The 115,343-nt window shown below is 47.2% G+C and carries 97 protein-coding genes and 1 CRISPR repeat array (1 of these 98 running past the window's edge); of the genes, 23 read left to right on the top strand and 74 right to left on the bottom strand.

The genetic code is table 11. From position 1 onward, the window contains the following. The 6 genes from mtnK to BK127_RS19110 all read left to right on the top strand — a co-directional run. A protein-coding gene (mtnK, locus tag BK127_RS19135; RefSeq protein WP_076233105.1) for an S-methyl-5-thioribose kinase crosses the window boundary here: on the top strand, positions 1-589 show its end. The gene continues 623 nt to the left of window position 1, outside the view; the window shows 589 of its 1,212 coding nt (coding positions 624-1,212); the start codon falls outside the window, past its left edge; the stop codon is at positions 587-589. 15 nt (positions 590-604) lie between these two features. Next, complete coding sequence (mtnA, locus tag BK127_RS19130; protein WP_076233104.1) at positions 605-1,693, top strand: S-methyl-5-thioribose-1-phosphate isomerase; 1,089 nt, start codon at positions 605-607, stop codon at positions 1,691-1,693. A gap of 159 nt (positions 1,694-1,852) precedes the next feature. Continuing rightward, a complete protein-coding gene (locus BK127_RS19125) occupies positions 1,853-3,553 on the top strand; it encodes an efflux RND transporter periplasmic adaptor subunit (protein ID WP_076233103.1) in 1,701 nt (566 codons plus the stop codon). A gap of 27 nt (positions 3,554-3,580) precedes the next feature. Then, positions 3,581-4,336, top strand: a complete 756-nt coding sequence (locus tag BK127_RS19120; protein WP_076233102.1) for an ABC transporter ATP-binding protein — start codon at positions 3,581-3,583, stop codon at positions 4,334-4,336. A 20-nt stretch (positions 4,337-4,356) separates the two neighbouring features. Beyond that, a complete protein-coding gene (locus BK127_RS19115; RefSeq protein WP_256711369.1) occupies positions 4,357-5,511 on the top strand; it encodes an ABC transporter permease in 1,155 nt (384 codons plus the stop codon). A 94-nt stretch (positions 5,512-5,605) separates the two neighbouring features. Next, on the top strand, positions 5,606-7,933 hold the full coding sequence (locus BK127_RS19110) for a hypothetical protein (protein ID WP_076233100.1): 2,328 nt from the start codon (positions 5,606-5,608) through the stop codon (positions 7,931-7,933). Between the two features lie 92 nt (positions 7,934-8,025). Here the strand turns inward: BK127_RS19110 and BK127_RS19105 are convergent, their stop codons facing one another. Next, positions 8,026-8,460 carry a MerR family transcriptional regulator gene (locus BK127_RS19105; RefSeq protein ID WP_076233099.1) on the bottom strand — a complete coding sequence of 145 codons (435 nt, stop codon included), beginning with the start codon at positions 8,458-8,460 and terminating at the stop codon, positions 8,026-8,028. 90 nt (positions 8,461-8,550) lie between these two features. After that, a complete protein-coding gene (locus BK127_RS19100; RefSeq protein WP_076233098.1) occupies positions 8,551-9,708 on the bottom strand; it encodes a serine hydrolase in 1,158 nt (385 codons plus the stop codon). 336 nt (positions 9,709-10,044) lie between these two features. Here BK127_RS19100 and BK127_RS19095 point away from each other — a divergent pair, with 336 nt between their 5' ends. The 3 genes from BK127_RS19095 to BK127_RS19085 all read left to right on the top strand — a co-directional run bounded on the left by BK127_RS19095 (position 10,045) and on the right by BK127_RS19085 (position 13,554). Beyond that, positions 10,045-10,764 (top strand): response regulator transcription factor, encoded by a 720-nt coding sequence (locus tag BK127_RS19095; protein WP_076233097.1) that lies wholly within the window; start codon positions 10,045-10,047, stop codon positions 10,762-10,764. After that, positions 10,754-12,580 carry a sensor histidine kinase gene (locus BK127_RS19090; protein WP_083689410.1) on the top strand — a complete coding sequence of 609 codons (1,827 nt, stop codon included), beginning with the start codon at positions 10,754-10,756 and terminating at the stop codon, positions 12,578-12,580. The genes BK127_RS19095 and BK127_RS19090 overlap by 11 nt, the downstream gene beginning before the upstream one ends. Positions 12,581-12,696: 116 nt before the next feature. After that, on the top strand, positions 12,697-13,554 hold the full coding sequence (locus BK127_RS19085) for an SDR family NAD(P)-dependent oxidoreductase (RefSeq protein ID WP_076233096.1): 858 nt from the start codon (positions 12,697-12,699) through the stop codon (positions 13,552-13,554). Positions 13,555-13,659: 105 nt separating this feature from the next. Here BK127_RS19085 and BK127_RS19080 read toward each other — a convergent pair whose 3' ends face one another. The 3 genes from BK127_RS19080 to BK127_RS19070 all read right to left on the bottom strand — a co-directional run bounded on the left by BK127_RS19080 (position 13,660) and on the right by BK127_RS19070 (position 18,671). Further along, entirely contained in the window at positions 13,660-16,878 is a 3,219-nt protein-coding gene (locus tag BK127_RS19080; RefSeq protein WP_076233095.1) for an alpha-mannosidase, read from the bottom strand. Positions 16,879-16,931: 53 nt separating this feature from the next. Beyond that, positions 16,932-17,963, bottom strand: a complete 1,032-nt coding sequence (locus tag BK127_RS19075; RefSeq protein WP_076233094.1) for a LacI family DNA-binding transcriptional regulator — start codon at positions 17,961-17,963, stop codon at positions 16,932-16,934. 114 nt (positions 17,964-18,077) lie between these two features. Then, the gene (locus BK127_RS19070) at positions 18,078-18,671 is read right to left on the bottom strand and encodes a PilZ domain-containing protein (RefSeq protein ID WP_076233093.1); all 594 of its coding nucleotides are present in this window, start codon (positions 18,669-18,671) and stop codon (positions 18,078-18,080) included. 361 nt (positions 18,672-19,032) lie between these two features. On the opposite strand from BK127_RS19070, the gene BK127_RS19065 reads away from it, so the two are divergent. Then, positions 19,033-19,254, top strand: a complete 222-nt coding sequence (locus BK127_RS19065) for a hypothetical protein (protein WP_076233092.1) — start codon at positions 19,033-19,035, stop codon at positions 19,252-19,254. On the opposite strand, the gene pckA is transcribed toward BK127_RS19065, so the two are convergent. The 3 genes from pckA to BK127_RS19050 form a co-directional block, all read right to left on the bottom strand. Then, complete coding sequence (gene pckA, locus BK127_RS19060) at positions 19,226-20,794, bottom strand: phosphoenolpyruvate carboxykinase (ATP) (protein WP_076233225.1); 1,569 nt, start codon at positions 20,792-20,794, stop codon at positions 19,226-19,228. The genes BK127_RS19065 and pckA overlap by 29 nt on opposite strands. Positions 20,795-20,970: 176 nt before the next feature. Next, a complete protein-coding gene (aspA, locus tag BK127_RS19055) occupies positions 20,971-22,395 on the bottom strand; it encodes an aspartate ammonia-lyase (RefSeq protein ID WP_076233091.1) in 1,425 nt (474 codons plus the stop codon). Between the two features lie 24 nt (positions 22,396-22,419). Continuing rightward, positions 22,420-23,685 carry a cation:dicarboxylate symporter family transporter gene (locus BK127_RS19050; RefSeq protein WP_076233090.1) on the bottom strand — a complete coding sequence of 422 codons (1,266 nt, stop codon included), beginning with the start codon at positions 23,683-23,685 and terminating at the stop codon, positions 22,420-22,422. Between the two features lie 265 nt (positions 23,686-23,950). Between BK127_RS19050 and BK127_RS19045 the strand changes: the two genes are divergently transcribed. Next, positions 23,951-25,222 (top strand): sensor histidine kinase, encoded by a 1,272-nt coding sequence (locus BK127_RS19045; RefSeq protein ID WP_076233089.1) that lies wholly within the window; start codon positions 23,951-23,953, stop codon positions 25,220-25,222. Between the two features lie 4 nt (positions 25,223-25,226). Beyond that, positions 25,227-26,150 (top strand): response regulator, encoded by a 924-nt coding sequence (locus tag BK127_RS19040; protein WP_076233088.1) that lies wholly within the window; start codon positions 25,227-25,229, stop codon positions 26,148-26,150. Between the two features lie 361 nt (positions 26,151-26,511). On the opposite strand, the gene BK127_RS19035 is transcribed toward BK127_RS19040, so the two are convergent. The 7 genes from BK127_RS19035 to BK127_RS19005 all read right to left on the bottom strand — a co-directional run bounded on the left by BK127_RS19035 (position 26,512) and on the right by BK127_RS19005 (position 32,459). Next, positions 26,512-27,306, bottom strand: coding sequence for an SDR family NAD(P)-dependent oxidoreductase (locus tag BK127_RS19035; protein WP_076233087.1), 795 nt, complete (start codon positions 27,304-27,306; stop codon positions 26,512-26,514). A 15-nt stretch (positions 27,307-27,321) separates the two neighbouring features. Further along, complete coding sequence (locus BK127_RS19030; protein ID WP_076233086.1) at positions 27,322-28,482, bottom strand: UxaA family hydrolase; 1,161 nt, start codon at positions 28,480-28,482, stop codon at positions 27,322-27,324. Between the two features lie 50 nt (positions 28,483-28,532). Then, a complete protein-coding gene (locus BK127_RS19025; RefSeq protein ID WP_076233085.1) occupies positions 28,533-28,853 on the bottom strand; it encodes a UxaA family hydrolase in 321 nt (106 codons plus the stop codon). Between the two features lie 114 nt (positions 28,854-28,967). Beyond that, positions 28,968-29,888, bottom strand: coding sequence for a fumarylacetoacetate hydrolase family protein (locus tag BK127_RS19020; protein WP_076233084.1), 921 nt, complete (start codon positions 29,886-29,888; stop codon positions 28,968-28,970). 48 nt (positions 29,889-29,936) lie between these two features. Continuing rightward, complete coding sequence (locus BK127_RS19015) at positions 29,937-30,710, bottom strand: SDR family NAD(P)-dependent oxidoreductase (RefSeq protein ID WP_076233083.1); 774 nt, start codon at positions 30,708-30,710, stop codon at positions 29,937-29,939. A gap of 25 nt (positions 30,711-30,735) precedes the next feature. Then, positions 30,736-31,491: an IclR family transcriptional regulator gene (locus BK127_RS19010; RefSeq protein ID WP_076233082.1), complete on the bottom strand. Its 756-nt coding sequence runs from the start codon at positions 31,489-31,491 to the stop codon at positions 30,736-30,738. 227 nt (positions 31,492-31,718) lie between these two features. Continuing rightward, positions 31,719-32,459 carry an SDR family oxidoreductase gene (locus tag BK127_RS19005; RefSeq protein ID WP_076233081.1) on the bottom strand — a complete coding sequence of 247 codons (741 nt, stop codon included), beginning with the start codon at positions 32,457-32,459 and terminating at the stop codon, positions 31,719-31,721. 181 nt (positions 32,460-32,640) lie between these two features. Between BK127_RS19005 and BK127_RS19000 the strand changes: the two genes are divergently transcribed. Beyond that, on the top strand, positions 32,641-33,216 hold the full coding sequence (locus BK127_RS19000; RefSeq protein ID WP_076233080.1) for a TetR/AcrR family transcriptional regulator: 576 nt from the start codon (positions 32,641-32,643) through the stop codon (positions 33,214-33,216). Positions 33,217-33,285: 69 nt separating this feature from the next. Here the strand turns inward: BK127_RS19000 and BK127_RS18995 are convergent, their stop codons facing one another. The 10 genes from BK127_RS18995 to BK127_RS18950 form a co-directional block, all read right to left on the bottom strand. Continuing rightward, positions 33,286-35,100: a SpoIIE family protein phosphatase gene (locus BK127_RS18995; RefSeq protein ID WP_076233079.1), complete on the bottom strand. Its 1,815-nt coding sequence runs from the start codon at positions 35,098-35,100 to the stop codon at positions 33,286-33,288. Beyond that, positions 35,097-36,104 carry a sensor histidine kinase gene (locus tag BK127_RS18990; RefSeq protein WP_076233078.1) on the bottom strand — a complete coding sequence of 336 codons (1,008 nt, stop codon included), beginning with the start codon at positions 36,102-36,104 and terminating at the stop codon, positions 35,097-35,099. Before BK127_RS18990 ends, BK127_RS18995 begins: the two co-directional genes overlap by 4 nt. Further along, positions 36,104-36,493, bottom strand: coding sequence for a DUF1987 domain-containing protein (locus tag BK127_RS18985; protein ID WP_076233077.1), 390 nt, complete (start codon positions 36,491-36,493; stop codon positions 36,104-36,106). Before BK127_RS18985 ends, BK127_RS18990 begins: the two co-directional genes overlap by 1 nt. Positions 36,494-36,508: 15 nt before the next feature. Next, the gene (locus BK127_RS18980; RefSeq protein ID WP_076233076.1) at positions 36,509-37,057 is read right to left on the bottom strand and encodes a SiaB family protein kinase; all 549 of its coding nucleotides are present in this window, start codon (positions 37,055-37,057) and stop codon (positions 36,509-36,511) included. A gap of 21 nt (positions 37,058-37,078) precedes the next feature. Next, complete coding sequence (locus BK127_RS18975) at positions 37,079-37,801, bottom strand: response regulator transcription factor (RefSeq protein ID WP_076233075.1); 723 nt, start codon at positions 37,799-37,801, stop codon at positions 37,079-37,081. Between the two features lie 274 nt (positions 37,802-38,075). Further along, positions 38,076-39,020, bottom strand: coding sequence for a LutC/YkgG family protein (locus BK127_RS44830; protein ID WP_256711368.1), 945 nt, complete (start codon positions 39,018-39,020; stop codon positions 38,076-38,078). Continuing rightward, positions 39,010-40,524, bottom strand: coding sequence for a LutB/LldF family L-lactate oxidation iron-sulfur protein (locus BK127_RS18965; protein WP_076233074.1), 1,515 nt, complete (start codon positions 40,522-40,524; stop codon positions 39,010-39,012). Before BK127_RS18965 ends, BK127_RS44830 begins: the two co-directional genes overlap by 11 nt. Further along, positions 40,505-41,251, bottom strand: coding sequence for a (Fe-S)-binding protein (locus tag BK127_RS18960; protein ID WP_076233073.1), 747 nt, complete (start codon positions 41,249-41,251; stop codon positions 40,505-40,507). The genes BK127_RS18965 and BK127_RS18960 overlap by 20 nt, the downstream gene beginning before the upstream one ends. A gap of 1,088 nt (positions 41,252-42,339) precedes the next feature. Continuing rightward, the gene (locus BK127_RS18955) at positions 42,340-43,053 is read right to left on the bottom strand and encodes a FadR/GntR family transcriptional regulator (RefSeq protein WP_076233072.1); all 714 of its coding nucleotides are present in this window, start codon (positions 43,051-43,053) and stop codon (positions 42,340-42,342) included. Between the two features lie 169 nt (positions 43,054-43,222). Further along, a complete protein-coding gene (locus tag BK127_RS18950; protein WP_076233071.1) occupies positions 43,223-44,095 on the bottom strand; it encodes a helix-turn-helix transcriptional regulator in 873 nt (290 codons plus the stop codon). Between the two features lie 251 nt (positions 44,096-44,346). On the opposite strand from BK127_RS18950, the gene BK127_RS18945 reads away from it, so the two are divergent. Then, positions 44,347-46,323, top strand: coding sequence for a beta-galactosidase trimerization domain-containing protein (locus tag BK127_RS18945; RefSeq protein WP_076233070.1), 1,977 nt, complete (start codon positions 44,347-44,349; stop codon positions 46,321-46,323). Between the two features lie 145 nt (positions 46,324-46,468). Here the strand turns inward: BK127_RS18945 and BK127_RS18940 are convergent, their stop codons facing one another. Next, positions 46,469-46,771: a YunC family protein gene (locus BK127_RS18940; RefSeq protein WP_076233069.1), complete on the bottom strand. Its 303-nt coding sequence runs from the start codon at positions 46,769-46,771 to the stop codon at positions 46,469-46,471. A gap of 177 nt (positions 46,772-46,948) precedes the next feature. On the opposite strand from BK127_RS18940, the gene BK127_RS18935 reads away from it, so the two are divergent. After that, complete coding sequence (locus BK127_RS18935; RefSeq protein ID WP_076233068.1) at positions 46,949-47,494, top strand: hypothetical protein; 546 nt, start codon at positions 46,949-46,951, stop codon at positions 47,492-47,494. Positions 47,495-47,543: 49 nt separating this feature from the next. Here BK127_RS18935 and BK127_RS18930 read toward each other — a convergent pair whose 3' ends face one another. Genes BK127_RS18930 through BK127_RS18920 form a run of 3 tightly spaced genes read right to left on the bottom strand, consistent with a single transcriptional unit; the run spans position 47,544 to position 50,229 of the window. Continuing rightward, positions 47,544-49,472, bottom strand: coding sequence for an EAL domain-containing protein (locus tag BK127_RS18930; RefSeq protein ID WP_256711367.1), 1,929 nt, complete (start codon positions 49,470-49,472; stop codon positions 47,544-47,546). A 49-nt stretch (positions 49,473-49,521) separates the two neighbouring features. Next, positions 49,522-49,902, bottom strand: coding sequence for a DUF423 domain-containing protein (locus BK127_RS18925; protein ID WP_076233067.1), 381 nt, complete (start codon positions 49,900-49,902; stop codon positions 49,522-49,524). Between the two features lie 27 nt (positions 49,903-49,929). Continuing rightward, positions 49,930-50,229, bottom strand: a complete 300-nt coding sequence (locus tag BK127_RS18920) for a hypothetical protein (RefSeq protein WP_076233066.1) — start codon at positions 50,227-50,229, stop codon at positions 49,930-49,932. A 185-nt stretch (positions 50,230-50,414) separates the two neighbouring features. Here BK127_RS18920 and BK127_RS18915 point away from each other — a divergent pair, with 185 nt between their 5' ends. After that, positions 50,415-51,194 (top strand): ABC transporter ATP-binding protein, encoded by a 780-nt coding sequence (locus tag BK127_RS18915; protein WP_076233065.1) that lies wholly within the window; start codon positions 50,415-50,417, stop codon positions 51,192-51,194. Between the two features lie 113 nt (positions 51,195-51,307). Next, positions 51,308-51,784 carry a MarR family winged helix-turn-helix transcriptional regulator gene (locus BK127_RS18910; protein ID WP_076233064.1) on the top strand — a complete coding sequence of 159 codons (477 nt, stop codon included), beginning with the start codon at positions 51,308-51,310 and terminating at the stop codon, positions 51,782-51,784. Positions 51,785-51,872: 88 nt separating this feature from the next. Here the strand turns inward: BK127_RS18910 and BK127_RS18905 are convergent, their stop codons facing one another. From BK127_RS18905 to BK127_RS18850, 12 genes are all read right to left on the bottom strand, one after another. Further along, positions 51,873-52,355 carry a DinB family protein gene (locus tag BK127_RS18905; RefSeq protein ID WP_076233063.1) on the bottom strand — a complete coding sequence of 161 codons (483 nt, stop codon included), beginning with the start codon at positions 52,353-52,355 and terminating at the stop codon, positions 51,873-51,875. A gap of 2 nt (positions 52,356-52,357) precedes the next feature. Beyond that, positions 52,358-53,527: a CaiB/BaiF CoA transferase family protein gene (locus tag BK127_RS18900; RefSeq protein ID WP_076233062.1), complete on the bottom strand. Its 1,170-nt coding sequence runs from the start codon at positions 53,525-53,527 to the stop codon at positions 52,358-52,360. A gap of 28 nt (positions 53,528-53,555) precedes the next feature. Next, positions 53,556-54,143 carry a cysteine dioxygenase family protein gene (locus BK127_RS18895; protein ID WP_076233061.1) on the bottom strand — a complete coding sequence of 196 codons (588 nt, stop codon included), beginning with the start codon at positions 54,141-54,143 and terminating at the stop codon, positions 53,556-53,558. 24 nt (positions 54,144-54,167) lie between these two features. Next, positions 54,168-54,902, bottom strand: coding sequence for a CoA-transferase (locus BK127_RS18890; RefSeq protein WP_076233060.1), 735 nt, complete (start codon positions 54,900-54,902; stop codon positions 54,168-54,170). Beyond that, the gene (locus BK127_RS18885; RefSeq protein WP_076233059.1) at positions 54,899-55,753 is read right to left on the bottom strand and encodes a CoA transferase subunit A; all 855 of its coding nucleotides are present in this window, start codon (positions 55,751-55,753) and stop codon (positions 54,899-54,901) included. Before BK127_RS18885 ends, BK127_RS18890 begins: the two co-directional genes overlap by 4 nt. Before the next feature lie 57 nt (positions 55,754-55,810). Continuing rightward, positions 55,811-57,847: an ABC transporter ATP-binding protein gene (locus BK127_RS18880; protein WP_076233058.1), complete on the bottom strand. Its 2,037-nt coding sequence runs from the start codon at positions 57,845-57,847 to the stop codon at positions 55,811-55,813. 3 nt (positions 57,848-57,850) lie between these two features. Then, on the bottom strand, positions 57,851-58,747 hold the full coding sequence (locus BK127_RS18875) for an ABC transporter permease (protein ID WP_256711366.1): 897 nt from the start codon (positions 58,745-58,747) through the stop codon (positions 57,851-57,853). A 63-nt stretch (positions 58,748-58,810) separates the two neighbouring features. Continuing rightward, a complete protein-coding gene (locus BK127_RS18870) occupies positions 58,811-59,737 on the bottom strand; it encodes an ABC transporter permease (RefSeq protein ID WP_076233057.1) in 927 nt (308 codons plus the stop codon). A gap of 21 nt (positions 59,738-59,758) precedes the next feature. Next, positions 59,759-61,405, bottom strand: a complete 1,647-nt coding sequence (locus BK127_RS18865; RefSeq protein WP_179097533.1) for an ABC transporter substrate-binding protein — start codon at positions 61,403-61,405, stop codon at positions 59,759-59,761. A gap of 42 nt (positions 61,406-61,447) precedes the next feature. Beyond that, positions 61,448-62,776, bottom strand: coding sequence for an LLM class flavin-dependent oxidoreductase (locus BK127_RS18860; RefSeq protein ID WP_076233055.1), 1,329 nt, complete (start codon positions 62,774-62,776; stop codon positions 61,448-61,450). Positions 62,777-62,820: 44 nt separating this feature from the next. Next, positions 62,821-64,149 carry an LLM class flavin-dependent oxidoreductase gene (locus BK127_RS18855; RefSeq protein ID WP_076233054.1) on the bottom strand — a complete coding sequence of 443 codons (1,329 nt, stop codon included), beginning with the start codon at positions 64,147-64,149 and terminating at the stop codon, positions 62,821-62,823. Between the two features lie 45 nt (positions 64,150-64,194). Continuing rightward, positions 64,195-65,529, bottom strand: a complete 1,335-nt coding sequence (locus BK127_RS18850; RefSeq protein WP_076233053.1) for an LLM class flavin-dependent oxidoreductase — start codon at positions 65,527-65,529, stop codon at positions 64,195-64,197. Positions 65,530-65,823: 294 nt separating this feature from the next. On the opposite strand from BK127_RS18850, the gene BK127_RS18845 reads away from it, so the two are divergent. Next, positions 65,824-66,708: a LysR family transcriptional regulator gene (locus tag BK127_RS18845; protein ID WP_076233052.1), complete on the top strand. Its 885-nt coding sequence runs from the start codon at positions 65,824-65,826 to the stop codon at positions 66,706-66,708. A 106-nt stretch (positions 66,709-66,814) separates the two neighbouring features. Here BK127_RS18845 and BK127_RS18840 read toward each other — a convergent pair whose 3' ends face one another. Then, a complete protein-coding gene (locus tag BK127_RS18840; protein ID WP_076233051.1) occupies positions 66,815-67,828 on the bottom strand; it encodes an SDR family oxidoreductase in 1,014 nt (337 codons plus the stop codon). Positions 67,829-68,185: 357 nt separating this feature from the next. Here BK127_RS18840 and BK127_RS18835 point away from each other — a divergent pair, with 357 nt between their 5' ends. After that, positions 68,186-69,286, top strand: a complete 1,101-nt coding sequence (locus BK127_RS18835) for an iron-containing alcohol dehydrogenase family protein (RefSeq protein ID WP_076233050.1) — start codon at positions 68,186-68,188, stop codon at positions 69,284-69,286. A gap of 91 nt (positions 69,287-69,377) precedes the next feature. On the opposite strand, the gene BK127_RS18830 is transcribed toward BK127_RS18835, so the two are convergent. The 7 genes from BK127_RS18830 to BK127_RS43765 all read right to left on the bottom strand — a co-directional run bounded on the left by BK127_RS18830 (position 69,378) and on the right by BK127_RS43765 (position 75,736). Further along, on the bottom strand, positions 69,378-70,433 hold the full coding sequence (locus BK127_RS18830; RefSeq protein ID WP_076233222.1) for an alcohol dehydrogenase catalytic domain-containing protein: 1,056 nt from the start codon (positions 70,431-70,433) through the stop codon (positions 69,378-69,380). 4 nt (positions 70,434-70,437) lie between these two features. Further along, entirely contained in the window at positions 70,438-71,121 is a 684-nt protein-coding gene (locus BK127_RS18825; protein ID WP_076233049.1) for a GntR family transcriptional regulator, read from the bottom strand. A gap of 35 nt (positions 71,122-71,156) precedes the next feature. Then, entirely contained in the window at positions 71,157-72,284 is a 1,128-nt protein-coding gene (locus BK127_RS18820; protein ID WP_083689407.1) for a mandelate racemase/muconate lactonizing enzyme family protein, read from the bottom strand. A 4-nt stretch (positions 72,285-72,288) separates the two neighbouring features. Further along, the gene (locus BK127_RS18815; protein WP_076233048.1) at positions 72,289-73,050 is read right to left on the bottom strand and encodes an SDR family NAD(P)-dependent oxidoreductase; all 762 of its coding nucleotides are present in this window, start codon (positions 73,048-73,050) and stop codon (positions 72,289-72,291) included. Positions 73,051-73,418: 368 nt separating this feature from the next. Continuing rightward, positions 73,419-74,108, bottom strand: coding sequence for an MgtC/SapB family protein (locus BK127_RS18810; RefSeq protein WP_076233047.1), 690 nt, complete (start codon positions 74,106-74,108; stop codon positions 73,419-73,421). A 188-nt stretch (positions 74,109-74,296) separates the two neighbouring features. Further along, positions 74,297-75,409, bottom strand: a complete 1,113-nt coding sequence (locus tag BK127_RS18805) for a slipin family protein (RefSeq protein ID WP_076233046.1) — start codon at positions 75,407-75,409, stop codon at positions 74,297-74,299. A gap of 135 nt (positions 75,410-75,544) precedes the next feature. Next, on the bottom strand, positions 75,545-75,736 hold the full coding sequence (locus BK127_RS43765) for a hypothetical protein (RefSeq protein ID WP_179097532.1): 192 nt from the start codon (positions 75,734-75,736) through the stop codon (positions 75,545-75,547). A gap of 304 nt (positions 75,737-76,040) precedes the next feature. Between BK127_RS43765 and BK127_RS18795 the strand changes: the two genes are divergently transcribed. After that, positions 76,041-77,360 (top strand): helix-turn-helix transcriptional regulator, encoded by a 1,320-nt coding sequence (locus tag BK127_RS18795; protein ID WP_076233044.1) that lies wholly within the window; start codon positions 76,041-76,043, stop codon positions 77,358-77,360. Then, positions 77,341-78,150: a WYL domain-containing protein gene (locus BK127_RS18790; protein ID WP_305954307.1), complete on the top strand. Its 810-nt coding sequence runs from the start codon at positions 77,341-77,343 to the stop codon at positions 78,148-78,150. Before BK127_RS18795 ends, BK127_RS18790 begins: the two co-directional genes overlap by 20 nt. A 51-nt stretch (positions 78,151-78,201) precedes the next feature. Here BK127_RS18790 and codA read toward each other — a convergent pair whose 3' ends face one another. The 12 genes from codA to BK127_RS18730 form a co-directional block, all read right to left on the bottom strand. Beyond that, positions 78,202-79,461 (bottom strand): cytosine deaminase, encoded by a 1,260-nt coding sequence (codA, locus tag BK127_RS18785; RefSeq protein WP_076233043.1) that lies wholly within the window; start codon positions 79,459-79,461, stop codon positions 78,202-78,204. Between the two features lie 38 nt (positions 79,462-79,499). After that, positions 79,500-80,303 carry an ABC transporter permease gene (locus BK127_RS18780; RefSeq protein ID WP_256711377.1) on the bottom strand — a complete coding sequence of 268 codons (804 nt, stop codon included), beginning with the start codon at positions 80,301-80,303 and terminating at the stop codon, positions 79,500-79,502. A gap of 138 nt (positions 80,304-80,441) precedes the next feature. Next, entirely contained in the window at positions 80,442-81,779 is a 1,338-nt protein-coding gene (locus BK127_RS18775; RefSeq protein WP_076233041.1) for an FAD-binding oxidoreductase, read from the bottom strand. Positions 81,780-81,802: 23 nt separating this feature from the next. Beyond that, positions 81,803-82,591, bottom strand: a complete 789-nt coding sequence (locus BK127_RS18770; protein ID WP_076233219.1) for an ABC transporter ATP-binding protein — start codon at positions 82,589-82,591, stop codon at positions 81,803-81,805. A gap of 41 nt (positions 82,592-82,632) precedes the next feature. Next, positions 82,633-83,445: a creatininase family protein gene (locus BK127_RS18765; protein ID WP_076233040.1), complete on the bottom strand. Its 813-nt coding sequence runs from the start codon at positions 83,443-83,445 to the stop codon at positions 82,633-82,635. 30 nt (positions 83,446-83,475) lie between these two features. Then, a complete protein-coding gene (locus BK127_RS18760) occupies positions 83,476-84,189 on the bottom strand; it encodes an NAD(P)H-dependent oxidoreductase (RefSeq protein ID WP_076233039.1) in 714 nt (237 codons plus the stop codon). Positions 84,190-84,196: 7 nt separating this feature from the next. Next, complete coding sequence (locus tag BK127_RS18755) at positions 84,197-85,564, bottom strand: amidohydrolase family protein (protein ID WP_256711365.1); 1,368 nt, start codon at positions 85,562-85,564, stop codon at positions 84,197-84,199. Positions 85,565-85,622: 58 nt separating this feature from the next. Beyond that, the gene (locus BK127_RS18750; RefSeq protein ID WP_256711364.1) at positions 85,623-86,720 is read right to left on the bottom strand and encodes an ABC transporter substrate-binding protein; all 1,098 of its coding nucleotides are present in this window, start codon (positions 86,718-86,720) and stop codon (positions 85,623-85,625) included. Between the two features lie 186 nt (positions 86,721-86,906). Beyond that, a complete protein-coding gene (locus tag BK127_RS18745; RefSeq protein ID WP_144026499.1) occupies positions 86,907-88,850 on the bottom strand; it encodes a methyl-accepting chemotaxis protein in 1,944 nt (647 codons plus the stop codon). Continuing rightward, on the bottom strand, positions 88,820-89,050 hold the full coding sequence (locus BK127_RS18740; protein WP_076233036.1) for a hypothetical protein: 231 nt from the start codon (positions 89,048-89,050) through the stop codon (positions 88,820-88,822). The genes BK127_RS18745 and BK127_RS18740 overlap by 31 nt, the downstream gene beginning before the upstream one ends. A 295-nt stretch (positions 89,051-89,345) precedes the next feature. Continuing rightward, complete coding sequence (locus BK127_RS18735; RefSeq protein WP_076233035.1) at positions 89,346-90,341, bottom strand: aromatic ring-hydroxylating dioxygenase subunit alpha; 996 nt, start codon at positions 90,339-90,341, stop codon at positions 89,346-89,348. A 46-nt stretch (positions 90,342-90,387) separates the two neighbouring features. Beyond that, a complete protein-coding gene (locus BK127_RS18730) occupies positions 90,388-91,773 on the bottom strand; it encodes an amidohydrolase family protein (RefSeq protein WP_076233217.1) in 1,386 nt (461 codons plus the stop codon). 270 nt (positions 91,774-92,043) lie between these two features. Between BK127_RS18730 and BK127_RS18725 the strand changes: the two genes are divergently transcribed. After that, a complete protein-coding gene (locus BK127_RS18725; protein ID WP_076233034.1) occupies positions 92,044-92,502 on the top strand; it encodes an Lrp/AsnC family transcriptional regulator in 459 nt (152 codons plus the stop codon). A 126-nt stretch (positions 92,503-92,628) separates the two neighbouring features. Here BK127_RS18725 and BK127_RS18720 read toward each other — a convergent pair whose 3' ends face one another. Beyond that, on the bottom strand, positions 92,629-94,047 hold the full coding sequence (locus tag BK127_RS18720; protein WP_076233033.1) for an RtcB family protein: 1,419 nt from the start codon (positions 94,045-94,047) through the stop codon (positions 92,629-92,631). 218 nt (positions 94,048-94,265) lie between these two features. On the opposite strand from BK127_RS18720, the gene BK127_RS18715 reads away from it, so the two are divergent. Continuing rightward, entirely contained in the window at positions 94,266-95,828 is a 1,563-nt protein-coding gene (locus tag BK127_RS18715; protein WP_076233032.1) for a histidine kinase N-terminal 7TM domain-containing diguanylate cyclase, read from the top strand. A 109-nt stretch (positions 95,829-95,937) separates the two neighbouring features. Here BK127_RS18715 and BK127_RS18710 read toward each other — a convergent pair whose 3' ends face one another. From BK127_RS18710 to BK127_RS18655, 12 genes are all read right to left on the bottom strand, one after another. Beyond that, a complete protein-coding gene (locus BK127_RS18710) occupies positions 95,938-101,340 on the bottom strand; it encodes an S-layer homology domain-containing protein (protein ID WP_076233031.1) in 5,403 nt (1,800 codons plus the stop codon). Positions 101,341-101,568: 228 nt separating this feature from the next. Beyond that, positions 101,569-103,869 carry a helix-turn-helix domain-containing protein gene (locus BK127_RS18705; protein WP_076233030.1) on the bottom strand — a complete coding sequence of 767 codons (2,301 nt, stop codon included), beginning with the start codon at positions 103,867-103,869 and terminating at the stop codon, positions 101,569-101,571. Between the two features lie 386 nt (positions 103,870-104,255). After that, positions 104,256-105,146, bottom strand: coding sequence for a hypothetical protein (locus tag BK127_RS18700; RefSeq protein ID WP_076233029.1), 891 nt, complete (start codon positions 105,144-105,146; stop codon positions 104,256-104,258). A gap of 49 nt (positions 105,147-105,195) precedes the next feature. Next, entirely contained in the window at positions 105,196-106,074 is an 879-nt protein-coding gene (locus BK127_RS18695; RefSeq protein WP_076233028.1) for a carbohydrate ABC transporter permease, read from the bottom strand. Between the two features lie 35 nt (positions 106,075-106,109). Beyond that, positions 106,110-107,018, bottom strand: coding sequence for an ABC transporter permease (locus BK127_RS18690; RefSeq protein WP_076233216.1), 909 nt, complete (start codon positions 107,016-107,018; stop codon positions 106,110-106,112). Between the two features lie 88 nt (positions 107,019-107,106). Next, entirely contained in the window at positions 107,107-108,657 is a 1,551-nt protein-coding gene (locus BK127_RS18685) for an extracellular solute-binding protein (protein WP_083689403.1), read from the bottom strand. Positions 108,658-108,681: 24 nt separating this feature from the next. Continuing rightward, a complete protein-coding gene (locus BK127_RS18680) occupies positions 108,682-109,593 on the bottom strand; it encodes a hypothetical protein (protein WP_076233027.1) in 912 nt (303 codons plus the stop codon). Further along, complete coding sequence (locus tag BK127_RS43760; protein ID WP_179097531.1) at positions 109,578-109,826, bottom strand: hypothetical protein; 249 nt, start codon at positions 109,824-109,826, stop codon at positions 109,578-109,580. Before BK127_RS43760 ends, BK127_RS18680 begins: the two co-directional genes overlap by 16 nt. A gap of 177 nt (positions 109,827-110,003) precedes the next feature. Further along, positions 110,004-111,224: a mandelate racemase/muconate lactonizing enzyme family protein gene (locus tag BK127_RS18670; RefSeq protein ID WP_076233025.1), complete on the bottom strand. Its 1,221-nt coding sequence runs from the start codon at positions 111,222-111,224 to the stop codon at positions 110,004-110,006. A 23-nt stretch (positions 111,225-111,247) separates the two neighbouring features. Next, positions 111,248-111,865: an SGNH/GDSL hydrolase family protein gene (locus BK127_RS18665; protein ID WP_076233024.1), complete on the bottom strand. Its 618-nt coding sequence runs from the start codon at positions 111,863-111,865 to the stop codon at positions 111,248-111,250. A gap of 38 nt (positions 111,866-111,903) precedes the next feature. Continuing rightward, positions 111,904-112,959, bottom strand: a complete 1,056-nt coding sequence (locus tag BK127_RS18660; protein WP_076233023.1) for a tartrate dehydrogenase — start codon at positions 112,957-112,959, stop codon at positions 111,904-111,906. Between the two features lie 807 nt (positions 112,960-113,766). Then, positions 113,767-114,854: a CRISPR direct-repeat array (repeat unit 32 nt; unit sequence ATTTCAATCCACACATCCGTATGGGATGTGAC). A gap of 71 nt (positions 114,855-114,925) precedes the next feature. Then, positions 114,926-115,343: IS3 family transposase (locus BK127_RS18655; RefSeq protein WP_144026498.1), on the bottom strand; the 418-nt coding region annotated here is incomplete at its 5' end.

Below are 115,343 nucleotides of genomic sequence, written 5' to 3'. Positions count from 1 at the left end.
GCTTGAGGTTGCTATTCTGCGCAGCGGCTTTCTGACCAAGGCTCAGGCGCTGCTTCATGGAGATTTGCACACTGGCAGTATTTTTATTACTGAGGATTCCACCAAGGTTATCGATCCCGAGTTCGCTTATTATGGTCCTATGGGCTTTGATATCGGTGCGGTATTTGCCAATCTGCTGTTGAATTATGCTGCACAGGAGGGCTGGAGCCAGGATCAATTGGCACGTGATGATTACCGCGGTTATTTGCTTGGAACGATCCGCGATATCTGGCATACGTTCAGTGGTGAGTTTCGCTCGATCTGGTCCCTGTATGGCGTAGACCGCGTATTTGCTGGGGAGAACTATCAGGAATGGTATCTGGAGCAGGTGCTTCGTGACGCGATTGGCTATACCGGATGCAAAATGGTCCGCCGCGTACACGGTCTTGCCCAGGTTGCCGACATTAATAAGCTTGAGGACGAAGCCGCCAAGGATCGCGCACGGCGCATTGCGCTTCGCATCGGCACGGCCCTCATCAAGCATAACCGTCAAGCTCAATCGATTAACGACCTGTTGGAGATTGCAGCCGAAGCGATTGAACAGAAATAGAAAGGAGCATCTGGGATGAGCATACAAGATCAACAGGAAGAAAAGAATAAGGCAGCCGATTGGCTGCAGTCGGTCCGCTGGAACTCGGCGACCCATAGTTTGGATTTGCTTGATCAACGGCAGCTGCCGGATGAAATCGTGTATTTGGAGCTGACAACATCCGAGCAGGTGTGGGATGCGATCAAGCAGTTGGCGGTACGCGGCGCGCCCGCAATCGGGATCGCAGCGGCGTACGGGGTTTATCTCGGCGCGCGGGATACAAGCGGCAGCCTGGAGCTGCTGCTTGCCGACACGGTCAAGCAGTGTGATTATTTGGCGACGTCGCGCCCGACGGCGGTGAACTTGTTCTGGGCGCTGGAGCGGATGAAGCAGCGTGCCACGGAGCTTGCTTCCGCTGGCGGCGAGCCGGAAGCGATGAAGCAGTCGCTGTTGGATGAAGCAAAGCTGATCCAGAGCGAGGACGAGGAAACGTGCCGGCTTATCGGCGTGCACGCGTTGGATTTGTTCGAGGACGGAATGGGCGTGCTCACGCATTGTAATGCCGGCGGTCTGGCGACAGCCCGTTACGGCACGGCACTAGCACCGATGTACCTGGCTCAGGAGCGCGGCATCCATCTCAAGGTGTTTGCCGATGAAACCCGGCCCGTGCTGCAAGGCGCACGTCTGACCGCGTTCGAGCTGCAGCAGGCAGGCGTTGATGTCACACTCATCTGCGACAACATGGCTGGAGTCGTGATGAGTAAAGGCTGGGTGCAAGCAGTCATTGTCGGTACAGACCGTGTCGCGGCCAATGGCGACGTAGCTAACAAGATCGGCACCTACAGCGTGGCTGTTCTAGCCAAAGCTCACGGGATTCCTTTTTATGTGGCATGCCCGATGTCAACCATTGATCTGAATACTGCCAATGGGGCAGACATTCCGATTGAGGAGCGTCATGAGGACGAAATTACACAAGGCTTTGGCAAACGCACCGCACCGAAGGGTGTTAAGGTGTTCAATCCTGCCTTCGATATCACACCGAATGAATATGTGACTGCGATTATTACAGAAAAAGGCGTAATCCGCGCCCCTTATCACGAGAATCTAAAAAAGCTTTTTGAATAGAAACTATCGACTTTAGGCAGCAGCTGCGATCCACGCGGCTGCTGCTTTTTATTTTCAACGTATGGCTTTCACATTTTTTCACACTTCATTCACATCCCGTTGCTACAATATTAGAAAACTGGCACCCCTCTGCCAAGTCGCTTGAAAGGAGAAGCTTGAATGAAATCTCGCTATAAAATAGGGATCATAGCAGCCAGCGTATTGGTACTTTGCGGAGCTGGAGCCTATTGGTATGTTTACTCTCAGCCCAAATCCCAGACGGCCAATCCACAAGAGAAAGTTCTCACGATTAAAAAAGGGACCATCCGATCTGTTGTATCCGGCACTTCTCAGTTCGAGGCCAGAGATATGCAGAATATTATAGCTACTGCCGATGGTACGATCAAAACGATGAATCTGACCCGCAATCAGGCTGTCAGCAAGGGGGATGTTTTGCTTGAAATATCGGTGCCCTCTCAGGAGATCAGCCTGCAGGAGGCCGAATCCACCCTTGTGCAGTTGCAAAAGGATTTGAGCGAATTGCAAAACCAGCAAAATCATTTGCAAATCGTGGCGCCTCTTAACGGTACCTTAAGCTTGAGCAGCAATTTGGACGTAGGCTCGAATGTCGGCAAAACGAGTCGCTTTGCTACATTATCCGATTCCTCCACGCTCATTACGAAGCTGTCTTTTGTACTGGAAAATGCCGTTCAGCTCAAAAAAGGCGATCTCATTGATCTTACCGTCGACGGATTTAATTTGACGAAAACCGCTAAGGTCGAAGCTATCGGGACTCAACCCAAGGCTGATGCCAACGGCGGTAAATTGCTTGAGGTTGACATCAAGGTAACCAATGACGGCACGTTAGCAGCGGGAATGAAGGTCAAGGGCAGCTTACAGCTGAATGGTCGGCTTGTGGAATCGTCCGATAAGGGCCTTCTTGATTACAATTCGATAGAAACGATTCTTACGAGCGCAAGCGGTGTCATTAAAGAATTGAAGGTGACAACAGGCAGCTATGTCAAACAAGGTGATGTGATTGCCTCGTTGTTCAACGATACCCTGCAAAATGACATTGCAAGCAAACAGTCTACGATAGAACGGCAAAAAAATACGATCAACGACCTGCAGGAAAAGGTAAAGCAGCTTACGATACGTGCTCCTTTTGACGGCGTGTTTTCTACCGATTTTGCCAATAAAAAAAGCAATGTGCTGGCCAGCTATCCAGTCGGCTCCAAGATTGAAGTGAATACGCTGCTCGGAGCTGTTGCCAGTCTTGATTATATGCAGCTGCCGATTCAAGTCGATGAATTAGACTTGCCCAATGTCAAAGCAGGCATGAAGGCTGCGGTCCGTGTAGATTCGATCTCCAACAAGGTGTTTGAAGGAGAGGTCAATCAAGTATCCACCGTAGGCACAACCACGAATGGGGTTACCTTTTTCGATGCGGTGTTATCTGTCAAAAATACGAGTGAGCTGCGATACGGAATGACGGCTACAGCCGAAATTATTATTCAGGATAAAAAGAATATCGTCCTGCTGCCTATCGAAGCACTTCAACAACAGCAAGGAAAGCGATACGTTACACTGCAAAAAGCGGATGGCACCAAGGAAGAGCGCCATGAGATAAAAATCGGAATCCGCAGCAAAACGGATATAGAAGTTACTGAGGGCTTGAACGAAGGCGACCAGGTCGTGGCAGCCTCACGTCAAAGAACACAAAATGCCAGTCAGGCCGATATCGACCGTCTCCGTCAACAATTTCAAGGCGGTGCTGGTGGTGCGGGAGCTGGCGGATTTCCTGCTGGCCCTGGTGGCGGTACTGGTGCTGGTGGCACAGGTGGCGGCGGCAACCAAAGAACGGGCGGGAACAATCGATAAATGTTACATAAGGAGGTATTTCCCGGGATGCATTCCATGATCGAACTACGCAATATTACCAAGGTGTATGAACGCGGCGCAGAGAAGCTGCACATTTTAAACGACCTCTCGCTGTCTGTGGCCAAAGGCGATTTCGTTGCTATAATTGGCCCCAGCGGTTCCGGTAAATCAACGCTTATGAATACGATCGGGTTGTTGGATATCCCGACTTCCGGCAGCTATCTACTCGATGGCGTAGCTACCGAAAAAATGAGCGATAATCAGCTGGCAGAGCTGCGGAACAAAAAAATCGGCTTTATTTTTCAACAATTCAACCTGCTGCCCAGGCTGAATGCTTTGGAAAATGTCGAGCTGCCGCTGATCTATTCAGGTCTCGGCAAAAAAGAACGGCGGGAAAAGGCAATGCGCATGCTCGAATTGCTCGGGATGGGTGCGCGTGGTCATCACAAGCCAAGTGAGCTATCCGGGGGTCAGCAGCAGCGGGTTGCCATCGCCCGAGCGTTATCAGGCTCTCCCTCCCTGCTATTGGCGGATGAACCAACAGGCGCACTTGACACCAAGACAGGCAATGAGGTTCTGGAGCTGGTCATAGATTTAAACAAGCAGGGTAATACGATTGTGCTGATTACACATGACAACCATATCGCCGAGCATGCCAGAAGGGTTATATCCATTCGGGATGGTGCGATCGTCAAGGATGAACGACTTTTGCCGCTGCCTGGCGAACAATCGCTGAGTGATTCCCCAACTGCAATAACTAAACCTTCTGAGGTGCAGGTATGAATCCGTTGGAATTATTGTATATGGCACTTCGTACAGTAACCGCAAATCCGATGCGAACTGTCCTGACCATGCTGGGTGTTATTATCGGGGTCAGCTCCGTTGTCACTCTGGTAGCCATCGGGCAAGGGGCCAGCGCCCAGATTGAAAAACAATATGAAAGTCTGGGCACCAACCTGATTGTCGTCAATACGCTGGGTAACGGACGCGCCACTCAGCTTGATTATGACGAGCTGATGTCACTTGAGCAGCTGCCCGAGATCGAAACCATTGCACCCACCATGGTCAAAAGCAATTCAAACATTAAATACGATCGTATCCAGGAAAAATATACGGTAGTTGGCACCAATGACCGCTATCTGTCACTGATGAAAGGTGAGCAGGCCTCAGGCCGGTTTGTCCTAGAGGCGGACATGGAGTTCCGCAATCCAGTAGCTGTAATGGGCAGTACTGTGGCCCAATATTACTTTGGAACTCTGGACCCGATCGGCGAGGATATCAATATCGATGGCATCGTTTTTACAATAGTTGGAACCTTAAAAACCAAAGGCTCCAACATGAGTGGAGTTTCATTGGATAATTCCGTCTTTGTTCCTTTGGAAACGGCACGACGTGCCTTTAAGCTTGGGAATATTCGCACTACTTATTTGGAGGCACCTACCAAAGAAGAGTTGTCCGCCGCGCAAAATACGATGAAGCAGTATTTGAGCTATAAATTCAAAAGCGAATCTGGATTTCAACTGGTGAACCAGGATGAATTGATGAACGCCCGTGTAGCAGCATCCAGCACCTTGAATAATCAACTGATTAGTGTTGCTTGCATTTCATTGCTTGTTGGCGGTATCGGAATTATGAACATTATGCTCGTGACGGTTAGTGAACGAACACGGGAAATCGGAATCCGTAAATCAATTGGAGCGAAACGCAGAAATATACTGCTCCAGTTTTTAATTGAAGCCACGGTGATCAGCGGTCTAGGCGGGATTATTGGCCTGCTGCTGGGAAGCGGAATTGCCATCGCTTGGCCGATGATCAATCCGAAGCAGACCACGCAGCTTTCTTTTGAGGTTAGCCTGTATGCCTTTTTATTCTCAGTTGCTGTAGGTATGATATTCGGGCTCTACCCTGCCAACAAAGCCTCCAAACTGCGTCCCATAGACGCACTGAGGACCGATTAGGGCAGTTACGCTTACGAAGATAGCTTTCCTGCGGAAAGCTCAGTACCGCTTACGAAGAAAGCTTTCCTACGGAAAGCTCTTAGGAGGGAACCATATGAAACGCAATGATAGATGGTCTTTACCTGCAAAAAAATGGCTGGTAGCGGCAGCGGTTTGTACGAGCAGCTTGTTAGCTGTCACACCATCGGCTATGGCCGGGAAAGAGGGTGTATTTGTCGCCACAGATGCTTATTTCACTCTGGAGAACGCCGCTTTTACTTCCGGGAACGCTTCAAGCTCCATACAATTTTCATTGAACATGCACAATGGCAGCGAGAGCGATATAGATTTTAATAGCTATGGAGTTCGTATTGTTGATGGACAAGGCAATCTGTTTCCTGCCCAATTGACAAGCAAGCAAAATGCTCGCGTGAAGTCAGGAAAGGATCAGGAGTTCCGTTTTTATTCAGAAATGGCAGCGGGAGAACACCCTGATGAGCTTACTATCAATTTGTTTGCGTGGGATGACAGTCAGCCTACTTTTATGAGAAGCATTGGCGATTTATCGGTTTCTGACGCAGTCACTTCCTTCTATGATGCATCCAAGCAAATTCTGATTCCCATGAACGAGCTGGATGCGTCTTATTCCAAGGAAGTTCAAGTGGCTATGCGTCTTGGACGCAGCTACAGAATTAACGAAAATGGCAATAGCTACATCTATACCGAATTATTTGCTCAAAATGGAGATAAAGCGACTTTAAGCCTGCCTAACAGCTTGCAGTTTCGTTTACATGCTTCTGATTCATTGAAATACAGCAGCTCCTTCGTTGAAGGCATCCAACAATCTCTACTGCCTGGCAAACTAACCAAGCTTATGATCCGCACCCCGGTACCCGACAATTTTGTAATGAATAGCACACGTATGGATGCTTTTTACGTCAGCGAAGCGGAGGATCATGTACTTGGAGCATTGGCCCTAACCGAAACCGAAATCAAAGTGCCTGTTGGCAAAGAGCAGCCCTATTCCCTGTTCGGTACTGATAACAGCCTTATGATCGTGGCAGACAAAGTGATAGCAGTCAAACAAACCGAAGGCGTTCTTTTACAAACAACAATTAAAATCCGTAATGATAGTAATGCCGCTGCAGCGCTCCCCGCATTAACCGGGTCCTATCAGTTTGGTACAGGGGCCATGGAGGCAAGCCAGGAGCAGTCACTGCGAAGCGGCTTCCTGTCACCAGGTCAAACTGCAACCGTTCAGTATTCGATCCTGCTGCCTGACGGTATCGAGCCTCAAACCGTTAGTCTTGTTTTATTTGAGAACGCCACTGCGGTAACCAATACGAATACCAACAATAACAATTCAAACAATAACAATTCAAACAATAATACATCAAATAATAATGGCAACGGCTCGGGCAGCGGAAATACGAATACATCCAGCAATTCAGGAGCAGCTGCAAATTCCGGCAGCAGCTCGACGGTTAACGAATCGGCAGCCAATGGCGGTACTGGTGGGAATACGAATTCAGGTGCAAATGCTTCAAACAATTCAGGTAATGCAAGCTCCAACACAACAAACCGCAGCAATACTACGGTTAAACGTCCTGTTATGCTGTTTGATTTGAGTCATGTGGAGTATGCGAATAATGCTGCGATACAGGCCAAGCCCTATGAAATGGGGACACCTATGAGCTTTGCTTCTAATGGCTGGCTGGACACGAATATCGGCGTATCCTTAATGGAGCTTCATATCCATGAAAACAGTGATTTTGGTTATCGAACCGCTATTGCCAAATACAAGCTTACCAACAATGGAGGCAGCCCCCTTGTACTGCCAACACTTGGAACCGAACTCATTAATGGACAAGGACTTGCTTTTGCCGGAGTCAGACAATCAGCAGCCATCAGTCAAATCATGCCGAACACAAGCTATGTCGTATCCTATTCTTACATGCTGCCTACCACGGAAATGGGCACCCAGCTCGCGCTGAACGTATTTGACCCTAAATCCACGGCTGCGAGCAAGCTGTCTGTCGGTACGTATCAGGTAGTCGTACAAAATGAATCGATTGATAAAACCATTAGCTTGTATCCGTTCCAGCTTAGCTTTGATGCTTATGCCATTACAACCTTATACAGCTCCAATGCCTACAACTATGTATTGAAAATGGACTTAACCGTAAACCGTCAGGAGCAGGTTATCGTTGATCCTAATTTCTCGCAGCTTGAATTCGAGCTGGTCGATGGGCTTGGACGTTCTCTGGGGTCGCAAACAGCCAGCTTCACAGGAACCCAGAAGCTTATAACCGGAAACCAAAAAATCACCTTCAGCAGCATCAAAACCGAGCAATTTGAAAATGATTTAACGATCAATGTGTATGAAACGATCACGACGCCTAACGGTCCTGCCAAGCGGCTCGTCAAACAACTGCGGCAATAGCAAATTGTGAATTAAGCTCGATCCCTGTTAAACCAACAAGGGCTGACCCCAGAATAACTTTTGGATCAGTCCTTGTTTATTTTTTTAACAAATCACTTCTGAAACATCGGCTTTCGTACATGTTCACCTGAGATCGAGCAGGCTGGCTCAGCGGAGCTTCCCGTTTTGTTGAATCTCGATTCGAAGGAATCAATAAAATCAATAATCTGCTGCAAGGAAACCATTTGATTGTAGATTTTTTCCTTATGGCTCTGAATCTTGGCATACAGCTCAGGAAATTCAGTGAGATCATCGTCATACGATAAATTCAAAAAAGGCTTCATTTCATCCAGCGACATTCCCGTTTTTTTGAGACATATGATGAGCTTCATCGTAGCAATATCCTCAGGATGATAGATACGATGTCGGTTTTCCTTACGTTCTGCTCGCGGAAGAAGGCCGATTTTCTCGTAGTAGCGAATCGTATCTTCTGATAATTCGGTCTGCTCCGCAGCTTCTTTAATCGTGTATACATGAACCTCGCTCAACCTTTTCACCCACCTCTTTCTTCAATTGATTCGATTATATAACTTGGAGCCAACTCCAAGTCAAGTATCATACATTTACCCATTTCCTTATTATTTATTCAATGGTCTTTGTGTGCTGTCCATACCTGCTGCAGCTTTGGACCGGAAGTCGGCGTTCTTAAGCAGTTCCACTTCAAAAGCGTTCAAGCTGGCACTCAGCTTCATCGCCTGTATTTCGTCCAGATTGTTGAAGAAGATCGCAAGCTCCGTCCGGTTGCCCTCTTTGTCGGTCGCGTACATCGCATCTGTAAGTACAAATGCAGTCGATCCGCCCTTGCGACCCGCATGTTCAAACATCGAACGGTTTGCCGGATTTTCCATAAGTCCCTCCATAATGATATCCAGATTCTTCTGTACAGCTGGAGCAAAATAGGTTTTGCCGTTCATTTTGGCTAGCAAGCTGGCATAATCAGCAGTCGATGCCGCAATTAGCTTATCGGAATTCATACGATCCAGCTTCTCATTGTACCAGTCCTTGATGTTGGCTTGTCGCTTATAAGCGCCATCGTTGTCTTGCCTCAGCTTCTCATGAATGCCCACCGCCTTTACACGAAAAACCTCCATTGGCATGTCTTTCAGCTCCGTTATGGCCTTGGCCAGCGCATCATTCCGTTCCAATCCAGGGTAGGTTTGCATCAACTCATAGGGAATGAGTAAGCTCGAGACAAACGGATACAGAGGCTCGTGGCTTTTCATACCCAACTCACCGATATTCCGGTTAATGTTCGCCAAACCAAGCTTTTCCATCAAGTACTCCGTATTTGCATTTGAGCTAAACATGATCATTCCCTTAGCTACTTCTTCTAACGTTACAGCTCCGTCTCTTACCCGCTGCTTGCTTTCCATATCACTAAGCCAGGAAGGATGCGCACCCCCGTCCAAATCTGGCAAATAATACGACTCCAGCTTTTGCAGCAATACCGGTTCATCCGGCTTAACCGTTCCCGCTGCAGCCTGCTTCGCGTACTCGATCGCGACGATGATTTTGACTGTGCTGGCTAGCGGCATCGGCCGATCCGGCTCAGTTTGCGCCACGATCACACCATTGCTGACGAGGGTGACGGAAGCTTGCTCCGGATGTTTTTTGACAAATTCCCACACGTAATCAGCATTTGGCTTCCCCGCCCACACGAGGGTCCCAATGATCCATCCAGCTAACCCAATAATGAGTACGACAACAATAATGACGATCCACACCCATTTTTTCACCCTTTACCCGCTCCTTCATCTCTTTGCGCTCTTTTCGCCTTCTCCTGTTATCTTAAAACATTCAGCTTTCTTGAAACGAAACCTTGTCTTACGTTTACCTTACTTTTGTAAGGTCCTGAGAGCATATTTGAAGCTGTCTATGGCTAACCAGCGGCATGTAGGAGAGGAATGACTGTGCCTGTTATAAAACCTCTGAAGCCATTTCGTTAAGGCTCCGTTAAGATTTCGTTTGTCTGTACGTAAGAAATCGATGATACAATAAAACTTGAAGCTATTACTTGATGCAAGCCTATTTAAAGGATTCAAATACACTCATGGCTAGGAGCGATACGAACAATGAATGACGCCAAGCTGCTGCTTGTCGATGACGAGCCAGCCATTTTGCGAATGCTCCAAACAGTGCTAACCAAAGAAGGCTTTACCCATATCGATACGGAATCGTCCGCGGAAGGTGCGATTGCAGCTTGCCGAAGCAAGACCTATGATTTTATTCTGCTTGATGTGATGCTGCCTGGTCAAAGCGGATTTGACATCTGTCCGTTTATTCGCGCAACGACGGATGCCCCGATTTTTTTTATTACGGCACGAACGACCGATTTTGATAAACTGACCGGCTTTGCTGTCGGAGGTGATGATTATATCGTCAAGCCCTTCAATCCACTTGAGGTCGTTGCCAGGATTAAAGCTCATTTGCGGCGTTACCAGCGGCAAGCCACACCGATCTATCCCACAACCGTGGTTCATCATTTTGGACGTTTTGAGGTGGATGAAGGTGCCGGCGAGCTCAGAGTTGAGGGTATACCGGTAGATTGCCCCGCTCAAGTATTTCAGCTGCTTCTATTTTTGTGTAAGCATCCAAACCGCATGTTCAGCAAAAAAACGCTGTACGAACGTGTATGGGGCCAGGATAGTCTAAGCGATGACAATACCGTGATGGTACATATTCACCGGATTCGTGAGCGGATCGAACGTTATCCTGCCAAGCCAGAGTATTTGCTGACCGTACGCGGTCTCGGCTATAAGCTGGTGCGCAGAGGTGAGACGCGTGAGCGATAAACAAAAAAGCATAACCGACAGTAATCTGACAGATAGCAAACCGCTCTTACTCCATCGGAGACCTGACTCATTACGCATCATTACCAAACGGCTGATCACTCAGTTCGTCGGCCAATTCGCGATCGTCGGCTTTATTGCCTTGGTGCTTATGGCCGTAGCCCTGTTCTTTATGCTTATAAGAATGAGCCAGCTCGATATGAATCGCAGCTTCACCAGCTCAGGCTTGCAGCTGCTTGTAGATTCATTGGAAATCAAGAGTGGGCAAATTACATTTGACCCCAAGCTGCTAACCGAAGTGAAGGAAAGTGGAGGTTGGCTGCAAACCTTAGATGAGCGCGGCAACGTTACTTCTTCGCATTATACTCCCGTCGATGTACCGAACCATTATAATGCTGGCGAGTTGGCGGCCATCTGGTCACGCAAGCAACCTTTTCCGTATTCACTGTATATTTGGATTGAATCCAAAGACGGCGTTGATTACACACTGCTGTACGGAACCCAGGACACAGGCCACTTACTCGCGCAAAAAGCTGCTGAATCCGCGCTGATAACAGATCGAACGATCCAGCTGCCGAATAATCTGGAACACGAAATCAGGGAAAGCGGAGGCTGGCTGCAACTACTGGATGGCGACATGAAGGAGCTAGCCTCATTGGGCAAATCAGAAGGGGCACCTTCCTCATATAGTCTGCAGGATTTTATATTGCGGTCGGAATATGCGGATCGGTATGCTGCCAAATTGTCATCCTTTTTCGACGAGCGTACAGCACAAACATGGGTTCTTCATATGCCCTTACCCGCCAGCTCACACAAAGGTTTATTCGGCTCCATACAATCTGTGATGATATTCGGATTTGCCGGTTTGCTTGCCGTTGTCCTGCTTGTTTTTATCATTCTTGCCTTTGTCTATGCTCATCGATTCGGTACGCCGATTCTGCATATGATGGATTGGCTGCAGCACCTGGCAAATGACGATTATAAGGAGCCGACCGATCGTAAAGGCCGCCCGCGAAGCATTCACAAGGATCAGAAGCTCAAAAGACGGTATCGATTATTTACGGAAATTTTCACTTCCCTTTCCCGATTGTCCGATACGCTTAAACGCAATGAGGATATGCGAATTAGATTGGAAAGAACAAGGGAGGAATGGATTGCCGGAGTTACCCATGATTTGAAAACACCGCTGTCCTCCATAGTAGGATACGCTCACATGCTGGAGGCTGACGACTATGAATGGACGCGTGAAGAGGTGCGCGAATTCGCAGCAATTATGAAGGAGAAAGCGTCCTATATGGACGCGATGATTGGAGATTTGAGCATTACATACCGGTTGAAAAATGAAGCTCAGCCGCTTTCCTTTGAAAGGGTTGAGATGAATGCATTCATCGAGCGAGCCATCATACGACTGCTGCAGGACCCGCGTTTGTCGGCTGCCAACGTCGCCTTAACCAGAATGGATCAGGAGCTGTACTATCCGATTGATCCCGGATGGTTTAACCGGATCATCGATAATATCGTAGCCAACGCAGTTCTGCACAATCCTCCCGGCACAGCCGTCCGTATTTCGCTTTCCACGCAGGACGATCAAGGTTTCGTTATCCTGGTCAGCGACAATGGACAAGGCATGGACGAAGCGACTGCCGAGCTGCTGTTCGAAAGGTATTTCCGGGGCACGAATACGGAAGAAAACGATCAAGGAACCGGACTCGGTCTGGCCATTGCCAAACAGCTGGTTCTCGCGCATGGTGGTACTATCGAGGTACAAAGCGCCTATGGCGCAGGTACAGTTATTCGCATGGCTTTTCCTCCGAAGTAACGTAGGCTTCTCTGAATATGTCTTTTACCACGCTTGACTTGGAGTCGACTCCAAGTTATACACTGAATCCATCGAATCGAAACCTGAATCGAAACTAAACGATGGAGGTCATCATAATGAAGACAAGGGGACAAGATCAAACTGCTCTTATTACAGGTGCAAGCAGCGGAATCGGGCTCGAATTAACCCGCAAAATGCTGGCAGAAGGTTGGCAGGTCATTGCACTGATCCGCTCGGGATTCCCCGAGGACGACACACGGATTCAGAAGTGCCTTGACGCAGGTCAGCTTAGGATTTTCAAAGCTGACCTTACCGATTTCAACAATTTGAAGCATGCTCTGCGCCAGATCAAAGCTGCTGAGGTGAAGATCGATCTGTTGTTCAATAACGCAGGCGGCAGCTTCCCGGAGCTTAGCTTTTCCAAACAGGGACGTGAGATGCATTACGAGCTGCAGACTGTAGTGCCCTACATGATTTATATGGAGCTGAAGGAGCTTGTTCAACGGGGAGACTTGAAAACCATCGTGAACACCTCTACCCATGCTTTTAAATATTTCAAGCATTTTGATCCCGACACACTGGAGCATCCTGCCGTATTCAAAAAGTTATTCGGTCCATATGCAGCTTCCAAGCTCGCGCTTTCCCTGTGGACGCAGGAGATCGCTCCTATAGTCGCCAATGAGGGAATCAGGATTCTTAGTGTGGATCCAGGTGGCAATAACACGATCAGAAAAGGTAAAAATCCAGGATTGCCGTTTTATATTAAACCGATTATGCAGCTATTTTTTCCACACCCGAGTAAAGGAGCTTCGCTTCTGTACGAAGCTGCTTTGGGTGAAACCAACCATCCGTCTGGCGTCTTTCTTGTACAAGGAAAGGTCACGGAGTTGAAGTTCGGCGAGCATGGCCGTAACCTATTGGAGACAATAAGTTCCATCTACAAACGGGAATTCGCAGCAGACAGAACGATTTAAATGATTGTGTAAAGTTTAAAGCCCGCAAAAAAAGCCTGACGTCCAAGCAAATTGGAAGTCAGGCTGTCGTTGCAGTGCTGCTTATATGTCGATCTAGAGTTAGAGTTAGCCTTTGACAACATCAATCAGCAGTGTCTTGATCTCATAAGGTTTAATAGCCAGACGAATAACGGAGGTGTTCGACGATTCACCAATCGGCCGCTCCATCAAGTCGCATTCCTGCCAGCCGCGAATCGTGTAATCACTGTTCAATTCAATCGTTCCGCGCTGTCCTCCAAACTCGTGGAAGCGCAGTACAACGCGACCATCGTCCTCGGATTTTTTAACGGCATCTACATGCACGTATCCGCCTGTTAACCTGAATAACGATGCAGGCGCATCAGAAGCACCCGGTTTGCTCGACATTGGGGCGTTCAAATCCCAAGCCTCAACAGCCGTTCCGCCTTCAATCCAATCTCCCGCATGCGGCAGCAAGGAGTAAGTGAAAGCATGATGCCCTTGGTCTGCCTGATCATCGGGAATCATTGCCGATTTGATCAGTGTCAGCCGCATCACATTGTCCTTAATATCGTAGCCGTATTTGCAATCGTTGAGCAGACTTACTCCATAACCGCGCTCCGATAAATCAGCCCATTGGTGCCCGACAACCTCAAAGCGTGCATAATCCCAGCTAGTGTTCCAATGTGTTGGCCGTTTCACATTCCCATATTGAATATCAAAGGTCGCTTCCGTCGAACGTACCTCAACCGGGAATGCAGCTTTTAACAGCTTGCGCTGCTCATGCCAATCGATTTCATTCACAAAATCAATTCGGCGTGAATCGCGATAAAGAACCATTTGCTGCACGATGGAAGAATCCTTGTAGGTCCATTTAAACGTCACTACAGCACGAAGTGGTCCGATTTCGCTAATGATAGCTGAAGTTAAATGAGTAATTTCTTCCTTCTTCTCCTGGTAATAAATATCAATATCCCAAGCCTCATGTCTGCTTTTCGGTTTATCCTCAAACACCTGCAGCACGTTGCCGCTGAAGCCCTCCGCCAACACTTCACGCTGTGCCATTTTGTCCCAAATCGAAGTCAATTGCCCTTGTTCATTCCATGTCAGTACGTAATGAGGCGTTTCAATCCCATTGGGCAATGAAGTGAACACTTCTGGGTGCGAATCCGTGATAGGCTCACTATTAATAAGATTATTGGATACAGCGTAAATCGTCGAATAACCCATGGAGGCGATTCCGTTCAACTGCACCCACCATCCGGCAGCATCCTGCTGTGCAATGAGGGCATGACCCTGCGCATCCGTCCATTCCACATGGCGGTTAGCAGCCAGGAAACCATCGTACCTCACTTGCACCAGACCTGTTCTTTCCCAGCCTGCGCTGTTCCATACCGTATATACCGCTTTGTCTTCAGAAGCTTGCGATGTGCTTGCTGTATTGGCTGAGTTAGTGGCAGCAGACGTGACAATTAGCGCTTCCTCGGCTTGGTCGCATGCGAGCTGCAGCAGCTTCTCTGCTTCTGCATATTCTAGCGTCGAATCCTCATAAACCTCTTTAATCGAAGAGCCTGGAATAATATCATGAAACTGATTCCGAAGCACAATTTTCCAGGCCTCGTCGATTTTTTCCTTTGCATAAGGATTCCAATTTCCTTGGATTAAGCTGCCGATAACGGCCAGCCATTCCGCTTCGCGGGCAAGCAATTCCAGCTTACGATTCATCAGCTTGTTATATGCCTGGCTCGTATAAGTACCACGATGCAGCTCCAGATACAGCTCTCCATCCCACGTATGCACATACTCCTTTGTTTCCCCTATCGTTTGGTGCAGTTCGGTGAAATAATCATCAACACGACCTGTGGTTACTTGCGGAATACCTGGCAATTCAGCAAGCCTGCGGCGCAGCTCCAGCATTTCTCTATTAACGCCACCACCACCGTCTCCATATCCATAGGCCAACAGCAGCTCCTGATTGACACCCTTGTCACGATATGTTTCCCAAATCCCATTAACTGATCTGGCTGTTACCTCTCCGTTATACGTATACAGCCAGCCGCCGTCACCTGCATCAGGATCAGGTGTCGTAATAAAATGCGTTAATACCTCTGTGCCATCAATCCCCCGCCATTGAAAAGTATCATGCGGCATACGGTTATATTGATTCCAGCTAATTTTGGTCGTCATGAAGGTATCGATCCCTGATTTTCGCAAAATCTGCGGCAGCGCCCAGCTGTAGCCAAATACATCCGGCAGCCACAAATAAGTGCATTCCGCACCAAATTCCTCACGAAGAAACCGCGTACCATAGAGCAGCTGTCTGACCAAGGACTCCCCAGAGGTCAGGTTGCAATCCGCTTCCAGCCACATGCCGCCTCCAGCTTCCCAGCGTCCTTCCTTGACTCTCACCTTGATTTGCTCATACACTTCCGGATAGTCGGTTTTGATATATTCATACAGCTGAGGCATTGTCTGTAGGAACACATAATCCGGGAACTTTTCCATCAAACGCAGAACCGTCGAAAAAGAACGCACCGCTTTCTCCCGCGTATGCTTAAGCTGCCACAGCCAAGCCACATCAATATGCGTATGCCCGATACAGCGGACCGTCACGGCATGATGCTTTGGAAGCTCCTTGACCGTTGCCCTCAGCAGCTGTGCCGCGGCGCTTACCGATGCGTAAAAATCATCCGAGCCCGGTCGGGACCAATCCACTAACAAAAAAGCCTGATCAACCGCAGACAGCAATGTTTGCCGCTCCGGTGAATGCTCATGAATCACTTTGGCAACACTGAGTGCTGCACGAGCTGTATAATACAGATCATCTGCCGTCTCATCCAGCCAGCACAGCTCGGCACGCTTCAATTGATGCTCCATAATCGCCTTGGAATTATAGCCGCCCAAACCGCTCCACAATCTGAAGCATAACCCAAGGGTTGCTCCCGCCGCCTCTTCGAAAAAAACCTCCTGATGATTGGAGTCGACACCTTGATAAGGTTGTCCATTCACATACAGCAGCGACTCAAAACCTGAGCTTCCTCCTGTTTTACCAAAATCAAACCGGCCCAACACCTTCTTGCCCTGCCATTCCTTCGGCACCACCACATCAGCTGCCAGCCACAGATAACGGTCACGACCCTGCCAATATTCGCCCAATGACATTTCCTTCGTATCTGGAGACTGCGTTAAAGGTAATACGGGGCGTCCACCAATGTCACCCTCGGGATCCTCCAGGCTTTGAAAAGCTGGAATCGATAATCGATCTCTATAACGAAATTCATCAAGCTCAAGCACGCGGGCGTTCAATTTTTCCCAAACATAAAACATTCAGATCACTCCTTGTATTGGATATAACACGTGTTATTAAAATTCAAAAAAAATTAGCTGCCGACACTATCTCTAACTATAAGCTGTGAGGACACCATCATATCACTATGATCTGAAAACGCTCTGCGACCACCAATCGTTTCCAATATTCGTTCCGCTGCCAAACGGCCCATCTCTACATAAGGAACCTCTACGGACGTAATCGTCGGGTACATATGCTGATTGATCCGCTCCGTATTGTCGGCTGCCATCACATGAATGTCGCGTCCAACCTCAACTCCAAGCAGCTGCGCGGCACGGCATACATACACAGCCCCTCTTGACCAGTTAGTCAATACGGCTGATGGCTTACTGCGTTCAGAAACCCAGTCTGTCCAAAATTCACGCCGCTGCTCCCATGGGCCATCCGCCGCCGATAGCATGCAAGGCTCCAACTGCTTATCTGCCATCCATTGCTCATAGGCTTGCCGCCGCTGCCGATCCCCACTACCAAGCTGAATATGCTCATGATACAGCTCGAGGTATACAGGTGCCAGCCCCGTTCGTTCCCAAATAAAATCAAGCGCACGATGAATACTCTCCCAATAATCCATTAATACCGAAGTAATCTGATGATGTTCGGGATAACCTTCTACAGATATATAAGGCAGCTTGTGGCTGTTCACCAATTCCACCCAGGATTCACTCACTTGATGCGGGCGGTCCAGGGCGACAATGCCATCTATCCGCCGCTGCAGGTACAAATCGAGCAATCCCTCCAGCTTCTGATGCTCCGACGGACCCAACGGATACAGCAGTACATGGTAACCCTGACCTGCACATGCGGCCTGCATACCTTCAAGTACCTGCAAAAAAAGCAAATTCGTCACATTGCCATACGCAGCCAGGCATCGGCTAAGACCTGTCTTCATCCCTCTTGCCTGTGCATCGACCTGATAGTTCAACTCGCGAATCGCTTCCAATACAGCCTTCCGCTTTTCTTCACCAACCCCAATTCCCTGGGTTCCGTTTAACACAGCCGAAACGACACTTCGGGATACACCGGCACGCTTGGCTACATCAAAGCTGGTTACTCTTTTACCCATCATGATTAACACCTCAAATTCAATATAACACGTGTTATTAAATGCGGCAATATATTTTACCAAAACAAAAAACGCCAGGATCAACCCCAGCGTTTGTTAAATGTTATAAAAGTGTTAAGCATGCATAAGCTGTTTGAATTGCTGAGTCGCCACATAATATTGAAATTTATTCAAATCACTCGCTGAGATCTGGTGAATTTCGGCTCCGTAACGAATCGTTCTCTCCAAAATGTGGGCATAACGAACGATAATTTTTGGCATGATGCACTCATCGTCGCAAAATATTTTGGTATCATACACATGGTTCAGCTTGATCGAAAAATCGTTGACCTCCAGGCCAATTCCGATTTGACTTACATTGGAAATCCGAACAGCTGTAATTTTAAAATCATCGTTAAGTGTCGCATAGGTGTTCAATTTAAAGCTTTTTATCGGTTCCATATTGTCATTCATAAAGTCTTCATATGCTTTCTCTGGTCTTTTTCCTATGTTAAACAATTCCGATTCTGCAGTCGCAAGAATCAGCTTTGTTGAGGATGCATATAAAACCTTTGTCGGTTGACGTCTTTTGAAATCAAAGCATAACACTTTATCTCCTCTTGCAAATTCTACAGGCTTTAAGGTCTCAACTTCCATCATATCTGGTTGATCATATCCTATGCGTCCATGATAAACTTTTCCTTTGTGTAATAATTGAATGTCTCTCATAAGAACACCTCCACTTAAGCTATACACTTACTATACGTGAAAATGTTTCAAAAAGTTTGAGGTAACTATTAGAAATTGATTAGCTTTCTTGACGAAATTCATCAAATCTTGTCGAACGTTCTAGAAGTTTGATTCATGGTTGTGGCTAGACCCTTGTCTAAACCCATACGTCGGTGCGTTGGCGAGGACATCTTTCTTTGCTGCCTGCCGCTTCTATTAGCCCTAAGAGCGGTTCTGCCATAAAGACATCCCATAGCACGCCTGTTGATTAACCAAAATCAGGAAGCTAAAAATTGAAAAAAGGACGCTCTTTCGGTAAAATCAATTCCACCACAGAAGTTGATTTGAAAGAGACGACCTCATGAAAAGTCTACTTGTCGATTCGACGACCATTACCCTTGGAAAACCACGACTCCCTTGGGTATTGTTTCATAGAGAACGTGCGGGCATTAAGCTACATGTTGCTTTTGCTGCAGCCACGGAGCAACCTGTTCAAGTGATCGAAACCATAGGTTCCGCTCATGATGGTCCTATTGGCGAACAGCTTTCCTCTGTTAGAATTGGAATTTTGGACCGGCAGTAATAATTTCTTTTTCCATATTGGAAAATTTCTCAAAATTGCGAGTAAACCGTTCAGCCAAATCCAAAGCGGCCTTCTTATACGCATCTTGATCCTGCCAAGTATGACGGGGAACAAGAACATTGCTTGGAACACCCTCTACGAAATCGGGACAGAGCACACCAAAGATCGGATCGGCCGTAAACGTCGCTTGCTCGATACTTCCGTTTAAAGCAGCGGTTACCATCGCACGGGTGAAAGTTAAGTTCATCCTCTTCCCTACACCGTAGGGACCGCCGGACCACCCAGTATTAACCAAATACACTTTAACTTGGTGCTTTTCAATTTTATCTCCCAATAGCCTTGCGTACACAGTTGGATGGAGCGGAAGGAAAGGCGCCCCAAAGCAAGTGGAAAATGTCGCCTCCGGTTCTGTTACTCCTCTTTCGGTACCTGCCAATTTCGAAGTATACCCTGACAAAAAGTGATACATCGCCTGTTCCTTCGTCAGCTTCGAAATAGGAGGCAGCACGCCGAAAGCATCAGCTGTTAAGAAAATGATGACGTTCGGATGACCCGCCTTCCCTGGGATGACTGCACCAGGAATTACATCGATTGGATAAGCGGCTCGTGTATTTTCTGTCGTCCGAGTATCGTTATAATCCGCTCTGCCTGTCTCTGGATCCAGAACGACATTTTCTAGAACCGAACCATAACGAATAGCCTGCCAAATTTGAGGTTCCTTTTCTTCGGATAGATTGGCACACTTGGCATAACATCCGCCTTCAAAGTTATAGACCCCTTGATCGGTCCAACCATGCTCATCGTCCCCAATCAAACGACGGTTTGTATCAGCGGAAAGCGTCGTTTTTCCTGTTCCGGATAACCCGAAGAATAAAGCAACATCGTCTTTCTCGCCCACATTAGCTGAACAATGCATCGGAAAAACGTCCCGGAAAGGGAGCAAATAATTCAGAACGCTAAAAATCGATTTTTTCATCTCTCCTGCATACTCGGTCCCTCCGATGAGAACCAATTTCCTTTCAAAGGAAAGGCAAATAAACGTTTCAGAGCGCGTACCGTCCACTTCCGGATCAGCTTTTAAGCCCGGCAGTGCGATCACGGTGAATTCCGCACTATGGGTTTGCAATTCTTCCTGTGTCGGACGAACAAAAAGCTGCCGGACAAATAAATTATGCCAGGCATATTCATTCACGATGCGAATGGGTAACCGATACTCCGAATCCGCCCCGGCATAGCCGTCGAATACAAACAAATCCTTATCCGACATATAGTCTTGCGCTTTTTGGTAGAGCCGCTCGAACTGAAGCTGTGAGATGGGTTGATTCACAGCCCCCCAATCTATATGATCCATTACGGAAGGTTCTTGGACAATGAACTTATCTTTTGGGGAACGTCCGGTATATTTCCCTGTGTTTACTTGTAAGGCTCCTGAGGAAGCAAGAACCCCTTCCTTCCGTTCTAATGCAATTTCGACCAGCTGGGATACGGACAAATTATTACTTACCCTACCTATTTTCAACTGCTGCAACTTGGCTTCCATACTCATCAATTCCCTTCGTTGTGTTATCCAAACATTGCTGCTCTTTGCAGTCCGAGTCATAAGTAGTCACGCCTAATCTACGCTAAGAGAGCACGCCGGCGGCGAGCAGCATCTTAGAGCAAGCGATGCCCGCTGCACCGATACCGTTCACTACGACCTTTTCTGCATGCTCCTCTTTAGTACTTGCCCAATAGCTCCGCTCCTGCGATGCCTGGGTTCGTCATTTCATATGGATCGAGAATAATTTGAAGCTCCTCTTCCGTTAAGACATTATATAAAAGGCATAGCTCCCGAACTGGTTGCCCCGTTAGAATCGCTTCACGCGCGATCCTCGCTACGACTTCATAGCCCAGATGCGGGTTGAGCGCGGTAATGACCCCAACACTTTTCTCCACATACTCTTTGCAGCGCTCTACGTTCGCTTCGATTTCTTCCAAACAATGTACACGGAAAACTTTGAAGGCTTGATTCATCATACTGAGCGATTGAAGCAAATTGAACACGAGCACAGGCTCCATTACATTAAGCTCGAGCTGCCCCGCTTCGGAGGCAAGACAAATCGTGTGGTCATTCCCGATGACCTGGAACGCTACCTGATTGACGACCTCAGCCATGACCGGATTGACCTTGCCCGGCATGATGGACGAACCGGGTTGCCGTGCAGGCAGATTCAGCTCCCCGAGCCCAGCACGAGGTCCGGAGGCGAGTAATCGTAAGTCGTTGGCAATCTTAGACATGTTGATCATGCAAACTTTCAATGCGGCTGACACTTCGGTATAGGCGTCTGTATTTTGAGTTGCGTCCACCAGGTGATCAGCATTGGTAAGCGGCAACCCGCTGAGCTCAGCGAGCAATTCCACAACACGCTTAATGTAGCGGGGATCGGCATTCAGCCCGGTTCCGACGGCTGTTGCACCCATGTTGACTTCGTACAGATGACCGCGAGTTTGTTTTATCCGCTTGATATCCCGCTCGAGTACTCTGCTGTAGGCCTCAAATTCCTGCCCGAGTCGGATCGGCACGCCATCCTGAAGATGCGTCCGCCCCATTTTGATAACCCCGTCGAATTGCACGGCTTTTTTACGAAATGCTGTGAGCATCTCCTCCATCGTCACTAGCAGCTTCTCAATTAAAGAAAGTGTTGCAATATGAATCGCCGTCGGAAAAGCATCGTTGGTCGATTGGGCCATATTCACATGCGAATTGGGACTTACTTTAAAATAATCGCCTTTGATTCCCCCGAGAATCTCGATCGCCCGGTTGGCGATGACCTCATTGGTATTCATGTTGATGGACGTGCCTGCTCCGCCTTGTATCGGATCGACGATAAATTGATCATGCCATTTACCGTCCATAATTTCCTGTGCCGCTTGCACAACTGCCTGCCCAACCTGTGGATTCAACTGCCTAATTTCCATGTTCGCTGCAGCAGCCGCATGTTTAACGGTTGCCATTGCACGTATCAATTCTTCGTGAATACGGTAGCCGGTAATTGGAAAATTTTCTACTGCGCGCAGTGTTTGAATGCCATAATAGGCGTCGGACGGCACTTCCTTAGAGCCAAGAAAATCTTTTTCCACCCTTTGCTCAGCTGTTGTCATGGTTGTTTCCCCCTCGTTATTCTCTTACGCAGCCTGCTTGACGGACTCTAAATATTTCTTTCCTTTGTTCTTGTCGTACTGGCCTTCCCATTTAGCCATGACCACCGCGGCCATAGAATTGCCGATGACATTGACTACTGTCCGGGCCATATCCAGAATACGATCAATACCTGCGATAAAAGCTAGACCTTCAAGCGGAATCCCGACAGATCCGAGTGTCGCAAGCAGGACGACAAACGAAGCGCCTGGCACGCCAGCAATTCCCTTTGAAGTGAGCATCAAGACAAGCATCAACATGATTTGAGAGCTAATCGACATATGGATCCCATACATTTGTGCAATAAATAATGCGGCTATCGCTTGATATAACGTGGACCCGTCCAAATTAAACGAATATCCCGTAGGGACGACAAATGACGTGATTGCCTTCGGTACACCGAACTTCTCCATTTTTTCCATCATCTTTGGTAGTGCCGTTTCGGAGCTTGCTGTAGAGTAAGCCAAAATGAGTTCATCTTTTAATATGCGAACAATTGCCATAAGGCTGGTACCGCAAAGCTTAGCAATCAAACCAAACACGATAACTACAAACAGGAACATGCCGATATACACGGCAAGCACCAATTTCCCCAAAGGAATCAAAGAGCCGACACCGAATTTGGATACGGTTACGCCAATCAATCCGAATACACCGATCGGTGCAAATTTCATAATTTGGTTCGTCACCCAGAACATCGATTCGGCAACGCCCTGGAAAAAAGATAAAACCGGCTTTCCTTTATCGCCAATCGCAGCAACGCCCAAACCAAACAATACAGAGAAGAAAATGATGGCCAGCATGTCACCGGCTATTAATGATTCAAAAATGTTTTTCGGAACGATATTGACAAATGTATCGGCAAAGCTGTGACTGGTCACATTTTTCGTCGCTTCGACATATTTCGTAATATCTGACTTAGCTAGTCCAGCCATATTGATTCCGACTCCAGGCTGAAAGATATTCGCTATGACCAAGCCGAAAATAATAGCAATCGTCGTTACGATTTCAAAATAAAGAAGAGTTTTCCCTCCAAGTCTTCCAAGCTTTTTAATATCTCCTACTCCCGCTACTCCGACAATAAGAGAGGAAACGACTATGGGAACAACAATCATTTTAATCAAACGAATGAAAATGTCTCCCGCCGGTTTCAAATAACTTTCGATGGTTGGGTTACCATAAAAAATAGCCCCGACAATAACTCCTAATAGTAGTCCAAACAAGATTTGAAAAGCCAAACCAAATTTTTTCATAATAAGATTCCCCTTTTTCATAAAATATAAAGCGCTTTCTTTTGATAAAAATTTAAAATGTCTTGATGAGTTTATTGTACGGGGAATCTACAGCAATCTATATAAATCTACATGTTGAGCAAAAATTCTTTGGTTCATCCTTAGTCGAATTATTCATCTCGTTTTTGGAATAATGAAGAAGAAGGAGTATCTATGACATGGAGGAATAATACAAATGATGTCGAAAGTCTGTTAAGTTGTTAAGAAAGGAGGTTGAAAAATCGCTTTGAAAGAAAAATGCCTTCTCTTAACACTAATGGTCATTTCGGTTCCGATCGCGGGCGAATTAAATTTTTACCCGTTTCAAACTGATTTTCGAGTAAGTTTGGGCACTCCTGCCTTTTTTCTATTCCTACTCTGGCTCCGTTCTCCCTCGCCGCTTATCTCCGGATTACTTGTCGGCAGCTCGGTTACGATCTTTCGCATGGGACTTGACTTGGCACTCGAACCGCATTGGAACTGGGGAGCTGCTTTTCAGCATCATTATCCGGTATTCTTTTACTATTTGACCTATGCGATTGCCTTCGCGGCAGTTCGAATAAACCGTCGTCATAACCGACCACTTCTGGTTGGAGCACTGGGTGTGGCATGTGAAATCGCCGCGACGTTGGTAGAGCTTTTGCTGCGTTATTCGGCAACAGAGCAAACGACCACTTTCGCAACCTGGAATCAGATAGTTCTCATTGCTTTTTATCGGAGTTTTTTCGTTCTTGGTTTTTTCAATTTGGTCAAACTGAGGCAGTCGAAAGCGGCCGAAGAGCAGAAGCGTAAAGAAAACGAGAAGATGCTCATGCTTATTTCTGAGCTTTACGAGGAAACCATTCAATTGAAGAAAACGCTGCACAACGCAGAAAATATCGCCCGTGACAGCTACGAGCTGTATCAATCGTTAAATAATGCACAGCATGTTTTTCATGAAGATCTAGCACAAAAAGCTCTCCGGATCGCCGGCGAGGTTCATGAGATCAAAAAGGACAATCAACGGATATATGCGGGTCTATCCAGCCTGATTTCGCACGAAAGCGATTATATGCCGGTCGAAGAATTGGCCGATATCGTTCTGCGTACCAATCAGAAATATGCCCAGTCACTTGGTAAGAAGATCGAATTCACTCTGCAAACCGAAGGGATCTTTCCTTTATGTCATGTGTACACAGCTTTGTCTTTGTTCAATAATTTAGTTGCCAATGCCGTAGAAGCGTTAGAGGAACAGGGCATAATCCGAATATGGGTTAAACGAGAAAAAGATGTTATTGTATTCAGTGTCGCCGATAATGGCCCAGGTATTGCGCCGAAGTATCGAGAGAAAATCTTCATGCCCGGCTATACGACCAAATTCGATAAAGCTGGCAATCCGTCAACGGGAATCGGTTTGGTTTATGTGAATCAGGAAACAGAGCGTTTGCTCGGAAACGTCCAAGTTCAAGACAATACCGAAGGTGCAGGTACTGTTTTCACCATCACATTGCCGATTGGCCAAATAGGAAAGGAAGAGTAGCGCGATGCGTTTTTTTATTGTCGATGACGATCCGGCTATCCGTTCCATGCTGGAACAAATTATCGAGGATGGGGATTTAGGAAGTGTGGTAGGCGAAGCTCCTGACGGGGTGCATGTTGATATCACTTTGCTCGAACTCAAGCAAGTAGACATCATGCTTATCGATTTACTAATGCCCATTCGTGACGGCATAGAGACCGTTCGCAAACTATCCGGAAGCTTTGAAGGGAAAATCATTATGATTTCTCACGTGGAGTCGAAGGAAATGATAGTCAAGGCGTATGCCTGCGGAATTGAATATTATATCACCAAGCCCATAAACCGTTTGGAAGTTATTGCTGTTATTAGAAAGGTTTCTGAATTGCTGCTCATCCACCAATCCTTTCGAAATATTCAAAAATCTCTCCGTGCTGTCGGCTTCAGCGGCGAATTAACGGAGAAGGATCCTTCTTCCATTGAAAAAAATATCATTACATGCGGAAACTATATGTTATCAGATCTCGGATTGATTGGGGAAGCCGGCAGCAAAGACTTGCTGGAGATGCTCGATTATTTATACCGTTATGAGGCCGATCACTCACAGGAACAGGGCTTTCCGCAGCTTCATGAAATATACCATCAAATTGCCTTGAAAAAATTAGGCCCCTCCGCTTCGACGATCGACTTGAAAAAAGAGATCAAAGCAGCCGAACAACGGGTGCGGCGAGCAGTGAATCAAGCGCTAACCCACTTGGCATCCCTTGGATTGATCGATTATTCGAACCCGAAGTTCGAGCAGTACTCTACAAAGTTTTTTGACCTGAGTGATATCCGCAAAAAAATGAAAGCACTGGAAAATGATGAAACTTCTGCTCTCAGCTTAATCCGGCAAAACACAAAAAAGTTTATTCAGGTCCTTTATTTAGAATCAAGAAAGTTAATGAGTTGATGAAATTGGACGCCATATTAATTCAATTGCAGAGACGGCAGACGAATGATTGCATTCGACCTGCCCTGTCCTTATCATGTGCACGGCAATTGTTTTCTTGGCAGTTGCGGGAGACTTGAATCCCAACATCGGTTTGATGATAAACTTCTCATCCTTCAATTGCTGAACCGCTGTTGGGTAAGCTGGGTTTTTATCAACGGTGATCACGCGCGGCGATGTTTGGATTCATCATGTTTTTGAGAGAAATCATTCGAATTTGTTCTCTTGTCTCATCATCATCTATCTATATGAAAAAAGCTCTTCGGGAACACCCGAAGAGCTTTCAACTCATTAAATTTCTATGTGGATACAATCGTCGATCTTAATGCTCCATATGATCTTCCGGTTGAGCTGCTTTTACTGTTAATCCGCCGTCAACCATTAACAGATGACCATTAATCTGCATCGCTTCATCGGAAGCGAGGAATACAACAGCATCTCCGATTTGCCGGGACGTGCCTAGCCGCTTCATCGGATTAGCCTCAATCTCTTTGGCACGAATTTGCGGATCCGCCAAAAAGTCCGTACACATATCGGTATCCACAGTACTTGGTCCGACTGCATTTACATTAATGTTGTACTTACCCAACTCGATAGCCATCCCTTTGGTTAACATATGTGCGGCTGCCTTGGACGATTGATAATGAGGAATCACAGGACTTGTTACCACGAGGCTCGCCGTGGAAAGCACATTAATAATTTTACCGTAACGCTTTTCAACCATCGTCTTGGCTGCAAGCTGAGAACAGAGGAAAATCGATTTGACGTTCGTCGCATAAGTCCGATCCCATGTCTCTTCAGTCAGCTTCATAAACGGTTCGAACGGTGCAATTCCGGCATTATTGACCAGTATTTCAATATCGCCCAGCTCCTCACGGACCTGCTCGAACATCGCTTCCACCTGTTTGCCATCACCAACATCCGCCTGCACGATCATCGATTTGACGCCTAACGCCTGAATTTGTTCTTTTACCTTTTCCGCAAGCGAACGTGAACGATCTGACGTATAGTTGACAGCTACATGAGCGCCCTCTTCAGCCAACCGCAGAGCCACGGCTTCACCGATTCCACGACTGCCACCCGTTACCAGGGCAACCTTATTTGCTAATCTTGCCATTTACATAGGCCTCCCTTATAAGCTCGGTCCGATACGGTTGATGCTGAATTCGGTATGACCGAGAATTTCAGCCTTCGTCAGCTTGCCGTTCGCTACCGCTTTAATTTCTTCCCAAATCATTTCTCCAGCATCTTCCAGACTCAGCGTCCCTGCCAGCATGTCACCGACATTAATATCCATATTGTCACTCATCCGCTCGAACATCCGTGTGTTTCCGGTAATTTTGATGACAGGCACAACCGCAGAGCCGGTTGGTGTACCGCGTCCGGTTGTAAAGCATACGAGATGGGCTCCACCCGCAGCCATACCGGATACACATTCAATGTCATTACCCGGGGAGTCCATAAAATACAGTCCATGCTTCGGAATTGTCTCGGCATATTCGACAATACCCTTAATAGGTGCCGTACCGCATTTGCTGATACAACCCAGGGATTTCTCCTCAATGGTCGTTAAGCCTCCTGCAATGTTGCCCGGGCTTGGGTTGCCACCGCGCATATCGGCGCCCATTCGCTCCACTTCTTTTTCAAAACGGTTGACGATGGTGTACAACATATCGGAGGTTTCCGGTGTGGCACAGCGGGAAGCCAGAACGTGCTCGGCTCCGATAATTTCCGTAGTTTCTCCGATCACGACACCCCCGCCAACCTGGATCAGGGAATCCGCCGCTGCACCCAATGCAGGGTTGGAAGCCAGGCCCGAGGTTGCGTCGGAACCGCCGCATTTGACGCCAATGATCAGCTCGCTGAAAGGAATCGGTTCCGACTCCATCGCATCCAGCTGCTGCTTCATCTTCTTCGCCAGCTCGACACCGTGCTGAATCGCTTTAACCGACCCGCCGGCTGACTGAATATCAAATACCTCAACCAGCTTACCTGTTGCACGAACCGCATCTGCCAGCTGCGTAGGGTCGATCACCTCACAGCCCAAGCTGATGATGATGACTCCACCTACATTCGGATTTTTGCCTGTACCTGCCAGCATGTCGAAAGTCCGATCCTTATCCGCGCCGATTTGGCTGCAGCCGTGCTGATGCGGAATCGCTATCGTTTCAGGTACCATTTGCATGATACGGCTGCATACCTGATTGGCACAAATCACAGTGGGAATGATTAATAAATGATTGCGGATACCTACCGTTCCGTCCGATCTTCTATAGCCCATCATATGCTCCATTACAAATTCCTCCTTAGAGTCTGCTGAGCAGAAACTCACCTGCTATATTATTAAGCCTTAGGCGCTTGATCGCCGCGTCCACGAATACCTTCGACATTATGGACATGAACATGCTCACCCGCACGAATAGCTGTCGTCGTTCTACCGATCACTTCGCCATATTTACGAATGTCGGTACCTTCGGCAATATCCGTGATCGCCAGCTTATGACCGAATTGTATTGCATCCACAAGCACAAGCTCATGAACCGCATCCTGTACACGATAGGCAACCTTGCTCCCCTGCTCCAAATCCTTGATCGCTGTAGCAACATGATCCCTTGCATCCATGACCAGAGCGTCTGCCCCTACTTCAATTTGATGTCCTGCCATTGTAATTGATAACCTCCTGAAAGCTTCCTTAAGAAGCTGGGATCGTAAGCATGAACCGGAATGTTTTCGTAAAAAACAGACTACGTAAGCATCCCATCTACCTGTATTCTGACATTACCGTTGTTCGGCTACCATCCGGTTCGTTAATGTACCCAGTTTTTCCACTTCAATCGTTACCACATCGCCGTCTTTCAAATAAACCTGTTTGTCCTCAGGCAAGCCCAATACGACACCCTCTGGTGTTCCAGTCAAAATAATATCTCCCGGTACCAGTGTCATATGCTGAGAAATATAGCTGACGATTTCATCGCAATGGAAGATCATATCCGACGTATTCGAGTTTTGGCGCTGCTCACCGTTAACAAGCGTGCGAATACCCAGATTGTTAGGATTGCCAACCTCATCAGCTGTCACCAGGTAAGGCCCAAGCGGACTAAAACCATCCAGGCTTTTGCCAAGCAGCCATTGCTGAGTGCGCAGCTGCAAATCACGAGCGGACAGATCATTTACGTTACAGTAACCGAACACATGGCTTAGTGCATCTTCCTTGGTTACATACTTGGCTTTGGTTCCGATGACAATAACCAATTCACACTCGTAGTCCACCTTGCTAGTCACTCTTTCCGCAAGTGATACATCAGCGCCATGACCCGTTAGCGTATTATTGAATTTGTTAAAAAGGATTGGATATTGCGGAATCGGTGCATTGGTTTCTTCGGCATGCTTCCGATAGTTCAAACCTACGCAGATGATTTTGTTCGGATGGGTCACACACGGTCCCAATGTCAGCTCAGACTCAACCAGCACATGAGCGCTTGGACCGCGATCCGCAGCTGATAGCACTTGATCCACATAGGCTGCAAGAGCTGCTAGCGCGTCTGTACCACCATCAATTACTTCATGTACCGTTTGCGGGACGACTTGGCCTTCCAGTGCTGGAATCTCCTCAAGGGCAGCAGTAATATGTACAATCCCTTGTTCGGTCTTCACACCCAGCTTTTGTTGACCCTCTTCAATAAAAGTAAGCAGTTTCATAAGTTTCATTCCTCCATCATATATAGTTAGATTTAGCCGTATTGAAACTTAAGCATTTTTACCAAAAACAACGCCGCCATCAATATATAGCGGAGAACCCATCATAAAGCGGGAGTCATCCGAAGCCAGGAACAATGCCGCCTTGGCCACATCTTCAGGTCTGCCCAAGTCACCGCTAAGCTGGCGTTTCTTGAGAGAATCGATCGCTTCCTCCGGATCGTCGTAGGAGGTACGCAGGTAATTTTCCACAAAAGGTGTAAGAATTGTGCCCGGGAGCAGCGCATTAACGCGAATTTGGTAAGGTGCGTAGTCAACCTGCATCGATTTGGTGAGCGACAATACAGCACCTTTGGTTGCTGAATAGGAAGCACGACGGCCCAAGCCGATTTCGGCTATGCAGGAGGACATATTAATGATCGAGCCTTCACGGCGATCCATCATATGCGGCAGCACATATTTACACGGCAAAAACACACCGCGAATGTTGATCCTGATAACACGATCCCAATCCTCCGGCTCTACCTCGTGAATCGCTCCGATACCGCTTACCCCTGCATTATTAAACAAGACATCTATACGACCGTAGGTGTCGATAGCCTGATCCACCATCGCTTTTACCGATTCTGGAACCGTTGTGTCTGCCTGGATAAAAAGCGCCTTGCCTCCAGCCTGATGAATTTCTTCCACGGTTTCGAGACCGCCCTTTTCAACCAGATCATTCACAATGACAGTAGCGCCTTCTTTGGCGAACAGCAGCGCCGAGCTTTTGCCAATACCTGATCCAGCACCCGTAATCAAAACGATTTTATTGTCTAATCTCACTCATTATCATTCCTTTCGATTGATATTAAACAGAACTATGTGAAAGCCTTGCAGCCAAGGCACAAATTTCACGCTGCGCCAGCTCCCGCTTTTGCTCCCATTCATGCTGAAACATCGAGCAGCTGATCGCCGCTATGACCTGACCCTGCGTATCCCTAACCGGTGCCGCCACACAGCAAAAACCCATTACAGCTTCCTGTAGATCAAATGCAACACCATGCTCGCGGGAAAGCTCCAGCTGCGTAATCAAGTCACTGCGATTCTTAAGCGTGTGCGGTGTCGGGCAAGGCTGAAGTACCTCATCCGGGAACAGGCTTTCAATAACCGAGGTTTCCAGATCAGCCAGCAGTGCTTTGCCAAGTGCCGTCACATGAGCAGGCAGCTTCATACCAGGCTCGGAAGCTAATCGAACCGGAGATGGCATTTCCTCCTTGGCCAGATACAGCACCTCGTGCCGTTCCAATCTGGCTAGTTGAATCGTTTCCTGAATCTTGTGTTTCGTGATAGACGCTTCCTTGCGAAACCGTTCTATTAAACTGAATTGCTTGAAAAAAGAGTTTCCGATAAACCCGAGTTTAGACCCCAGGGAATAGGTCCCCTCTGCATCCCGAACAACCCATTCCAACTGCTCCATCGTATTCAGTAACGAAAACATCGAGCTTTTGTTAATGCCAAGCTGCTTCGAGAGATCAATCAGCTTCAGCTTGGAGGGCTGCCCGGAAATGGCCAGCAGGATATCATTAGCTTTGTCCAAAGCCGGTACCCAATACTTTTTGTCCATATTCCCTCCCAAGATGAAAAACGAATGTGGTTTACTATAATAAACCATAGTTTTGTATAATCTACATTTTAATCCTAACACCAGCCAATTCGTCTGTCAACGGGTTACTGCCTAAACATTTTACTTCATTCCCCATTGAATAGGATAAGAAAAAGATCGCCCTCTAAGTAAAGGACGATCCATGCAGTAACTTCTATCAAGAAATCAAATCTATCACGGTAATTGTGTTAAGGCTGTAGGGTTGGTCTAATCACGATCTCGTTGACTCCGGTATCCTCGGGTTCATTAATGACGTATGCAATCGCTCTGGCAATACTGTATGGAGAAATAGCCATTTTCATGAATTCGCTGGCCATAGCCTGGATGGCAGGACTGTTAATCGAATGGGATAACTCCGTATCCGTTATTCCCGGTGAGATAATGGTGGTTCGAATATTAGAGGCAGGAGATTCTTCCTGGCGCAAACCTTCCGTTATCGCTCTAACTGCAAATTTGGTAGCGCTATAAACAGATGAGGCTGGACTTACACTATAACCTGCAACCGAGGAAATATTGATGATATGTCCTGATTGCTGTTCCCTCATAGTTGGCAATACAGCGGCAATGCCATACAGAACTCCCTTAATATTAACATCAATCATGTTATCCCACTCGTTGACCCTGAGTTCGTTAAGCTGGGATACTGGCATGATTCCGGCATTATTCACTAGAACATCGATACGTCCATACTGCTGTAAGGCAAATTGTGCAAGCTTCTGCATATCTTCCGCTGAAGCCACATTTGTTATATGGTAGACAGCCTCTCCGCCTTCTTTTTCTATCTCGCTAACTATCGTTTGCAAGCGTTCCTCTCTTCTAGCAGCCAATACGACCTTTGCGCCGTTTTGGGCCAATAGCTTGGCTGTAGCTTCTCCTATTCCGCTGGATGCTCCCGTAATGATGATCACCTTGGATTTCAAGTTGTCCATTTGTTATCGCCCCTTAAAATAATTTGTAATCAATTTAATTAACAACTGTTGATTATTTAATAGCTGTTGATTATTATTATATAGAGAAGATAAGTTAATTCAATCGCTAATACTTGCAATTTTGTTTCATATACAACAACAGCACTAGAATTGTTCATTAACGTGAGGAGGCAAATGCAATATGGATACCGCAACGAAAATAGATAGACGAATCCTGAGAACAAAGGAATCCATTAACAAGGCGTTTCTGGGATTGTTTTCCGAGAAAGAGTTCGATCAAATCACCATTAATGATATTGCTGAACGGGCCAATGTAAACCGGGGGACCATCTATCTTCACTACACGGATAAATACGACCTGCTTAATAAATGCATAGAAGACCATCTAAGCCATATGTTCATAGCATGCAAAGCGATCGATTACAATCTGGAAAAAATAGATCTGATCCGTGCATTAATGCCAGCATTTACTTATTTCGAGGATAATTTTCTATTCTTTTCTTCCATGCTCACTAATCAAAGAACCTCCGTATTTCGGGAACGCATGCTGCAGAATGTGGCAGCTAGCATAACAGAGAAGATCAATATGCAGGAGATCAATCAGGAAATGGATAAGGAACTAATTACACAATTTATGGCCTCGGCCTTCGTTGGAACCGTGGAGTGGTGGATTCTCAATAGCATGCCACGTTCACCTCAATTTATGGCAGAGCAGCTATGGAAATTGTTTCAAAGAAATGATATTTACCCGAGATGACACCTAATCAGAAGTCAACAAAAAAACACATGCCTGAGCATGTGTTTTTTATTGAAAGCATTATTCTTTTCAGGATATTTTGAAGCCTAATAACGTAATATCGTCACGCTGTGGCTCATCGCCCATATAATCGACCAGTCGACTGCGGAACAAAGCTTCCTGCTCGCCCAATGGTTTACCATGGAACTGCTCGATCATTTCAATCAGCTTTTGCTTGCCGAACGAAACATTCTTGACGCCGCCGTTCTGATCCAGATAACCATCTGTAGTCATATAAAAGGAAGCACCCGTACTTACCGTAAGCTCGGCATTCGTAAAGTTGAATTGGTTATTCGTTCTGACTGAACCAATGCTTTTGCGATCACCCTTGATCACCGTCAATTCCTGATCGTTCTTCATATACAGGGAGGTTTTGGCGCCAGCAAATGTAAGCTGATCCCCTCTGATGAAACAAAGCCCGATATCCAACCCGTCATCCGACATCAGGTCTCCATGCTCGCGGTGCAGTGTTTCTTTGATCAGTCGGTTCATTGATTGCAGAATGGATGCCGGGTCCATAGATTCTGCCGTCTCGGCAATACGATTGAGGATGGAGATGGAGATCATGGTCATCAATGCCCCCGGTACACCATGGCCTGTACAATCACCAATAGCTAATAAATAGCCATCATTGGTCTGCTTCATCCAATAAAAATCGCCGCCTACAACGTCACGTGGCTCCCATAGTACAAAATGATCCTGCAGCACACCCTCGATTTCCTCGCGTGAAGGCAGTATCGAGTCCTGAATCCGCTTCGCATAATCAATGCTGTCGGTCAGCTTCTGCTTCTGCTCGGATATTTGCTTCGTCCGCTCCTGAACCGCCTGCTCCAGCTTGCGATTAAGCTCCAGAGCCCTATTGTAGGGGTTGGCCAGGTTGCGTGTAACGAAATAAAACATGAAGATCATAGCTAGGATGCACAGCAGTGACGCAATGCCTGTATTAATTTTAATCGTATCGAGAAACGAAACCGAATCACTCCGTCGCATTTGAAACAGCAGCTTCCAATCTGTCGATTTGAGTGGAAAGCTGATCAAATCCATCTTCTGTCCTTCGCTATCCATATAATCAAGGACTACAGGTTGTTGGCCATTGGAGTCAGTTTGATTGAATTGACCGAGCATTTGTTGAACAAGCTGTTCAGGAACAAGACTGGACACCATTGTCCCCACCTTGCTGATATCATCTGACAAGTAGATTTTGCCGCTGTTATCGATCAACCACAAATTACTTTTGGCCCCATACTTGTAGTCGGCAAAATTGGTTGCCAGCTCCTTCAGACTTAATCCAATACCTGCTACTCCAACGGGCGCATCTGTCTTACCAACAAGCACATTTACGAATACAAAAGTATCCTGCCGCACTTCGTTATAATCCAAATTAAGTGTAACCTGCTGTTTGGAAGCGAGTGTTTTATAAAACCATTGGTCAGTCGCATTGCCTTCTGACAATACCTTGCTAGCCTGTCCGTTTTCAATCCAATAATTACCCGTTGCCTTGCTTGCTATAAAACCGTTGCTGTAGTCAAATCCGGTTGCCAGGTTATTAAGCTTTTCAATAACATGGCCACGCAGCTTCTCGTCCTTCTCACCATCAGCCAGCCAGTTGATCAGCTCAGGGTCCTTAGCCAACATTAGCGATGACTCTTTAGCCCGTTGAAGACGGCCATCGACCTTGGAAGCGACCGACTCGGCAATCCGCACCAAATCCTTGCTTTTCAACTTGTTGACAACTTCTTTTTCTGCAATGATATATACGCTTGTGCCAGCAAGTATAATAGAAAGCACAATAATGATGCTTGCGATTACGATGACTTTCATCAGATTGTGATCTTTTGCGCTCATGATTCCGTCTCCCAAGCCTGATCCAGAATAATCGTTCCCGGTAAAGTAAAATAGAACGTGCAGCCGTGATTTTTCACACTGTTAACGCCAATTTGCCCGTTATGCTGTTGAACGATTTCTTTGGCAATGGCCAGTCCAAGCCCAGTACCCGGAGTCGTGCTCGATTTAGCCTTAATGGCTCGATAAAAACGATCAAAAACATGCGGCAGCGCTTCCTCATCAATACCCTCTCCTGAATCGCTTACCTTGAAGGTAACCTCACAGTGAAGTCCATTGGCTAACATCCGTTGCTTCTCAATATGGACCTCTCCGTGGATTTTAATCATACCTCCGGGGGCCGTATAGCGAAACGCATTATTCACAAAGTTATTCATAACCTGCTCAAATCGTTTCAAATCTATCGAAATCGAAACATATCCAGCTTCCGGGATGTTTTCTTGAAAATCCTCGACACTGAACTGATAGCCACGATCCGCCGCTTCAAGCTCAAATCTACCCCGTAACAGATCCAGCACCTGCTCCAGCGGGTATTCGGAAAATTGGAAAATAGCTTTGCTGGCTTCAAGCTTGGACAGCTCAAACAAGTCATCTACCAGATCATTTACGAGCAGCACCTTATTATAAATCATCCGTAAATGCGGTTCGCCCGGTTCGATCACGCCATCCAGCATCGCTTTGACATAACCCTGAACAGAAGTCATCGGTGTACCAAGCTCATGTGAAATATCACTCATCAGCTTACGACGCGATTTTTCCAGATGCTGCAAATCATGATTCATTTGGCGCATTTCATCCTCGTGCTGTTTGATGTTTTTGCCCTGGATGTCGCTGATCTTGAATATTTTGGTCGTCAATTTGATGAGGCGCTCATAATCAATGACCAGCTTGGAGAATTCAGGCAGCAGCTCGTTATGCTCGTGAGCAGCATCCTCCATAATTTTGCGGGATGCCTCCAATATTTTCCGTTCATTTCCAAACAGATTTTCTTGATCCATTGCAGGCATCAAACCTCTTTCTGTGCAATGATTTGAAATGGCAGCTCCAGATCTTCCTTAAATTCTTCAGCACATTCGATTTCGCTCTCATTATCCTCACTGCAAAACCAGTTCAGATTGAGCTCCTTGCCATCATGAAAAGCTTTATTGAACTTTTCCAACAGCATCATGATACACTTCGAGCTGCTTGTATTGATGTATGGCAGGCAGAATTCGATCTCAACCTTCTCGCCACCAAGATTATGTAAATATTGTTCAACCCATTGTAGAATAGGTTCGTAAAATTTAAACGAATTTTCAGGATAAGATTGTCCGCGAACAGATAGCCTATGATTAGTCGGATTGAAAGAAATCTCCGGTGTGCTTCTTGTAGCTTCAATACGCAATACGTCTAACATCTATTCACCTGCTTTCTATACGGTTGCTTTTAATGTAAAAAAGGAAAATTGTGAGTCCAGTTCTGTGATCGTATATTCCAATGGCTGCTTAACCTTTCTGGCAATATCAATCAAACCTAATCCGGCTCCCGAACCTTCCAGCTCTGAAATATCCTGCTTGCGTTTCATTTTGTACATCTTTTTCAATTCTTCCTTATCGAGTAAGTTAATCTCGTCTAATGCCTTGATCAGCTTGGCTGTATCACGGTTTTGAATCTGATTGCCGGAGCATACATAATTGCCAGTCTCCGTTTTGCCTATGGTTACAATACAAGATTCTGAAATTCGATCACCAAAATCGGAATCCTGCATCAGGGAACAATAATTTTTAATATTTTGCGTCTGTTCGATAAAAATTGAGAATAGGTCGAAAATCGCATTTTGTGGGCGCTTCTCAGTCTCCAAATATTTCTTAACCGCTTCACCGAGCTCTTCTATAATACTTTGAGTAAATTTTCCGGAGAAGGTGATTAATAGACTATGCTCGCGCAATAAGGTTTGCAGCTCCAATAATTTATGGTTCATGGTTTGTCTACACCTCTATTTTTAAGATTTGGGCAGATATGAATTAAATTTATAACCGATCCCCCGAATATTGTGAATATACTTGAACTGAGCAACAGGTGTTTCCAATTTCTTGCGAAGACTGCTAATGTGCACCATCACGGTACGGGTATCAGATATGCTATCTGCTCCCCAAATATTTTGATAAAGCTCATCCAATGAAAATACTTGATCCGGCTGCCGCGCCAAAAATATGAGCAGCTGCACTTCCTTCGCAGACAGTGGAACATGGATTCCGTTAACATGCACCTGGAAATTAACCAGATCTACAGTCAATCCATCAAAAGAAAGTGTTCTCAGCTCGTCCTTCTTAACTGGAGTGGCCCCCCTGCGAAAAATCGGTGCTCTCCTGAGATTCGCCTGCACTCTCGCAACCATGACCTCGGGATCAAATGGTTTTGTAATATAGTCATCAGCGCCCAGCTTCAAGCCCTCCACAATGTCATCCGAATCCTTATTACAGCTAATAAACACAATTGGAACATTGGAAACCTCACGAATTTCCTTGCACACGGTAAGCCCATTCATACCATCCAAATTAATATCTAGCAAAATCAATGCGGGTGTGCTGTTCTCAAATTGATCGAGGGCTTCTTCCCCCGCCTCTGCTATAACAACGTTGAATCCTTGCTTACGAAGGTAGAGCTCAATCAAGCTGCTGATTTCCCGATCATCCTCTACTAGCAATATTAATTCACCTGACATGATTTCACCCCTTATGTAGACACATTTTGTCATTTATTAATACATCTGCAAGATGTACGATTTTCACAAAAAAATCATTAATTCTATTATACTTCTACGAGCATATCATTTGAACTACTTTTTTAAGAAAAATGTAAAGATTTGGCGAATATGAATAAGCTGTGAAGCATTTCCACAAAAAAAAGAGCGACAAGCACCATCGATTTCGACACAAACCGACACTGCTTCTCACCCTTATATTCAGTTTATTTGAGCAATAATGGTTTGCTTGGTTTTACTTGATAATTACTGCATATACCTTTCCAGGCCCATGGATTCCGATAGTCAGATCATTCTCGATATCCGCGCTGCGGCTCGGACCTGTAATCAGATTTAGAGAGGAAGCATACTGACTCGCATCATTCTTGCCGTTCGTAACTTGCTGAAAAGCTTCACCCATTCGAGTGACAAGCTGATCAGCACGAAAAACAGCGAATAATATATCGGTCAAGAGACTTACGGAACGACCATGCTCAGGCGAGCATTGCAATACAAGCGTGCTCGTATTAGCTACAGCATAATCGGGCCATATAATGCCCATCTCGCACCGCTCTGTTCGCTGGAGCAGCTGACTGCGCTGCTGCCAGTTTGAAGTAGCTGCCCCCTGCTTGTCGGTATGTACCGAGGACAGCTCGATAGGACCTGAATCCGCCGTCGCTTCAAGCTTGCTTGGATCCACAGAGTCAGCTTCGATCGGCTGCACATCGGCTTGATCGGCAAGAACTGTCGAGTCAGGTCCAACGGTACCACTTGAGCCCGACACATTCGTACTAGCCGGACCGCCTTCCTGAGCAGTGCTCGGGTCGAGAATCCAGGGGACTACCTCGACCCCCGCTGCTGACAGAGCCCCGTCCACATTCAATCCGATCAAACCTGCATGCTCCCAGCGTGATGCCCGTTTGACCTGCAGCTCCTCCACGATCTGCTGCAGCCATACGCCAAGTTTCTCCTCTGCCTCCGCTGCTTCAACGACCAGTACCTTGCCTGTCAATGCTGTCCAGTTATCGGTAAAAAGCAGTATTTTTTCCTCGGTTGTCCGTTCGATTTCTTTATAAAATGCAGGCGCCCCTCTGTAAGGATGCTCCGGTGCCACGGCATCAGGCGACTTGCGCCCCAATCTTGAAGAGATATTCGCGATAAAAGAATCGCGGCCCTGAATCTGTCCGGGCTTAATGGTCATGATGCTCACCTCTTTTCTTCGAATCTGCAGAGGATGTCACAATAGAAGCAGCAGAGCTTCCGGCAGAGGACTTCATTTCCTGCTGCAGCTTATTCCACTTATCCCGAAACGACTCCTTGGGTTTCATAGGAAAGAAGCGTGACTGCGTCCAGCCCGACATCGGTCCCGGACCCTTCTTAATAAAGCCTTTGCTAATAAAAGGCTTCTGCAAATAGTAAGCGGAATTCATCGCTACCTTGTACAGCTTGACGTTACCAAACACAGTTTGGAATGTCTTAAAGGCAGTACGCTCGGCAAACGGAGTCAGCCCCATTTTCACCTTGCGATTACGCAGCTGTACGAGCATATCATGCAGCGGAATTTTCACTGGGCATGCCTCATAACAAGCCCCACATAAGCTTGAAGCATAGGCCAGCTCACCGGCTTCCTTCATATCCTGCTGCAGCAGCGGAGTCAATACAGCTCCGATAGGTCCACTGTACACACTGCCATAGGTATGACCGCCAACATGCCGGTACACAGGACATACATTCAGACAGGCTGCGCAGCGGATGCAGTTCAGAACCTCTTGGAATACCGGATCGCCAAGCTGCTCGGAGCGTCCATTATCCAGTACAATCAGATGGAGCTCTTCAGGTCCATCCAGCTCGCCTTCACGCCGCGGCCCAGTAATCATGGAGGTATAGGTTGTCAGCTTCTGTCCCGTAGCGCTTCTCGCCAGCAGATTCAGTACAACCTCCAGATCATCAAAGGTGGGAACCAGCCGCTCCATTCCCATAATCACTACATGCGACTTCGGTATCGTGCTGACCATTCGCCCATTTCCTTCATTGGATACAAGCGTGATCGAGCCGGATTCAGCCACACCGAAGTTACAGCCTGTCAAGCCAATATCGGCCTCCAGAAAATAATTGCGCAGCTTTTGTCTGGCAAAATCGGCCAGAACCCTTGTTTCCGGAGGAAAGCTTTCCCCGGACTCCTCGTTGAACAGGTCGGCAATCTGCTGCTTGTTTTTGTGAATCGCAGGAATAATCAGATGTGATGGCGTTTCCTTGGCAAGCTGCAAAATATACTCACCCAGATCTGTCTCAATCGCTTCGATCCCATGATCCTCCAAATGGTGGTTCAGATGAATTTCCTCGGACACCATCGATTTGCCTTTGGCTACCAGCTTCGCTTTACGCTTCTCGGCAAGTTCCATAAAGGTCTTTACAGCCTCATCGGCAGTACGGCAAAAGTACACATGCCCGCCCGCCTTGGACACATTATCCGTGAACTGGGTCAAATAATAATCCAGATTATCAATGACATGGGTACGAATCAATCGTCCACGCTCACGCCACTGCTCCCAATCACCAAAATCATCTGTCGCCTTCAGCTTTCCGGTCTTCAGCTTATCAGTTGTGAACGCAACCGCCTTCCGCAAAAAATCGTCAGCCAATGCTTCTTCTGTCCGCTGCTTTAAACCGCTACCGATTAACTGTCTAGTTTCGACCTGACTCATTGCGCTTCACTCCTTCCTCAAGCAGCTGTGCCAAATGCATCACCCGAATTGGCTTATTATCTTTATTCAAGGCCCCGCCGATATTCATCAGGCAGCCCATATCGGTTCCTACCAGCACTTCTGCGCCGGTCGAGCATACATTTCCCGCCTTTTCGCATACCATCGCCTCCGACATATCAGCCATTTTGACGGCAAAGGTACCGCCAAAGCCGCAGCAATCTTCCTTTTTCGGAAGCTCGATCAGCTCAAGCCCCTTAACCTTCGACAATAAAGCACCCGGCTCTTCCTTCACGCCCAACAACCGCATTGCATGACAGGACGGATGGTAAGTGACCTTCTTGTCAAATTGTGCGCCGACATCTGTTATACCAAGCACTCCGACCAGAAACTGCGAAAATTCGTACGTCTTCTCCACCAACTGCTCGGCCTTCAGCAGCCATTCAGGCTCATTGGCAAATAGCTGCGGATAATAGTGGTGAACCATACCGGTACAGGAGCCGGAAGGCGATACCACATAATCACTATGCTCAAACGCGCGGATCAGCCCGCGTGCAACTTCTCTTGCCTCATCCTGATAGCCGCTGTTAAAAGCCGGCTGTCCACAGCAGGTTTGCTGCTCGGGAAAGTCAACCTCACACCCATAACGGGTTAACAGCCTTACGACACTTTCACCAACCTCGGGATACAGCTGGTCCGCCAAACAAGTAATAAACAGGGAAACTCGCATCGGAATACCTACCTTCTTTAAAATAACCATTCATCTTATACTTATCAGGTTATCAGATATGTTGGTTTTTTGAAAGCCTTTTTATAAGAAAACCTCTATCGAGGCCTTTCAAAGATGAGCGACCGCGGTTCAGAGGTAGGTTTTCTTGAAACATAAGAATCCTTCAGCTCCGCTGAAAACTTATAAATTCTTATGTTATAAAAAAATAGCAAACAAAAAACCACTGCTGAGCAGCGGCGCCCGTGTAAGAGTGCTCTATGTAATCGATTATCCATGCATAAATAATAAACGCCCCTGTCTATTTTCCAATAAACAGGGACCTTTATGAGGTATTTCTATTCACTTTTTTCTTAAGCTCCATTCATTTACCTTACATCATCAGAACATCTTCAGAATGAACATCATCAGATCAAATTTATTAAGGTTTTAAATTTTTGTTACGATGTTGCTCGTATTCGGTCACTCGGTTTCAGGTTGAGGTCCCCACATGCTCTGAATGCTTCGGAAATGAGCATGCTTCGCTTACCTACGTCATTGGACTATCCCCTTTCCCTTCAGATCCTTTGCTTTTATTTTACTTTCAGCATCAAGGTTAACTTCCTTCACCCTGAACTGAAACTTGTTAATGGCTTTGATTAAGCTCGTAACCATTCGATTGGCCATTGGATAGTAATTCGTTATGTCACTGGGTCCCCGCATGCTCGGATGGTTTCAGATTAAGCATGCTTCGCTTACCTACGTCATTGGACTATCCCCTCTCCATGCAGTTTCTTTACAATATCATCTTCTATGATTTACTTTCAGTAACAAGAGGTTTTAACCTCCGTACCGAAACTTGTAAACGAATGTAAGGATGGAAATTTAGTGGTTTGATATAGTGCTTTTCGGTGCTTCATGTAGTGTTGCTGTTCTTTTGTTAAGTTCATATTAATATATTATTAGATTATTGTAAATATTCAGATAATTCTGTTTTATGGGCTAAAAGCCTGAATTTTTAACTCAGCTCCCCATTACCTGCCAATTTCATTTAATTGCTCTATGATCCTATGTATATGAATATTGCCTTCAATATATGGCAAAACAAGCCCTTATTTCTTTAAAAATTTTAGTAAAACCTGTTCGACATGGAACAGATGCTTGCGCATCGCTTCTTGGGCAGCAGCAGGCTCCTGATCACGAATCGCTTCAAATATCGCTTTATGCTCCTCCCACAGCTGCTTCGATACGGTTTTGTTGGCATACATCTGCAGACGTCTCGTTTCTCTGATGGCCGTCTGCATTTGTGTAGATATCGAATCGATCATCCGTGCCATGATGGAATTGTGCGCCGCTTGCGCCAATGTCAAATGAAACAACAGGTCAGAACGCTCTCCCTCCTGCTCATTACCAAGGAAATTCTCCATATTGCGGATGATTTCTTCCAATTTGGTGATATCCTCTGCATTCCGTTTCTCAGCGGCCAATGCGGCATTGGAAATTTCCAGCGCCTTGCGCGCTTCAATCAGCTCAATAACCGTCTCCCGATTCATCAGCAGCGCATCAAATACAGGCAAATCTACATCCTGCGATTCGATGCTTCGCACGTAGCTGCCTTCACCTTGGTGAATTTCAACAAGTCCCATAGCCTTTAATGCGCTTAACGCTTCACGGAGTGTAGATCTGCCTACCTGAAATCTTTCCGACAGCTCCTTGGCAGAAGGGAGCTTCTCTCCCGGCTTCAACTGACCGCTAATAATTTGCTCTTTGATCTGGTCCGCTATGACTTCATATATTTTACGTGAAGATATTTTTTGAATGTCCAACCCCGACGCCTCTTTTCTTTATACAAAATGTCTGTAGTCGTTGAAATCATTATTAAAAGTAACAAACTTCCTGCTAAAAGTATATCCTGTAGCCTTAACGATTCCACATATCATCATGATCAACGGTAATGTGCTATATAAAACGATATTCGAACATATGATTCATGGACTATATGTAACTTTGCGAGGATTTACGAAATAATCCAGGGGTTATCCCGACTGTCTTACGGAACAAACGGATGAAGTAGTTGTAATCATGAATACCTACCTGTGCTGCTATTTCCTGAACTGGCAAGCTGCTGTGAACAAGCAGCCGCTTGGCCTCTTCCATCCTCATCAAATGATGATATTGAAGCGGACTCATGCCGGTATGCTGCTTCAGACAGCGGGCAGCATAATCAAAGTCAAAATGAAGCTGATCCGCAACCCGCTGTGCCTCGAACGGCTCGTTGCTATGCTCCCGTATATACAGCTTGAACTGCTCGGCAATGACATGAGATCTTGTCGAGCGGCGGTTCGCTCTCAAGCCTGCCTGTACCAGGGACAGCAGCCTGCCCAAGGCTACCTGCACATCAACGGCATGCTCTAAGGTGAGACTGCTGCGCAAACGCAGCATATCTTCGAGCGTTGGCAGGAGCGGCCGGATATCGATCTTTCCATATTTGGGTAGAAACAATGATTGCTCTGAGGGTATCAGGTCACTATCGGTTCCCCTGCTTACCAGGGTTGACCAAGGTATTTGTTTCTCGGCCATTCTTGCCACTGGGCGCTCGTGCTTGAAATGAACCCAGTAAATTGAGGTATCCTCCGTGCATGGCATATACCCGCAATGTGTCCGTCCCGGCTCCATCAGCAGCATTTCCCCGCTCTGAATCTCATACGGTATGCTATCCTCCATCATGTATAAGGTCCCAGAGCATACAATCAACATGTCGTAAACCTCAAAGCATCGCTCAAAATGCTGCATACCCGGTTTCCAAACCGAGTGGCCAATGGTTAGAAACTGCGGAAGCGGCGGAATAGGTAACTGGAGGATATCCATCTCGACACTCCTTAGACTTTTGCGTAGCAAAGCTTGGATCGTAAGCGTAACCTAATGTTCCAACCTGTTCAGGTCTTTGTATATTCAGTGTAACGCAAAAAAAACTCATTCACAAACAATTGCAGTCGAAAATGTGCTATAAAAAGTCGCTAGCTCGCCTATTCCCTTCTCCCGACCGGCTTTATAGTGGTAAGGTAGTCTTCATTGTATCCGTAATCACCATCATTTACCCTTGAAGGAGAGTGTCATTTATGCGTTTTCGTCAGGTACATTTGGATTTTCACACCTCAGAGGCGATTCCCAATATCGGCAAGCAATTTTCCAAGCAGCAATTTCAGGACATGCTGATCCAAGGACATGTGGATTCCATAACGATTTTTTCCAAATGTCATCATGGCTGGGCATATCATCCTACCGAGGATAATGAAAGGCACCCCCATCTGGACTTTGATCTGTTAGGTGCCATGATAGAAGCAGCCCATGAGATTGATGTCAAAACCCCTGTCTATGTATCGGCAGGACTGGATGAAAAGCTGGCTCGACGCCATCCGGAATGGTTGATCCGCGATATTAACGACAACACCAATTGGCTGGATGGCTTCATGAAGCCAGGTTATCACCAATTTTGTCTGAATTCTCCTTATCTGGACGTACTCGTACGCCAAGTAGAGGAGGTTGTCCGCAAGTATGAGGGGGACGGTATCTTCCTCGATATTGTTGGCGTTCGTAAATGCTACTGCCACAATTGTGTCAGTACACTGCGCAGCGAGGGTCAGGATCCGCGAGACACCGCGGCGGTTGTTGCCTTAGGGGAGCGCGTCTATGCCAACTATACCCAACGTATTCGTGAAGCGATTGACGCCATCAAGCCAGGTTTGCCTGTTTTCCACAATGGAGGCCACATTCGCCGTGGACGCAGAGACTTGTCCGCCATGAACACACATTTGGAGCTGGAATCGCTGCCGACTGGGGGCTGGGGCTACGATCATTTCCCGCTTTCCGCGCGTTACGCTCAGGGTCTTGGCATGGATTATCTCGGTATGACCGGAAAATTCCACACAACCTGGGGTGAATTCGGTGGGTATAAACATCCCAACGCGCTTCGTTATGAAACCGCCCTCAGTATTGCTAACGGCGCACGCTGCTCAATCGGCGATCAGCTTCATCCGGAAGGGCTGATGGATCCGGCTACCTATGCCTTAATTGGTGCGGCCTATCGTGAAGTTGAGCATAAAGAAGCCTGGTGCAGCGATGTCCAGGCGATTGCCGACGCTGCCCTGCTGTCTGTTGAAGCTATCGGTGCGTTCAAGGAAGAAAAACGTGAGGATCGTTCGGGATCAGCAGATGCCGGAGCCATACGTATGCTGCTCGAAGGAAAGATTTTGTTCGATGTTGTCGATTTGGATAGTGATTATACACGTTATAAAATACTGATTCTTCCTGACGACATCTTGGTCAGTCCCGAGCTGCAGGCTAAGCTGAATGCTTACTTGGCGCAAGGCGGCAAAATTCTGGCTACCGGACGTTCTGGACTGAACGAAGCGGGAGATGCATTTGCCATAGATCTGGGTGTCGCCTGGGAAGGACCCAATTCGTATAAACCCGATTATTTCCGCCCGAGCTTTGAGCTGACTAACCTCTCGAATGCCGCTTTTATCTTCTACGCAGATGGACAACGCGTAAGTTTAACCGACGGACAAGAGCTCGGCAGGCGGGAAAACCCTTATTTTAACCGGGAAGTGTTTACCTTCTGCTCCCATCAGCATACACCAAGCGCCCAGCAGTACGACGGCCCTGGTATGGTCGAGAGCACGAACGGGATTTATTTGGCCTGGAACGTATTCAGCGATTATGCGACTAAAGGCAGTCTCGCTTTGAAGGAATGCGTACTATTTGCGCTGAACCGTCTGCTCCCGGATAAAACCTTGAGTACCAATCTTCCTGCGCAGGGTATCGTAACCTTGATGGAGCAGCCGGCCCAGCATCGCTACATTAATCATATCCTGTATGCCTCTCCCGTCAAGCGCGGCAATGGTGTAGAGGTTATTGAGGACATTGTGCCTATATACGATACCAAGGTGACGGTGAAGCTTGGAAAGATAGCTAAGCAGGTTTACCTGGCACCGCAAATGGAGCCACTGCCATTTGCGGTGAGTGAAGCGGGGACTGATGTATCCTATACCGTGCCGAAGCTGGAATGTCATCAGATGGTTGTCATCGAGGTTTGAGGAATACGGGAACGATATCGCGATCGCATCAGAATTGAATTGAAATTGCAGCTGCCGGATTCGGTAAAATTTAACATACTTTATTTTGAAGAAAGCTTGAGAAATCAGGCTTTTTTCGTTTGTACCTACTCTGCTTCCGATTCATTTAACGCATTAATCCAATCGCATCCTTACCCTTCATCCCCGGCACAATACCCAAGCGTTCTGCTTCATAGGTGACGGATTCCAGTGGAGCCTCCAGCAGTTCCTCGATCGTCTTGACTCCCGTTGCTCTCGCTGCAAGAATGTGGCGATCCTTCAATCTTTCGTTCAGCAGTCCGACATCCAGGGCTCCACACATAATATATCCACGGTCAGTTGTCACTACAATCAGCGTCGTTTTGGGCAGCTTAACCTCAATCGCCAAGGCCGTGAAACCGTCTATTTCAACAGGATGCATCTGGATCATATACGCACCTCCTTTATCAAACTTACACTGCAGTATATGAACAGGGCTGATGAAAGTTATGGGCTATTCGGAAAAATACATAGTGGTTTGGTCATGAACTCGTAAAAGTATGGGCTACTTTTGTACTAGAAAAAGTGATATAGTTAGGTTAGGCATCGTTCAAATGGAGGAGTCCGCATGGATATTAAGCAGAATCATATAGACAAACGCAGATTTCTATTCAATGTAGATATCCTGATTGAAAGCGAATCCAATGGCCATGCTCTGGAAAAGCTACTCCACTTGTTAAATACATCCGAAGTTCAAGATTATTTGGTCAAAGAGGGCATTCATTTAGGTAAAACCATTGAGGTCATCATGCGGGAAACGATTGGCAAGCAACAAGCAGACACCAATTCCGAGGAAAAACCAGATAAAGCTAAAACAACCAAGCCTTTGGATAAAGCTGCAGCCGCCCCCACCATGAAGAAGGATAGCGCCGCCAGCCCCATCAAGCTGGAAGATCCGCATCAAGCCATCTGGGATCAATTTCAGGGCTTTAAGGAACGCAATTCCCTGGTTCGTCTCACCATTGTCAAAGCCAAAGGCATCAAGCTGAGCCTGCCCTGTCGTATTCTAAATGTGGATGCGCCCGGTGGCATGGTCTCCGTGTATCATGTTGACGAGAAGCAGGTCTACCTGTTCAAAATCAATGAAATTGATGATTTCGCAGTAAGCTCATAAAAAAAGCCTTTAACGGGGATACGAATCTCTCCAACGTTAAAGGCTTTTTTTATTCCCCTGACTCCTCATCCTGATGGGCGGCTACTTGTTGAATACGCAGCATCAGCTCCTCCACCTTAACCGTGCTGACGGGAGGACTGAACCAATAGCCCTGTATTTCATTACAATGGTTGTTGCGCAGAAAAACCAACTGATCCTCCGTTTCAACCCCTTCGGCGATCACCCTCAGGTTCATATGCCGCGTCATTGAAATAATGGAAGCAACAATAGCTGCATCATTGGGATCGGTCATGATGTCACGTACAAAAGATTGGTCGATCTTCAGCTTATCGATCGGGAATCTTTTCAAATAGGATAATGAGCTATAGCCGGTACCAAAATCATCGATACTGATTTTCACACCCAAAGCCTTCAGCTCCAGCAATACACCAATCGCAAAGTCAACATCCATCGTACTGCTTTCTGTAATTTCCAGCTCCAGGTAAGATGCAGACAAACCGGTCCGTTGTAAAACCTCCGATACTTGATCACGCAGGTTATGCTGGAGAAACTGCCGGGTTGATAGATTCACAGACACAGGTACAAACAGAAACCCTTCGTCCTGCCACTGCTTATTTTGGCGGCATGCTTCCTGCATCACCCATTCACCAATCGGTACGATTAAACCGCTCTCTTCGGCATAAGGTATAAACTCATTCGGGGGTACGAGCCCCCTGACGGGATGAAGCCACCGAATTAAAGCTTCAAAGCCGACAATGTCACCCGTTTCAATATCCATTTGCGGTTGATAATACAGCATCAGCTCGTTATGACTTAATGCCCGCCGCAGGTCATTTTCAAGGGTTAGCCGCTGTAAGGAATCGGATTTCATTTCTGTATTAAAGACTTGATAGGTCTGCTTGCCCTTATTCTTGGCATGAGTTAAAGCAATGTCTGCGTATTTGATCAAAGTCTCTGCATCCAGCTCTTCATCCGATAACAGAGCAATACCGATACTTGCCGTAATATGTAATTGGAACGCATCTAATGTAAAGGGCTCCTCCAGAACCGCCATCACCTGCTCAGCAAGCTCCGTCACTGAGACCGTATCAGAGCGCCCTGTGAAAAATAATGCAAACTCATCACCCTGGGTACGTGCCAAAAAGTCATCTGGTGTAATACAGCGACTGAACCTCTCCGCAAGCTGCAGCAGCAGCATATCCCCATAATCATGGCCAAAGCAATCGTTAACCACCTTAAAGCGGTCGATGTCTATTAAGAATACAGCCAGAAATCCATGATGCGGATACGCACTGGAAATCACTTCATTCAATTGGTTGACAAACAGGCTGCGGTTGGGAAGTCCCGTCATATCGTCATAATAAGCCATATGGCGAATTCGTTCTTCTGTCCGCTTGTTAGCGGTAATATCCTGACCAATGACGATGATGCCAGTAACATCCAGACCTTGCTTAATGGGGGCAGCCGTAGCATCCAGATCAACCCGATAGCCATCCTTATGCTGTACGGCCGTTTTAAAAGTTTGCGGAGTGCCCTCGCAAGCGTCTTGAACAGCCTGCAAGGAGTGTTGGACGGTTTCCTCGGAGAGCAACGAGTGAAAGGAACGATTGTTCATATCTTCTTTCAAATAACCCAAAATTTGTTCCGTATTCCCGTTTGCTTTGATGATCACACCATCGCGATCCATCAAAAATACAATGTTAGGATTGTGCTCGAACAAGGATTCAAATACAGGTTGATTTTCCTTTAGCCAGCTTTCCATCGAATCATGCACAGCACAATTTTTGACCTGCTTGCTGCTGACAAACCATCCGGGGCGATATATCAAAATACCAAGATAAACGAATGTAATTGCACTGAATCCCACAACAAGAGGGTAGGGGAACCGCAAAGCCACTGCCAAGGCAAACAGAAAATTGGAAGCGAATATTACGTAAAGCTTTGCGGGAACCGTACTGGAGCCGGCAGCCTTAATCATCATAGACCCCCCTTCTGCAGAATATTACCGAGAGTACCCCAAGCTCAACCTATTTCTTGATGTTTTTTCTTGCTGCGTTAATAAAAAATAACCATCCCAATAAAAAGGCTACCCCGCCGAACGGCGTAATCGCTCCAAGCATCGTGACTCCTGTCATGCTGAGCACGTACAGGCTTCCCGAAAATAAGACAATGCCGATCAACATCGACCAGCCTGCTTTATTCAGACTGCTGTTATTCGGTAGGTAGGCGGATGCGAAGCCAATAAGGATTAGTCCAAGTCCATGGTACATCTGGTATTGGACACCCGTCTGAAAATTAGCAAGCATGTTTGGAGGTAATGCATCCTTCAGTGAATGTGCACCAAAAGCACCAAATAAAACAGACAAAAAGGCGCAAATACAGCCAATGATCACAAAACGAGCATTCATTCCATGAGCCTCCACGTAGTAATAGATTTACACCTCGCCAACATCATGCTGGCCAATAATTAATGTTCTGGGTTCGAGATACACGCGTGTCGTGGCAGGTTGAGTGATCAAATCAATTTCAATATCAACAATGCGAATGCGCTGTTTCTTGCCCTCTCTTCTATCATAGACAACATCAAACTGTCTTAATCCCAATTCATTCGTTATAACGGAAGAGCCTACAGCGAGCGCGGACAGCTCAAAATCACCATGGTCAAACAGTACCTCTGCCATAATTTCATCGTTCATATCAACAATTTTCACAGACTGACTAATTGAATACTTCACTCAAACTCCCCCTTAGCTCTGCTGATGCTTCAAAAATTTGAATTCGACATAATCCTCCTTAATTCCTGCTTATACCAAAAAATTGTAGGACCAAGTCCTATACCTAGTAATATTACTTGTAATAGAGATAAAACCTGAGATATAATTTTTCGAATAACGGTTAGGCGGGGAGGGGCTATCAGCTTATGAATACCATCATTGATATGAACGAGGTTAGCTATCGAAGAGATCAGAAAACTGTGCTTAATTGTATCAACTGGCAGGTCAATCAAGGCGAGAATTGGGCTATACTTGGTTTGAACGGCTCCGGTAAAACTACGCTGCTTAATCTCTTAAATGGTTATATGTGGCCAACCTCAGGAAGTATTCAAGTATTGGGGCATCAATTTGGTGAAGTGGATGTCCGCGAGCTTCGCAAAACGATCGGCTGGGTAAGCTCTTCCTTGCAAGAGAAGCTGTATGGTTCGGATCGTACACAGTATGTCGTAATCAGCGGTAAGTACGCCTCCATCGGTTTATATGAAAAGCCGACTGAGGAGGATTATGAGCAGGCTTTAAGCTTGATGAAACGGTTGGGTTGTAGCCATCTGGTAGACCGGACTTATCAAACCTGCTCGCAGGGTGAAAAGCAAAAGCTGCTCATAGCTAGAGCGTTAATGGCCACGCCTGCTTTATTGATTTTGGACGAGGCTTGCAACGGACTGGACTTCATATCAAGAGAGATGCTGCTTACGAGTATCACAGAGCTGGCTGCGCAGCCTGATGCCCCTCATCTCCTCTATGTCACACATCATACGGAAGAAATATTGCCACTTTTCAGTCATAGCTTATTGATTCGCCGCGGAGAAGCTTTTATGCAGGGCAAAACACGTGATGTAGTAACAGGAGCAAATCTATCCACATTTTTTGAAACGTCTGTTGATGTTCGCTGGCATCAGGATCGCCCTTGGCTGTCGGTTACTTAACCTTGCACAGCTCAACAAACACCCATCTCACAGGGCCAAATGATATATTTAGCTCAGGTTTGTGCTATTATAGTAAATATAACAGTACTAAACTGGAAGTAAGGGGGAGTCTGATGAGCACAATTTCCGACAACAGCAAGGAAACAGTCATCGAGGCAACGACTGTATCGTCTCTATGGAAGTCTTTAATGGAATTAAATCGTCAAGTTAAGCAAATGATTCAGCTTATGAGTATTGAGAGCGGTATTTCTTATTCCTCCGTTTGCCTTATTTTCAAACTGGAGCATGTACCATCATTAAAAATGAACGATATTGCCGGTTTTTTGTCCATTACCGTTGGTGCAGCTACCAGTTTAGTTGACAAGCTGGAATCACAAGGGTGGATTGAGCGTATTCGTTCCTTGGAGGATCGGCGTATTATTAATGTGCGCCTGACCGAACAAGGTATCCGTCAGCTGACAGAAATCAGAGAGCAGTTCACGGCGCGGGGGGAGCATATTTTCACTGCCATTCCTCAGGAGCAGCTCGCAAATATGGAACGGGAGTTAGGCAAAATCAACTCGATCATGAATCATTACAACCAAATATAAGCCAGATGCAAATAAACAAATAACCCTCCTACTCTAATCGTGACGTTGAAGGGTTATTCGCTATGATTGCTGAAATCCGGGATATGAATTATTTCACGGACCACGCCGCTTTGTTCCTGTCGATTTGTCTTACATGTATATTCACATGGTTAATGAAGCCTTGAAACAAATCCGAGATTGTAACTTCCTTTTCCCCGTTCAATCCTTTTTTACTCCAGTCTGCCTCCGTCAATCGCTCATAAAACAACGCATTATAATATAAAATCGCCTGAAAAGCGCTTAATATTTCTGCAATGGAGGTTTCATTAGCTCTTGAATCGGCCACCCATGCATCCTGATCATAGAGCAGAAACGGTGGCAGCTGTGCGGAGCCTTCGGCCACGATCTTGCGTATGCGTATGGAATGCACCAGACTCGCGTCCACGAGATGAGCTGCTACTTCCTTGATGCTCCACTTGTCCACTGCCGGCTTCCACACCAGCTGACCTTCAGTCAAGTCCTCTATCGCTTGTTGAATCAAAGCATAGGTTGCCCGGAAATCATGAATAGAACGTAAAGTGATCTCGCTCATCGTTATACTCCCCACTCTTCGAATAATTGGTGATTATGCTCTCCCTTAAGAGGAGGTTTGCGGTAAATCTGAAATTGATAGCCCGACAGCTTGACCGGATAACCAACCGTCATGGTCGTCGTGTTATTGGGCAGCTGAAGCTCATGCAGCAGACCTGAATCGGCAACAGCCTTGTCGTTCAAGATATCGGCAAAATTATTGATTGGAGCGCAGGGTACGCCTCTGCGGTCAAACTCCTGCAGCCATGCTTCCGCCGTTTGGGTACTGAAAACCGGTTGCAGGATCGCTGCAAGCTCTTTTTGGTTACGGGCTCGCATGGCTTGAGTGATGAACCTCGGGTCATCGGCGAGCGCCGACAAAGCTGTCGCCTCGCATACCTCCCGCCACAGCTTATCGTTACCGGCAGCAATGACAAAAGGCTTGTCGCTGCCTTGATAGCCCTGATAAGGTGCGTTGCGGGGATGTGCGCTGCCCAGACGTGCAGGCGCAACCTGGTTGCCATAATATTCGCTCGTCTGCAGAGCGGATATACCGAGGACGCTTGCCAGCATCGAGCAATCGATGTAGGCGCCCTGCCCGCTGCGCTCCGCCTGCAGGATCGCGGCGACAACCGAATAGGCGCCGTACAAGCCAGCGGCAAAGTCAGCCACGGGTACGCCGCATTTCACTGGCTCCCCTTGTTCCTCGCCTGTCACACTCATCAGGCCGCTGATCGCCTGGATCGTCACGTCGAAAGCACCCTTTTGCGAGTAAGCCCCCTCCTGTCCATAGCCGGAGATGGAACAGTACACCAGCTTGGGATTGGACTGTGACAAAGATTTATAATCCAGACCGAATTTGCCCAGTACACCAGGACGGAAATTTTCAACGATCACGTCCGCTTTGGCACACAGCTTCCGAAGATTTGACAGCTGCTCCGGCGATTTAAAATCGATCACGATACTACGTTTATTGCGATTCAGAGAGCTAAAATTAGAGCTGTATGCTTCGCCATCGTCATTTTCAAAAAAAGGCGGCCATTCCCTCATACTGTCTCCGATATCCGGCCGTTCCACTTTGACTACGTCCGCGCCCAAATCGGCAAATAACATTCCGGCAAAAGGCCCTGCCGCAATCTGCCCAAATTCCAATACTTTAACGCCCGAAAGAGGTCCTTTCGTTAGCTGCTCCATGTAGGTCACCCCTTGTCGTATTCAGCTGTTAGCTGTAGATCGGAGCCGGATTGTCATGTCTGGTGACGACATCCCGGTAAGTACCGGTTTGCACATCATGAATATGGCGCTCCTGCTTTCCTATATCTGTTCCATAAATGTGAACCGTAATCGCAATTTCATCAAAAGGGTTGGAAACACCATGTATATCATAATCCGGCGGATACACGAATGTGATATCCCCTTTGTCCGCTTTCACCTCGGAAACCTCGCGAATCGAATAACGGGGCTCAGCTGAGATACCATGATCCTCACGCTTAAATCTTTTTTCGATTACCGATCCGCGGTACAAGCCTACCAGACCCCAGACCAGATGGTCATGAACCGGAGCCGTCTGACCCGCCCCCCAGATGAAGGCAATCACGGAGAACGCTTCATTGTCCGGTTTGTACAGTAAATACTGGGCATACTTGTTCGGCAAAGGCTCCTGATAAGCTGTCGGAATCAATTCTTCATAGGCAAGCAGCTTTTGCAGTAGAGGGCGGACGCCCTCTATAATACCGCGATAATCCTTGTTGGACTCCAGCACACTGCCGATCTCGTATTCCAACTGCTTCCAATCATAGACGCTGCTCATAAACCATCCTCCATAGAAATCAATTTATTTGCCAAAAACACTTCGCACAAATTCAGGGTAAATCCGCTTCAGTTGCAAATTTACGACCCCTCGCAGCAGTTGAAGCTCTTTTGCAGATGGTTCAACTGTTTGCGGTATCGGCACGCTAGTGATTCCAAGCTCAAATCCGGTTTGCGTCTGAACATGAAGGGGCTCGATACCCGGTGCCGTATGGGAAAGCTTCAATCTCCCGCCTTCTTGGGCTGATGGCCTCATAATACCAAGTGGAGTGAACACCCCCTCCAATTGACTGTTCCGATTGACATAAGGCTCCGAGCTTGCAGACGAAGTGACAAAATCCAGCTTTTCAGGAAATCCCTTGACGTTATGATCGGTCTTGAACAGGAATATGCGCTTGCACATAAAATAAACAACCGCTGATCCGGCACCTCCAGGCAGTCGAACCTTCGGAGCGCTGTAATTCCCAATGACATGGAGATTGATATTGCCATAGGAATCAATTTGTGCGCCGCTCAAAAAAAATACATCGATCCCACCGCGCTGCATCAAATTGAAAAATTCGTGTGTGCCCTCAAAGGGCCAATCCGGCTGGCCGAGAATGTAAACTGTCGCATTGGGGGCATGGAGCGCTTGGGCCAGTAAAGCAGCAGCGGCTGGTACAGGCGAGTTATTCCCGACACCGACCGTCTCGTGATCCTTTAATTCACGGGCCAGATTACAAATCAATAGTTCATCCTGCGTGTAGCAGCGTGCATTCATCGGCTTACCTCCCGAAGGGATACGGCATTACGATCATCGTCATGATGGTGTGGATCGAATATGTAACGTTTCACATATTCGGCAAAGCCAGCTTCCGATCGAGACGCTTCCACATATGTGCGCACGTGCTCACTATCAATCTCATACCTGCCAGGGCAGCTGGTGGGGTATGCCCCATGTGGGGCGTGCACAATCGCCGTTATAAATGCCGATGGAATTATCGAACCTTCGGCACGGCGCAGTTCCTCTGGCGATACGATCTCTTCAACGGAAACAATCGTCTGCCCAGACGCCTGGGCTAATATCCGGTTATTTTGCGAAGGATGGGCGATAACATTCCCTTCCGTATCCGCTAGATAGGCGTGAAACAATGCCGTATCCGGACGGATCGCAGGAACAATAGCGATCTGCTCCTGCTCGTCATAAGGATTGCTTATGATATGGAAATCAGGTCGAATACGCATATAATCCGTTCCGATCAATCCCCATACAGGGATAAAAGGAATGCCCATCGCCCCCGCCTGTACAGCCGAAGCGAGCGAGGGGCAGGCGTGCTCGAAGCCTGACAGGGAGCCGTCCTCAAATCGGCGGCGAAAATGCGGTGCGAAGCCGAATTCCCCCAGCGAAACCTGTGAAAATTCGAGGCTTCGTGCGACACCCGCCCCGATCAGCAAATCGGCATTAATTGCTGCCGCGCCAACGCAGATCACGGACAGGTCGTGCCTGCCAGCACGAATGAGCTCGCGGATCAGCGCCATTGGAGACATTTCCATATTGCCGCTTATAGCCAGTGAACTACCATTTTTTACCAAATTATTGACAGCTTGTATAGATAATAATCGGGAGGTCATCCTCTACCCCTTCCTTGCTGCGATCTGTTGAATAGCTTACGTACCGTACTGAAGGGTCTACACCGGATAGTGGCAAGCTGCCCAATGCCCCTGTCCGACCGCCCTCAGCTCGGGCACCAACTCTTTGCAGCGCGCTGTAGCAGCCGGGCAACGGGTATGAAACCGGCAGCCGGAAGGCGGGTTCGCTGGCGAAGGCATCTCACCCTCAAGCGGCACAAATACTCTTGTGCGGTTGGGGTCTGCGATCGGTATAGCAGACAGCAGTGCTTTCGTATAATGATGGGCGGGCTGCTTGAATAACTCGTCCGTAGGTGCAATTTCGACAAGCTTGCCAAGATACATCACCCCGATACGATCGGAAATATGACGAACGATATTAAGTCCGTGGGCAATGAACAAGTAGGTCAGATTCAGTCGCCCCTGCAGCTCCTGCATCAGATTGATCACCTGGGATTGAACCGAAACATCGAGCGCAGAAACCGCTTCGTCCGCCAAAATAAATTTCGGGTTGAGCGCAATCGCTCTGGCGATGCCGATTCGCTGACGCTGCCCGCCGGAAAATTCATACGGATGCCGGTCATACCAGCTTGGGCTTAAGCCCACGAGCTGCATCACTTCCTCTACCTTCTCCCTCTTGGCTGCGCCCTTTAACGAATCGTGCACCCACAGGGGTTCGCCGATAATATCACCGACCTTCCAGCGTGGATTGATCGATCCGAAAGGGTCCTGGAACACCACCTGCATATCACGCCGTGTTTGCTTTAGCTCCTTGCCTCTCAGGCCAACCAGATCTTTACCCTGAAACAGCACGCTGCCGCCCGTTGCCTTTTCCAGCTGGATCAAAACCCGGCCCAGCGTCGTTTTGCCGCAGCCGGACTCACCGACAAGTCCAAATGTCTCTCCTTTATTAATTTGAAAGGAAACGTCATCCACAGCACGGATCGCTCCACGGTCCCGCTGAAACATTCCCCCGTTAATGGGAAAATATTTCTTGATCTGTTTGACCTCCAGCAGTGCTGGGGTATGCTCTCCGGAGGCTGCAAGCGCAGCGGCATTCCGATCTCTGCCTATGGCAAGCTCACCCTTAACGGTTGATCCCCAGAAAACCTCAGCCGCCATGTTATCCAATCTTTCGGCATGCCAGCAGGCAACCTCACGACCGTTAACCTTCAAAAGCGGCGGCTCCTCCGCGAGGCAGCGATCCGTTGCGTAGGGGCAGCGGGGGTGAAAGCGGCAGCCTGCTGGCAGATCGGACAAGCTCGGAATCGATCCGCGAATCGTATACAGTCGTGTATTCCGGTCGTTATCCATAGCGACAATCGACTGCAGCAGTCCCTGCGTATACGGATGGGACGGGCTTTCGAACAACTGGTGAACGGAAGCCTGCTCCACTACCTTCCCGGCATACATGACCACAATCCGGTCCGCCATTTCGGCGGCAATACCAAGGTCATGGGTGATCAGCAGGATGGACATATTGAATTCGTCCTTCAGCTCACGCAGCAAATTCAGAATTTGCGCCTGAATGGTTACATCCAGAGCGGTTGTCGGTTCATCGGCAATTAACAGCTCGGGTCCGCAGGCTAAAGCCATGGCAATCATAGCGCGTTGGCGCATCCCGCCTGACAGCTCGTAGGGATACTGCTTCATGCGGATTTCCGGCTCCGGAATTCCTACCCTGCGCAGCAGTTGAGTCGCTTTCTCCTCAGCCGCAGCCTTACTGATCGTCTCATGACGCAGGATCACCTCGATAATCTGAAAGCCGATACTGAATACAGGGTCAAGCGCAGTCATTGGCTCCTGAAAAATCATTGCGATTTTTTTGCCACGAAGCTCACTGATTTCTTTCTGTGACAGCCCGACCAGGCTGCGACCGTTAAACTCAATATTACCGCCGGAAATTCGCCCGTTATCATAATCAATCAGACGCATAATCGATAAAGAGGTAATCGTTTTACCGCTTCCTGATTCTCCGACAAGGCAAACAATTTCTCCGCTGCCGATCTGCAGATCGACCTTGTTAATCGCATTCAGCGACCCTTTGGATGTTTGAAAATCGACCGAGAGCTGATGAAGTTCAAGAAGCTGTTTCATGTGTTATGCCCTGCCTTTCTTCGGATCCATCCGGTCACGAAGATCATCTCCGATCATGTTGACGACAACGACCAATATGGTAATAGCCAAGCCCGGAAAGGTAGCAATCCACCAGGCAACTGTCATATAGCTTCTTCCCTGTGAAAGCATGTAGCCCCAATCGGGAATTTCCTTGATGACGCCCAGCCCCAGAAAGCTTAAGCCCGTTCCTACCAGAATGGAGCTGCCTACGCCAATCGTCATCATAACGAGCAGAGGTGAAAAACAGTTCGGTAAGATGTGCCGGAACATGATCTCCATATGAGACGTTCCAATCGACCGTGCCGCATCAATGAAGGGCCTATTACGAATCGTAATCACCTGGCTTCGCACGACTCTGGCTTTATTCGGAATGGAAGCGATACTGATGGCCAGAATCACATTAAAAAAACTCGGACCCAACACGACCGCAATCACGATAGCAAACAAAATACCCGGAATGGTCATCATCACATCATTGATACGCATGAATACGGAATCGACAACACCGCCGAAATAACCCGCAACCAGCCCTATGGCGGTGCCTATCAAACCGCCGATCAGAACGGAAATGACCCCGATCATCAGCGACTGCCTACTCCCATAAACGATCAGTGACCACACATCCCTGCCGAATTGATCGGTGCCCAGTATGTGCGAAAAGCTGGGCGCCTTCAATAATTCGTCCGTTAGCATGTCCGTAGGCGAATAAGGTGCAACCCACTGCGGGACAATCGCGAATATGACCAGCACAGCTAGAATGAATATGGAGAAACCAAGAAGCAGGTTGCTGAACGAAACCTTCCTGTATAAAGAAATCGGTGGCTGTTGCTTGATTCTATTCGGAGCCAGAGCTTCAGTCGTAACCGAGTTCATAAGCATGTGATAACTCCTCCCTTATTTTCTGATTCCAAGCGTATCCCGTTCTTGTGCCGACTCCCCCGGTTAACTGCGCGATTTACGCACCCGAGGATCCACATAGGAATACGAAATATCAACCAGCAAATTAACGAGAATCGTAATGACTGCCGTAATCAATACAGCTGCCTGAATGACCGGTATGTCCTTCTGGTTGATGGCATCAACGACCATTTTACCTAAGCCTTGCCTGGAAAAGACGGTTTCTGTTACTACAGCTCCAGAAAGCATATTACCGACGATAATACCGAGTATCGTCAGTGCAGGCAGCAGCGCATTTCGCAGCACATGCTGGTAAAGAACAACCCTTTCGGAAAGCCCTTTGGCTCTGAGAGTGAGCACAAACTGTTCGCCGATAACCTCCAGCACACTATTGCGAACCATACGAATCAGTGTCCCTGCACCTGAAATGCCTAATGCTATCGCCGGAAGAATCAACTGCTTAAAGCTACCGTTCCCAATAGCAGGCAATAATTGAAAATGCACCGAAAATATCAATATTAGCAAAATCGCTACCCAGAATGAGGGCATGGACACGCCAAGCAGGCTCACCAATCGAATCACATAGTCCATGAAACGATTCTTATATACAGCAGACAGGATGCCCAGCACGACTCCAATTACGGCAGCGAACAGCGTGCTCAGCACAGCCAGCGACAGCGTTGCCGGCATCTGCGCAATCAACCGGTTCAGCACCGGCTGGCTGTTGGCAAACGAGGTTCCGAAATCTCCCTGGACACTGCTCCATATATAGGATAAATACTGCTGCCATAGCGGACGGTCCAGTCCCAGCTGCTGTCTCAAAAATTCGATACGGTCAGGTGCGGCGTCGTCTCCGGCAAGCATCACCGCCGGGTCTCCCGGAAGCCAGTGGATGATCAGGAAAACCAGTGTCAACGTTCCCAGAATAACGGGAATCGACACGAGTAACCTTCTTACAATATAACCTGCCATATCCGCTTCACCTTCACTTATTTATTTTTGAATCCATGCATCATAGAACACAGGCCATGCCGGGGAATCAAAGGTAATCCCTTGGACTTCCTTTACGGTTGCAAAAGAATACTGAAACACATAGGTTGGGATCGAGTAGACATTTTTAATGATGTGCTGCTGTACTTTTTTGTAAATGTCTATCCGTTTGGACGTATCATTTTCCAGCAAACCATCCTCCAGCAGCTGCTCCAGCTGAGGGTCATTCGTTCTTGTTGAATTATTTTTACCGGACGGCCCCTTGGTTGAATACAGCTGCCGCAGCACATTCGGATCTCCTGAAAACTGACTTCCGGCCAGCAAATCATAATCGTTCTTCAGACTGCGCTCCGAATACGTTCCTGACGGAAGCGAGATCAGCTTGAGCTCGATTCCTGCAAGCTTCAGCTGTTGGGTCAGGATGGATAGCAGATCCAATCGTTTCTCGCGATTGCCCTGCGTATCGAGGAATTCAATGATCAGCTTCTTACCGTCTTTGACGCGATAGCCATCAACACCTTTAATCCAGCCTAAGGATTCCAACGTTTCGTTGGCGCTTTTCAGATCATACTTCCATGATTTCTCCAACGACGCATCATAACCGAAGGTTTGGGGCGACAGAGGAGACCATGCCTGCTTGGAGGTTCCCAGGTAAATCGTCTTGATGGCAGAATCCAGATCAAGTGCCGAGCGTACGGCCTCTCTCACCTTCAGATTGTTCCACGGCTCTCTCGTCTGGTTAAAATATAACTGGTGATTCGCTTGAATCAATTCCGTTTCCAGGACGTTAAAATTTTTGTCAGCTTTCAAGGCAACCAGATTTTGCGGAGGAATGATGTCAGCCGCTTGTGCTTGCTTGCTTTGCAGAACGCTAACCCGCGTCGACTCTTCTTCCACATATTTGATGGTGATTTTATCCAAATAAGCCGGACCTTGATGCTTGGCGTTCGCTGGACCCCAGTTATAATCCGGGTTTTTGACCAGCTCGACCTGCGAGCTTGGGGTAAGTACTGATAGCTTGAACGGTCCGGTGCCAACCGGATTTTGCGGATATTTGTCTCCAAATTTTTTAACGGCTGCAGGAGATACGAATCCCAGGTCGACTTTGGCGGCATTGACCAGAAACGGCGCATACGGCGTAGCGAAATTAATTTTGGCCGTAAACTCATCGATCACATCGGTTGATACATAAGGTCCGATTTCATTAATGGATATCGACGCTTTTGTAGCTGGATCCTTGATGCGATCAAAATTAAACTTGACGGCCTCCGCATTAAACGGTGTGCCATCGTGAAACTTCACATCCTTGCGAAGCTTGAAGGTGTAGCTTTTCTTATCCTCCGAGATTTGCCACGATTCAGCCAGCCATGGTTGGATCGAATGATCGGGCAGTTCCACAACCAGACTGTCATACAAAGATCTCATGACGCGTGTAGTCGGGGCAAAGCCAGCTTTATGTGCATCCAGGCTGTCATTGGATACCGTTCCTGCCAATGCCCATACGAGCTCGCCACCAGGTGTAACCTTCCCGGGATCTGACGCCGCCTGGCTGCCTTTGCCGGCATCCGAATTGCTGCAAGCCGATATCAGAATAGACATGCTGAGTATAAATGCGGTGAGCTGAAGTACCGATTTTTTCTGTTTGTTCATAAATTCCCTCCGGTATAAATGCATTAGCCTATGGACTATCGTCTAAACAGTGACTTTCTGTATACTGTTGCGGTTAACCGGAAATGACAAACGGAGATGGTTGCGCAGCGTGTCTCCATCGTAGTCATCGCGGAACAGTCCCCGTTCCTGCAGGATCGGCACGACCAGCTCTACAAAATCCTGTAGGCTGCTTGGAAGCGCAGAACCAATAATAAAGCCGTCTGCCGCACCCTCCTCGAACCAGCGCTGCACCGTATCAGCTATCTTCTCCGGTGTGCCAACAAAGCTGCTTCTTGGCGTTGCGAACCGCAGTGCCGTCTGGCGAAGTGTCAGCTTCTCTTCCTTCGCGATTCGTTTAATCCGATCCGTTGCGCTGCGGTAGCTGTTGCTGCCGAGATCGCCAAGCTCCGGGAAGGGTTCATCCAGCGGATACTGTGTGAAATCGTGGTAAGTAAATGGACGCCCAAGTTGTATCAACGCATCCTCCAGATTGACACGGCCGACAATTTCCTGAAACTTGCTTTCTGCTTCCTCCTGCGTCCGTCCAATAACCGGTCCTATGCCAGGGAATACAAGAATTTCCTCGGAGGCTCGCCCGAATGCCGCAGCCCTTTGTTTGATATCCGCATAAAAGGCCTTCGCTTCTTCGATATTTTCATGGCCTGTAAAAATCGCATCCGCGCTTTTGGCGGCTAAATCCCGTCCTGTGCTTGAACCTCCAGCCTGAAAAATAACCGGCTGCCCCTGCTTAGAGCGAGCAATGTTAAGCGGGCCCTTGACTGAGAAGAACTCGCCCTTATGGTTCAAGGTGTGCAGTTTGCTTTTATCAAAAAATTCACCCGTTTCCTTGTTGCGCACAAAAGCGTCATCTTCCCATGAATCCCACAAACCTCTGACGACCTCAAGATGCTCCTCTGCCCTTTTATAGCGAACCTCATGATCGAAGTGCTCGGTTTTGCTGTAATTTTGGGCTGCGCCCTCCAGTCCGGTCGTAACCACGTTCCAACCAGCACGGCCATGACTGATATGGTCCAGTGAAGCGAACTGCCGGGCTACCGTAAATGGCTCTGTAAAGGAGGCAGTCAGTGTGCCCACCAATCCGATTTGTGAAGTCACCGCGCCAAGCGCCGATAACACCGTCAGCGGTTCAAGCCGATTCAGGTAGTGCGGTGCCGAGCCTTCGGTAATATAAGGACTATCGACAATAAACACGAAATCGAATTTGCCGGCTTCAGCCTTTTGCGCGATTTTCTTGAAATGCGCAAAGCTGACACTTTCATCTCCGTTCAGATCAGGATGCTTCCAGCCATGCTTGGAAGTGCCTACACCTGTTATCGTTGCGCCAAGTCTTATTTTTCTTGAATGAGCCATATGTGTACCTCCTAAAAGTTTTTATAGAAAGCTTGCAATCATGATTATGGGGTCACAGTCACTTTACTGTAACGATTAACAGGAACCTGCAGGCCCAGATGACCGCGCAGGGTATCATGCTCATATTCCGTGCGGAACAGCCCACGCTCCTGCAGAATGGGTATCACCAGCTCAACAAAGTCCTTCAAGGCACCTGTTGTCCCTGTCCCTACTATAAAACCATCCGCTGCCCCTTCCTCGAACCATTTCTGGATCGAATCTGCCACCTGCTCCGGTGTTCCGATAAATTCGCCTCTCGGAGTCGAGAACAGCAGCGCGGTCTGGCGCAGCGTCAGCTTCTGCTCCTTGGCTGTTCTTTTGATCCGTTCAGAGCTGCCCTGCTGGCTGTTGGCACCGTGCTCTCCCAGATCAGGGAATGGCTCGTCGAGTGGATAAACCGAAAAATCATGATCGTTAAACGGTCGTCCGAGCGCTACTAATGCATTCTCTATCGTCACCAGATTCGCATAGGTCTGGTACTTTTGCTCTGCTTCCTCCCGGGTACGTCCGATAATCGGTCGTATGTTCGGAATAATCGAGATATCGCCAGCCGATCTTCCGAAGGCTATTGCACGTCTTTTCAAATCCTTATAATACTGCTGGGTTTCTTTGAAGGATTGATGACCCGCGTATACGATATCTGCATGTTTCGCTGCAAAATTTCTTCCGTCCTCCGAGGTTCCGGCCTGCAGAATCGGCGGTTGGCCCTGCTTCGATCTGGATATGTTAAGCGGACCCTTCACCGAGAAGAACTCGCCTTGATGATTCAAGGTATGCAGCTTGCTTTTATCAAAAAATTCGCCGGTTTCCTTATTCCGCACAAATGCGTCATCCTCCCACGAATCCCACAAGCCTTTGACTACCTCCAAATATTCCTCAGCAAGCCTGTAGCGGACATCATGATCCAGATGCTTCTCTTTACTGTAGTTGCTGGCGCTTCCCTCCAGCCAGGAGGTTACAATATTCCAGCCGGCCCGGCCGTGGCTGATGTGGTCCAACGAAGCAAACTGCCGAGCTACCGTAAACGGCTCACTGTAGCTGACCGTTAAGGTGCCTACAACTCCGATTTTGTCCGTAACCGCAGCGAGCGCAGACAAGATCGTCAAGGGCTCGAAGCGATTCAGGTAATGCGGACTGGAATTTTCCGTAATGTAGACACTATCGGCAACAAACAGAAAATCGAATTTGCCCGCTTCCGCCTGTTTGGCCTGCTGCTTGTAAAATTCAAAATTAATACTGCCGTCGCTGAACGCTTCGGGATGTCTCCAATCCCACCAGCTGGCGCCTGCTCCATGCAGCTGAGCCCCCAATTTCAACTTTCTCTGATTCGCCATATAGATAACCTCCAGATTGGATAGACTTTATGAACATCGACTATGTTAAACCGTTATGCCAGCTTTAGCCTTTGTATTGCGGTTAACCGGAACCTCAAGTCCCAGATTCCCGCGCAGCGTGTCCTGATCATATTCGGAGCGGTACAATCCACGTTCCTGCAAAATCGGCACGACCAGCTCTACAAAATCCTTCAAGCCGCCGGGAATAGCAGAGCTGACAATGAAACCGTCAGATGCTTCCTCCTCAATCCACTGCTGGATCGTATCCGCTACTTTTTCAGGCGTCCCGACGAAGGTCGATCTTGGCGTTGCCAACCTGAGTGCAACCTGACGCAGCGTCAAATTCCCTTCTTTGGCTATCCGCTTTATTTTTTGCGAGCCACCCTGCTGGCTGTTGTTGCCCAGGTCCCCCAAATCCGGGAACGGCTCATCCAGTGGATATACCGAGAAATCGTGATCGTTAAAGGGGCGTCCCAATGAAATAATCGCATCTTCGATGTTAACAAGATTCAGCTTCTGCTGGAATTTGCGTTCCGCCTCTTCCTCCGTGCGACCGACAATAGGACCGATACCCGGTAAAATCGAAACATCATCCGCAGACCGTCCAAAAGCAACGACTCTACGTTTCAAATCCTTATAGTATGCCTTGGCTTCTTCAATATTTTCGTGTCCTGCAAAAATTGCATCTGCCTTTTGAGCAGCAAAATTTCTTCCGTCATCAGACGTTCCCGCCTGGAAAATAACCGGTTGTCCCTGCTTCGAGCGGGCAATATTGAGCGGACCCTTCACAGAGAAAAACTCTCCCTTGTGATTCAGGGTGTGCAGCTTGCTTTTATCAAAAAACTCGCCGGTTTCTTTGTTGCGAACGAACGCGTCATCCTCCCAAGAATCCCACAAGCCCTGTACAACTTCCAAATGCTCTTTGGCCAGCCGATACCGTGTTTCGTGAGAGGGATGCTCGGTTTTACTGTAGTTATCGGCACTTCCCGAGAGCCAGGAGGTGACGACATTCCAACCTGCCCTTCCATGGCTGATATGATCCAGAGAAGCGAACTGTCTGGCTACCGTGAACGGCTCGCTGTAGCTTGCGGTTAATGTGGCGACCAGCCCGATGTGGTCTGTGACTGCCGCCAAAGCGGACAAAATCGTCAACGGTTCAAAACGGTTAATATAATGCGGACTCGATTTTTCATTAATCGATACACTATCCGCAATAAAGGCAAAATCAAATTTACCTGCCTCAGCAATCTGTGCCTGCTCCTTATAAAAGCCGAAATTTACACTGGCGTCCGGAAGCGCATCGGGATGCCGCCAATCCGCCCATCCACCTCCAACTCCATGAATCATTGCACCCAGCTTTAATTTCTTGTGTTTTGTCATTTGAATACCTCCCAATTTTGTTTTGTATTTAAATGATAACTATTCCGATTGAATTACTATTAATTAATACAAATCATACCTCATCCGCTTTTTATTGTAAAATCGAAATACCTGATGTTTTTATTCACTTTTTATGAACTATGATAAAGTCCAAGCCAATAGTTGAGTATTCCCCTTGGTTTAATTAAATATATTCTTTAGATATATATACAGAACTATTATGATTTTGTACAATTGAAAAAAAAGAACTGTTCCTTCACTTATTTTGAAGTATCGGTAAAGGAGAAAACCGACATGGACTTGCGTACCATTAAAACATTTCAAACCATCGTCAAGCTGGGCAGCTTTCAACGGGCAGCGGATGAACTGCAGTATGGCCAATCTACGATCACTATGCATATTCAAAAGCTGGAGATGGATCTTGGCGTCAAGCTGCTGGAACGCGGAAAAAAGCTTCGATTGACGGAAGCCGGGCGGTTGTTTCATGAAAAATCGGATTTGCTGCTCAAGGACTACGCTTTTCTGAGCAATACGATGAACGAGTTTATTAAGGGTGAGACCGGCGTGATCCGTTTCGGCGCCATGGAACCAACAGCCAGCTATCGGCTGCCGCAAATATTGGGTCCGTTCTTGCAGCAGTATCCCAAGGTACAGATCAGCATCCAGATCGGTAACACTACGGTTCTGAGCCAGATGCTCGCTGATGATGAAATCGATTTGGCAATTTGCACGACTCCTGAAAGCGGTCTTAGCAGCACCTTCGAGCCTTTGTTTATAGAGGAGCTTGGACTGCTCATACCCGAAAATCACAGCCTCGTCGGTAAGGAGCACATCTATCTTCACGATCTTCAGAATGAAACCTTGTTAATCACGACCTCCGTCTGTCCCTATCGCAAAAAGCTGGAAAGCTGCCTGTTGGAAAAGGGTGGCAGTCCTTACAATGGGATGGAGATAGGGAATATGGCCGCGCTCAAGTATTATGTGCAGGCTAATTTCGGGGTTGCCGTCGTACCGTTGATTACCGTTCTTCCCCCGCCTGCTGGAACCGTGCTCAAGAACATTCAGGATCTGGACTCAGGACTGGTAACGGGTATTTTGAGAAAGCAGGAGGGCTCGTTATTCAGCTCTGCGGTTGAAAAACTGCTCGATGCGCTGAAGGTGGGGCTGTTGGCGGTTTAGGCAATAAACCAAAAATGCAGCCTGTCTCTCTGGGAGACCGACTGCAATATCAGCTTATTATTTACCAGCTTATGTTCAAATCGTTTGCAAAATTTTAAGCAGATGATTAGCTGTTGGCTCGCTGCCGCCCTGCCTCGTGGGCCTCGACAATCCGATCCATCAGTTCATTCCAGGCTGTGTCCACGGTGCATTTCTCCGGGTGTCCTTCGAACCATTCTACAGTCCGTTTGATCCCCTCATGAAAAGGAACGGTTGCCACAAAGCCGGGAACGAACCGTTTGATTTTACTGTTATCAAATACACTGCTCACTGCCTTATCACCCAGCAGACCACCGACACTATCAGGCGAGAACGCCGTTATAAAATCAGAGGAAATATTAGCAATATCAGGCTTAACTCCTGCTGCTGCCCCGATGGATCGAGTGATTTGATTCCAATCCAGTACCTCGTCGGAGGTAATATGGAAGGCATGTCCGATTGCTTTAGGATTGCCTAATAATCCAACAAATCCTTTGGCAAAATCGGTGTTATGAGTCATCGTCCACAGAGATGTTCCATCTCCGTGTACGACGATTTTTTTGCCTTTGCGCATCCGGTCCACCAGAGACCACGGGTGGCTCCAGCTATTCAGTGCGGATGGAATCATCGTATCTCCATATGTATAGGACGGACGTACAATTGTGATCGGGAAGCTCTCATTGCGATATGCATTCATCAGCAATTCCTCACAGGCAATTTTATCCCGAGAATACTGCCAGAATGGATTGGCAAGCGGTGTCGATTCCGTCACCAGGTACTGGCTGGCAGGCTTCTGATAGGCCGAGGCCGAGCTGATAAATATGTACTGGGATGTTTTGCCTTTGAACAGCTCTACATCTACCTGAACATGATCCGCAGTAAACGCAATCCAGTCTACGACGACATCGAACTCAAATGGCTTTAAAGCCTCCGCTGTAGCTGCTGCATCCCGAATATCTGCCTTGATCACATGAGCACCATCCGGGACAAAATCATTCCGCTGCCCCCGGTTTAACAGGTATAAATCGAAACCTTTTTCCACGGTCAGCTTGGAAACTGCCTGGCTGATTAACCCCGTGCCTCCAATAAACAAAACCTTCATGTTCGTTTTCCCTCCTCAAAGCTTCCTTTAGGAAGCTTGCATCGTAAGCATTTGCTTGAGCTTCCATCACGAAGCTTTCATCGTAAGCGTTTACTGAGCTCCCGTTTGGAAGCTTTAACGTGTATGACTTTCAAAATAATAATAACATATGCAGGCTCACTTGAAGTAAAATAGTACTAAACCCATTTTATTATAATGGATTGCGATGTCAAATTATTGAAAAAACAGTGGGTGCTTATGATGTCAGTTTTGCGGAAGCAAATCCCGCAGATGTTACGAAGTAGGTTTTCTGCCGTAAGTCGGTAAATGTTTATGAATGGTGTGATCCACTCAAACGCTAAGGAGGAATCTAACATTATGCTGGTGTCAATGGCGTATCCAACGGTTTATATTCAGGAACCGAACATTTTACAATTGTCCGGGGAATGGTTGGGGAAATTCGGAAAGCGAATTCTGATCATCGCGGGTAAAACTGCTTGGCAGAAAGCGGGACCGCAGATTAAAGCAAGCCTGGAAATGAATGCGCTTCAATTTCACTTGTGCACCTTTAATGGTGAATGTACCTATGAGGAAACCGAGCGCATTATGGCGCTCATACCTGAGCATATGGATTTGATCGTTGCCGTTGGTGGCGGGCAGTGCATGGACACAGCCAAGGTTGTCGCTCACCGTACTGGCATTAAAATGGCAACCATAGCTACACTGGCTTCCACCTGCGCAGCTACGACTCCACTGTCCATTATGTACAAGCCCGGTCATGAGTATTTGGGGATGGAGTATTATGATTGGTGCCCCGTGCTGACGCTGGTAGATCCGCAAATTATCGCAGAGGCTCCTTATCGGTATTTGATTGCTGGAATCGGTGATACACTGGCGAAGTGGTACGAGGCATACCCCATCAATGAAGGTAAATTTCAAAACGCCAAAACCCGTCTGGGTCTAAAAACGGCTGAGCTTGCACGGGATCTTCTGATGGAATTCAGCGAACAGGCGATTAGTGAAAGTAAACAAGGTCTCGCCGGTGACGCCATTCGGCAAATTATCGATACGAATATTTTACTGGCCGGACTTGTCGGAGGTATTGGCCACCATACATGCAGAGGCTCTGGAGCCCATGCTTTTCATAACGGAATGACCTGTATCGATGAAATTCACGGCACCTATCATGGCGAGCTGGTTGCCTTCGGCATTTTGTGTCAGCTGATGCTGGAGAACAAGTCCGAGGAGCAAATTGTTGAGCTGATGCGTTTCTATCAGGTGATCGGTCTGCCTGTCAGTCTGTTTGACATGGGCTGTACCGAAGTGCGGGATCACGAAATAAGGTTGAGTGCCCAAAGAGCCTGTGATCTGAACGAAATTATTCATTATCTCCCCTTCCCGGTCCACCATGATAATGTGTATGCTGCGATTCAAGCCGCTCATGCGCTTGGTGAAAAGGTCAAATTGGAGAGCAAATAGCAGACAAAAGCAGTCCCTCTACCACAATTCGGTCCGGGACTGCTTTTGGTATATCCACAATCAAATATTTTTTTTCAAACTGCCTTTGCTTCTAAGGGATCAAGATCGCTTTTATACACGGATCACCCTTCTCCATCATCTCAAAACCTTCCCGCCATTGCTCAAGACTGAGCTGGTGCGTGACCACCCCGTCCGTAGGCAGCTTTCCGTTGCCAATCCATTCAATAACCGACTCATAGCAATATGGGCTTAAGTGGGCGCCGTAAATATTCAATTCCTTGGAATCCCCTATAATGCTCCAATCGACTGTTACGAGATCCTTGAACACGCTAAACTCTACGAAGGTTCCCAGCTTTCGCACGATTTCCAGTCCCTGCTTGACGCTGGCCGGATGCCCTGTAGCCTCAATATAAATATCACAGCCATAGCCGTCCGTCATATTCATGATCATTTCTTTTACATTTTCTTTGGACGGATTGATCGTGATATCAGCGCCAAAAGCTTTCGCGAGCTCCAATCTATCATCCTTCATATCGAGTACAACGAGCTTTGTGGGATTTCTCAGCTTAATTGCCCCTATCATGCCAAGTCCCAAGGTTCCTGTTCCTGCCAGCACCACAATATCTTCATTGCCGATATTCGCCCGATCGACGCAATGCTTGGAGCAGGCATACGGCTCTATAAGGACTGCCTTTTCAATCGGGATTTCCTTCGGAATCGTATAATTGATCGCTTCCTTCGGAAATTTCATATATTCAGCCATGGCGCCATTGACATGAGTTTGAAAGCCATAAATATCGTGCCTTTGGCACATCCAGTATTTGCCCGTATTACAATATCGGCAGTCCCAGCAGGGCACGATCTGCTCGGAAATGACCCGATCACCTACTTTAAAATCACCCTTCACACCCGGTCCCATACTTACGATATGGCCGACAAATTCATGGCCCGGTATCGCTGGAGTTTGAATATAAGGCGGATTGCCGTCACCACCCCAAATTTTGGGCGCACCCAAAAAGGTTTTGACATCGCTGGCACAAATGCCGCAGGCCTCTACCTTAATTAAAATCTCCCCTTCGCCAGCTGTGGGCACATCAACCGTTTCAAGCCTGTAGTCACCTATTCCATAGACGACCAGGGCTTTCATTTTCTCAGGAATTTGAGTCTGTTCCAATTGTAGATCCTCCAGTCTGAGGGTACTGACCCTCCAAATAAGTAATAATCATCTGCTGACCTATTTCCAAGTGCCCCTTCAGTAGGTGAATCGCTTCATCAGCCTCTCCCGCTAATAGCGATTTCGTTATTTCCGCATGACTATGCATAACAAAACCGATATCTCCATAGGTTCCCGTCGTCATTTCTATCAAAGCACTCGTCAAGCCTTTGATCATCAGCCACATATTGAGCAGCGTACGGTTGCTTGCGGCTTTCACGATTTGATAATGATACTCGATATCCAGTCGAATCGTATCTGATTTGGAAGTGCTGGCTTCCATAGCTTGCTGGACTCCCTGTACACCAGATAAATCATGATGGCTTCCCTGTTCAATCAAGCTGCGAATCGCCAAAGCTTCCAGCATACATCGAAGCTGAAATAAATCCTTTACATCCTGCTTGCCATATCCCTTCACCAACGTTCGGCCGTTTCCCGGAGTTTCAGTCAACCCTTCGTTCTCAAGCAGGTGGATCGCCTCTCGAATGGGCCCCCTGCTTACGTTAAGCTCCTTCGATAACTGTACTTCACTCAGATGAAATCCTTTTGGATATTCACCCAGCAATATTCGGGTGCGCAAATAGCTGGCAACCTTCTCTGATAAAACTTCCTTTTGAATCATGTTACTCACTCCTATGGAGAGCTGCCGTCAATCGCTTAACAGAACCGATATTTGCGGACTGCTTCTTCATCTACCTCCACACCCAGACCCGGCCCCTCGATAGGCAGCACCCAGCCGTCCTGCTGAACAATCGGATTATAAACGAGCTCGTGCTGCATGGAGCTGGGAAGCGGCTTAAGCTCCATGATTATGCAATGGGGCGAAGAAATCGAGAGATGAACACTGGCGGCAGTTGTTAAGGCCGTGCTCCAGGCATGGGTATTGAATTTGATCTTGGCATCGGCTACAAGGGTAAGCACCTTAAGAAATCCGGTAATACCATCGGACCGCGCAGGATCAATACCGACAATATCGATCAAGCCCGTCCGGATCAGGCGGGAATAGGCTTCCACCGTCGATTCACGCTCTCCCGAAGCCAGCAGACAGCCCGTTGCCTGCTTGAGCCGGGCAAAATCAGCAAGCTGATTCGGCTCAAAGGGCTCCTCGATCCAGTCGATTCCATATTCGGCAAACTGCTTCGTCATTCGGATCGCGTGTGCAACATCCCATTTGACCTTATGCCCAATATCGACCATAAATCCAACCTTGGGACCGATTGCGCAACGGACTGCCTTGACGAATGCCATATCGTATTCTTCGGTTAAACCCAGCTTGGCGGTTCCTTTTTTCCCAAAGCCTACCTTGACCGATTGATAGCCTTCATCGATGTAACCCTTGATCTCATCGGCATTTTTTTGATGCTCGAAATATTTGACATGAATGCTGGCATTCGCATGAAGCTTATTCAGCATTTTGCCGCCAAACAGCTTGTAAAGCGGCTGCTGTAAAGCCTTGCCTTTGATATCCCACAAGGCCATGTCGATAGCGCTGATAGCAAAGGATGCAATTCCGCCATCTCCACCATACCACCATACATGCTCCTTCATCACCTGCCAGTGCAGTTCGGTATCCAGTGGGTCCTTGCCGATCACAAGCGCCGTCAAACCACCATCAATTAAAGCTGCCGCCGCCTTAACGGCTTCCGGCCACATCGCTATCCCTTCCCCCCAGCCCACAAGCCCGCTGTCCGTTTCAATTCGGACGAGCATCGTATAACGCGTGCTGTTATCATCATTCGGCTCGATATAACGCATGCCCATCGGCTCAACCTTCATGATTTTCATAGCATCACCTCATGTATAAGCCACCATTGATATCCAAGGTAGCTCCTGTAATGTGACTGGCTGATGCATCACTTAAAAATAATATGCTTTGCACCACATCCGCTATTTCACCGAGTCGGCCATCCGGTGTTTTGGAAATCATGCCTGCAACACCCTGCGGTGTAAAATCAGCAATCATATCCGTCTTGAACGGCCCTGGAGAAACGGCATTCACACTAATTCCATAGCGGGAATACAGAGCAGCAAATGACTTGGTCAAAGCCACTACTCCGGCCTTGGAGGCTCCATACGGCGGGCTGACCAGCGTTCCACCGTTATACGCACTGATCGAGCTGACATTAACAATACGTCCATAACCCCGCTTTTTCATATACTCCGCGGCAGCCTGGCAGGCAAAAAAGGTTCCTTTTACATTTACGTCCATCATTAAATCCCATAGCTCATTGTCTACATCGGCTGCCGCTACCGTAGAGCATACTCCTGCGGCATTGATCAGTACATCGATTCTCTGCGCCTCACGTTCAATCATCTGCAGCCATTCCTTCAGTCGGGCCGTGTCTCTGACATCAACAGAGGAAACATCGAAGCTGTCGTGTTTGTAGGTCTGCGACAGCGTTTCCCTGGCTTGTATCAAATTGGCATCATTCATTCCACAGCTGTACACCTTGGCACCACTTTGAATGAAACTTTCAGTTAAAGCGTATCCTAATCCACTTGTCCCCCCCGTAATGACAACAACCTGCTTTTCAAAATTCCATGTGATCATCGGCACTGCCCTCCTTTGGATTATCGCAGTCAGTCTCTTAACGAGTAGCTCACCAGCAAGGACTTACATCGAATACGACAAAAGTCTAAAGTATGCGCTTACAAATAAGGTTTCAAGGCAACGAATGGAATCATTAAGACTTATCTTGAGGTATTGACCACGCAGGCGGTCAGCATAGCTTGAGGTAAGATAGCAGCAAAGTTGGAACCGACAAAAGCAGCCTTTTTGCGAATATCATCGTTTGGAAACTGTTAACAGTTTACTATAAATAAATTATAAACGACCCTCTTCCGTTCGGCAAGAGGATCAATTGTGTTGCTGGGCGATAGAAACGGAAATGTTTACCTTTCAAAAAAAGGGACAGACGCTTATAACGTTTCAACCTCTACAGTTTCTATATAAGGCAAGCTTTTCATTTCATAATAGACCTCCGAGGCAAATTTCTTTTCAACAAGAAGAATAAAATTCAATTCCTGCTGCTCGGCGCTCAATTCTTTGATATGAATATTGTTCATCTTATAGTGCTTCGCAATAATCAGCTTGATAATACTGGTCAAATCACCTTCGTGCTGTACAACAAGCTTGATACGAAGCTCTTTTAAGGTCAAATTTTTGGGCCCTATTTTTTTGATAAAAAACGGAACGGCCACAACGCTCGCCAGGATGAGCAGCATGCCAAATATGGCCTCAATATAAAAACCGGCCCCAACAGCTATCCCCAAGCCGCTGGCTCCCCAAATCATGGCTGCAGTCGTCAAGCCTACGATGACATCATTTGATTTTCGAAGAATAACACCCGCTCCCAGGAAACCGATTCCGCTCACGACCTGAGCAGCCAAACGCATCGGGTCCATAACGTGAAGCCCGGCTATCGCATATTTGTTCGCTGATTCAATAGAAACAATCGTTAACAAGCAGCTGCTTAGACAAATAACCAACGAGGTCTTCAAGCCCAATGGCTTGTTGCGAATCTCCCGTTCTACGCCAATAACCATACCCAAAATAGCCGATATGCCCAGCTTCATTAAAATTTCAAGCTCAAACCAACCAATTTCCATCATACATCCACCCTCTAATCACGATCACCGTTCTGGTGAATATTATCGCCTGCCAAACGGAATTGCTCTATTATAGCAAATAAAACCTGACATTGAATAGTCAGAAACAATTAGATGAATAAGTGGCTGCATGACTCATTTCGCTGGACAATAAAAAACCACAAAACGACCATCTCTCGTCTTGTGGTTTATTGCTTGGATTCCTTTATGCTGAGCAAGGAGTTCAACTGCTCCAGTAAATTACCACCGCCCGTGAGTGAAATCGTCCCGATTTTCTCACAGATTTTTTCCAGAAACTCCAGCTCCTTCAGACGATACAGCGTCTGGTTCTCATCCATCAGCTTGGCTGTATTGAGCAGGCTGCGCGTTGAGGCCGTTTCTTCACGGCGAGTAATAATATTAGCCTGCGCCTTCTTCTCAGCCAACAGGACCGTATTGAGAATATCCTTGATATCGCCAGGCAAAATAATATCCTTCAGCCCTGCTGACAGAAACTGCACCCCATAATCTTCACTTCTCCGGTTCAGAGCAGAGAGTACGAAGATGGCGATTTCCTGCTTCATTTTCAACAAATCATCCAGCTTCAGCGTACCTACATATTCGCGCAAGATCAGTTGCAGCAATATATAAATCTGGTCCTCGAACGATTTGATCTCAAGCGACTTCAGCGGGTTTACAATTTTATACTGGCAAACAAAGTTCAGACGAAGTGTGACCTTGTCCTCTGTCATAATTTCCTGACCGGTCATATCCAGCTGCTGCTGCCGCAAGTCCAATGTTTTACCTGCAACGTGAACAGGACCCTTCCAAAAGTAATACTTGCCGGGACGCAGCTCCCTTTGCATCACATGATTGTAATACAGCACGCCTGCCTCATGACCTGCAACTTCAATCGTCTGGTAATACCCGGTCAGCTTAGGCAAAATCGAACGCTCTACCGCAGCATCCATCTCCGGCTCCCGGGTATCGATACGCACACAGGTATGGCGCTTCAGCACATTCCAGAACACATACAAGCCAGCCGTCAACAGCGAGACAAACTTGCCATCCTCATAATGCAGCACATATTCATAATCCTGAACGTCTATGATGGTCAGCTCCTTAAGCAGCTGCTCATCCTGAATGAACAGTTGAATATCCTTGTTGGGCACATAAAAACGCTTTGCCACATCCATGATGATAATGGTATCCTCGGAAAATGGACCAAATCGGTACGTTCCCGGCTGCAGATGCTTGATGTAATTGCCCTGGCGAAACAGCAAGCCCCGCTCACCAGCTTGAATGATAACTTTTTTAAACATAGGACATCCTCCTTAGCCTTCTTTGAATTTGACCTCTTAACAGGAAGCCTCCTGAAGCGAGTGCGGAGTCTGGCTTAAGAATCGGGTACATCAGCTTTCAGTCTGCAGTCTCGATGAAATGCCACAGGTTTAACTTCAACCCGTAAGCCGTTTAACTTCGTCCACAGTCCGATCCGCGATTCGCCCGCTTCGGTATCCACCGACTACAGAGCCTGCCTGCAGTGTAAGCACAAGTGCCCACTGAAGCTTCCTGTCCAAGGCCTTGTTCTGCTTTTTCAATATCGCTCGATTAAAAGTCGAGTGCTCTACCACTGAGCTAATTGCCATCCAGGCAATAAGGGATTCGAACCCTTGACACATCGGAGATTGACACCGGTATAAACGTTACAGCATACCTGCACTCATAGTGTGCGGGCACTGCGGGATGCTCGACATCCCTGCCTGGGTAAGTCACCCGTGCATCAACCTGTCTTATCATCGCTCATTTTGAGGTGCAGGAACATGGTGAAAGTATTACGACTCGCTACAAACTTTCCATTTTCTTCATTTCCTTCTGCTGTTACAATAGCAGTGCGGTTCCATAACGGTATTTCTGCATGAAAGAGAGAACAACCAGAATTGAGGGATTCACATGGCCAAGGAAAGCTTCGATAAAGAAATCCAGTTTTTACGTATGCTTGTCCTGACTGGCGGCGCATACAGTCGACAGCAATTTGCCGATCGACTTGGCATTTCTGTTCATACCTTTGACAAAACGATCAAACGATTAAAAGAAATTGTCGGCTCGATCTATCGCCAGCTGCCTGAGGACCAGGGAAAAGAACTCGCCGATATGATCCGCTACAGCTATTTGGATTCCACGGACCCCATGCTGCTGTTTCTATTTCGCGCCAAATCGCTTAAAGAAACCGAATCCAAGCGGATTTCTCTGCTGTTGGCCACCCTTCATAAGAAGTCGCTGACCGCCATGGAGCTGCTGGATGCCTGCTGCAGTGCAATGCCCTCCGAGCTTGCTTTGCCCGATGAAAAAACAGTCCGCTCCGATCTCAAATATCTCGAAGAGGTTGGCGTAATCGCCAAAGAACCAGGACCGCGCCCGTATCGTTACCGCATTAACCATGATCTGGTCCGGGATTTATCGCAGGATGAGCTGCTGGATCTGTATGATTTTGTAAATGTTATGGCCAATACTCAGCTTCCTTCGGTACAAGGCTACCTGCTGCGGGACAGTCTGAAGAAGAGTCTCCAGTACAACCAGTCGGAGAAGCTGCTATTGGAGCCTTTTCTGTATAAATATCATTACTACTCCCGCATTTTGGATGAGGCTCATTTGTTTGTGCTGATCGATGCTATCCGCAGCCGCCGTAAAGTGCAATTTTTATATTTTTCGCCAAAAAACCCACAAAGCTATGCTTCGCAAAATACGAACCCATTGTTCGAACGCGAAGCGGAAGGCCATCAGGAGCTGACGCTTCCCTTAAAAGTGGTGTACGATCATCAATACGGGCGCTGGTACCTGCTGTCTCATCATGCACGGCATGGTATCAGAAAATATCGAATCGAGGGAATGACGCAGATTGTCGAGGGGGAGTCTGTTACCGAGGCATTTTTTGAAAGTAAAAAGCTGGAACTGGAGCATAAAATTCAACACAGCTGGTTAATCGATACCGGTCATCCGGTTACAGTTCGTGTGCGATTTTTCAATCCGGTTCATTTGCGGACGAATTTCGTCAAGGAACGTGTGCTGCTGCAAGGACAGTGGGGACTCATTACCGAAGAGGACAAGGAATCATTTATATATGAAATAACCGTCAACGGGACGCAGGAGATCAAGCCATGGCTGCGAAGCTTCGGTTCCAGCTGCGAAGTTCTGGAGCCGAAGCGGTTCCGACAAGAGCTGATAGCCGAATGGAAGGAGATACAGTCTTACTATGAACCTGAATCTGTTTGAAAAGATTTTTAACTATCAGATTATTTCCCGCCTGGAGGATTCAGGCACCTTCATGATCACCTCCCATGAGCGCAGCTGGCTGAAAACCATGCTACAGCATCCCGCAGCGGAGGAAGCGTTCACGGCAGCAACACTTGGAAAGCTGCAGCAGCTCCTCGAACCAGAGAGCATGATGGACATAACAGAGGCTTTCATGGAAAAAGCCCGCAGCACAGAGCGGCAGGTTTACCACGCTTACCTGCGCCCCTTGCGTCGGGCGATTATGAATCAGCAAGGAATTTGCATCAGCTATCAAGTGAAAGGCGGACGGACCAAACTCGATGAACTCGGGTTTCCTTATAAGCTGGAATATTCTATGGTCAAAAAGGAATGGTATCTGCTCTGGTACCATCAGAGGCGCGCAACTCTGATGAGCACACGTCTGCACAAAATCTTGGCTGTAGCCGAAGAAGCTCTGCCTGATCCTGAGGTCGCGCAGTATGGAGCATCCATTCACGCCGCTCTTGAGCAGCATAAAGCAAGCACATCCATTCAGGTGCTGCGGGAATATAACCGCGAGCTGTCACGCATCCTGTATGCCTTTTCCTGCTTTGAAAAGGAGGTCGATTATGACGCCGAACTAGACTTGTATACGATTCAGGTGACCTTTGCGAAGAATGAAACCGATTATATGCTGTCCAAGCTTCGCTTTCTTGGCAAACGTGTCCGCATCGTCGGGGATCCGGCCCTCCAGCAGCGAATGTACGAAACTACTGTGAAGGCTTTGGATCGTTATGCGGACAATGAATGATAACGAATGCGAGGATGAGTTTGTTAGATTCTTATCGTCTGTAGGCGGAGCTCACTCATCCAGACAATCGAACAAGCTGCTCACAGCAGGAACCGTCTCGGCAACGATACGGCCCTGACTGATAACATAACGACAAGCCGGCTGCTTGTTCACAAGCTCCATTGCATCACGAGCCTCTAATACAACAAAATTTGCCGGTTTGCCGACCTCTATGCCGTATTGATCCTCTATCTGCAAAGTCTTCGCCGCACGAACCGTCACCATCCGTACAAGCTCGGCTACTTCTTCCCGACCCGTCATGTGCGCTAGATGGGCGGCCATATGGGCAGCCTGCAGCATATTGCCGGTACCAAACGGATAAAAGAGCGTTTGAATATCATCATGCGCCACACTCACATTCACTCCCGCCTGCCACATCTCCTTGATCCGGGCAATGCCGCGTCCCTTCGGGAAGCTGTCGAACCTGCCCTGCATCGCACTGTTAATAAGCGGACAGCATACCACATTGATTCCAGAGCGGGACAGCAGGCCGAGCAGCTTTTGAAAATAGGCCTCTCCATAATAAGCCGTTGCATTGCAATGACTTACCGTTACCCGTTCGCGCAATCCCGTTTGAATGGCCAAATGGGCAGCGGTTTCAATAAACGTTGAATGTCCATCATCAATTTCATCGCAAAAGATGTGGACAAAACGCCCGTGTTTCTCGGCAAGCCGGAAACAAACCTCCAGCGAAGCAATTCCTTCCTCCCGCGTATGCTCAAAATGCGGTATCGCACCGACTCCATCCGCGCCCAGCTGAAGCGCTTCTTCAAGCCGCTGCTCATTATCAGGGCAGGCGCGAATGCCATCCTGCGGAAAAGCCATAACCTGAAGGTTAACATAAGGCTTCACCCGCTCACGAAGCTCCAGGAGCGCTCGGAGAGCGACCAGCTGCGGATCGGAAATATCCGCCTGTGTGCGTATATGCAGAATACCGCCGACGATATACATCCGCAGCACCTTCTCAGCTCGCCGCAGCACATCCTCAATGGAAAGGCTCTGCTTCCGCTGCTGCCACAGCCTGATGCCTTCAAACAAAGTGCCGCTCTCATTCCAGGAAGGCTCACCAGCTGTGAGCACCGTATCCAGATGAATATGCGATTCAACAAAAGGAGGCAGCGCCAGATAGCCGCTGCCTTCCACTTCGCGCGTCCCGCTATGAGCAGGTATCGCGCCGATCAGCGTTATGGTTCCATCCCGCAGGCCGATATCGACCAGCGGCGAGTCTTGTTTACCTTGCAAACGCACATTTCGAAATATGAGATCGAACATCGGAATCACCTTCTTTATATGTTAACAAACTATTCCTATCAGCTTTCACGGCTCATTTCCGATTCATGCCATGAGCTTAATACCCATTTGGAGAAAGCGTTGACCAAGAGGAAAAATCCAATACCCAGCACCGATGCAGATAGGCCGCAGGCGAATAAATAGGCTGTTTTGAGACGGGCAGCTGCGTTCGTAATCGCGTAGCCAAGACCACCCTTATCCCCGCCGATTCCGGCAATGTACTCACCGACGATTGCACCGATGACACAAAGCGTACAGGAAATCTTGAGACCGGCTATGATGTAAGGCAGAGCAGCCGGAATACGCAGCTTCCACATCGTCTGGAACGGGTTGGCATTGTATAAATAAAACAGATTGCTCATATTGTGATCCGTAGCATTCAATCCGATTAATGTGTTGGATAACATCGGGAAAAATCCGATCAAAAAAGCGATAATGACGATTGCATTCATCCCCGCGTCAAACCAAATAACGATCAGTGGAGCGACGGCAACAATCGGAATCGTCTGCAATATAATTGCGTAGGGATAGACGCTTTTCTCTATCAGCTTCGAGCTGGCCAGCAGAATCGCTCCAAGGACACCAAGCACCACACTCAGCACAAAGCCCACGATCGCTTCGATTGCCGTAGTAGAGACGGACACCCACAAATCTCCCTTGCTCAACCAGGCGGCACTTACGATATCCGATGGTTTGGGCACCAGATAGACGGGCAGATTGAGCAGGCCCACAATCAGCTGCCAGCCTCCGATAAACACAATGAATGCAATTAGTGGAGGCAGTATGCGCTTGACAAAACCGAGGCGCATGAATCGATCTTCCATTCTGTACGTCCAGGCCGCACGTTCACGCTCCGGGAATATCTCATCCTCAAACATCATTGAATACACCTTATCCATTGCCATAGCAGCCAGTCTCCTTTCGATTGGACTTGTATTCCCAATGATCGCATTGGATTATATCTACATCTCGCAGATGATTTTTCCGGGATTAAGCAGTCCTTGCGGATCATTCTGACGTTTTCTGCGCTGCATACTGCCGACTTCACCGCGCCCCCCGTTTTCCAATACCCAGGTATGGGGATCGAAAATTTTCACACCAATCGACTCACAATAATGAATAATCTCGTACAGCCGCTCCTCGCTTTTGTAAAAAACGAGCGGAAGGCAGGTAGGTGTGATCGCCCCCGAATTGCGCATCCATTCAAAATGAAACAGAACCTCATCACCGAACTGCTGCTTGATCATTCGCATTTGTTCCAAATAAGATGACAATTGAAAGCCCGCCTGCAAATAGGTCAATGTTGAATCGGATTTCATTCCCCACAAGGTCGTATGGTTCCATGTAAAATCAGAGACCCCAATCGTTCGCCGGTATTTATCCGCTTCAATGACATGTCCGATATGCCCGTCATAGCTTTGTGCAAGCGTGTCTACCTTCGACAGCATCGCTTCGGCGATTTCAACCATAACAGCCGCCATATCTGGCTTGATCACTTTGGCAAACGGAGTAAAATACGAAGGAATCGGCCATTCCATCGGACTGATCAATCGTTTCTGGATCGTTTCATCCGCTGCCAGCGCCTCTCCAAAACGCATCGATTGCTCAAAGGAAGGAAACTGGACAATGAGCTGTGTCCATGCGGTACGCGGTGCCAGCGGAATTGTGACCTCCGTCATGATGCCTGTCGTACCATAATTGTGAATGTAATCGAACAGGTCGCGCCCCTTCACTACTAATCGCTGTGGCACTTCTTCCATTGTATAGATGACAGCCTCCAGCACATTGCCATCCCATAGATTGCCATAGGTTATTGAACCAATACCGCCCGATCCACCACTCACAAAGCCGCCTACTGTTGCTTTTACGTAAGTGCTTGGGTAAATACGAATTTCCTGACCCGCTTCCCGCGCTGTTTTCTCAATCGTGCCCAGCTTAACCCCGCACTGCAAGCGGGCATAACCTTCACCGATTTCGATAATTTGATCCATCCGGCTCAGGTCAAGCACAATACCGCCCTGCAGTGGAACCGCCTGACCGTAATTCCCCGTTCCTGCTCCGCGAACCGTTACAGGAATTTTAAATGAATAGGCAAAAGCGAGCACAGCGGCAACTTCGGTTTCATTGCGCACAAGCGCCACACCATCGGCTGCCTTGATGTCTTTGAGCTGACGATCAAGCACAGGCGAATACCAGTAATAATCCTTGGACAGCTTGGCCCGGATCTCCGGATCAAATACCATTACGTCCTTGCCAAGCAGCTCAAGAATGTCATGCTCCCAGCTTAAATCAGCAGCCATAAGTTTATGCTCACTCCTTCGATTTAATGATGTAAAGCTGCAGATACGTCACGAACAAGCTGTCCGAATTGTGCAGAGGTCCGGTATGTCTCATCCCTTGGAAAAGGGACCGGAATTTCGATCTTTGCCGATATTTTACCGGGGCGTGCTGTCATCACAACCACGCTGGTGGACAGAAACACCGATTCGAACACATTATGCGTGACGAACAATACGGTCATTTTCTTGTCCTGCTGCCAAATATTAAGCAGCTCGGTTTGAAGCGTTTGTCTGGTGATTTCATCCAAAGCGCCAAAAGGCTCATCCATCAGCAGCAGCTTCGGCCTGGAGATTAACGCCCGTGCAATCGAGACCCGCATTTTCATCCCGCCGGACAGCTGTCTCGGCAGCACCTTCATATAGTCCTTCAGTCCAACCAGCTCCAGAACCCGCTCGGCTTCCTCCTGCTGCACCTTTCTGCTGATCCCGCCGCGCAGCTCCAGAGGAAGCTTCACATTCGCCTCCACCGTCGACCACGGCAGCAGGGTATGATCCTGAAACACAAATGAGGTATGACTCTGCTTGCGCGCTTCCTTCGGAGTAGTACCGAAAATATCAAGTTTCCCCCCACTTGGTCCGCTAAGACCCGTTATGATTTTGAATATGGTTGATTTGCCACAGCCCGAGGGCCCAACAAAGCACAGGAATTCACCTTCACGTATGGACAGGTTGACATCCTGTAAAGCAACGGTTCCGTTCGGATATATTTTGGATAAATTTTCCATATTAACAAAACTATCTGTAGGTTGATTGGCTGCGAACGCTCCATTCATAGCTGCTGTTCCCAGCAGGGTAGGCTCTATTGCCATTCGCTTCATCCCCGATCTTGGATTGATTGCATATCGAAATGATAAATGTCCATTAAACCTGCTGCGATATCGAGCCCATATTGACCAATCATCGCTTGACCCTTTTCCATCGTAGCTGCCGAAGCATCACCGGAAATGCCGGTACCGGATAAATCGTCCATAACCCAGGCAAAGGCCCGATTGCGAAATTGTAAAAACCGCGACTCCGGAAAATGGGGGATTTCAGTAGGCGCGAGCTCCATATGCACCCAATTCGATTTGGCCGCAATGACAACGGATGTTTCTACATCTCCCGCATGAATACCAACCTGCTTTTCCTTCGCTGTAATCCATGCATCCGCAGAGCCCAGACCGCCTGGGTCCAAACGAAAGACCGCCATGCCGGTTTCGATCCGGATGTCACGGGCCATCATATTCAACAAATCCGTGTTGCCACCATGTGTATTCACAAGTACCAGCTTCGTAAATGCACTGCGATGCAGGCTTTTTGCGATATCCATCACAACCGCCATCAGCGTAGTCGCCGATAATGAGATCGTTCCGGGATGGCCCAGATGCTCCGTGCTTTTACCGTAAGGCATCACTGGAAGCAGCCATATGTTGGCATCATCGGGCAGCTGCTCGAAAGCCTCGGTCAGCAAGGTTTCGGAAATCAGCGTGTCTGTATATATGGGCATATGCGGTCCATGCTGCTCAATCGCTGCAATGGGCAGTACAATTAATGCATCGTGCTTGGCAAGTTCAGCAACCTCAAGCTTACTTAAACGCGGGAAAAAGCATTGATCCCACGCTTTACCTACATAACGTCCTGCTGTCAAGCTTAAGCACCTCCGCTAAATTTGTATGATTTATAACAACTTCCGCTCCCTATAGAGCTGAAGGGCAGCAGCCACTCGGGCAACACGCTCACCAAGCCTCGCTGCCATAACCAATTCACGCTGATCAGGCGACAACGAGCTGTCAGGACCTGCCAAGGTCGATGCCCCATAAGGTGAACAGCCAATCGGATCAGCCGTGAGGTACTCAGGATTCTCCGTATACGGCAGGCCGACAAATATCATGCCAAAATGGAACAGTGGAACCATGGAAGTCAGAATGGTCGCCTCATGACCCGTATGAATCGAAGCGGTGCTGTTGAATATTCCTGTCGGTTTGCCTTCCAGCGAACCATCGATACAGAGCTCTCCGGCAAATTCAAGGAACAGCTTGACCTGTGCCGGCATCGATCCATAATAGGTTGGAAATCCCCACAATATCCCGTCTGCCCAGCGCAGATCGTCGTTCGTCGCGAATGGTATTTCCTTTTGCAGCTCAAGCGAAGCTTCGTATTTGGCATAACGGTCTGTCAGGCGGAAGCGTCCGGATAATTCCTTCACCGTCTCATCTGACTCAGGCAATTCCTTGTCGAGCGTGATCGTACGGTTACGGGGTGAAGCCATTTCAGGGATACGAACAATACGAACGTCATTTCCTGACTCTCTGCCCGCTCCCTCCGCGACCGACTGCGCCATTTGAAAAACGTGACCAAAAGCGCTGTAATAGACGACGAGCACGTTAGCCATAGCAGGATTAACCCCCTTCAAGCGGCTTACGGAATGAAACCATTTCGCTCGCCTGCTCCCAGTAATTAGATAAAGCCGTATCCTGCCAGCTCGCTTTACTTGCCGCCATTCGCAGCCACTTCCCTTGGTTATAAACCCAGCGTCGGTCGGGAAGCAGGGTGAATAGCTCTTCCGGCGATTCACAGTCCAGAATAACGAAGCTGGCACTAACCCCAGGCCGAACCCCATAATCCTCAAGATCAAGCACAGCTGCCGGAACATCCGTTATCATTCGCAGCAATGTACGAAGATCAGCAGAGCTTCCCATATGGGCTGCATAGGACCCGATCAGAGCAATCTGCACCAAATCCCCGCGTCCAAACGGATGGAAGGGATCATGGATATTGTCCGAAGCCACCGCTATCTTCATACCGGCATCCCAGATTTGCTTCAAACGTGTAACGCCACGTCGGACCGGAAAGCTGTCATGCCTTCCCTGCAGATATAAATTCACAGCTGGTAAAGAAACAGCTTTTAATCCCGACTCTGCCATCCGTTCAATGAGCGGCAAAGCATCCTCGTCAGTCATCGAAGCCAGTGCACACAGATGATCCACCGTAACACGTCCGGCATAACCGTATTCCTGCGTCCGAAGCGCGATGTGCTCTACCGTTCGCATCAAAGGATTGTCAGTTTCATCCGAATGGAGATCGATCGGCAGGTTGTATTTCTCTGCAAGACCAAAAATCCGGTCGATATCCTCCTTCGGTGTTTGGGATAGATGCGGCGCCCCGCCGATCCCATCTACACCCATGCGAAGCGCTTCTTCCACAACCTCGACGTCTGCTGAATTCATATTGTAAGGCAGCATCGGAAACAGCTGCAGCTTCACGTAGGGTGCCAATAATTGTCTGGCTTCCAGCGCCGCTTCAATCGTACGGAGTGCCACCTCTCGGGAAGCCCTCATATTAAAATCAAGATGTGTGCGTATGTGAGTAGTGCCAAACGACAAGGCCTGCAAAGAAGATCGCATCATTCTCGACTGAATTTCGAATTTACTAAAACCCCGAGATGCCAAGGAATAATTGCGGACAGCCTCCTCAAGCGTACCGGTAACATTGCCGACTGTAGTTAAGGAAAATGATTTATCCAAGTGCATATGGGAATCCACGAAGCCCGGAAGCAGCAGCTTACCCTCCAGGTCAATCTGACAAATAGCCGATGTATCCGTAGTGGCGCCAGGGCTCCAATGCTCCAGCGAAGTGAAATCCGGTTGAACGGCATTGGCTTCCTGTATCTGGATGCGAGTCCATTTGCCATTACGAACCGACACCTGAAACAGGCAGGCTTCGTCTTCCATAGGCAATCTCACATTCAATAATTCCAAATTTTCCAATGTAGCCAATGCCGCCACCATCCCTATCATCATTTGTTTGAACTGTATGACCTTAAGCTTATTTCTTGGGCAAAAATTGTGTTGTAAACACTTTGCTTAAATCTTCTGCTTTCTTCAGAACGCCTACATCCATCAGTTGCTTCTGCACTTCAGCCCAACGCTCCTGAGTCATAATCCCGGTGCCTTTGGTTACCGCATCACCGCCATAAACAAAATCCATTTCTTTTTGTGCACTGTATTTCATCATGTCCAGACCCATGTCCGGATTCTTTTCCTTAATCATAGGATGAATTTCATCGGAGTGATCCTTGTAATAATCCCAGCCTTTAACTGTCGCTTCGACAAAAGCTTTAACCTGGTCCGGATGCTCTGCAACCATTTTCTCCGTCGTAAAGTACACACCTGCATAAATGTTATAGCCTGAATCCGCATTTAACAGCGTACCGAACTCAATATTTTGCTGTTGGAGCGTGAATGGCTCGGAGGTTAGATAGCCTTGAGTAACCGAGTTTTTATCATTGACAAAGTTGACTAATTGTCCGGTATATTTCATCTCCTGCGCCGTATCCAGCTTATATTTTTTCTTCATGTACTGCCAGAAGTTCGCAGTAGCAGCTACATAAACCTTATGTCCATTCAGATCGCTAAAGTCCTTAATTCCCGAGTCCTTGTGAAAAATCAAAGCCTGTGGACTCTTCTGCATGGATGTCGCTATCGCGATGATCGGAATGCCTTCCTGTCTCGCTACCAAAATATCATCACCGTTCGCCATCCCGAACTGCGCCTTACCGGATGCCACGATCTGTGTGGCAGATACCGAAGGCCCTCCAGGAGTTAGCGTCATATCAAAGCCTGCATCCTTGTAATAGCCTTTGGCCAATGCCGCAAAATTGCCACCGTGCTCAGGCTCTGCAAACCAGTTAAGAATGAGACTTGCCGGTACAAGTGCCTTAGGCGCTGTCGCTTCTGCCGGTTTGGCTGCTGCTGGCTCCGCAGGCTTGGCAGCCATAGTGTCAGCAGGCTTGGGTGTTGCAGCTGTCTCGGGCGGCTTCGCGCTTCCGCAGGCTGATAAAGCACCGGCCAACAGGACCAGACAGAGCGACGTAACCACATTGCGTTTCCCCAAAAACATGGCAGTACGATTGAATAATTTCATTCTTAACTTCCCCCCTATTTTGGATGAACCCACTGCAAATCTGCTGATTGCATGAACAAAATATAATCCGGCGTAATGTATAAGTCAATATATATAACATTTAATTGTGTAATTCAACAAAATATCGAGCGTTTTTCGTTAGTTGGCCTATTTATATGTTATATAAACTAACATTAATAATTTTTATTATTCGATTCTGAATTGCACTAATGACTGAAACAACTCTTCAGACAGCACATTCAAAGCTTCAGACGACATCGCCACTTCCTTGGTCGTACCTACCTGTTTTTCCATAGACACTTTTACATGATGAGCATGGGAGACCGCCTTGCGGGAAACACCGACACTATCCTCCATAGAAGCCGACACCTCTTCCGTACTGGCAGATATTTGCTCGGAAGCTGCAGACACCTCCTGAATCTGACTGGCTACCTGCTCCACGGACTTCAATATTCGATCAAACACAACACTAACCTGATCCAGCAGCATACTGCCTTTATCCACCTCTTTAATTTCAACACCAATCTTATCCACTGTCTCCTTGGCACTATGCTGAACCCGGGTAATCAACGAAGCTATTTGCTTGACGGATTCGTCCGATTGCTCAGCCAGCTTCCTAACCTCCTCAGCCACAACATGAAATCCACGCCCATGCTCACCGGCACGCGCCGCTTCAATTGAAGCATTCAACGCCAGCAGCTTGGTCTGATTCGATATCTCCTTAATAACAATAAGAATCCGGTCAATTCGAATCGACAATTCATGCAGCTGCGAGATCGTGACCGCCGTTTCACTAACCTTGGTTTTGATTGAGGCCATTTGAACAACGGCTTGCTCCAGATCAACAGCCCCTCTACGTGCATCCTGAGCCGCATCACCAGCTGCATTCGCCACAACCGAAGAGGTTTCAGCAATTCTCTGAACACCGAGAGATACTTCATTCATGGCCGACGCAGTATCCTGGGAGCTCCGCATCTGCAGCTCCGATCCAACAGCCACCTCCTGCATAATATCCGTAATAACTCTGGAGCTGCCCGCCGTTTCCTGAACACTGATCCGCAAATGACCTGCAGATTCATAAGCCTTTTCCGCCACCTGCCTGCTGCGTCCCACCACATCCTGAAAGGAATCCGCTAGCAGGTTATAGGCAGAAATGACATTACTAAATTCATCTCTCGTCCCTAAGCTTACTCTCACCGTCAAATCCCCCTGGACAAGCTGCTGTGTAGCCCGATCCAGCTGAACGATCGCATTTTTGACCGAGAAATAAAAGCCTGCGAACAAATAAATGACCAGCACCAAAATGAACAGCAGCAGCAGAGCGACAAGCAAACCGTTAACTTGATAATCGCGGATTCGCTCGCCAAAGCGCTCCGCCATCAGATTTAGCTGGCTGTCGTGCAGATCAAGAAGCGCTTTTTTGGCAATTTGACTGGTAGACGCTACCTCATCAGCCGAGGTTACAATAACACCGGCATTTACGAGTTTATCGTCCAGCAATTCCGTAACTACCTTGGTGGAAGCTGCGTTTTTTGCCTGCAAATCCCGTAAAGCCATTTCGAACCGCGGATTTTGTTTAATAACCAACTCGGCAGATTGATTCATCTCAGATAATACCGCATCCAACTCAACCGTCAGACGAATAAGATCCTCTCGCTCTTTCACATTTTTAATCGATCCTCGCATGGCAATCTCGGTACCCATTAGCTCTATCTTTTCAAGATAGGTCCAATAGCCCGGAAATACATTAACGACAGCATTCATCAAATAATACGTATCCATTTCCGAATCGAGAATGAGACCCGAATTGTTTTTCACTTCATCCATTTGCTTCAAAATCATTTGCTCAAGCTCAACATGCCGAACCTCATAAAAAGCTCTACTCGTGGAACCACCCTCAGCCTTGATTATCTCCCACTGCTTCACCAAATTGGACCATGAATCAGGATCCATCAACCCGCTTTGAGATGCGGACATTTCTTTAATAAGATCATTTATAATCCGATCGATCCTGCCACCAATCTCCTTGACATCACCTCTGACAGCAACTCCCTCAGATCCCCCATCCAAACTCCACCCATACTGCTCCATTGCCACAATCATTTCCCCAAGGCTACGCTGATAAACCAACCCCGAGCCTCCAGCTCTGTATTACGAACATCCTTATTCATGTTGTAAAACATCTGAAATGTGAGCACCATAATCGGAATCACAAACACGAGTCCGATCAGCACAAATTTTCGAGCGTAACGCAGCCTGTTCATCAACCACATTGAAGGCTTAAACAAACGATCCAACCAGTAACCTCCGCTTGCAGCAGCTATCTTCATCACCTACCCACCTCTACCTTCGACATATTTTCGACTGACTAGCGATAGATACACGGAACCCGATAAACCGGATGTTTTCCGCAATCTTTCACCAACAGTCTACATCGCCCCCAGTCCAATAATGATTCATTAAGAGACTGCGTTCTTATCATTAAAATAGAAGCAGCTCCACTATAGCTATCATGTTATAGTAACGTCAATAAACATGACATAATTTCGTTAAAATTAACAAAATACCTATGTTAAATTTTGTATTCCATATAAAAATGACACAGCAATCTCCACGCATTGTCTGCTATATCGTTCCGACAACGACACCCAGCTCCTTCAACCACCGACGGTAAGCTATGGAAAACAGGTCTACCTTATGGTTAAGCTCTACCTGCAAATCAAGCGGCAGCAGCTCAGGCTTCTGCGTCTCAATAATACGGGCATCTTGATCAAACACCATATCCTGAAATTGAATAAAATTCGCATCATCCACATCAAACGCATAATTGCGCGAAACGACCATGAATACGAGACATTCCTCTGCTGTGACAGGCAAAACTGTCAGCATGATCCATAAGGCTTGACCGTTGCTGGGGTCAGCCTTGGTCAGCCGTGCCGATAAAGGGCGATACACTTCCTTTCTATACACATAGGTCGTCCCTTCTCTTTTATCCGAGCCCGAATGAGCTACAGGCTGAAAAATCGGTACGTCTTCAATATAAATGCGATCCTTTTCTTTAATCACCTTAAAATCAGGAAGCTCTGCATAATCGGGATGCCCCAGTAGACCCTGGTGTACAAACATCAAATGGGCAAAATCCGTAAAATTCTCAATGACCCTCGTTCCTGCCGCATGCACCGTATAGGGTCCACAAGCAAGCGGACGAAACTGAGGATCAGCAAATTCTTCAAAATGCGGCAGCTCCGCTGACGGTTCACCGATACAAACCCAGATAAAACCGTACTTTTCCATACAGGAATAAGCCTGAGCCTTGGCTCTTGGCGGAATCTTCTCACCCCTCGGCTGCGCCGGAATGCAGACGCATTGACCGGAGGAATCATACTGCCACCCATGATAGGGACAGACGAGAATATCATCCTGAACCCAGCCTTTGGACAGCATAGCTCCGCGATGGATGCATAGATCCTGAAAGGCATGTACCCCCTTCTTCGTCCGATAAATAGCTACTCGCTCACCCAGCACCATAACACCAACCGGCTGTTCCTTAAGCTCGGAAGCCAGATAAACTGCATGCCAATCATTTTCCAACACCGGATCTTGCAGACGTTTTTGATACATAGAAATCATCCCTTCTTCTTGTAGTCAATTCATGGTATTGAACTTTTTATTCAACCATCGAAAAAATCGGATAACTCGCTGCCAGTTTGCTGCGAAGCGCATCCACTCTAACCTGGGCTCGCAGCAGCACCTCCTGCTCATCAATCCCCACACACAATCCACCTTCAACAACAACCTGACCCCCTACCATCACGAGATCAACATCGTTACCATTAGCATTGTACACAATGGCCGAAGTTGCGCGATGAACCGGACTGATATGCGCCTTCATTAAATCAATCGTGACCACATCTGCCTTTTTACCTGGCTCCAGACTCCCCAGATCATCACTGCGGCCCATCGCTTTAGCCCCATTTACCGTTGCCATCCGAAGTACATCCATAGGGGGAAGCAATGTCGCATCCAACTGATTCACTTTGTGAAGACATGCCGTGAACTTCAGCACCTCCAGATTATCCTGGCAATTGTTACTCCCTGGTCCATCCGTACCCAAGGCGACATTAATTCCAAGTCTCTGCATCTCCGGCACCCGAGCTACACCCGAAGCCAGATACATGTTGGATACCGGACAATGCACAACCGTAGCTTTTTCGGTGCGTATCATCTCCAGCTCGCCATCATCAAGCCATACTCCATGGACGACCTGCGTCTGCTCGCCAAGCAAGCCAACCTCGTTCAGCAGCTCCAGATTCCGTAAACCATAACGGGCTACCGTATTGTCAATCTGCTCACTCGTTTCTGCCACATGCACGTGCGAGATCAGCTTGCGATCCCGGCTGAATTTGGCCGCCTGCTCCAGATAACTACGCGAGCAGCCGTATAAATTAAGCGGCCCCAACGCAATCCTTATACGCCCAGAGGCAGCGCCATCCCAACGCTCCAGCAATTGGTCCGTTCGTGTGAAGATTTGCTCCTCCGTCTCACGCAAGCGCTGCTCATGCGTCATATCCGAACCACCGCGCGCCAAATGCCCGCGAATCCCCGAATCCACCATCGCCCGCAATACACCTGCCTCATTATCTGGAGAGGTATGAATATAATGATGATCCATGATATAAGTCGCACCTGATTTCAAATTTTCCATGCAGCCAATTAATGCCGCTAAATAAAAGTCCTCAGGTTCCATCGCCAGACTCAAAGGCCAAATAATTTCACGAAGCCATCTCGAAAGTGGCAAATGATCGGAAACCCCTCGCATAAAGGTTTGAAACAAATGTGTATGTGCATTCACAATACCCGGAATAACCGCCTTCCCTTGTGCATTGTAAGCATAAGTCGATTGAACTACCAAATGATCCAGACTCCCGTCCAGCTTCCACTCCCCAACCGCTTTAATGACATCATGCTCCATATACACGTAGCCCGGTTTAAACACCTCATTATCCTTGTTCATCGTAATTACCGTTCCGTTATAAATAAGTTTGCCAGCCATAACCAATCTCACCTCCATGTAATAATACTTTACGTAAATAATAATATTTGAAATCATGTTACGTTTATTAACATGATTATATGCAGACATCCACATTTCGTCAACACCACTTGTAAATCAATATTCACAATTTAGTTGCTATTATGGAAGTAATACCTTAATATGATTAACATTTTATCAATTTAAGACCAAAATCAAGTTAACTTATCGATTTTTCTATGCTAAAATAAAATTATGTAAATTTTAATTGTCTTGAAGGAGGGTTTCGAATTGGAATTGCCGCATCTGGATCAAACCGATCAGGATATTATCAAGCTGCTGCATGAAAATGGACGCATGTCCTATGCCAAAATCGGCGAGCTGCTGAATCTGTCTCGGGTAGCCATTCAAAAACGTGTAGAATCGTTGATCGAGAACGAAATTATTGAAAATTTTACGATCCGGCTGAACGCCACCAAGCTCGGTAAAGTCGTCAGCGCCTTCTTTGAAGTCGAGGTGGAGCCCCGCTTCGTCCAGCAGGTCGGAGATTCCCTCAGCGCCGATCCCAATGTGATCAGCATTTATCAAATGACCGGTCCCAGCACCCTGCATATGCATGCCTTATTGAAGGACGATGCAGCTCTTGAGCATTTTTTGTTCCAGCATATTTATACACTTGAGGGTGTGGTCAGCGTGACTACACAGGTTGTAATCAAGCGATTCAAGCAGGGAACCGGTTTAGAGCTCTGAGTGTGTCCACCTCGTTAGCGTCTCATCTCGGCAGAAAAAGCCTGCTTAAGCTCCCAGTTGGAGACTAAGCAGACTTTTAGGGGGTAACCCACTCTTGTTGACTGATACATGACTTCTGAAGCATTCTCAAATTCCTTTAATCGCAGCCATAGGCTTGCATTTGGCCACCACATCTGCGAGTGACGCACCCACGACACTATCAATGATTTGATCCACATCCTTATAGGCTTGCGGACATTCGTCCAGAATCGTCTCCAAGGAACGATGGTTCACCATAACCTCATCCTCAGAACCGACCTTTAAGGATTGCTCAAATTGATCCACGGTGACCATTTCCTTGGTAGCTCTCCGTGATCGGGTTCTCCCCGCGCCGTGGCAGATCGAATAAAAATTTTTCAAACCTTCCTCTCTGCCAACCATAATATAAGACGAGGTTCCCATTGAGCCTGGAATCAAGGCCGGATGACCTGTTTCTTTGTAGGCTGGCGTGTTCAGAAAGTGCTTGGGTGGCAGCGCCCGTGTTGCCCCTTTCCGGTGAACGAGCATAGGCTGACCGCGATGAAATTCTTTAAGCGCATAGTTATGCATCAGATCATACAGCACCGGAGTCTCCATACCAGAGCCGAATACCTCCCTGAAAGCCTCCTGTACCCCGAACGCAATCATATGCCTGTTGCTGACAGCAAAGTTCAATGAAGAATACATTAAGTTCAGATAGGTTTGTCCCTCCTGGCTCGCAATAGGTGCGTAGATCAGGTTGGGATCAGGATTGCTCACACCCCATAGACGCATGGACTCCTTGAGCACTTTGTTATACTCGCGCCCAACCATAGCGCCCCATGCACGGGAACCGGAATGGATCATGACCACGACCTGCCCATCAAACAGTCCCCACTTCGCTGCAAGCTCCTGATGCTCTTCATTCAATTCCAGATACTGAATTTCAATAAAATGATTCCCGCTGCCAAGTGACCCTAATTGACCTTGGGCGTTTTTACGAATTTTGGGTGGCAGATGTTCGAGGAAAGCATGATCGTACTGAAAAGCAGACTCCTCCACATGCGTTAACCAGCGCTCATTAGGTACATAGGATGCAGGCAATCCCTTCAAGCCATACTGTACTACATTCATGATATCGATATCAGCATAATGCGAATTGGTTCTTTCGTTCGTTGGTACATACTTCTCAATAGCGGTGATCAGCGCTCTACGAACCGCTTTATCCTGAATATCGCTGCGATGCAGTGACGTTGTATGCACCCGCATGCCGCAGCCGATATCGACTCCAACAATCGATGGAGATACGATACCATCCTTCATATTCCACACTGCCGTCGTTCCGATGCAGGTTCCAACACCCACATGCGCGTCAGGCGTATAGCCCATATAGACGTTTCTTGGAATTCTCAAATTATTATCAGCCATTTCGTAGACTCTTGATTCGAACGATTGGAAAATTTCCGGGTTCGCATAAACATGCAGATTCCCATGTCCCAGCTCGACCTCGTAGTGATTATTACCGTGTGCGATGATTTTATGATCCATTGCTAATGCCTCCTCTGTCCTCCGTATGCTTCAAGTTCATGATGCTTATCTTGTGGGTCTATCATCGCTTATTTTAGCTGGAACGAACATGGTGAAAGTATGACGACATGGGAAATATTCGCCGATGACAACCTGTTACATTATGTAGTATGGTTAATGTAAGCCATACTTTACAATTATAAGAAAGTTTAATGCATGTGAGGAGGAACCCAGCAGGCATGACATCAGCAGCAACAGGTTATATCACAATTACGATTTTTTCGGCTGTACTCAATCTGCTGCTCACTCTCTATATCATCAAAAAAATTAGTAGAACTCCGCTCTCACGAGCTTATTTGCTGTTATGCGGATTTTGCTCACTGTATGCCTTTACATATGCTGGCGAGCTGGCTAGTGACTCCCTTCACCAAATGATTAACTGGATCAAGCTGGAATATTTGTTTGTTCCGTTCCTACTGCCTTTGTGTCTACTCATCACGATTGAATACGCACATATGGGCAGACTGTTGAAAAGATCTTGGCTGTGGGCTTTATTTGTCATTCCATCCTTAACCGTGATCCTTCAGCTTAGCAATGATATGCATGGATTGTATTTCAGTTCGATAGAGTTATATACACATGGCCCTTTTCCCGTCAGTGACGTCCAATTGGGACCTTGGTTTTTCTTCGATGCCGCCTATTCGTGTACCTGTTTTGTGATATGTATCATAATCCTGTTTCTGCAGTGGAAAAGAGCTTCGCTCATTTTCAGGAAGCAGATTGCCGCTATGGCGATTACCTTCACGATACCGTTATTAAGTGCATCGCTGTATTATACCGATATCGTTCCCTACGGCATCGATGTAACACCAGCATCCATGAGCTTGACCTGTTTACTCATGGGGATTGCCATCTTCTCATTCCGGATGTTTTCACTCACACCGATAGCGATTCAAGCTGTGTTTGAGAGCATGCGCGACGGTATTCTGGTGCTGGACGAAGAAGGACGCATTGTCCGCTATAATCAGGCTGCTGTCAAGGTCATTCCCTTATTGACACCTGCCATCATTGGCACCTCAGCGGATGGCTTGATTCCCGGATTATCCATTAAACAAATGACAGCAGAACCATCCCGGCTTATTAACGAATACGATACAGAAGTCCATATTGGCGGCCTGATCGTTCACTACCAGGTTCGTATTTCTCCAATTCCGGAAAATACTGCTGAACATCATGTGGGTGTTATTGTATCCCTGATCGATATCACCGAACGCATTCAACTGATGCAAAGATTGCAAAAGCTGGCCGCCATTGATGGTTTAACGGGAATATATAACCGATCTCAATTCATCCACGCTTGCGAACAACAGCTGCAGCAGATAAATTGGCAGCAAGAGCCAGCTGCGCTCCTCTTGTTCGATATTGACCACTTCAAACATGTGAACGATAGTTATGGCCATGAAGCAGGGGATATTGCCCTACAGCACGTAGTGAAAGTATGTCAGAGGCAGCTCCGGACGAGTGATTTATTTGGCCGTTACGGCGGGGAAGAATTTATCCTGTGGCTGCCGCGGACCACAAAATCTGCGGCTCTAGAGCTTGCCGAAGCTCTGCGTTCAACCATTGAAGAATCGCCTGTACAGTATGATGGAGCCCATATCCCGCTGACAGCCAGCTTTGGGTTAGCTGCGCTTCTACTTAATACCCCGCTAAATCAACTTATTCGAGAGGCAGATGATGCCTTATACGCAGCCAAACGTGAAGGACGCAACCGTGTTAAGGTTCGGACATCCACTTTGTGAAGATGATACGAAATATAAGCCTGCTCAAGCCACCAAAATGTGGCACGAGCAGGCTTTTCAATATTCAACTTGATGGGCTCAGGAAATCCGCACATCGTTCATCCCTTGGCTATTCATTCATGAATTCGGCAAATAACAGGAAACGCTTCAGCATAACTGCCGCTTCAGCTCGGGTAGCTTTGCTGTCAGGCGCAAATGTCCGTACTGTTGTCCCATTCACAATACCGGCATTCAGCGCTCCTGCAGCTGCGTCCTTGGCCCAGGCAGATATGGTAAGACTATCATCGAATGCTGCAAGCTTTTTGGCATCCGTATCGTACTTCTTGCCTGACAGTTGGATCGCACGTGCAATCATCACAGCCATTTGCTCGCGGGTAATCGTCGCATTAGGCTGAAAGCTTCCATTCTCCAATCCATCAACAAGACCTGCTTTCGAAGCGGCTCCTACTGCACCTGCATACCAATCGGTTGCTTGGACATCGGAGAATTTGGCTGCAGCTTGTTCTGCTAACGCTGCCTGCTCTTCGTTCAGACCTGCCGCTCGCACCAGCAGTGCTGCGAATTCAGCGCGTGTGATGGATTTTTGCGGAACAAAGGTCGTATCAGTTGTACCCTTAATCAACAGCTTGGAAGCAAGCAGCTCGATATCTGCCTGTGCCCAATGACCATTCAGATCGGCAAAGGTTTTATTGGCCTGAACCACCGTATAGATGCTATTGCCAGGTCGTTTGATCGTTGCCATAAAGCTGCTTCCATTGCTTGTAAACAACGTAGGTACGAACGTCATCGTGCCCGTAACCGGGTTATACAGAACACCTGTTGCTTTTTTCGTATCCACAGAATTTGATATCTCGAACGACCTTGATACATACACGGTACCAAAATCACTTACCGTTGCCGTCTTGCCGTTAGCCTCAGCCGTAATTGTAAAGTCCACAGCACCAGCCAATGAAGTCATACTATTCTTGGTTGAATAAGCTGCAATAGCGTCTGCCACTGCTCCGCTCACTTTTTCCACGGAAATGTTCAGCTTTAGATCTTTAACATCCACACCCAGTGAAAGTGCCAATCCGTTAATATCCAGCACCTTTAAGGGAAGATCATAAGTAATGCCGCTCGCCTTGATCGACAAAAACGCATCAGGTGCCTTGGAGACAGCGGCAGCGATTGACGAGGCTGTGACTTGCACGATCTTGACAAGCTCCGAGCCTGTGACTTCAACCGTCACTTTGGGATTACTGGAGGTTAGGGCATCTATGGCTTTGCCCCATACAACCGAATCGATTGTGACCTGAGCAGCCGCTTTTCCATTAACGGTTACTTGCTGCGGAGTCACACGAATCTCACTACCATTCACAATGGTTTGTGCAGCAGCAGAGCTGCTGTCCGATCCCGCTCCACCCCCAGAGCCACCCGTTGAAGAGGAGCGTGAATTACCGGGAATTGTATAAACAGCTACTGAAGCAGAGCTGGCGCTTTGCGTATCATTGACAGCAGACACCGTATAATAGTAATTTTTCCCTGGGAGCAAGCCCGAGTCCACATAGGTCAGCTCCGTAGTGGTACCCATCTGCACAAAGGTTACGTTATCCATACTGCGTTTAATCGTATAGGATGTTGCGTTCGCCGCACGATTCCAGGTAAGTGTTGCCTCCGTTTTTCCTGATACAGCGATAAGACCTGTTGGAGCCAGCAGCTTAAATTTCAAAAAGTCGCCTCGAATGATGGTACCATCGGCATTTCTCTGGTAAGGCAAGGATGGCTGTAGGCTGACAAAGTTGGCATCTGAAAGAGCTGTGCCCGATTTATTCGCGGATACCGAGCCGTTAAACATATAGTTGCTGTCCGAAGCCAGATTGGCTGGATAGCTGTCTTTGGCCGTTATCCCTTTTTGATAGGACATAAATCCATTGATTCGGAAATCCGTGGTTATGCCACTATAGGTTGTAAAATTCATGTTGCCCTTGGCATTGTTATAAGCGATGTTACCGCCCTCAGCCCGAACACCCGGATTGCTATTACTGGCGAAGCCATAAGCGCCATTGCCAAAAGCCAAACTGTTCTGAATGATATGGGGAACGTGAATCCCTTCACCGCCGAGCTTAAAGCCATTTTTGTCTCCGGCACCTACCGTACCATTCGTTAAAGTGCCATTATTGTAGGCGATACTGTCTTCGATAATGACAGCACCGATAGCACCCGAGCCTGCTTTCGTATACAAGTCCCAACCGTCATCAATGTTATTATGAGCGATATCCCCTCTAAACACATTCCCGACACCTGCTGTCAGCTTGGCCGCAAAACCATCGGCATTATTATTGGAAGGATCGATATTATCATACGATTCACTATTGAGAATCAAATTGTAGGAAGGCCAAGTGGTCTTGTCACTGGAGCCGTCTGTACTGCTGATTTGCAGTCCGGTATCACCGTTATCATAAAATTTGCAGTTGTCAACCAGGTTATAATTACCGCCTACGGTAAAGCCTTTCGTATTGCCTGCTGTGCGGGTAAAGTCGATGCCTTGAACCTGCCAGTAATTGCCGCTCAGCACAACACCTTCAGATTTTTTGTCAAAATCAATAATCGGTCTTGCACCCGCAGCCGCAACCAGATATTTCTTGGCGTCTGCTGCTCCATCATTGCCCTTTTTGATATCGAGCTTGGTGGAACGTATATATCGACCGTCTTGCACGATGATTTTTTGTCCGGCTTTAACAAAATCAATTGCGGTATCCAGATCAAGCGGGCTGTTAGGAGTACCTGTACCTTTGCTCGTTCCAGTGGGCGATACATAAATATCCCCGTCATCGGCATAAGTTTTCATCTCAACCGTGAAGTTTTTAACCATTTTATTGTAAGAGGTCAGCAGCTGCGTATCATCAGGTATAAATGCGATACTGAATCCGGTAGAACTGTTGGCATTAAGCGTCGTATTGACTGTCAAAACCTTGTCGGCCGAGATGGCCTGATCCAATGTGATGACAGACTGCCCCTGCTTAACTGTGATCGTACCCTTCACATTCGCTTTTATCCCCAGCGCATAAGCTGTCTTGGAGGTTCTCGTTAACGATACCACATCCAACGATGGGGTTACGGCAGCCTTGGGGGCTTCCACCTTGGGTGCATCTGTTTGAGCCGCAGTAACCGTTAATTGCTTATTGCTGACTTCTATCGTTGCCAGACGAGCTGCGTAAAAGCCTACGTACATTTTATTAGGGTCCTGTGCCTTTAAAATGTCCGGTACGAAAAATATTTCCTCATTCCCAGCGTTTAATTTGCCTGTAAACCCGCTGTTTGTTTTGGCAAGTGTCAGCTTGTAGTCTGCCGCAGGATACGTATTGCTGACTGACGGTCTTTCTGCTTTGAGCATCGTGTTTTGAACGCCCAAGCTGCCAGCCCCATCCGGTGAGGTAACCCCGGTTCTTACGAATAATTGGGTTCCGTTCGCTTTGGTTGTGCCTCCACTGTAACCACCTATGGCTGCAATGTTGGAAGCAAAGACGCTGGAATCACCAGGCGTTCCAATAACGTCTCTGGCCATAATGCCGAACGATTCTTGACCATCATACGGTTCTTTGGCATACGCCACAACCTTCACATCAGCAGATAAGCTGAAATTGTCCTGGTTGGCATCCAGCTCCGTATAATAATACGTAATACCATCATGATCTCCGGTTACTTTACCGCCGCCTTCAAGCGCGACGAGCTGAATGGTTCCGTCTTCCTTGACCGTTACCTTATTATTTGCAGCAGATGAAGATTGTCCGAATTCGGTCGATTTCCATGGGTATTCAGTCACCGCTCTGACCGTTGTGGGAAGAATGATCGGTGCTATCCCCGTATTCACCGGTACGATTCGGATGTCATAGCTTCCTGCCGCTGCAGAGTTAAAAGCAGATGCATCTACCGTGTATTGGCTCGCAGCTAACGTTTCTTTGTAGGTATTATCAAAAACGGAGGATACGACCAAGCCTGTTTTGTCAAAATTCTGACCTACCGTATACGTTGTTTTTGGATATTGGGTGACTTGAATTCCAACAAGCTCCTTTTGCTTGACGGTCACGTTGATCGGTATTGGTTGAGCCGTCTTATGGGTGAGCCACACCTGCTTGGGTCCTGCACTTGTGCTGTCCAATGCAGACAAAGTATATTCATTGCGCATCAGCTTGACTACTGAATTGTCGCTATAGGTTGCATATACAGTCATCCCATCAGCAACGAAGGATTCACCTATGTAGTAGACTGTTTTTTGTGGATTTTGTCTGATTTCCAAACCGGTAATCAGCGCAGGTTTAACGATCACATCAAATGTCGTATATGTAGCTGTAGTCACACTGGAGCGGATCGTAACGGTTTTGCTTCCTGCCGAATCCAGCTTATACGTAGATCCACTCACGGTTGCTCCAGCTATCGAGGTGGTGAATTGGGTGCTGGACAGCTCTTCTTTACTTGCTCCATTATTGTATTCTCCGATCACCGATAATCCCTGAGGGTCATACAGGTCTCCAAGATAATAAACCATTTTGGCTGGCAAATATTGCAGCTCCAAAGCGGTAACAACGAGCGGTTTGACGTTCACGTTGACCGTTGCTGTTTTACCATTAAAATGGATCGTAACGGTTTGGGCTCCAGTCTTGTTGTTATTAAAGCCTGTTACCATATAGTCGTTGGTCGTCAGCGTTTCTTCATGCTGGTCCGCATACACAGCTGTTACCTGTAAATCGGCTAGATCCATGTTATCGCCAACAAAATAATCATTTTTGAAGGATGTCGTATTCAGCTTCAAGGAGCTTGGTGTTCTGGTGTCTGTAGTTAACTTTACGTTACTATAGGTAACTGTCGTATTCCTCGCTGTAAATAAACCGGCATAAGCGATAGTTCCGGTGAAATCATCAATAACTTGCGTCTGATTGCCAATTTTCAATAAGTAAGCGTTCCCAGACCTTTTCAGGCTCAGATCATATACATTGCCTGCAGCGGGTGCGATTGATTTGTCAAACTGTATTTTCGTAGGAATTTTGACGGCCCCCTGCTTATAAAAGGCCTCCATTTTCTGTTCCCAGGCGCCAAGTGCTATATAATCTCCGGTGTAGGCGGCTTGGTGGGTATTCGTCAGTATATTGCTCCGCAGCATAATACCAAAGGCTACCTGACCGTTAGCCGTCCATTTGTCTACATTGACCTTAGCCGTTAGTTCAAAATTTGTATTAGCAGGAATTCCCTTATAATAATAGGCAATCCCTTCAATTGCTCCACTGTCCGAGCCTTGAATTTTCCCTCTATCACCCGTGCTTTTCATTGTCACTATGCCATTGTCTTCCGTAATGCCGAAATTGTTAACAACAATCTTGTCCTGTCCACCCACATCCCCCATAATCGTTCCCTGCCAATCACTCTTGACGCTAATCATGGGTGGGAGGTCGGTTGCTGCCGAAGCTGTAAAGGGAAACACGGATACCAATAATACGAATGCCATGATCAATGCCAACAGCTGTTTAGATTTCCTCATTAGTCACATTACTCCTTATACTTCATATTTAAGAATACCATATGGAAATACAAGCATATCGGAGTCCAACGGTTACAACAATAATCAGGGCATTGTATTTCATCATATTTCAAAGCTATAAACATAAAGTTAAATTCAGCATATAAGGAGATATAGGTGCGGACATTAAACAACCCGCATTCCCAAGGCAAGCCAGGTAAGCGGGTTGTTTATTTACATTTGAATGTCTTAAAATTTTCTAGCCCGATACTGTCGTTCAATAAACTCTGCCCGATAAGTGCCAGGCGTCATGCCAGCAAGCTTACGGAACGAGCGAATAAAGTTCTGTGAATTGTTGTATCTCAGCTTTTCGGCAATTTCAGAAATTTTCATTTCCGTATCTTCCAGCATTTCCTTCGCCTTATTCAACCGATACTGCATCAAATAGTCGCTAAAGCTGATCCCAAGCTCTTGCCTGAGCACCTTGCTGATGTAGCTTGGATGGTAATTAAGCATATTGGAGCAGGCTTCCAGGCTGATGTCGGTATCATATCGGTCATGAATCATCTGTACCACTTCCTGGGAGATGGTTTGGTATTTGGTCCTGCGTTGATCCTCGTACACACTTACTACGGGCTCGATAATTTGTGATTTGAACCAATTGCGTGCATCTTCAACCGATGAGAGCGCATGCAGCTGCTCCATGAGGGGCGGGTCGCCTCCAAGCAGCTCCAAATGCGATACTCCACTTTCCTGTAAAAGCCTGATCAGATTGACAAAAAAACGCGTGACGGCAATTTGATAGTCATTATAGTTATGATACTGCCCGGATATTTCCTCAAAAAAGGAATCCAGCAGACATTGGATTTTTTCCCTCTCTGCCATCTTGATCGCATCAAAGATTTGTCTTTCCAGTTCTTTAGGATATTCGGTAGTTACATTCTGGGCGGGTTGGACGTCATCAATATGAAGAATCGTCTGCTGTCCAAACAAAACCCGGTATTTCAATGCATCCATGGCTTCCTTATAAGCCCGATTAGCGTCATGAAGTCCAGCATACGATCGGCTGATTCCAATACTGATCCGCAGTGACAAATAATTTCCAACCTCGTCCTGAACCTTTTTGGCCATGGCATACATATAGGTTCTGAATTCCTCTGTAGATTTGGGATCGTCAAAAATAAGCGTAACCTGAGAGGACTGGACAACTATAGGCATCAGACGATTATGAGCCGGTATCAATTCGCCTACCATATTACTTATGGCAAAAAGCAGCAGTTCGCTGTCACTTTCACTGTACCGAGTGCCCTTCAGCGTATCAATTTTGATGGTCAGGACACCCATACGCTTCCATTTGTTGGAGTTGGCACCTAGCTGCCCCAGCTTTTCGTTCATTTCCGAAGGCTTGATGTCCCCTCTTACGAGCTTCAGTACATAATATTCTTCGAGCTGCCTCATATGGTTCTTGATTTGATCGGCCATCTGCACCTGAACGTTGCGCATCCTTATGAAGCCTTCATTGATCATATGAAATTCGTCAATCCGTTTGCGTTCCTTGTCCTGGTTGGTAAACAGGGATTGGTATAGGCGCTGCACGGGGGCATACATACGCTGTGAACCGGCAAGAGAAATAACAACCGCCAACAGCAGCATGATGACACAGGTGGCAAGTATGATCCAACCCGTTTTCCTGGATTCAAGGCGGATCAATTCAATGGGTATGACTGAAATATATATCCACCCGTTGAAGGAGGATCGTTGAAAAGCGACTCCAACCTGCTTCTTGCCATAGTTGGTTTCGTATAACCCCGAAGCTTCATTAGATTGGTGCAGCTTGGCTATCAACGTATCCAGCATTTGCGGGTCCAGCAGCTTGTTGTCATTCTGGGAGGCCAGAATACGATAGGATTCATCCAATATCATAACCTCTCCCAGCGTATTATGAGCAGACAAGTAGCTGCGAAGCTGCTTGCCGGGGATTTCAGCAATAAACAATCCATCAGGGTCTTCTGAAAATGCGGGAATTTTTTTGATCAGTTTAATCGTTGTGTTGTTCTCACTATTGCCTGGTCTGAGCAAGCTCCCGTTCTCAGCAATCCAGAATTTGTCCCTATTGATATGAAGATAACGTGATAATGTGGATTCTAGAGCAGCCACCGGGTTCAGTCCCCCGCTATTTAATATCCACCCCTGCTTTAAATTAATCAGGTGAATGTCCTGCACACCCACGTCGAAGGTTTGAACACGAGACATGGAGCTAAGCAGATTTTGAACCAATATAAACTGTGACGGAACAATACCGGTATCCAATGCTTCCGTGACGTAGCTGCTGTCAGAAAGCCTTTCAATTTGTAAATCGAGTACAGTGAGTATTTGTTCTACACGCAGACGCGTTTGCTCCAAAATCAGCACGTTACCTGCATTCACCTTATCCTGAATCGTCTCGGATGTCTTCATGTAAAAAAATAGGCCGAGCATAATGATGGGAAGCGTACTGACTCCAATTGTAAAAACAATCATTTTGGTCAAATATGTGTTGAATCTGAACATGAGCTACCACCACCTATTTATACAGCTTCAAAATCTGTCATCAGAACAAACCAAGATCAGGCTGTGTGCTTTCTCATTATACTATAAGAGTTGTTCAGAATGGCTGCCGAAAAAAAGACGTATGGAAATATGAAGCTAACTTGTAATGCAAGCATATCATTACGGACAGTAACCAGAAACAATCAGCAGAAAGCTAATTTGGATGCGCTTACAAAAAGTCTGATTTTGAGCTTATTCTTAACCAAATAATCATTAGAGAGACAGTTGATTATCATTAGATAACATTTGAGATGGCTCAGTGGTTGTTCCGTATACCCGTATCGATAGGCAATTAGACCGGATCGGCAATGGCGCCGTCCCGGTCTGCAAGTTTGGTGTTTCCGTTGTTATACAGCCAAAAGAGTATTCAGTCTGTTCAGATCCATACTCCCGGTGAAAAAATCGCTGGCGTATAACAGATTGCCAAAGCCTTGCTTCAAAGCTCTGCCGTAGTCACTTGTAGGCACAGCTTCATAAGCTACTTCGATCTCTGCCTGGGAAGGCTGTGCCCCCTTGCGCAGCGATTGGGCTAATTGAATAATTGCATCTTCATCCTCATAGAAATCGGTGTCGGACACATACTGCTTAACTTTGACCGGATCAGGATTCAGCACGATCTCTGCATACAGATCCATATGAACGGCTCGTTCCCTAAGCTTGGCATCCAGTCTGTCGAACCAGCCCTCAATATCGTCAACGTCCGGAACAAAGGTATGCATTTCGATGAAAAAACGCTGCTGCAGCGAGTGAAACCATTCTTCCAAATCCTTACTGCTGATGGAAACTGAGACAGGAAGGGTTTCCATATTTTTCTCATATAACGCGGTTCTGTAAGGAACCGGGGTATTGTTATTGTTTACGTACAATCTGTGAAAAATAAAGGCATCCTGATAAAGACTTGATTCAGCCGATCCGGTCTTCAGCTGAAGCTCAGCAGCCCGGTGACACAGCCAGCCGAGAACGAACGCAAGGATGGATTCAGCTTGCGACTTGGGCACTGCTGGCGCAGACCTGAATCCGATTTCGACCGGAACCTGCTTATGAGACTCCCAGTTGTCGCGGTACTTGTTCAACAATGATACTGCAAACTGATCTCCAGAGCTCGTTATGCTGCCAAATTGCGCAAAATTGAGATGGTCACGGCCCACTTCCTTAAAAACCTCGCAAATCTTGTCTGAAGCAAACATAATATGAAAGCAATCCTCTACCAACGCAGTGTTGATTACGTTCTCTGACATATTCCAGCCTCCATGATTGAGTTTTATTGGTTTACCGATTAACCGGCTGTCATCCCTTTACCGAACCAATTAATGCTCCTTTGGCGAAATGCTTTTGCAGGAAGGGATATACACACAAGATGGGCAAGGTGGAGATGACGATGACAGACATTTTAATGATTTGTCCAGGTGGCACCACATAGTTGGAATCGAAGGTCGCAGAATCCCCCAAGCCGCCTGATGAAAGAATGACGATTTGACGCAGCCACACCTGAATCGGCCACTTATAGCTGTCATTGATGTACAACACCGCATGGAAAAAGGCATTCCAATGATTGACCGCATAAAAGAGTGAAAAGGTGGCGATCGCCGGGAGTGACAGCGGAAGCACGATTTGCCATAATATCCGCAGGTCGTTGCAGCCATCAATTTTCGCTGATTCCTCAAGCCCCTCTGGCAGCTGCTGGAAGAAGTTTTTCAGGACGATCAGATTAAAAGCGCTGATCGCTCCAGGCAGCAGCAGGGACCAATACGTGTTGAGCATACCTACCGATTTGACGACCAGAAAGGTCGGGATCATCCCCCCGCTGAACAGCATCGAGAAGACCACGCCCAGCATAATGATTTTGCGTCCATCCAGATCCTTGCGTGCTAACGGATAAGCCATCAGACATGTAAACAGCAGGTTGATGGCCGTTCCCGCGATCGTTATAAAAATCGTGACCCCAAGGCTTGTAAGCAGCACGTCCGTGGAGAAAATATATTTGTACCCTTCCAGTGAAAACTCATGAGGAAACAACACCAGCTTCCGGGTAATAAACTCCTGGGGAGATGTGAAGGAGCCCGCCACCACATAAATAAACGGGAGTACCGTCGCTAAACCGAATAACCCCAAAAAGCTGTAGTTAAAAAGGTCGAACAGTCTGCTGCCCAGCGATTCCTTGATCATATGATTGCTCCTTGTCTGCAGGTTGAGGGCTTTAATTAGTAGATGCCTTCCTCCCCTATTTTTTTGGCAAACGTATTCGCCAATACGACCAGAACGATACCAATCGTCGATTTAAACAAGTTGACGGCTGTGGAGTAGCTGAAGTCACCCTGCTGGATGCCTCGTTCGTACACATACGTATCGAAGACTTCCCCAATCTCCCGATTCATCGGATTTAGCATCAGAAAAATCTGCTCAAAACCGAGATCCATAAAATGGCCGAGCCGCAAAATCAGCAGTACCACAATAGTGCTTTTGATGGCGGGCAGCGTCACATGAATCATTTGCTTCCAGCGCCCAGCTCCATCCATCCGGGCCGCTTCATACAGCTGAGGGTCTACGCCTGCCAGGGCGGCCAGGAATAGGATCGTGCCCCATCCCGTTTCCTTCCAGATCATTTCACCGACGATCATGATCCGAAACCAATCTTTATTGAGCAGGAAATTAATTTTTTCACCGCCATATTGGGCAACCAGCTCATTGACAATACCGCCTTCGGTCGTAAACAAAATATAAGCAAGACCTACGACGACGACCCATGAGATAAAATGCGGAATATAAATCAAGCTTTGGATCGTACGTTTGTACACTTCCTTACGCACTTCGTTGAGCAATAACGCAATAATAATCGGTAGTGGAAAGAAAAACACCATATTATAGATAGCTAGGATCAATGTATTCCTGAACAGCAGCCCAAACTCAGGCTCACTAAAGAAGGTTTGGAAATGCTGAAAGCCTATCCATGGGCTATCCCAAAATCCGGTAAAGGGCGAGTAATCCTGAAAGGCAATCAGTACGCCCCACATCGGTGCATATTTAAAAATGAGAAAATACAGAATGCCCGGTGCCAGCATGTAATACATCCACCGATTTCTCAACAATCGTTTTTTCAGTACTGCTCCCATTGAAGCAGCCGTTGATTTATGAAGGTTTGCCGCTTGTGCTTTCAATGCATCTACCGCCTTTCTAAAAGGACACGATATCTGAACAGACCTATTTTCCTTTGTCAGGATCAGCCTGGTATTCTTTATTCAGCTCTTCAAGTACCTTGTCGCCGCCTGCCTTCTGCCAGCTTTCAAGCGCTGCCTGCCATCCCTTCTCATCAAGCTCACCCATTATATATTTAACACGGGCATCATTTATAATTTTATCCAGTTGGGTACGTTTCTGATCGTACGTAGCAGAGCTGTAGGCAGCAGCAGGGTTCACTACAAAAATATTCGAAACGGCTGCAGCCTCTTTTTTCGCTGCTTTAAATTTGGCTGTATATTTATCCAGTGTACCTTCCATAGCCAGGGAACCATCGGAAATCTGCATGGCCTGCTGCATCTGGATCACTTCCGCTGCATATTTGGCGGCTTGCTCAGGCGTGCGATCCGCTTTGCCGTCCTTTACAGAGTAATGAACGCCTTCAATTCCCCATTCGAAAATGTTTTGTCCTTCTTTGGTAGAGAGCTTGTCAAAGTATTGAAGAATTTTCCTAACCTCGGCTTCAGTTTTGACGGATTGCTTCGGAATGACGAAACTGCCCGACATCCCGGTGTCCATCAGCAGCTTGGTGCCATTTACCCCTTTGAGAAGGCTTGCCGTATCCAACTCAGCTGTCGGATTGATCTTGAACAGCTCTGAATGGCGAGAAATGAAATCATTGTCTCCCATACGGAAGCCGAAGAGGCCTTTATTGCCGTTATCAATATTTTGTACCCGTTCGGTGATCGCAAAATCCTGATTGATCAGCTTTTCCTGATACAACCTTTTGTACCAGTTCATCGCATCTACGAAAGCTTTGCTTTCATGGGCCGGTACGACTTTGTTGTCCTTGATTTCCCACACGTTGCCGCCGCCAGCTGCTGCGAGAATAAATTTGAAGCCACGAATACTTTTCTCTTCGGCGAGTCCGATCGTATCATTTTTGCCATTGCCATCCGGGTCCTTAGTCGCGAAGGCTTTGATAACTTCATACATTTCATCCAATGTAGTCGGAGGCTTCATACTGAGCTTATTGAGCCAATCTGTACGATAAATCATCCCATCACCAACGAGCGAACGGGCGCGATTAATCCCATAATATTTCCCACCGACAGCCGAGCTTTTCAGAACCTGCGGATTCAATGCTTTTTCCAAATTCGGAAAATCCTTAAGCAGCGGTCCGATTTCCCAAAATTGTCCGGTTCTCATCGCATTTTTTATATTTGACGGCATCGGTGTACTGACAAGCAAAACCATTGGCAGCTGACCGGATGCTATTGTGGCATTGACCTTCTCGTCGTAAGTACCGTTAGGGACCCATTGAATTTGTAAATCGGTATTGGTCAGTTTTTTGACAGCGGAAATGATTGGATCGCTATCCTTGGGTGGCTCCGATAGAACAGATAAATTCATCATCGAGATGGTGAACGGCTTTTCATCACCTGCAGGTGTAGTTCCTTTTGGCTTGCTGTCTGTTGCTGCGGGACTTGGACTGCTGCAGCCGGCTAATGCGGTAGTAACAAGCAGGCTTCCGGCAAGTACGAGCATAGACTTCGATTTCCATTGAATAGACATATGATAACCCCCTCTTAATTATGGTTAAACCGATTGACCGTCTCTCCCTTTTTTGCCTACATCCAATTGATCCTTTAAGGTGTCCTGATCGATCTCTCCCGTGAAGTAAGCGCTTGCGCTTTGTAAATAACCATACCCCATTTTCACAGCGTGAGCATAATGGCTGGTGGGCTCTGCTGCAAAAGCCGCTGTCAGTTCTTCCTGAGAAGGTTTTGCGCCTTGACGAAGCGCTTGAGTTAGCTGAATAATAGCATCCTCTTCATTATAAAAGTTCGTATCCTCGATAAATCGTTTGACTTTATCCGGGTCCGGGGTCAATACGGCTTCTGCATAACGATCCAGATGAATCGTTTGCTCCTGGTGCTTGGCATGCAGCTTATCAAACCAACTATCGATATGTTCAGTATCCGGGACAAACGTCTGCAGTTCAAGAAGCTGGCGCTGCCAAATAAAGCGGAACGTATTTGCTGCTGCATGGACATTAATGACTCCCGAGCCCCTCAGGCTCTCCATGTTGGTCTCAAAATGTGCCTTTTGATACGGAAATGGCGTATTGTTATTATTTTCATATAATCTGTGGAAAATAAATGCATCATGATAGATGCTGCAGTCCGTAGGAAACTGTCTGGATTCAGGCTCGGCTTCACGAAATACGACCTTCATCTGGCGGTCGGCAGCACGATGGCACAACCAGCCCAGTACAAAAGCCAGCTTGTAGCCTAAATTGTCCTCATCCTTCCTTGCATCCCAATTCGTCCGATATTTATCCAACAGCGCGACTGTAAATTTATCTCCAGAACGGGTTACACTGCCGAATTGTGAAAACTGGATATGGTCGCGACCTGCTTCTTTGAAGGCTTTACAAATGTGTTCCGCTGCAAACATCATATTAAAGCAATCTTCTACAACCGCTGTATGGGTTACGTTCTCTGACATGTCTTATCCTCCATTATATTCGTATGTGGGTACAGGCTCATTTCACTCTTGGCAGGTGGTGAACGTTCCATAAACCGATCATTGTCCATATGTCCTCCTTGCGAATCAGACCAGTATACACATCCTTTTCTTTGTTGGTCTGAGCATAGCATCGGAACTCCATAACTGGATACAATCAATACAAAGCCATTTGCTCTAATACCTGCAAACAGCACTGCAGCAAGCTTTTGCATACCGAAACAATCATCAGCAATTCTCTCGATAATCATAAGAAATCACGATGTACAGCAAGTAATAGATAAAAAAACCTCCTATGCTAGTATTGGTTACCCACTCGGGGGTTGCCCAATGCCTATCATAAGAGGTGCAAGTGAAGTTCGTGTCAAGCACGAGCTTCTTGAAGGTTTCTTTTAAACGACAAGCGCTTTACGAAGTACTTTATCAACGACTTGAACATCCATACCAAGACCGGGAGCTGTAGGTGCTCGAAAAACACCGTCTTTCACTTCCATGTGCGGCGTGAATAAATAATCAGTCACTTTGACTCCCGCTTTATCTTCCTGAAACTTCCCTATGTTCGGAATGTACGAAGCAAAATGCAGCATATAAATGTACCCATACCCACCGCTAATGTGAGGTGTAACTGGTATGCCCTTTAAAGCTGCCATTCTAGCAACACGTGTATTTCTAATAAATCCCCCGTTATACTGTAAATCCGGCTGTACGACCTGTGCGGCATCATTATCGATAATCCAGCGGAACCGTCTTATACTTGTTTCCTGTTCACCGAAGGCCAGAGGAATATGCAGCGCGTCTGCGACCTCCTTGGTATCTTCAAGATGCTCAAAAGGACAAGGCTCTTCATAAAAGAAAGCACCAATTTCTTCCAGTATTTTACCGTATTCGATTGCGACTGGAGGATCATAGGAACCATTACCATCAGCATGTATGGTGAAATCGTCTCCGAACGTTTTGCGTGTTAAATAAATCAGCGATTCAGAGCGTCCTTGAATGGAATCGGCATTCTTGCTCATCCGGCCGCCTACCTTGAATTTAACTGCTCTTGCTCCAGTTTCCGCGACCTTCTGCTGCAGCACTTCAATTTCCTCTTCAGGCGTTGTACCCCTGTTACCGCTTGCTACATAAATAGGAATCTCATTGCGAAGGACGCCTCCAAGCAAATCCCCGATAGGCTTGCCTACTATTCGGCCCATCATATCCAGCAGACTCGCTTCCACCCATGAAATGCAGCACCACAAAGCAAGTCCAGACAGCTTATAATTGCTTTGATAAACATATACGCCGTCCAGGAGCTTTTCCAAATCTCTGGCATCCTTACCTATAAAGTAAGGGATGATCAGCTGCTTGAGCAAAGGGTACAGGTAAGCTGCACGTTCACTTGCCACAGCTACGCCTTCTGAGCCATCCTTCGACCTTGTGCGCAGGAAGTATAAGCCGTTATTAAACAACAGTTCCATGGACTCTATGATTAATGGAGAGGTGATACCTTCCACATTCAGTACGGTAGAATTCGCCGCTGCCTCCAATTCCGCAGTGCTGACATTACTTTGTGCCTGGGTAAGGGAGCTGTCCAAATGCAAATAAGATAAATCGTGATAAGTGTTTACCATGTCTGTTCCTCCTAAAATTTTTGTTAAGCATCTGCAAATTTGGCATGTAAATAACCGGTAATAAAGGCTGCCTGCAGCTTCCGAACCTCATCTGTATAATGCACGTGATCACAGAATGCTGCTTCGCCAAACTTGCGGCTGAAACCGTACAAATCAAGGATGGTGATCCCGTGCTCCTGCATAATCGCATCCGCAGCAGCATTATAGTCCAGAACATCCGAATGAAAACGATGGAAATTTCGGGATCTCGCATTGTGGATATGATCAATGACATCGGTTGTCCGAATCCAGACGAAGGAATTCGACATCTTGCGTGCCTTATCCACAATTTCGGATATATTGTGGCGATATTGCTCGAGTGAAATCTGCTTACTACCGGTTACAAGATCAGTTTTGATGTCGTGAAGTCCGCAGTTCAAGAGCAGAATGTCATACTTCGTACCCAAGGCTTCTAACGATTCCAAATACGCCAATACCATACTGCTATCTCCGCCGTTAGCGCCAAGCGGCTGATCCAGATCGATCATCGCTTGAGCGTCGCCTCGCTTGCGGTCATAACCCAAATCGCCCTCCAATTGCTCTTTTAAATAAGGACCGTATTGAATCGAAATGCTGTCCCCAATAACGAAAATGCTCCTCATTTCTGCAGCCTCCCCTATTGACAGTTCTACATAGCGACTTATTGCTTGAGCCGTTTACATATTTCGGATGTGACCTCTGTCGTTGTTGAAGTCCCGCCGATATCACGGGTTTTGATACCGGAGTCGGTTACATCCTCTACCACTTTCAACAGCTTATCCGCCATCTCGTGCTCCCCAAGGTGCTCCAGCATCAGCTTCGCTGTCCAAATCTGCCCAATCGGATTCGCCAAATTTTGACCCTGAATATCCGGTGCTGAACCATGGACAGGCTCGAACATCGACGGATACTTGCCGTTGAGGTTAATATTCGCGGCAGGGGCAATCCCGATGCTTCCCATAATCGCGGCGCCAATGTCGGTCAGGATATCCCCAAACAAATTGCTGGCTACAACGACATCAAATACATGAGGCTTGGTTACAAAAAATGCCGCAAGCGCATCAATATGAGTCGATGTTGTTTGCACATCCGGATAATCACGACTTACCTCTTTAAAAACACCGTCCCAAAAAGGCATCGTATGTACGATTCCGTTCGATTTCGTGGCGCTGGTTACATGCCCTCTGCGCTTTTGTGCCAGCTCAAACGCATAGCGCATCGCTCTTTCGGTTCCTTTTCTGGAGAAAACTGCGCTTTGGATGGCCAGCTCATCTTCTCCTTTATGGATGCGCCCGCCGATTTCACTATATTCACCCTCACTGTTTTCTCTTACAACCAGTAGGTCAAACTCATTAGGTTTAAGTAACGGAGACTCCAATCCGCGGAAGTATTTGGCCGGGCGTATATTAATGACCTGCTCAAATTCACGGCGAATTTTGATCAAGAGTCCCCACAGTGATATATGGTCAGGCACACGTGTCGGATCACCCACCGCTCCAAGGAAGATCGCCTCGAAGCCCTGTAACGTTTGCAAACCATCATCCGGAATCATCTGACCATGCTCCATATAATAATCGCAGCTCCAAGGGAAGCTTGTATAAGTAAAAGAAATGCCTCCGTGTACTTCAGCCAAAGTGTCAAGCACTTCCAGCGCAGCCGGCACAACCTCCTTACCTATACCATCACCTGGAATTACCGCAAGCTCGAATTTTTTCATCCTCTTCACAACTCCTCATGACAATTTTCACTGCTTGGCTTCCTCGCAGCCCTCCTGCTGAGTGCGGTTCTCTGCTCATTTTATTGTAATACAGGAAGCGATTACATGATATAATCTTTGGCTTACATCTTTTAAAACCTTGCTCCATAAGGACTAGAGCTAGCGATAATCATTAGCAAGCACTTCAATAATCATCATATTCCATTCATTTTCAGTCCATCCATCACAAAAAAACAGGATTCATCCCCACTACTTCCGAGATGATCCTGTCTATTGTGCTTCATTCATCGGAGCCGCTTGCAAACAGGAGCAAGGCCTCTCTATCGACGATTGCAATAATGTAGAGGAAGTCGACGGTGTGGTCACTACATGGTTACTAGAAATTCATCCTGCGAAATTAATCAAAGATTTGGCCTTAGCTCTTTTATAAATGTCCGGGCAAATTCCTCTTTTTCCCTGTAAGCATCTTTATTTTCCGGTAAAAAACAATGGTATTTACCAAAAACATTACTCTCTATAATGAGATCTTAATCATTTGCAAAAAAATTCTAACCAACCAAACCCTAAAGCGGCCAAAGAATTGAAATCGCCTTGTATATTTTCCAGGAAAGTCTATTTTCGCTTGAGGAACTACTAATAATGCTACTAAAGGTCGTCTGACCTTTAACTCAACGTTTTTTGCGTTCCAAAGCTCGTTTTTTTATCGTAACCCTTTCTTTACCTTTCTTGTTATACTATTTGCTTCGTGATTTCGCCGTGGTATAGGATGTGACAATATGCCCATGAGTCTTTTGCTTTCTCACCAATATTTCAATCCACACATCCGTATGGGATGTGACCTCAGTCATTTTCCACGACCTCGCCATCGATCCCATTTCAATCCACACATCCGTATGGGATGTGACATATCCATCTCCAAGCTCTGTCCCTCCCTGATTATTTCAATCCACACATCCGTATGGGATGTGACGATGTTCCGATTTATGATGATGTATGCACATTAACATTTCAATCCACACATCCGTATGGGATGTGACTTGCGTTTCCATGCCGTGTTCTGGCTTTCAACCAAATTTCAATCCACACATCCGTATGGGATGTGACCAGGGTTCCTACCAGATAAGCATACTTAGCTGGAGATTTCAATCCACACATCCGTATGGGATGTGACAATGTAATTACAGTATCCGTAACATCTGCAGCTGATTTCAATCCACACATCCGTATGGGATGTGACTTGGCAGGGTAAGTGCAAATCCTCCTGCACGTAATTTCAATCCACACATCCGTATGGGATGTGACGCGCGAGCTCCATTGCGGCCGGACTCAGCAAATCATTTCAATCCACACATCCGTATGGGATGTGACATCTTGGCTCCGCTCATCCTTCCCGCCAAACAGATTTCAATCCACACATCCGTATGAGATGTGACTTAAATGGGGATTAGTAAAGGCGGGATGATGGTATTTCAATCCACACATCCGTATGAGATGTGACGGTTGAGCTGATCGCATTGATCAGATCCGTTTTTATTTCAATCCACACATCCGTATGAGATGTGACCGGGATCTGCTGCTGAATAAAATGAGCCACACGCATTTCAATCCACACATCCGTATGAGATGTGACATTCTTGCCGGTGAAGTCGAAGGAATCACCAAGATTTCAATCCACACATCCGTATGAGATGTGACCTTACGAACCTTGCCGTCGTAATTGGTGGATTGTGATTTCAATCCACACATCCGTATGAGATGTGACATTTTGGCCCAGATTTTTATAGAAATGGAGTTTCATTTCAATCCACACATCCGTATGAGATGTGACGGTTGGTGAGGTTCCTTATTCCGATGCTCAAGTTAATTTCAATCCACACATCCGTATGAGATGTGACTACGTATCCTAATGCCAGTAACATCACTGTACGTATTTCAATTGGATTGTCAACAGAAAACTGGACAATATTTATGAGGGCATCTTTCTAGCTTCAATGGGAGTGAGATACCCCAAAGTACCATGAATTCGGTGGTGGTTGAACCAGTAAACATAATCGCTGAGCTCCAGAGCTAGCTGTTCAGAGCTCAGGAAATGAGCATGGTTAGCAAATTCCGTTTTGAAAATCTTGAATGTAGCTTCGGCAACCGCGTTATCGTAAGGGCAGCCCTTCTTGCTTAATGAACGTTTGATTCCAAAGGTTTGTAAGGATTGAGAAATAAGTGTGTTATCGAATTCTTTACCACGGTCAGTATGAAACATTTGGATACGATCCAACCGGACAGAGATGCTCGCAATTGCCTTGTAAACTAGCGTTGCTGTCTTTTTCGGACCGCTACTAAACCCAATGATTTCACGGTTAAATAGGTCAACAAACAAGCAGACATAC

Source organism: Paenibacillus sp. FSL H7-0331 (assembly GCF_001956045.1).
The sequence above is the reverse complement of the archived record's forward strand: the minus strand, read 5'-3'. Positions and strand labels throughout refer to the sequence as shown.

Bases quoted from the DNA above. Each gene is read 5' to 3' on its own strand.
- BK127_RS18750 (WP_256711364.1), bottom strand. From the start codon at position 86,720: ATGAAATTATTCAATCGTACTGCCATGTTTTTGGGGAAACGCAATGTG.
- BK127_RS18775 (WP_076233041.1), bottom strand. From the start codon at position 81,779: ATGGCTGCTGATTTAAGCTGGGAGCATGACATTCTTGAGCTGCTTGGC.
- BK127_RS18865 (WP_179097533.1), bottom strand. From the start codon at position 61,405: ATGAACAAACAGAAAAAATCGGTACTTCAGCTCACCGCATTTATACTC.
- BK127_RS18975 (WP_076233075.1), bottom strand. From the start codon at position 37,801: ATGTCAGGTGAATTAATATTGCTAGTAGAGGATGATCGGGAAATCAGC.
- BK127_RS18985 (WP_076233077.1), bottom strand. From the start codon at position 36,493: ATGTTAGACGTATTGCGTATTGAAGCTACAAGAAGCACACCGGAGATT.
- BK127_RS18930 (WP_256711367.1), bottom strand. From the start codon at position 49,472: ATGATTAAGGCTGCCGGCTCCAGTACGGTTCCCGCAAAGCTTTACGTA.
- BK127_RS18700 (WP_076233029.1), bottom strand. From the start codon at position 105,146: ATGTCAGAGAACGTAATCAACACTGCGTTGGTAGAGGATTGCTTTCAT.
- BK127_RS19065 (WP_076233092.1), top strand. From the start codon at position 19,033: ATGAAAAGTCTACTTGTCGATTCGACGACCATTACCCTTGGAAAACCA.
- BK127_RS18795 (WP_076233044.1), top strand. From the start codon at position 76,041: ATGGCCAAGGAAAGCTTCGATAAAGAAATCCAGTTTTTACGTATGCTT.
- BK127_RS19030 (WP_076233086.1), bottom strand. From the start codon at position 28,482: ATGGAGCATATGATGGGCTATAGAAGATCGGACGGAACGGTAGGTATC.
- BK127_RS19010 (WP_076233082.1), bottom strand. From the start codon at position 31,491: ATGGACAAAAAGTATTGGGTACCGGCTTTGGACAAAGCTAATGATATC.
- BK127_RS18780 (WP_256711377.1), bottom strand. From the start codon at position 80,303: ATGGAAGATCGATTCATGCGCCTCGGTTTTGTCAAGCGCATACTGCCT.
- BK127_RS18990 (WP_076233078.1), bottom strand. From the start codon at position 36,104: ATGCCTGCAATGGATCAAGAAAATCTGTTTGGAAATGAACGGAAAATA.
- BK127_RS18850 (WP_076233053.1), bottom strand. From the start codon at position 65,529: ATGACAAAACACAAGAAATTAAAGCTGGGTGCAATGATTCATGGAGTT.
- BK127_RS19025 (WP_076233085.1), bottom strand. From the start codon at position 28,853: ATGGCAGGACATCAAATTGAAGTAGGGGCAGACGCTCTGGTCATGGAT.
- BK127_RS19035 (WP_076233087.1), bottom strand. From the start codon at position 27,306: ATGGCAAGATTAGCAAATAAGGTTGCCCTGGTAACGGGTGGCAGTCGT.
- BK127_RS18690 (WP_076233216.1), bottom strand. From the start codon at position 107,018: ATGGGAGCAGTACTGAAAAAACGATTGTTGAGAAATCGGTGGATGTAT.
- codA (WP_076233043.1), bottom strand. From the start codon at position 79,461: ATGTTCGATCTCATATTTCGAAATGTGCGTTTGCAAGGTAAACAAGAC.
- BK127_RS18995 (WP_076233079.1), bottom strand. From the start codon at position 35,100: ATGAGCGCAAAAGATCACAATCTGATGAAAGTCATCGTAATCGCAAGC.
- BK127_RS18805 (WP_076233046.1), bottom strand. From the start codon at position 75,409: ATGTTTAAAAAAGTTATCATTCAAGCTGGTGAGCGGGGCTTGCTGTTT.
- BK127_RS18910 (WP_076233064.1), top strand. From the start codon at position 51,308: ATGAGCACAATTTCCGACAACAGCAAGGAAACAGTCATCGAGGCAACG.
- BK127_RS18895 (WP_076233061.1), bottom strand. From the start codon at position 54,143: ATGAGCAGCGTCTATGATTGGAAGCAGTTGGAATACGAGATCGGCAGT.
- BK127_RS19095 (WP_076233097.1), top strand. From the start codon at position 10,045: ATGAATGACGCCAAGCTGCTGCTTGTCGATGACGAGCCAGCCATTTTG.
- BK127_RS43765 (WP_179097532.1), bottom strand. From the start codon at position 75,736: ATGGCAATTAGCTCAGTGGTAGAGCACTCGACTTTTAATCGAGCGATA.
- BK127_RS18875 (WP_256711366.1), bottom strand. From the start codon at position 58,747: ATGCTTATGAACTCGGTTACGACTGAAGCTCTGGCTCCGAATAGAATC.
- BK127_RS18900 (WP_076233062.1), bottom strand. From the start codon at position 53,527: ATGGAGCAGCTAACGAAAGGACCTCTTTCGGGCGTTAAAGTATTGGAA.
- BK127_RS19000 (WP_076233080.1), top strand. From the start codon at position 32,641: ATGGATACCGCAACGAAAATAGATAGACGAATCCTGAGAACAAAGGAA.
- BK127_RS19080 (WP_076233095.1), bottom strand. From the start codon at position 16,878: ATGTTTTATGTTTGGGAAAAATTGAACGCCCGCGTGCTTGAGCTTGAT.
- BK127_RS18840 (WP_076233051.1), bottom strand. From the start codon at position 67,828: ATGAAGGTTTTGTTTATTGGAGGCACGGGGTTAATCAGCCAGGCAGTT.
- BK127_RS43760 (WP_179097531.1), bottom strand. From the start codon at position 109,826: ATGCAAAAGCTTGCTGCAGTGCTGTTTGCAGGTATTAGAGCAAATGGC.
- BK127_RS18880 (WP_076233058.1), bottom strand. From the start codon at position 57,847: ATGAAACAGCTTCTTGAACTTCATCAGCTCTCGGTCGATTTTCAAACA.
- BK127_RS18730 (WP_076233217.1), bottom strand. From the start codon at position 91,773: ATGGCTGGCAAACTTATTTATAACGGAACGGTAATTACGATGAACAAG.
- BK127_RS18705 (WP_076233030.1), bottom strand. From the start codon at position 103,869: ATGTTCAGATTCAACACATATTTGACCAAAATGATTGTTTTTACAATT.
- mtnA (WP_076233104.1), top strand. From the start codon at position 605: ATGAGCATACAAGATCAACAGGAAGAAAAGAATAAGGCAGCCGATTGG.
- BK127_RS18830 (WP_076233222.1), bottom strand. From the start codon at position 70,433: ATGAAAGCCCTGGTCGTCTATGGAATAGGTGACTACAGGCTTGAAACG.
- BK127_RS19075 (WP_076233094.1), bottom strand. From the start codon at position 17,963: ATGGGTAAAAGAGTAACCAGCTTTGATGTAGCCAAGCGTGCCGGTGTA.
- BK127_RS18940 (WP_076233069.1), bottom strand. From the start codon at position 46,771: ATGATCCAGATGCATCCTGTTGAAATAGACGGTTTCACGGCCTTGGCG.
- BK127_RS19020 (WP_076233084.1), bottom strand. From the start codon at position 29,888: ATGAAACTGCTTACTTTTATTGAAGAGGGTCAACAAAAGCTGGGTGTG.
- BK127_RS19115 (WP_256711369.1), top strand. From the start codon at position 4,357: ATGGCACTTCGTACAGTAACCGCAAATCCGATGCGAACTGTCCTGACC.
- BK127_RS18735 (WP_076233035.1), bottom strand. From the start codon at position 90,341: ATGTATCAAAAACGTCTGCAAGATCCGGTGTTGGAAAATGATTGGCAT.
- pckA (WP_076233225.1), bottom strand. From the start codon at position 20,794: ATGGAAGCCAAGTTGCAGCAGTTGAAAATAGGTAGGGTAAGTAATAAT.
- BK127_RS19050 (WP_076233090.1), bottom strand. From the start codon at position 23,685: ATGAAAAAATTTGGTTTGGCTTTTCAAATCTTGTTTGGACTACTATTA.
- BK127_RS19085 (WP_076233096.1), top strand. From the start codon at position 12,697: ATGAAGACAAGGGGACAAGATCAAACTGCTCTTATTACAGGTGCAAGC.
- BK127_RS18685 (WP_083689403.1), bottom strand. From the start codon at position 108,657: ATGTCTATTCAATGGAAATCGAAGTCTATGCTCGTACTTGCCGGAAGC.
- BK127_RS18720 (WP_076233033.1), bottom strand. From the start codon at position 94,047: ATGGATCATAAAATCATCGCACACGGTAATAATCACTACGAGGTCGAG.
- BK127_RS19005 (WP_076233081.1), bottom strand. From the start codon at position 32,459: ATGGACAACTTGAAATCCAAGGTGATCATCATTACGGGAGCATCCAGC.
- BK127_RS18870 (WP_076233057.1), bottom strand. From the start codon at position 59,737: ATGGCAGGTTATATTGTAAGAAGGTTACTCGTGTCGATTCCCGTTATT.
- BK127_RS18680 (WP_076233027.1), bottom strand. From the start codon at position 109,593: ATGTCAGAGAACGTAACCCATACAGCGGTTGTAGAAGATTGCTTTAAT.
- BK127_RS18695 (WP_076233028.1), bottom strand. From the start codon at position 106,074: ATGATCAAGGAATCGCTGGGCAGCAGACTGTTCGACCTTTTTAACTAC.
- BK127_RS19070 (WP_076233093.1), bottom strand. From the start codon at position 18,671: ATGAGAGACATTCAATTATTACACAAAGGAAAAGTTTATCATGGACGC.
- BK127_RS18790 (WP_305954307.1), top strand. From the start codon at position 77,341: ATGAACCTGAATCTGTTTGAAAAGATTTTTAACTATCAGATTATTTCC.
- BK127_RS18810 (WP_076233047.1), bottom strand. From the start codon at position 74,108: ATGGAAATTGGTTGGTTTGAGCTTGAAATTTTAATGAAGCTGGGCATA.
- BK127_RS18945 (WP_076233070.1), top strand. From the start codon at position 44,347: ATGCGTTTTCGTCAGGTACATTTGGATTTTCACACCTCAGAGGCGATT.
- BK127_RS18890 (WP_076233060.1), bottom strand. From the start codon at position 54,902: ATGAATGCACGCTGCTACACGCAGGATGAACTATTGATTTGTAATCTG.
- BK127_RS18855 (WP_076233054.1), bottom strand. From the start codon at position 64,149: ATGGCGAATCAGAGAAAGTTGAAATTGGGGGCTCAGCTGCATGGAGCA.
- aspA (WP_076233091.1), bottom strand. From the start codon at position 22,395: ATGACAACAGCTGAGCAAAGGGTGGAAAAAGATTTTCTTGGCTCTAAG.
- BK127_RS18915 (WP_076233065.1), top strand. From the start codon at position 50,415: ATGAATACCATCATTGATATGAACGAGGTTAGCTATCGAAGAGATCAG.
- BK127_RS18835 (WP_076233050.1), top strand. From the start codon at position 68,186: ATGCTGGTGTCAATGGCGTATCCAACGGTTTATATTCAGGAACCGAAC.
- BK127_RS18660 (WP_076233023.1), bottom strand. From the start codon at position 112,959: ATGAAAAAATTCGAGCTTGCGGTAATTCCAGGTGATGGTATAGGTAAG.
- BK127_RS19110 (WP_076233100.1), top strand. From the start codon at position 5,606: ATGAAACGCAATGATAGATGGTCTTTACCTGCAAAAAAATGGCTGGTA.
- BK127_RS44830 (WP_256711368.1), bottom strand. From the start codon at position 39,020: ATGACCATTAAGCCCGGACAGATTCAGGGCCGCGATTCTTTTATCGCG.
- BK127_RS18905 (WP_076233063.1), bottom strand. From the start codon at position 52,355: ATGAGCGAGATCACTTTACGTTCTATTCATGATTTCCGGGCAACCTAT.
- BK127_RS18925 (WP_076233067.1), bottom strand. From the start codon at position 49,902: ATGAATGCTCGTTTTGTGATCATTGGCTGTATTTGCGCCTTTTTGTCT.
- BK127_RS18715 (WP_076233032.1), top strand. From the start codon at position 94,266: ATGACATCAGCAGCAACAGGTTATATCACAATTACGATTTTTTCGGCT.
- BK127_RS18710 (WP_076233031.1), bottom strand. From the start codon at position 101,340: ATGAGGAAATCTAAACAGCTGTTGGCATTGATCATGGCATTCGTATTA.
- BK127_RS18935 (WP_076233068.1), top strand. From the start codon at position 46,949: ATGGATATTAAGCAGAATCATATAGACAAACGCAGATTTCTATTCAAT.
- BK127_RS18960 (WP_076233073.1), bottom strand. From the start codon at position 41,251: ATGCGAGTTTCCCTGTTTATTACTTGTTTGGCGGACCAGCTGTATCCC.
- BK127_RS18760 (WP_076233039.1), bottom strand. From the start codon at position 84,189: ATGGCTAACGTGCTCGTCGTCTATTACAGCGCTTTTGGTCACGTTTTT.
- BK127_RS18860 (WP_076233055.1), bottom strand. From the start codon at position 62,776: ATGGCTCATTCAAGAAAAATAAGACTTGGCGCAACGATAACAGGTGTA.
- BK127_RS19125 (WP_076233103.1), top strand. From the start codon at position 1,853: ATGAAATCTCGCTATAAAATAGGGATCATAGCAGCCAGCGTATTGGTA.
- BK127_RS18845 (WP_076233052.1), top strand. From the start codon at position 65,824: ATGGACTTGCGTACCATTAAAACATTTCAAACCATCGTCAAGCTGGGC.
- BK127_RS18885 (WP_076233059.1), bottom strand. From the start codon at position 55,753: ATGACCTCCCGATTATTATCTATACAAGCTGTCAATAATTTGGTAAAA.
- BK127_RS18670 (WP_076233025.1), bottom strand. From the start codon at position 111,224: ATGGTAAACACTTATCACGATTTATCTTATTTGCATTTGGACAGCTCC.
- BK127_RS18815 (WP_076233048.1), bottom strand. From the start codon at position 73,050: ATGATCACATGGAATTTTGAAAAGCAGGTTGTTGTCATTACGGGGGGG.
- BK127_RS18770 (WP_076233219.1), bottom strand. From the start codon at position 82,591: ATGAATGGAGCGTTCGCAGCCAATCAACCTACAGATAGTTTTGTTAAT.
- BK127_RS18980 (WP_076233076.1), bottom strand. From the start codon at position 37,057: ATGAACCATAAATTATTGGAGCTGCAAACCTTATTGCGCGAGCATAGT.
- BK127_RS18825 (WP_076233049.1), bottom strand. From the start codon at position 71,121: ATGATTCAAAAGGAAGTTTTATCAGAGAAGGTTGCCAGCTATTTGCGC.
- BK127_RS19120 (WP_076233102.1), top strand. From the start codon at position 3,581: ATGCATTCCATGATCGAACTACGCAATATTACCAAGGTGTATGAACGC.
- BK127_RS19040 (WP_076233088.1), top strand. From the start codon at position 25,227: ATGCGTTTTTTTATTGTCGATGACGATCCGGCTATCCGTTCCATGCTG.
- BK127_RS18740 (WP_076233036.1), bottom strand. From the start codon at position 89,050: ATGAAGATAGCTGCTGCAAGCGGAGGTTACTGGTTGGATCGTTTGTTT.
- BK127_RS18950 (WP_076233071.1), bottom strand. From the start codon at position 44,095: ATGGATATCCTCCAGTTACCTATTCCGCCGCTTCCGCAGTTTCTAACC.
- BK127_RS18820 (WP_083689407.1), bottom strand. From the start codon at position 72,284: ATGAAAATCATGAAGGTTGAGCCGATGGGCATGCGTTATATCGAGCCG.
- BK127_RS18965 (WP_076233074.1), bottom strand. From the start codon at position 40,524: ATGAGTCAGGTCGAAACTAGACAGTTAATCGGTAGCGGTTTAAAGCAG.
- BK127_RS18665 (WP_076233024.1), bottom strand. From the start codon at position 111,865: ATGAGGAGCATTTTCGTTATTGGGGACAGCATTTCGATTCAATACGGT.